We start from the raw sequence: 115,343 nt of genomic DNA, 5'->3' as shown, positions 1-115,343 counted from the left end.
TTAGCCAATTCAATCATCTTTGGATCTCCAGTATATTTTCCATGTTCATCAGAAAGTTTTACGGTTGGGATCCATTCTTTATTAGGTGCCTGTACTCCAATCAGCTTCATCACAATATTCATTGGCTTTAATCCGACATCATTCGTAAGGTTGGTTCCTATTCCAAAAGAGATTCCGATTTTTCCCCTGCAGTAATTGGTAATTTCTTCCACCTTTTCAAGGTTTAAAGCATCAGAGAAAATAATATATTTAAACATTGGATTGATCCCATTTTTCTGATAGTGAGCAATTGTTTTATCTGCAAACTCCAGGGCATCACCACTGTCGTGACGGACACCATCAAATAGTTTTGCGAATTTTTTATCAAATTGCTGGAAGAAGACATCTGTAGTATAAGTATCAGAAAGAGCGACTCCCAAATCCCCTCTGTAAACATCTACCCAATGTTCTAAAGCCAGTTCATTGGCCATTTTGAAACCATATTCCGCCGCATGGAACATGAACCATTCGTGAGCATGTGTTCCAATTGGTTTTACCCCATATTTCATAGCAAAATGCACATTGGAACTTCCGATGAATGTAGATTCTTTTTTCTGTGTTAAAGCTTCCATTACCAGATTTTGTACTTTATAAGAATGTCTTCTTCTGGTTCCAAACTCTGCAAATGTTACCCCAAGTCTGCCTAATGCGTCTGCTTTCTCAATAGTTTTACTCATAACCTCTTCATTGGAGTCTCTCTCCATGTGGTTCATTTCGTAATGGAGCTCACTGATTAATGCTAACAGAGGAACCTCCCAAAGAATCGTTCTGTACCATAGTCCTTCAACGATAACAGAAAGGTCTCCTCCTTCCTGATGAATTTTTACTTCAGACGGATCGTAGTGATAACCTTCCAGGAAATCCAGATATGGCAGGTCAATATATGGGCATGTTCTGGCCATAAACTTCTTTTCATCCTTGGTAAGTTTAAGTTCAGCCATTTTATTGACTGCTTCTCTTAATGCCACATCAAAGCCTTCTGGAAAATGATGCTTTCCTCTGTTGATAAATTCATATTTTACAACAGAACTAGGGAATAACTTTACCACTGCATTTTGCATGGTTATTTTATAGAAATCGTTATCTAAGATTGAATTGAGTTTTACGTTGTTCATAATATGTGTAATTTTAACGCAAATATAAAAATTAAAAATAAAATCGCCTAAATGTAAGGCGATTTTTTTAAAATATTTTGATGATCTTACCTGTTTATTTCCCCAAATAGGAATTGTACATCCAAACTTCTTTCTCTTGCTCTGTGATATAGTCGCTCATTTGAGAGTTGGTACCTTCATCACCAGCTTGATCTGTAATGTCTAAAAGTTCTCTTTGAAGATCAATTACTACTTTGAATGAGTTTAGGATTTGTTCAACACTTTTAGTCCCATCAGTTACTTCTTTGCTTTCTTTGATGGTTGCTACTTTTAAATAATCAGAATAGTTGTGTGCGGGAGTTGCTCCTAAAGTCAGGATCCTTTCTGCAATTTCATCGATTTTTAAAACTAAGCTATTATAAAGTTCTTCAAACTTCGGGTGAAGGGTAAAAAACTGATCTCCTTTGATGTTCCAGTGAGAACCTCTTGTGTTCTGATAAAATACAGAATAGTTGGCTAAAAGTGCATTTAGTTTTTCTGCTATTTTCTTGCAGTCGGCTTCTTTAAGGCCAATAATACTAGCGTTTTTCATACGTTTATCTTTTTATATATCTCAAAGTTACGAAATATCATGCCGAATACCCTGCTATATCAATAGATGATAACTATAAGAAAATTTTTTAAAATAGTTTGGAAGTATTAATATTGCAGAAAATGAAAAGCTTTTTAATCACAGCAGCACTATTTTTGGGAATGTGTATGGTATATCTCTTTCTGATGGTGTCCGAAACTGAAAACTATTTTACCTATATCCTGGATGATGCTTATATCCATTTGGCAATTGCTAAAAACTTTGCCTTTCATGGGGTATGGGGAGTCACTCCATATTCTTTTTCATCCACTTCATCATCACCGATTTTTACCATTGTTTTAAGTGGGCTGATGTATATTTTCGGAAACCATGAATGGATTCCCTTAGTCTTTAATGCTGTATGTGCACTTTTGATCGTTTATTTTCTGAACAAATACTATTCAGACTATTTCAAAGAAACCCGATCAATTATAGCCGCTAATTTTTTTACCTTGCTTTTTTCTTCTGTCGCTATGCTTTTGTTTTCCGGTATGGAGCATGTGTTGCAGGCAATGGTAATCGCGATAAATGTTCTTTGTTTTGAAAGATGGAAGACCTCAGAGTATAAAAATAGATATTATTCAAATTGGTTTTATGCCACTCTTGCATTGCTTGGGCTGATCAGGTTTGATAGTATGTTCTACTTTCTGTCGATCGCATTTGTCTTTCTATTGCTGAAAAAGTTTAAATATGCAGCCAATGTACTGGGATTTGGTTTTATCCCAATTTTAATTTTTGGATATTTTACCTATCAGGAAACGGGGCATTTTTTTCCTAATTCAGTTATTATAAAAGGAAGCAGATTTGATTTTTCAGGAAACTATTTCATGCAGGCTGCAGGGCTGTTGTATCATAAGATTCTGGATAATCGTAATTTTTACTTTGCCGGGGCATTGCCACTATTAATTTCCATTGTTCTGATGATTAAGGATATTAAAAAAGGTCTGGGATTTCAAGAAATACTGAACCGAAATATTCTTCTGATCGTATGGTGTATTACTTTATTTTTCCATGGGACATTCAGTAAATTGACAAAGCTATACCGATATGAAGTCTATATTTTGATAGGGTTTGCGATGGCGATCATTCCAAAATTGAAATTTGTTTTTGAACACAAGAGCCATTGGCTAAGACAAAACCGAGGTTTTTCGGTTTTAATCGCTCTTTCTCTGATATTATTAATAATGAAAATAGGATTTGCAAGTTATCTTACAGTTGTGGGAAGTAGAAATATTTATGAACAACAGATACAGTCAGCAAGATTTTTAAAGAAATATTATCCCCATGCGAAAGTGGCTGCTAATGATATTGGAGCAATTTGCTATTTTACCAATATTCATCTGCTGGATTTTGAAGGGTTGGGATCTAAGGAAGTAGTGCCATTCAGAATGAGAGATATTGGAATAGATGATACTTTTGAAAATTTTTTAGCAGCATACACTAGTCAAAATGGTTACCAGCTTGCCATTGCTTATGAAGAATGGCTGCAGGGACATACCCCGGAAAACTGGAAAAAAGTAGCTGTTTTAACGGTAAGTGGAAGTAATGCACTATTAGGTGAAGATCATTTATATATTTATTCCATAGATCCTTCCATTCATAATGTTTTAAAAGAGCAGGTGAAAAGTTTTAACTGGAATAAGAATATCGCCGTTAAGGTTGTAGACTGAGTCTCCATTCAAAAACCATTTTAATTTTTTTAAATAGTGAGGAAGTATTAATATTGCAAACGATGAAAAGCTTCTTAATAACAGCGGCAGTATTTCTGGGAGTGTGTACAGTATACCTTCTTCTGATGCTGTCCGGAACTGAAAATTATTTTACATATATTCTGGATGATGCTTATATTCATCTGGCGATGGCTAAAAACTTCGCTCTTCATGGAGTTTGGGGAATTACGGAATATTCTTTTTCTTCTTCCTCGTCATCTCCCATATTTACATTTTTATTAAGTGGCTTTATATATCTGTTGGGAAATCACGAGCTCATTCCATTGGTTTTTAATTGTGTATGTGCAGTCTTATTAATATTCTTCTTAAATAGATATTATAGCCGTTATTTTAGTGAAAATAGACCTGTTATTATTGCAAGCGTATTCACATTGGCATTTACATCTATTCCGTTGCTTATTTTTTCAGGAATGGAGCATGTGCTACAGGGATTAATGATTGCAATAAATATTTTTTGCTTTGAAAGATGGCAAAAATCAGGATATAAAAATAAATATGATTCTTTAGGTTTCTATTTGACATTGGCTTTATTGGGATTAATACGGTTTGAAAGTATGTTTTACTTTATATCCCTTTCTTTTGTTCTTCTTTTACTCCGAAGATGTAAAGAGCTTGCAGGTGTGTTATTCTTTGGCTTTGTTCCGGTTTTAATTTTTAGTTATTTTACTTACCGGGAAACAGGCTATTTCTTCCCGAATTCAGTCATTATAAAAGGGCTAAGGTTTGATACTTCGAAAGAGTATATTGAGCAGCTGATAAAGATTATTCAATATAAATTTATTGAGAACCCATATTTTTTCAATGCTGCTTTATTTCCTTTATTGATTGCTGTATTTTTAATTATCAAAGATGTTAAAAAGAAATTACGCTTTGAAGAAGTGCTTACCCGAAACTTTTTTCTTGCAGTTTGGTGTATTGCATTGCTGATACATGGAACCTTCAGTCAGTTCACCAATTTTTACCGATATGAAGCCTATTTGTTAATAGGATTTGCCATGGCTATCATCCCAAAGCTTCACTTTTATTTTAATGGCTTTACAATAAATCATTTTATAGTAAAACAAAATAGAACAATGGCTGTTCTGATAACGCTTTCGTTAGGAGCACTTGCCTTAAAAGTAGGGTTGGGGAGCTATCTTATTATAACGGGAAGTAAAAATATTTATGAACAGCAAATACAGTCGGCAAGGTTTCTGAAAAAATACTACAACGAATCTAAGGTAATGGCTAATGATATTGGAGCCATCAGTTATTTCACGGATATCCATCTTTTCGATTTTGTGGGATTAGGATCCAAAGAAATTGTTCCTTTAAGAATGAAGAAGAGAAAAGTAGATGCTGAGGTAGAAGCTTTTCTTACCAGATATTCTACCCAAAACAAATATCAGCTTGCCATAGCCTATGATGAATGGATGGATGGACATACTCCTAAAAACTGGAGAAAAGCAGCTGTTTTAACCATTAGCGGCTGGAATGCCGTGTTAGGAAGAGATCATGTATATATTTATTCTATAGATCCAAAGATTCATGAAATATTGAAAGAACAGGTAAGGAACTTTACATGGAATAAAGATATAAAAGTAGAAATTATAGACTGATTTTTTTATAGTTTAAGCATGTTTCTTATTTCCCATTATATTGACTTTTGTCTTGATTTCTTAAGGAATAGATAACAATTTGTTAATGAATTCAAGAGTGGGTTTCTCTAGCTTTGCGCTCGAAATATAATAAAAAGTAAAAAGTAATGAAGAAGTTCTTCCTGTGTTCTATGGTATCATTATTCATGTTTTCATGTAGTAATAATGATGCAGATGCACAAACTCCCACTTTACCTGTAAAACCAGAAGCTAAGTATCAAACTAAGAATGTTGTTCTTTTAGTAGTAGATGGCCCTCGCATTTCTGAAACCTGGGAAGCTCCTAATAAAGAAAATATACCTAACAGAGTGAGTTTATTAAGCCAGGGGGTTTTTATCAGTAATTTTAAGAACAACGGAACTACAAATACGAATCCAGGACATAGTGCAATGTGTTCAGGAGTATATGAAAATATAGTTAATGATGGTACCGAATTGCCAGGCTACCCGTCTGTGATGCAACAATGGCTAAAGTTTACAGGAGCAGATAAAACCAAAGCTTGGATTATTGCATCCAAAGATAAGCTGGAAGTTTTGAACGATTGTAAACAAACAGACTGGAAAGGAAAATATCAGCCAAGTGTAGATTGTGGGGTAAGCGGAAATGGATCGGGCTATAGAGCTGATGCCGTTACAATGACCAATACGAAGGAGATCATGAAAAAGTATAGTCCTAATATGATTGTGATCAACCTTAAGGATGTAGATTCATACGGACATGATAATAAGTACAACGAATATATTCAGGCTATAAAAACAACAGATGCTTCTATTAAAGAGATTTGGGATTATATTCAGTCTCTGCCTGCTTATAAGGATAAAACGACCTTAATTGTTTCCAATGATCATGGAAGACATTTGGATAGTAAAGGTGGATTCAGAAATCATGGAGATGATTGCGAAGGATGCAGACATATTGAGTTCTTTGCTATGGGACCCGATTTTAAAAAGAATACAACCATTAGTACAGGGAATTATGAGCAAATTGATATCGCAAGTACAATGGCTGAACTTTTGGGCGTACCTAAACAATATATGAAGGGAAAAGTAATAAAGGACGCCTTTAAATAAAACTTTGATTTTTTGATACCAGCCTCTGTGATGTAAATATAATGAAATCACAGAGGCTTTTTTTATGATTGAAAATAAGCTTGTGAAGATTAAAAAAAGTAAGACCTACCAGAGATAAACATATTCAAGCAATCTTATTATTCTCAATTGAGTAAGATGTATTAAAAAATAAGTAATGATTTCTTAATAGAGCTAATCAGTAGATTTTTCTAGTTTTAGAATTATAAATCCTATCTATAAATAACTGTGAAAAAAATATTTTTTCATTTCAATTTCTTGATAAAAAAAAGCTCAATACTATAAAATAGATGCAGGTTCTGAGCAACTTCGGGAAATTTTGGAAAAGTTTTTTGAAAGAAATAAAAATACATAACTGCTTGTCAATTAAAAAAATATTACTATTTTTGCACCCTAAAATAAAAAGCAATTAAATGCCTACTATTCAACAATTAGTAAGAAAAGGAAGAGCCACGCTTGCCAAGAAGAGCAAATCGGCTGCCCTTGATTCTTGTCCACAAAGACGTGGAGTATGTACGAGAGTATATACTACTACACCTAAGAAACCTAACTCTGCACTTAGAAAAGTTGCAAGGGTAAGACTTTCTAACGGTAAAGAAGTTAACGCCTATATCCCGGGCGAAGGACATAATCTTCAAGAGCACTCGATAGTATTGGTTAGAGGCGGAAGGGTGAAAGACCTACCGGGAGTACGTTACCACATCGTAAGAGGTGCATTAGACACAGCTGGTGTAAATGGAAGAACTCAGAGAAGATCTAAGTACGGAGCTAAGAGACCTAAACCAGGACAAGCTGCTGCAGCTCCTGCAAAAGGAAAGAAAAAATAATCATTAAATAAGGTACAGAAGCAATGAGAAAGACAAAAGCGAAAAAAAGACCGTTGTTACCAGATCCGAAGTTTAATGATCAATTGGTAACGAGATTCGTAAACAACTTAATGCTAGACGGTAAGAAGTCTATCGCATTCAAAATTTTCTATGATGCATTAGATATCGTAGATACTAAAAAAGGAGAAACTGAGAAAACAGCCCTTGAAATCTGGAAAGATGCATTAACAAACGTTATGCCTCACGTAGAAGTACGTTCTAGAAGAGTAGGTGGAGCTAACTTCCAGATTCCTATGCCAATCAGAGCTGATAGAAAAATTTCTATGGCAATGAAATGGTTAATTAGCTACTCTAAAAAGAGAAATGATAAGTCTATGGCTTTGAAATTAGCTAATGAAGTTGTAGCTGCTTCAAGAGAAGAAGGTGCAGCTTTCAAAAAGAAATCTGATACTCACAAAATGGCGGAAGCTAACAAAGCGTTTTCACACTTTAAATTCTAATCTGAAATGGGTAGAGATCTTAAATTTACAAGAAATATTGGTATTGCTGCTCACATTGACGCAGGTAAGACTACCACTACTGAAAGGATTTTATTCTATACAGGAGTAAACCATAAATTGGAGAAGTTCACGATGGTGCTTCTACAATGGACTGGATGGAGCAGGAAGCAGAAAGAGGTATTACTATTACTTCTGCTGCAACTACTTGTTCTTGGAACTTTCCAACTGATCAAGGAAAGCCTCTTGCAGATACTAAGCCTTACCACTTCAACATCATTGATACACCGGGACACGTTGACTTCACTGTAGAAGTAAACAGATCTTTAAGAGTATTAGATGGATTGGTATTCTTATTCTCAGCAGTAGATGGAGTAGAGCCTCAGTCTGAAACAAACTGGAGACTTGCTGACAACTACAAAGTTGCTAGAATGGGATTCGTAAACAAAATGGACAGACAAGGTGCTGACTTCCTTAACGTGGTAAACCAGGTTAAGAGCATGTTAGGATCTAACGCAGTTCCAATCGTTTTACCAATCGGTGCTGAAGAAGATTTCAAAGGTGTTGTAGACTTAATTAAAAACAGAGCGATCATCTGGGATGAAGCAGGACAAGGAGCTACTTTCGAAGTAGTGCCAATTCCTGAAGACATGAAGGCTGAAGTTCTAGAATATAGAGAGAAACTAGTAGAAGCTGTTGCTGACTACGATGATACTTTGATGGAGAAATTCTTCGAAGATCCAGATTCAATCTCTGAAGAAGAAATCAACGAAGCTCTTAGAAAAGCTACTATCGATTTATCTATTATCCCAATGACTTGTGGTTCTTCATTCAAGAATAAAGGAGTACAGTTTATGTTGGATGCAGTATGTAAATACTTGCCTTCTCCATTGGATAAAGATGATATCAAAGGTACTGACCCAAGAACAGACGCTGAAATTACAAGAAAGCCATCTGTAGATGAGCCTTTCTCTGCTCTGGCATTTAAGATTGCTACTGACCCATTCGTGGGAAGATTAGCATTCTTCAGAGCATACTCTGGAAGACTAGATGCTGGTTCTTATATCTTGAACACTCGTTCAGGAGATAAAGAAAGAATCTCTAGAATCTATCAGATGCACGCTAACAAGCAAAACCCAGTAGAATATATTGAAGCTGGTGATATTGGTGCAGCGGTAGGATTCAAGTCTATCAAAACTGGTGATACGATGTGTGACGAGAAAAACCCAATCGTTCTTGAATCGATGGTTTTCCCTGATCCGGTAATCGGTATCGCTGTTGAGCCTAAAACTAAAGCTGACCAAGATAAAATGGGTAACGCTCTAGCTAAATTGGCTGAAGAAGATCCTACGTTTACTGTTAGAACTGACGAAGCTTCTGGACAAACGATTATCTCTGGTATGGGTGAGCTTCACTTAGATATCATTGTAGATCGTATGAGAAGAGAGTTCAAGGTTGAAGTAAACCAAGGACAACCTCAGGTAGAGTACAAAGAAAACTTAACAAAAGTTGCTCAACACAGAGAAGTTTACAAAAAACAATCTGGTGGTAAAGGTAAATTTGCTGACATTGTATTTGAACTAGGACCTGCTGACGAAGGTAAAATTGGTTTAGAATTCATCAATGAGATCAAAGGTGGTAACGTTCCTAGAGAATTTGTTCCTGCAATTGAAAAAGGCTTTAAAGCTGCAATGAAAAACGGTCCTTTGGCTGGTTTCGAAGTTGAAGGTATTAAAGTTGTTCTTAAAGACGGATCTTTCCACGCGGTGGATTCTGATGCTCTTTCATTTGAAATGGCTGCTAAATTAGGATTTAAAGAAGCGGGACGTGCTGCTAAGCCAGTAATCATGGAGCCTATTATGAAACTGGAAGTTGTAACTCCAGAAGAATATATGGGTAACATCATTGGTGACCTTAACAAAAGAAGAGGTACAATCAGTGGTCAGGAAGAGAAAAATGGAGCTGTTGTAATCAAAGGTTCTGTTCCACTTTCTGAAATGTTTGGATATGTAACAACTCTAAGAACACTTTCATCAGGAAGAGCTACTTCTTCTATGGAATTAGAGAAGTACCAAGCTACTCCACAAAACGTTGCTGAAGACATCATAGCTAAAGCAAAAGGTTAATTTTTAAATTAAAGAAATGTCACAAAGAATCAGAATAAAACTAAAATCTTACGATTACAACTTGGTAGACAAGTCTGCTGAGAAAATCGTAAAAACGGTAAAGGCTACTGGTGCTGTTGTAAACGGTCCAATTCCATTGCCAACGAACAAGAGAATCTTCACAGTGTTGAGATCTCCGCACGTAAACAAGAAAGCAAGAGAGCAGTTCCAATTATCAGCTCACAAGAGACTAATGGATATCTACTCTTCTTCTTCTAAACTGTTGATGCTCTAATGAAATTAGAACTTCCTTCAGGTGTAGACGTTGAAATTAAAGTGTGATAACTGCATACTTTGCAATGATTATACAATCCGTTCCTTTTTAGGGACGGATTTTTTTGTTCCTACTTTTTGAAAGTTTGTAAATGTTTTTAGTTGGATCCAAACATTATCAATATTTTTGGTTCAAACTTAGATCATGAAAAAACTAATACTTCTGTTATTTCCTTTATTATTGAGTGCACAAACCCATCGTTTTGTATATCAGCTTCAGTACAAAAAAGATTCGCTGGCAGAAGACTTTACCAAAGAGAATATGATTCTGGATGTAAATCCGGACGATCGTAAGTTCTATCCTTATGCCTATGCAAAAAATGATTCTCTTAATAAGATCAGAGGCCGCAAAAGTGCAATGTGGGATGATAGTCTTCCTTCGGTGATCAGAAAAAAGAACTCTTCCGAAAATATATCACTCATAATGATTTCCGATCTTTATTCTGTAAAATCAAATGATAAAACAAACTGGAAATTATCAGAGGAAACCAAAACTGATGGACAGTATACATTACAGAAAGCAACAACAAATTTTGGAGGTAGAGAATGGATCGCTTGGTTTTGCAAAGACATCAGTTTAGGGGAAGGTCCTTACAAATTCCACGGACTTCCTGGATTAATTTTTGAAATTGAAGACAGCAAGAAGAACTATATTTTTAAACTGGTCAAAAGTATGAAGTTTGCCAGTACCTATGAAACTCCGTTTTTGGAGAGTTTTTTGGGTAAGAAGCCTCTTCCTGTAACCGATAAGATCATTGCAAAAAAACAATTGGAACTGTACAACGATCCCTTACATGATGTCGCAGAATCATTTAAATCCAATACCAATCCCGAGAATACTTTCTGGGTTTCCGGAGTACAGATTAAAAGCATAGACCAGCTCAAAGGAATGTCTGATGAACGAAGAAGAGTAATGCTTCGGGATAATAATCCAATTGAAATTAATAAAGCCATAAAGTATCCTTTGAACTAGAGTAAAAGCGCAGTACATAATCCATTCCGTCTCTTTTTAGGGACGGATTTTCTATTTTTTTCATGATTGGGATCAATGAAATTCATATCTATATAAACCCATTTTTTTCTTTTTCAATATTGATAATCATTAAATAGTATGGAGGAGAGATTCTTAATAACAATATAGATATATTGGGATGTTTTTAGCATAGTATAATCGAGATTGGTAATCTTATATTAAAGGGTATTGGCTGGGTGAGATATGTCAGTCTAGTTTATTTATTTAGAATTATTAAAAATAATAATTTTGCAAAAAAATTATTGATGTTAAGAACAGTATCTTTTTCCTTACTTGTTTTAGGATCAGCTTTAGTGAGCGGTCAGAAGACGAAGGACACGTTGAAAAGTCACCATATTAATGAAGTAGTAATAACAGGATCCGGATATGCTCAGAAGATCAAAGACACGCCGGCAACCATTTCTGTAATTTCTCAGGCAGATCTTAAAAAAAGAGCATATAGAGATATTACAGATGCTTTACAGGATGTTCCTGGAGTTTTTGTTACAGGAGGGGGAAGTACAAGTGATTTTTCAATAAGAGGTGCTGAATCTGGACAGACATTAGTTTTAATTGACGGAAAAAGAATCAATACAAGAGAGACCAGACCTAATTCTGATGGCCCAGGTATTGAACAAGGATGGATGCCGCCATTGGAAACCATTGAAAGAATAGAAGTGGTAAAAGGCCCAATGTCTTCTCTATATGGTTCTGATGCTATGGGAGGAGTTATCAATATTATCACTAAGAAATTGACAGACGGTTGGAGAGGATCTGTAGGAACAAGTTTAATACAACAAGTTCATAAAGAATCCGGAAATACTTACCAGATTGATGGCTATGCTTCAGGTTCTTTGGTGAAAAATCTTCTTCAGATGAAAGTTACAGGAAGCTATTCAGACAGAAATGAAGACAAATTTGTAGGCGGTTTCACTGAAAGAGTAATCAAAGCATTTGGTACAGAATTTAGCCTTACTCCCAATACTAAGAATACATTTAAGTTAAGCTATGACTATAACCGTCAGGAAAGAAATCAAAATGCGGGATATTCATTGGCTCCTAATGCCAAAAGCTCACGTAATAACTACGAAAGAAATGTATTGGCATTAAGCCATAAAGGAGATTATTCGAACTTCCATACAAACTCTTATATCCAGTATGATAATACGAACAACCCGAACAGGGATATGAGATATGAAACATTTGCAGCATACAGTCTTAATAATTTCAGCCTTAAAGATCATGTGATCAGCTTTGGCGCAGAATACAGATATGAGAGATTGAATGATTTAGGAAATAAAATGAAATCTGAAAATGGAGAAGTCGTTACCCAACTGACCCGTTGGAACTGGTCTGCTTTTGCAGAAGGAAACTGGAAGTTGGTTAACAGACTTCACCTGGTTACAGGAGCACGTTTAGATAATGATCAAAATTATGGGGCTAACTTTACTCCAAGAGGATACTTGGTATGGAGTGCTACTGATAATTTTACATTCAAAGGAGGTGCTTCATGGGGATATAAAGCTCCAGGCTTAAGAGCTGTAAATCCAGGCTGGGGACAGGTAACCGGTGGTGGAACGCAGGATGGAGTGATCATCGGAAACAAAGATCTTAAACCTGAGAAAAGTTTTAACCAGGAACTGACGGTAATGTTTGAAGATAATAAGAAAGTAATTAACGTGAGTGTTACAGGATTTAATACCGACTTTAAAAACAAACTGGTTGAAGTTAGAAAATGTAATAATAGTGAAGAATGTAAACAGTTTGAAGCTTTATACAACCATGTCTATGATTTCATCTCAACAAGAGAAAACCTAGGGAAAGCAAATAGCATGGGACTTGAAGCTAATCTTGGGGTGAATGTTACAAAGGATATTGTATTAAAGGCAAACTATACGTATACTGATACCAAGATCAAGTCTGAAGAAATCCCTGCTCTTTACAATAAACCATACGCCAGAATACCTAAACATATGGCCAATGTAAATCTTTCTTGGAAAGCGAATAACAGTTTTGAATTCTGGTCAAGAGGAAATTATAGAAGTGAAAGCCAGCCGGGAGTCAACAGAGGGAAAGCACAGGAATATCCAATTCCATCTTATTTCTTATGGGATCTTGGAACTGTATATAGACTGAACAAACATGTTCGTTTCACATTAGGGGTATACAACCTTTTAGATAAAAATATTCGTAATGATGTTTCCGATCCTGCTAGTAATTTTGGTTTCAGAATCGATGGAATCAGATATCAGTTCGGAGCCAATTATTTCTTCTAAACCAATTTTGATTTAGATTAGGTAAGAAACTAAAAGAAGAAGGGAGGTTGTAGGATGGAAGTATTGTAGTTGAAAGAACAACTTTCTTACTTCTTCTTAAAGTATCATTAAAATTAAAAAAGCTCTATCAAAGATTGGTAGGGCTTTTTTGGGGTCTATACTTTTAAAACTTTATATTGGAATCCCTATTCTCTTCACTTGTTCAAGTTAATTTTATACATTTATTCTAAAATAATCTGGACTATGAATCATAAGAATAATAATCTCTTTGAAAAATTTTCAAATTGGGCTGTAAAATTTACAGGAAGTCAGTATGCTTTTATTGGAGCAACATTTGTGGTTGTAGCCTGGGCTGTTACAGGACCATTTTTTGATTATTCAGAAACCTGGCAGCTCGTGATCAACACCGGAACTACGATCATTACCTTTCTCATGGTTTTCCTCATCCAGAAAGCGCAGAATAAAGATTCAAAAGCAATACAAATCAAATTGAATGAAATCATTGCTGCTCATGAAAAAGCAAGTAATAGAATTGTAGATATTGAAGACCTTACAGAAGCAGAGTTGGATCAGTTGCATCATTATTATGAGAATCTGGCTCAATTCGCCAAAAAGGATACGGATATTCATACTTCTCACTCCATAGATGCCGCACAAAGGAATCAGGATTACAAATACGAATTCTTTAAAAGAAAACATGAAGAATGGCTCCAAAGACAGGGACAACAAAAAAAGGAATCGAAATGATTCCTTTTTTATTTTGAAATTAATAACTTTCTTTTCGTATCTGTTATCTCATGAAATAGCTGAAGTAACTACAGCTTCCCATAAGGTCTTTCGTTGTCTCAGCATCTGAATACTGTGCCTTCAGCTGAGCAAAATAGGTTCTGTATTTTTGATTCTTCAGATTGTCCATTTGCTTCTGGCGGTTATCTTCTTTTTCAGACCATTTCGGATCAGAATAATCAAAATCTTTTGGTGCTTTGGCTTCGTACTGATAATATTTACCTTGTTCAGCACTTGCCATTTGGAATAGGATTCTTGCCTTTTGTTCTTTGTTATTAGAATGGGCAAGGGCTTTTTGATAATAGTTGATCGCTAAATCGAAATTATCAGGTTCAATATAAGAAGTATCAAGGAAGTTTTTATAATAATACTTGTAAGGATTTCCTTTGTCATTATTCCAGAAGTAATATTTTCCACCATTACTATTGTCAATATCCATCACAAACAGCTGACGATAATATCCTAGGATAGAAGTGTTATATAACATATTCCCGATAAGCTGGTTTGCTTTTACCGCTTTCTCATCTTTACCATTTCCAATCTTCTTAAGCTGAATCAGAGCATCGGTCAATTCAAGTTTATTCATATTATCCTTAATGAAAGGGAAATCGGTATACCCTTCAGACTTCATAGATTCAGAAGGTGTACTTTGGTAGCTTTCCCATACATTGTGCCCAAAAACAAGACTTGAAATATTATTAAAACCATTATATTCAGCAGATGCATATTGCTTTTGAGTAATAGTTTGTCCGCTTTTTTCATTCCAATCATAGTTTTCTCTTGGAATTCCACCAAACTTTTGAGCCTTTTCATAATAAGATTTAGCCTTTTCAAAATCAGCAAGTCTCATCGCTCGGTCACCATAGATTGTATTGAAGAATGCATCAATGTTTCCTACGTTATCCATGTTTTTAGAGATGATCTGCTGCTCAAACTGAGTTTTGTTGGGCTTTCTATAGAACTCTTCAACACTTTTTACCAAGCTGGAGTTCGGGTTGTATTGAAGGTCAGAAAGCTTGTTATTCATGAGGAATGACTTGCCATCTTCACCCTGAAGGAAGTAACGGTTGGCCATTACATCTTTTAAGAAGTCAGCAGTAGAAGGTGCAGTACCATAATAATCGTAATCACTATTGACATTGGCGGTATCTTTTTTCACTTCTTTTTCTACAAAATACTCCCCATAGTCTTTCATAAGATGATCCTCAAAGGCAGCATCCACTTTAGGCTGAGAAACAATGTCATTCAGTACTTTCATCCTTTTAATTTCCTCCATGTATTCAGGATTGGTAGTTTGATGTCATTCAGGATTTCCGTACTTTCTTTATAATCTTTCTTCAAGAATTTAAGATAAGCATCTGCAATCTGCCAGTATTCATCTTTCGACTTTTCTTTGGCCTTTGAAGTGAATTTTTCAAGACCATCAAGATAATCTTTGGTGTTATCGTCATACCCGCTATATCCGGTAGTATAAAAAGGAATTCGGTTTGGATTGTTCAGCAGTTCATCATCACTTTGGTCTGTTTTGCTTCCATTGCCCGAAGCGTCGGATTTAGAACCTCCGAAAAGATTTTTGAAGAACCTTACGATTTTCTGCCAGAAAGATACTTTCTCTTCCTTTACCTCTTTTACTTCGTTTGTTGCTTTGTCGGTATTAGCATCTTTTGAAGTATGGTTTTCAGTATTTCCTCTATAGACAGGCACTCTTCCATAAGCGTCAGAAGTGTAATAATAGATGGGAAGGTAGCTTCTTTCCAATTCATTGATGCTTCTTACAGCCATTACTTTTAAGATTTCCGAATCAGGATTAATGTCAAACATCTTTTCCATAATAGGAATAGGGTTGTTGAAATCTTCATATCCTAAAAGAAAATAAGCCATATTCTTTTCCTCATTCGTATTGGCTCTTTTCATGATATTGCTGAATGAAGCTGTATCTGAAAGTTTCATCGAAACAAAAGAAGATTCCTTGCGGTCTTTACTGTTCATGAATACCTGGAAAAAATTCCAGTTGGCATCACTATTCATTTCAAGTCCTCTTTGGGCTCCAGCCAATTGATCCAAAGCCATATAATATACTGCACCTTTTAATTTGATAGGCTCAATATAGCTTTTGAAAGCCTGTAAGGCTGAATCATAGTTTCTGGTATAGTGATTCAAACGGACAAGCTGATATCCGTAACGTTGCTTGATTTCCGGGTTTTTAGCGGCATTATATAAAGAAGTAAGAGCGGCTATACTTTTATTGTAATCAAGGCCGGTAGCATTCTTTCTGTTTTCATTTCTGTCATAGTAAAATGAATTTTCACTTTCAACATAATTGATGCTCATATAAGGCTCCAGGTATTTAGCCTCAATTAGATAATCAATTCCTTCCTTATATTTCTGATAAAACCCTGTTCCCAGTTTTTGCAGAAGTGGGTTAGAAGGAGTTCCGCTTTTAAGAGCGTTAAGATCATTCATACTTAATTTATACACCAGGCTTTGAGTCTCGGCATAATTAAGCTGATTGTTGAAATACTTTTTCCAGGTTTCAATATTATCATCAGGAATCAATGAAGGATTGTAATTACCATAGAATCTTGTTGAATAAGTATGTAAAAAAGGAAGATAAGATTTATCTTTAATAATGCTCTGTGTAAATAGATTGAAGTATTCATAATCAGGATCCGACCATGCGCAGGCGTCAGATTTGGTGTAGAAAAGAGATACAACCGCAAGTGAAAGAATATACTTTTTCATAGGGGTTTGTAGTGTTTTTTTAGTTTTTATATAGTTGTTTTTTGTAATTATGGTGCTGGCAGAAAATAATACAATATACTGAGTCTTTATTTTCTGTCTTAATCTATGAAAGATTTAAAATGTTCGATTTAACACAAATTTACTATCTAATTGATAATAAATAATATTAAAATGAGGTATTTTTTTCTGAAGGAAACCTACAACCTCTTCCAATTGTTCTTTCGATATCTCTTCTACCTTTATTTTAAAGCCTTTATTCAGATAGTTACCAAAGTAGAAGCCGTCTTTCATTATTTCAACTTCATGATCGGAGATCTTTTTAAAGTTGGGGTTGTCAAGATCTTTTTTAGAGAGGGCATTGATGAGTTTATGCTTGTCGAGATGATTGGTAATGATTCCCCAGGAATAGATGGGCAAAGCCACTTCAACTTTCTGAATAGGATAGTCTTCCATTTTTGAAAGATAGCTTTTGAGGATATTTACATCCAGAATAGAATTTTTGTCAGATTTTTCCAATGGGGAAGAAGTGGAGTAGCACATCAGATACACCTTGTCTACCGGAGGAATTCCTGTTTGCTTTTTGTCTTTAACCTGATGAAGGCGTAAAGTACAGGTTATATTTTTACCGGAAATTCTTTTGAGCTCCTTTAAGAATTTAAAATAATCATCCCGGGTGCCGGCAGTCCAATCACAGTCAATCTGAATTTCATTGTTAATCTTTAGATGATATTCCTCTGCTTTCTTTTGAACCAAATGATGAATACTCTCCGCCAGGAATTTGATTTCTTCCTGGGTGATTCCAAGTAAAGTAGGATTTGTGATAAAGACAGTTGGTACAATCTGTTTGTCTGTTCTGAAACTCTGATCTTTTGTAATAACGGCAACAGGCTGGAACTTTCCGCCTACTTTATCTACATCAAAAAATCTTGTATATAAAAAAGGAACAGTTGCCTGGTCTAAAGTTTTCTTTTCTTCCTGATCAAGTTTCAGATTGGTTTTCCAATAGTAAAACGTGTAAGGATGGCTTTCTTTCTTACTGCATGAAACAATGAAAAATAAAACCCATAAAATTTTTAGTATTTTCATACTGTGGTGTGCATAATTGATTCTTCAAAAGTAAAGATATTTATACAAACCATTCATCGCTAAATCCCGGGATTTTTTATTCCTGACAAATTCCATAATTTCAAACGTCTCTTCCTGGCAAAGTAAACTATGCGTATCATCATTCCCCTCCACTGCAAAGATTTTTTGACAGGGTGGTTTTCCTCATAACAAACAAAAACCACCCCAAAGGAGTGGCTATGTTTAATCTTGTTACTTATAGAATTCACTTTCACAAGTACAAGTCTCTTTATCTATACTTTCTCTGGCAGAGCAACAACCTTCAAGATTTTGAATATTACCTTTTTCATCCGTAAGGTAGATTTTATCTTTATCAAATTTCACAAAGAAGGTTTCATTGTATTTTTTGAAATATACCTTCATTACTTTGTTAGCTGCATATTTTCCAGCGTTTACTTCTTCTGTGGTTTCCTTTCCATTAGCCTGATTGATCTGAACGTATCCAAAAAGTACATCTCCATTCTTTTTTACATCCAGATAATAATGAGGAGTTCCTGTGCCACTATATCCTTCCAGAATATCAAAACTTCTATGCCCTGTAAAAGGGACCTTTACCTGTGCAAAAGCGAAAATGCTAATACATAAGATCACTAAACTGAAAATCTTTTTCATATTATTTTTTCTTCAAATTTAAACATATCTGCCCAATCAGTAAACCGTAAAATCCCGGTGATTAAGAAGATTGTTATCACTAATATTTTCCAACCTCTTTTTACTATTACTCACTTCAATTCGTATAACCATTCCCTTCCAGTGGAGGGGTGGCAAATCTTAGATTTGACGGGGTGGTTTTTTTCTTCATCACAACAACAACAACAACAACAACAACAAAACCACTCCAAAAAGGAGTGGTCTTTATATAATCTAGTTTAAAATTTGAATTAAAAAACAGTGGCTGCTAATTGAATTCTTGCATACTTATTAGAAGGATTCCACATAGCCATCATAGAAACGGGTAAGCTGTAATGATCCGTTATTTTAAGAACCTTTCCTGCTTTTACACCCACGTTAACAATATCAAAATTGTTTTTTCCATTCCCGTACAAAAAGGTGTCGCCATTCAATGAAAATCCTGCTCCTACAAAAGCATCCAGATTAACCTTCTGTCCACTAATGACAGGATAGCTGGCCTGAACGTAAGTAGAATACCTGTTCTTTTTGTAGCTTCCATCCGGTTCCAAAATCACTTCTCCGGCATTAGCTCCTCCATAAAGCATAATATCTGCTTCAATATTGATTGGGAATGATGGGCCGAAAGTATAATTGGTTCTTAAATCAATAATGTGAGCTGTTCTTCTTTGGGAGTAACTGAAAATATCGTCAGCAGCATTAGCTGTATTGATATTCCTGGAATTATAAAGATCCCATAATCCAATGTAAAAGCGTCCGTTAGAATACTGAACATAGTAATTGATCTCTTTATAATGAGTATTATCCTTATCATCAGCCAAGGCAGAAGCACCCCAGATTCCAACCTTCCATTTTTTTTCTGCATCTAAAGCATAAGAAAGATTTCCCATTACGACAGGTTTGTCTGTAATGATTAAGCCTCTCCATAAATGGTTGTTTTGGATATTGGCCGTAAAATCCAGTCTTCCTTCTTTGGATTCTTTAAGTTCACTGCTTTCTTGTGAGAATAGCCTTCCTGTAGCTAAAGTAAGTAGGAAGATTCCTTTTAATATTTTCATGATTTGCATTTTTTTGGTTTTTATTTTAAAATCATGAACAATAATGCTGCAATAACAGCTCCGGTAACAGGTCCTAAAACAGGAATCCAGGCATATCCCCAATCACTGCTTCCTTTGACTGGAAGAATAGCGTGCATAATTCTTGGAGCAAGATCTCTGGCAGGGTTAATCGCATATCCGGTAGTGCCTCCTAAAGAAAGCCCGATTACCCACACAAGGAAAGCCACAGGAATAGCTCCTACAGAACCTAACCCTACTTTCGCATTAGGATCTGCCTGCAGAGTAATACTTGAATCTGAAATGTAGAAAATAACAAATACCAGTACAAATGTTCCAATAATTTCACTAATAAGATTAGAGGATACTTTTCTGATCGCAGGTGTGGTACTGAAACAAGCTAGTTTTGCGCCTTCATCTTCTGTAATAGCAAAATGATCTTTATGAAACAGCCAGACCAAAAAGGCTCCCAACATCCCTCCAATCATCTGAGCTGCAATATAAGACGGAACAAGATTCCATTCAAATTTTCCTGCAGTTGCTAATCCAATCGTTACCGCTGGATTCAAATGGGCTCCACTTACAGGGCCGGCAACAGTTACCCCTACAAAAACAGCTAATGCCCAAGCGGTGGTAATAACAATCCATCCGGAATTATTTCCTTTGGTATCCTTCAAGACAACATTGGCTACAACACCGTTGCCTAACAAAATTAGAAGCATCGTTCCGATCACTTCTGCGATAAATGGAGTCATATGTGTATTTTTAAGGTCAGTGAATTAATCTTCAATCCAGCATTGAGCACGAGACACTGCTTTGTTCCATGAATGAACCATAGCTTCTACTTTTTCCCTATCCAATTGAGGGTGAAAATCTTTATCTATAATCCATTGTTCCTGTATCTCATCGATACTTTTCCAGTATCCTACAGCAAGTCCTGCTAAATAAGCTGCACCTAATGCCGTTGTTTCTAATGTTTTTGGTCTTATAATTTTAAATCCGAAAAGGTCAGACTGAATTTGCATCAATAGATTGCTTGCCGAAGCTCCACCATCTACTCTCAATTCAAGGCTTTCTCTTCCGGAATCTGCTTCCATAGATTTACAATATCGTATACCTGGAAGGCAATTCCTTCCAATGTTGCTCTTGCGATATGGCCGTCAGTGGTACCACGGGTAATCCCTACGATAGTTCCACGGGCATACTGATCCCAATGAGGAGCTCCTAAGCCTGTAAGAGCAGGAACAAAATAAACACCGCCATTATCTTCAACGGATGCCGCCAGATTATTCACTTCATCAGAAGAATGAATAAGCTTAAGACCGTCTCTCAACCATTGAATAGCCGCGCCACCTACAAATACACTTCCCTCTAAAGCATAGTTAACTTCACCATTGATTTTCCAGGCAACTGTTGTTAAAAGATTGTTCTTTGAAGAAACCGCTTCTTTCCCAGTATTCATTAACAAGAAACATCCTGTTCCGTAAGTGTTTTTTACCATTCCCGGATTGATACACATTTGTCCGAATAAAGCTGCCTGCTGATCTCCTGCGATTCCTGCAATCGGAATTTTGGTAGAGAATAGAGTAGTAGCTGTTTCGCCATATACTTCACTGCTTTGTTTACTTCAGGAAGAATAGCTTTCGGGATGTTGAACAACTCTAATAAATCATTGTCCCATTCCAAAGTATGAATATTCAGAAGCATTGTTCTGCTGGCATTCGAAACATCCGTGATAAACATTTTTCCACGGGTTAATTTCCATACAAGCCAGGTATCAACAGTTCCAAAACATAGTTTTCCTGCTTCTGCTTTTTCTCGTGCCCCCTCTACATTGTCAAGAATCCATTTTAATTTGGTGGCAGAAAAATAAGCATCCAGTACAAGACCTGTTTTTTCCTTGATGATTTCTGCATGGCCTTGTTCTTTCAGTTCATCACAGTATTTGGACGTTCTTCGGTCTTGCCATACAATAGCATTATAAATAGGTTCTCCTGTTTCTTTATCCCAAACTATAGTGGTTTCACGTTGGTTGGTAATTCCAATTGCCGCTACTTCCAGTCCGGAAATACCTGCTTTGGCAATAATTTCTGCAGCAACGGAGATCTGTGAAGACCAGATTTCATTAGGATCATGTTCTACCCAACCTGGAGTTGGGAATATTTGTCTGAAGTCTTTTTGAGATACATATTTGATTTCTCCCTTATGGTTGAATAGAATCGCTCTGGAGGAAGTAGTTCCCTGATCTAAAGCGAGGATTAACTTTTCATTCATATCGTGATTAATTAAGGTTGATAACTTTAGGTGAATAAGGAGTTAATAAATATCCTTTTGCTAATTCAATGAATTCTTTTTCCTGTTGTTGAGCCCATTCTTCAGAATATCCTTTTTCTTCAGCAATGATTCTGGCAACATGATGCGCGCTGTCTATAGCGGCTCTTGCATCTAAGAATAAAAGGCGGGCTCTTCTTGCCAATACATCTTCAATGGTTTCCGCCATTTCATTTCTTGCTGCCCATACTACTTCGGCAACAGTGAAAGGGTGATCCGGATGTATTTTCTGCTGAAAACGTGGATTACTTTGTTGTAAGGCTTTTATAGCAGGAATATCAGATCCGTATACATATAAATGATTGGTTCTGTCTACTTGTTCAGGTTTTACATTTCCATGAATAGACATATTTTCTGTTTTAGAAGTAGTATTACCTAGCTTATGTACCTGCATGGCTTTATCAATGGTATCTTCAGCCATTTTACGATAAGTAGTCCATTTTCCTCCAATGATGGATATTAATCCCGTATCGGAAGCTATGACTTTATGACTTCGGGATACTTCTTTTGTACTCTTACCTCCATCTTTTGGTGCAGCCAGAGGTCGAAGCCCTGCATAGACAGATTTTACATCTTCACGGGTTGGTTTTTTAGACAGATATTGTCTTGCTGTATTTAAAACGAAACTGATTTCCTCTTCCAGGGCACGAGGCTCAAAGCTTTCGCTTTCCAAAAGAGTATCGGTAGTTCCTACTAATGCTCTGTCATGCCAAGGCACCACAAACAGAACTCTTCCGTCTGAAGTTTTTGGAATCATGATAGCATCGTCACTTTTCAGGAATGATTTATCCAATACAAGGTGAATTCCCTGACTTGGTACTACTAGTTTACCATGTTTAGGATTATTCATATTAAGAATATCATTCGTGAAAACGCCCGTAGCATTGATCACAACTTTGCAAGAATTTGGTATTGTTGCTTAGTGAATTGATCTTCAGCAACAACTCCGATGACTTTGTCTTTGTCATCTTTGAGAAGGTTAACAACTTTTACGTAGTTGACGGCACTTCCTCCTTTCTCAATAATTGTCTGGGTTAAATTGATCGCAAGTCTGGAATCATCAAACTGCCCATCCTGGTAAACAACACCACTCATCAAATGGTTTTGTTCAATAGTAGGAAGCTTTTCAACGGTTTTCGATTTGCTGATGTATTTTGTTTTTCCCAAACTTAATTTTCCGGCAAGGAAATCATAAACGGATAATCCTATTTTATAATAGATTCCGCCCCACCAGGTATAATTAGGAATAATGAAAGATTGATTCTTTACAATATGTGCTGCATTTTTGGCCAATAGACCTCTTTCCTTCAATGCTTCTTTCACCAAACCTACATCTCCTTGTGCTAAATATCTTACTCCACCATGTACCAGTTTGGTACTTCTGCTGGAAGTTGCTTTCGCAAAATCATGAGATTCAAGCAATAAAGTCTTAAATCCTCTGCTTACTGCGTCTAATGCTGAACCTAAACCACTGGCTCCTCCTCCTATGACAAGAAAGTCCCATTCTTTTACATTGGTTAATTTACTGAGTTCTTCGTTTCGTTTCATAAATGTTTCGTTTATGTTTCGTTTTCAAATATATAAATTAAAAATGAAAGCAAAAAGAAAATAAATGAAATTTTAGAATGTTAAAAAAAAACGGTAATTTTGAGGAAACGAATAAAATGGAAAAGCTAATTCCAAGGCAGGATGAAATATTGAAAGAGCTGGATGAAAAAGGACATGTTCTTGTTCAGGATCTGTGTGAAAAATTAAATGTTTCTTCAGTTACGATTCGAAAGGATTTGAACTATCTCGAAAGTTTAGGGCTTCTTTTTAGAAATCATGGGGGTGCCAGTAAGCAGGTGAGATATGCTTATGAAAAAAATGTAGGAGAAAAAGAGAATATCAATGTAGAAGCGAAACAGGCAATTGCTAAGGCTGCACTTCCGTTGATTCAGGAAAATGATTGCATCATATTGGCATCGGGAACCACGATGCACTACCTTGCAAGGATGTTGATGAATTTCGGGCCGCTTACGGTTTTGACTTCTTCACTAAGGGTGGCTATTGAACTTTGTAATAATCCTAATATTAATGTCATCCAATTAGGTGGTGAGGTGAGAAAAAGTTCTACGTCAATTGTAGGATCTATTTCAGAAGGAATTCTTAAACAATTCTCCTGTAATAAACTTTTCCTGGGTGTAGATGGAATTGATCTTGAATTTGGAATCAGTACTTCTAATGCTGCAGAAGCTCACCTTAATCAGGTGATGATTGATTGTGCAGATAAAACCGTAGTTCTCGCAGACTCTTCAAAATTAAATAAGAAGGGTTTTGGTAAAATTGCGGCACTGGATCAGGTGGATTATTTGATTACGGATGACGGAATTGCTGCCGAAGATCAGGCAAGACTAGAGGAAATTGGAGTTAATGTGCTTAAATAATTCCATGTAAATTCATAAATCTATAGATAATCAATCAAAATACAAAGCCTGTGAGTCATCATAAGGCTTTTATTTTTTTTTATGAATGATGGGAATGGTGTAATTAGATTTTTCTGAGAAGTGAGATAGAGGGTTTCTTATTTTATTTAAAATGTAGGGTTTGTTTTTTTATACAGAAAATTGTGAAATGTTTCATTATCCTATAGTTATGGCATTTTTTTTGTTTCTAGCTGCTGGCCTTGAATTGTTAGAATAAGCAATGAGAAGGAAATGTGTATTTTTTATGTTGGATTCATTTTTGTAAACCCATTCTTTTTTCTAAAAATGATCTAAATGATTAAAAATCAAAATATTTTACTTAAAATATTTGTCGGTTACAAAATTATTCATAAATTTGCACACTCATTTTAGGAGCGTAGTGTGCCTATATCAAAAGTAGAAATCACTTCAGACTTCCGAAAAATGGAAAAAAATAAAGGATAAATTTTATTATAATATAAACAATGTCAGGTATTATTGGTAAAAAAATCGGTATGACGTCTTTGTTTAACGAAGAAGGGAAAAACATTCCTTGTACAGTTATTCAGGCTGGTCCATGCTCGGTTTTACAGGTCAGAACCTTAGAAAAAGACGGTTATAAAGCTGTTCAGTTAGGTTTCGATGACAAGAGTGAGAAGAACGTTGGTAAAGCGTTAGCTGGCCATTTTAAAAAGGCTGGTTCTGCTCCTAAAGCTAAATTAGTTGAATTCTATAGAGAATTCGTTGATGAAGTAAAAGTAGGAGAAGAAGTAAAAGTTGATCTATTCACTGAAGGTGAATATGTTGACGTAACAGGAACTTCAAAAGGTAAAGGCTTCCAGGGTGTTGTTAAAAGACACGGATTTGGAGGTGTAATGCAGGCAACTCATGGTCAGCACAACAGACTTAGAGCTCCAGGTTCTATCGGTGCTGGATCTGACCCTTCAAGAGTATTCAAAGGGATGAGAATGGCTGGAAGAATGGGAGGTGAGCAGGTAACTGTTCAAAACCTTCAAGTGTTAAAAGTTGATCAAGAACAAAATCTTTTAGTAGTAAAAGGTGCTGTTCCGGGAGCTAAAAATTCTTATGTAATTATCAGAAAATGGAACTAGTAGTATTAAATACATCAGGAAAAGAGACCGGAAGAAAAGTAACTCTAGACGAAACAGTATTCGGAATTGAGCCAAATCAGCACGCGGTTTACTTAGAAGTTAAACAGTATCTTGCTGCACAAAGACAGGGTACTCATAAAGCAAAAGAAAGAAGCGAAATTACTGCTTCTACTAAAAAGCTTAAGAAGCAAAAAGGATCAGGATCTGCTAGATATGGTGATATCAAATCTCCAACTTTCAGAGGTGGAGGTAGAGTATTCGGACCAAAACCAAGAGACTACAGATTCAAATTGAACAAAGCTCTTAAGAGATTAGCTAAGAAATCTGTTTTATCTCAAAAAATGAGAGACAACAGCATTAAAGTTTTAGAAGATGTGAGCTTTGATGCTCCTAAGACTAAAGATTTCATCAATGTATTAAGTGCATTGGAACTTAACGGTAAAAAATCTTTATTCGTTCTTCCTGAAGCTAACAAGAATGTGTATTTATCTTCAAGAAACTTACCTAAAACTAAAGTAATGAACTTCAACGAAATTAGTTCTTATGATTTAGTAAATGCTGGTGAGATCATTTTCTTCGAAGGTGCAGTTGAAAAATTCCAGGAAAATTTAAAGAAATAAGTCATGTCAGTTATTATTAAACCAGTTATTTCAGAAAAGGCTAACTACCTTACAGATTTAAGAGGTACTTATTCTTTCTTAGTTAACCCTAAGTCGAATAAAATCCAGATTAAAAAAGCTGTAGAAGCAGCTTATGGTGTAAAAGTAGCAGACGTTAACACAATGATTTATGCTCCGAAGGTTTCTTCAAAATACACTAAAAAAGGTCTTCAAGTAGGAAAGACAAACAAATTGAAAAAAGCGGTAATTAAACTTGTTGAAGGTGAGGTTATCGATATTTTTGCTGTAAATTAATTATTAATTATAAATAATAGTAATGTCTGTTAGAAAATTAAAACCTATCACCCCGGGACAGAGATTCAGAATTGTAAACAATTTTGAGGAAATTACTACCAACAAACCAGAGAAATCTCTAACAGTTGGTATTAAAAAGTCAGGTGGACGTAACCAAACAGGTAAAATGACCATGCGTTACACCGGAGGTGGACACAAAAAGAAATACAGAATTATTGACTTCAAAAGAAACAAAGCAAACGTTGAAGCCACTGTAAAATCTGTAGAATACGATCCAAACAGAACTGCATTTATCGCTTTATTAGAGTATGCTGACGGAGAGAAGAGATATATCATCGCTCCAAACGGTATCAAAGTTGATCAGAAAGTAATTTCTGGTGAAAGCGTAGAACCAAATGTAGGGAACGCAATGAAGTTGAAAAACATTCCTTTAGGTACTGTTATTTCTTGTGTTGAAATGAAACCTGGTCAAGGTGCAATTTTAGCAAGAAGTGCTGGTTCTTCAGCTCAATTAACTTCTAGAGATGGAAAATATGCAATCATCAAATTGCCTTCAGGAGAATCAAGAATGATCCTTACTGAATGTTATGCAATGATTGGATCAGTTTCTAACTCTGACCACCAGTTAACTGTATCAGGTAAGGCTGGTAGAAGCAGATGGTTAGGTAGAAGACCAAGAACAAGAGCGGTTGTAATGAACCCAGTAGATCACCCAATGGGAGGTGGTGAAGGACGTTCTTCAGGAGGTCACCCAAGATCTAGAAACGGTATGCCGTCTAAAGGTTACAAAACTAGAAAGAAAAACAAAGTGTCTAACCGTTACATCGTATCTAAAAGAAAATAATTATGGCAAGATCACTTAAGAAAGGACCGTTCATTCATCATACTTTAGATAAGAAGGTTCAGGCAAATATAGAGTCTGGTAAGAAGACAGTTATCAAAACTTGGTCTAGAGCATCGATGATCTCTCCGGACTTCGTAGGACAAACTATTGCAGTACACAACGGGAAATCTTTTATCCCTGTATATGTTACAGAAAACATGGTTGGTCACAAGTTAGGCGAATTTTCTCCAACAAGATCTTTCAGAGGTCATGGTGGTAACAAAAACAAAGGAAGCAGATAATCATGGGATCAAGAAAACAAGATAGTTCAATCGCAAGAAAAGAAGCTAACAAAGACGTTGTAAAAGCTTCATTAAATAATTGCCCATCTTCTCCAAGAAAAATGAGATTAGTAGTTGATATCATTAGAGGAGAACAGGTAGATAAAGCTCTTTATATCCTAAAATATTCAAAGAAGGATGCATCTAACAAGTTAGAGAAATTACTTCTTTCTGCTATGGCAAACTGGCAGGCAAAAACGAAGGTGCTGATATTGAAGAAGCAAACCTTATCGTTAAAGAAATCTTCGTGGATAGTGCAAGACAATTGAAGAGACTAAGACCAGCTCCACAAGGTAGAGGGTATAGAATCAGAAAAAGATCTAACCACGTTACATTAATCTTAGGTAATAAAGAAAATTAATCAAGGTATGGGACAGAAGACAAATCCAATTGGTAATAGATTAGGTATCATCAGAGGATGGGATTCTAACTGGTTTGGTGGAAACGATTATGGAGACAGAATCGCTGAAGACTACAAAATCAGAAGATACCTTGAGGCTAGATTATCTAAAGGTGGTATTTCAAAAATCTATATTGAAAGAACACTTAAATTAGTAACAGTTACAATCACTACTGCTAGACCGGGACTTATCATCGGTAAAGGAGGTCAGGAAGTTGATAAATTGAAAGAAGAATTGAAGAAACTTACAGGTAAGGATATTCAAATCAACATCTTCGAAATCAAAAGACCTGAATTAGATGCTGTACTAGTTGCTGATAGTATTTCTAAGCAAATTGAAAACAGAATTTCTTACAGAAGAGCTGTTAAAATGGCAATGGCAAGTACTATGAGAATGGGTGCTGAAGGTATCAAAGTTCAAATCTCTGGTAGATTGAACGGAGCTGAAATGGCAAGATCAGAATCTTTCAAAGAAGGAAGAATTCCATTGTCTACTTTCAGAGCTGATATTGATTACCACTGGGCAGAAGCTCACACTACTTACGGTAGATTAGGAGTGAAAGTTTGGATCATGAAAGGTGAAGTTTACGGTAAAAGAGAACTTTCTCCACTAGTGGGACAACAGAAAAAAGGAGGTCAGTCAGACAGAGGAAACAGAGGTGGAGACAGAGACAACAGAAGACCTAGAAAAAACAACAACAATAACAATAATAATTAAAATTTTAGATTAGAAATTTTGAATTTTAAATTACCGTTACTTTTTTAAAATAAAAAAAATCTAAAATCTAAAATCTAAAATCTAAAATTTAGAAATTATGTTACAACCAAAAAGAACCAAATTCCGTAGAGTTCACAAGATGAAGATGAAGGGGAATGCCCAAAGAGGTAGTCAACTTGCATACGGAACTTTTGGGATCAAAGCGACGGAAGGAGCTTGGATTACAGCAAGACAAATTGAAGCGGCTCGTATTGCTGCGACAAGATACATGAAGAGAGAAGGTCAACTATGGATCAAAATCTTCCCAGATAAGCCAATTACTAAAAAACCAGCGGAAGTACGTATGGGTAAAGGTAAAGGTGCTGTTGAATACTGGGTAGCTGTAGTAAAACCAGGTAAAATTATGTTTGAAATCGGAGGAGTACCTTACGATATCGCTAAGGAAGCTTTAAGACTTGCTGCACAGAAATTACCAGTAGTTACTAAATTCATCGTTGCTAACGATTTTGTTAAACCTTTATAATCTTTGAGTACAATGAAAAATGCTGATATTAAAAATTTAAGCGCGGGTGATATTCAAAATCAATTAACTGAAGCAAAAGCTCAATATTCTAAATTGAAATTGGCTCATGCAATCAGCCCAATTGAAAACCCGATTCAAATCAAAGATTTGAGAAAAACAATCGCTAGACTAAATACTGAGTTAACTAACAAACAATAATTTCATTTTACAATGGATAGAAATTTAAGAAAAGAAAGAATCGGAGTGGTTTCCAGCAATAAAATGGAAAAAACTATTGTTGTTAGTGAAACTACAAGAGTAAAGCACCCGATGTACGGTAAATTCGTTTTGAAAACGAAAAAATATACTGCACACGACGAGAACAACGAATGCACAGAAGGTGATACAGTTTTGATCCAAGAAACTAGACCTATGAGCAAGAGCAAGAGATGGAGATTAGTAAGAATCATTGAAAAAGCTAAGTAATAATGTTACAAACAGAATCAAGATTAAAAGTTGCTGATAACACAGGTGCTAAAGAAGTACTAGTGATCAGAGTTCTGGGAGGAACCAGAAGAAGATATGCTTCAGTTGGTGATAAAATCGTTGTTACGATCAAAGATTCTACACCATCAGGAAACGCAAAAAAAGGTCAGGTATCTAAAGCTGTAGTAGTAAGAACTAAAAAAGCAGTAAGAAGAAAAGATGGTTCATACATCAAATTCGACGACAATGCTTGTGTATTACTAAACGCAGCAGGAGAAATGAGAGGAACGCGTGTTTTCGGACCAGTTGCTCGTGAGTTGAGAGACAAAGAATATATGAAAATCATTTCATTAGCTCCTGAAGTACTTTAATTTTTAAAATTTTTAAAAGAAATGTCAAAGTTAAAAATAAAAAGAGGAGATAACGTAATCATTACTACTGGTAAGAAAGATATCAAAGGTAAGACTGGTGAAGTTATTGAAGTGATAAAGAAAGAAGGGAGAGACCCTAGAGTAATCGTAGCAGGACTTAACATCGTTAAAAAACACGTTAAGCCTTCAGCTGCAAATCCTCAAGGAGGAATTACTGAAAAAGAAGCTTCTATTCATATCTCAAACGTAGCTTTAGTTGGTAAAGACGGAAAAGCTATCAAAATCGGTTCAAAATCGAAGGAGATACGAAAGTAAGAATCAACAAAAAAACGGGTGAAACTTTATAATTTGAATTAACATGGAATTTATAGCAAGACCCAAAAAAATATACAAAGAGACAATTGTTCCTGCAATGATGGAAGAATTCGGGTATAAGTCAATCATGCAAGTACCTAGATTAGAGAAAATCGTTGTATCACAAGGTTTAGGTGACGCTACTGCAGATAAGAAAATTATCGATTATGCAGTAGAAGAATTAACAAACATCACAGGTCAGAAAGCAGTAGGTACAATCTCTAAGAAAGACGAAGCTGCATTCAAATTGAGAAAAGGAATGCCTGTAGGTGCAAAAGTAACTTTGAGAGCTCAGAGAATGTATGAGTTCTTAGACAGACTTACTTCTTCTGCTTTACCACGTATCAGAGATTTCTCTGGTATCAAAGCAGATGGTTTCGATGGTAGAGGTAACTACAACTTAGGTATTACTGAGCAAATTATCTTCCCTGAAATCGTAATTGACAAAGTGAAAAAAATCCAAGGGATGGACATCACTTTCGTAACAACTGCGAAAACAGATAAAGAAGCTAAAGCATTATTAACTCACTTCGGTTTACCATTTAAAAAGAACTAAGAAATGGCTAAAGAATCAATGAAAGCGCGTGAGCGCAAAAGAGAAGCACTAGTTGCTAAATACGCTGCTAAAAGACAAGCTCTTAAAGAAGCTGGTGATTACGAAGGACTTCAAAAATTGCCTAAAAATGCTTCTCCTGTAAGATTACACAACAGATGTAAACTAACAGGGAGACCAAGAGGATACATGAGAACGTTTGGTATTTCCAGAGTAACTTTCAGAGAAATGGCTAACAGCGGTCTTATCCCAGGTGTAAGAAAAGCTAGTTGGTAATAATTACTAATTAAAAATCGGGACAATTAAGTTGTCAAGATACTAAAGAATTAAAATATCAGACCGAAGATTTCTGACGTCTGATATTTTTCTCTTCAAGTCTTTTCAAAACTGATTGTTCTTTAACCAATAATTTATAAAAGAAAAATGGTAACAGATCCAATTTCAGATTTCCTAACAAGAGTAAGGAACGCACAAAGCGCAGGCCACAAAGTGGTGGAAATTCCTGCATCGAAAATCAAAAAGGAGATTACTAAGATCCTATTTGATCAAGGGTATATCTTAAACTACAAGTTTGAAGATAACGCTGTTCAAGGAGTGATCAAAATCGCTTTAAAGTACGATAAGCAAACTAACAAACCTGCTATTAAGTCTATTCAAAGAGCTTCAAGACCAGGTTTGAGACAGTACAAAGGTTCTACTGAACTTCCAAGAGTACTAAACGGTTTGGGTATTTCTATCATCTCTACTTCTAAAGGAGTAATGACTGACAAGAAAGCTAGAGAAGAGAAAGTAGGCGGTGAAGTAATCTGCTATGTTTATTAATTTTTAATCAGAGGAAAATGTCAAGAATTGGTAAAGCAATTATAACAATTCCAGCTGGAGTTACAATCACTGAAAACAATGGTGTAGTAACTGTAAAAGGAGCGAAAGGAGAACTTTCTCAAGAGCTTACAGCAGGAATTACTTTAGAACAGAAAGAGGGTGAACTTAACGTAAACAGACCATCTGATTCTAAACAACACAAAGCGCTTCACGGTTTATACAGAGCGTTAATCGCCAACATGATCGTTGGTGTAACTGAAGGTTTCGAAAAGAAACTGGAACTAGTAGGGGTAGGATACAGAGCTTCTCACACAGGTCAAAAACTTGAGTTAGCTTTAGGATTCTCTCACGGTATCGTATTAGAACTTCCAAGTGAAGTAAAAGTTGATACATTGACTGAAAAAGGTAAAAACCCAATTATTACTTTAGCGTCTCACGACAAGCAACTTCTAGGAATGGTGACTGCAAAGATCCGTTCTTTCAGAAAGCCTGAGCCATACAAAGGAAAAGGTGTAAGATTCGTAGGAGAAATTGTTAGACGTAAAGCTGGTAAATCTGCTTAATAAATTATAAGTATTATGGCATTAAGTAAATTAGAAAAAAGAATAAGAATCAAAAGAAGAGTAAGAGGGAAAATCTCTGGATCTTCTGAATTGCCAAGATTATCTGTATACAAAAGTAATAAGGAAATTTACGCTCAGTTAATCGACGATAAAAATGGTAAAACTTTAGCATCAGCTTCTTCTAGAGAGAAAGGTGTAGACGCTAAAGGTACTAAAACTGAAATTTCTGCTGCTGTTGGTAAAGCTATCGCTGCTAAAGCTATCGCTGCAGGAATCGAAAGTATTGTATTTGACAGAAACGGTTTCGTTTACCACGGTAGAGTAAAAGCTCTAGCTGATGGTGCGAGAGAAGGTGGACTTAAATTCTAATCATTAAATTTCGGAAAATATGTTAGGACTAGATAATATAGAAAGAGTAAAACCGGGAGGATTAGAATTAAAAGATCGTCTCGTAGCTGTTAACAGAGTAACAAAAGTAACAAAAGGGGGTAGAGCTTTCGGATTTTCTGCTATTGTTGTAGTAGGAAATGAAGAAGGTATTATCGGTTTCGGTTTAGGAAAATCTAAAGAGGTTGCTTCTGCAATTGCTAAAGCAGTTGAAGACGCTAAGAAAAACCTTGTTAAAGTTCCTGTAATGAACCACACTATTCCTCACCAAACTACTGCTAGATACGGTGGTGCAGATATCTTCTTAAGACCTGCTTCTCACGGTACAGGACTTATCGCCGGTGGTGCGGTAAGAGCAGTATTGGAATCAGCTGGTATTCACGATATCCTTTCAAAATCTAAAGGATCTTCTAACCCTCACAACGTAGTGAAAGCTACTTTCAAAGCGTTATTAGACATCAGAAGACCTGAAGAGATCGCTAGAATGAGAGGAGTTTCTCTAAGTAAAGTGTTTAACGGTTAATAATAAAACAATGGCAACAATTAAAGTAAAGCAAGTAAGAAGCGCTATTGGTAGAACAAAAACCCAAAAGAGAACGCTTGAAGCATTAGGATTAAAAAAACTTCACCAAGTTGTAGAGCACGAAGCTACTCCTTCCATCTTAGGAATGATAGCTGCTGTAGGTCACTTACTAGAAGTTCAAAAATAATTTTATAAAAGAGAAATTAAAATGAATTTAAACAATATACAACCAGCAGCAGGTTCTACTTTCAATTCAAAAAGAATTGGTAGAGGACAAGGTACTGGAAAAGGAGGTACTTCAACAAAAGGACACAAAGGTCAGAAAGCTAGAGCTGGTTATTCTCAGAAGATCGGTTTCGAAGGTGGACAGATGCCTTTACAAAGAAGATTACCTAAATTCGGATTCAAAAACGTAAACAGAAAAGAGTTTAGAGGGGTGAACCTTGATACTATCCAGACTTTAATCGAGAACAAATCCATCACTGGAGATATCACGAAAGAAGTTTTAGTAGCAAACGGTATCGTTTCTAAAAACGAATTAGTGAAAATTATGGGTAGAGGAGAATTGAAATCTGCGGTTTCAATCTCTGCTGATAAATTCACGAAATCTGCTGAAGAGCTTATTGCTAAGGCAGGTGGAAAAGCAATTACCTTATAATACTTACTAATGAAAGAATTTATACAAACACTTAAAAATATTTGGAGTCTTAAAGAGCTTAGAGATAAAATTCTCTTCACTTTAGGTATAATCCTTGTGTATAGATTCGCATCTTATATTTCACTTCCAGCAATTAACCTTGCAGAAGTGGGAGATCTCTTAGAGCATTATAAAAATCAAGGCGGTAACAAGCAAGGAGCAGGTCTCCTTGGCTTGCTTTCGTCGTTTACGGGGGGAGCTTTCAGCCACGCTTCCGTAATGGCGTTGGGAATCATGCCTTATATTTCTGCTTCTATTATTGTTCAGTTGATGGGGATGGCTATTCCTTATCTTCAGAAGCTTCAGAAAGATGGAGAGTCAGGTAGAAATACATTGAACCAAATTACAAGATGGTTAACGATTGGAGTTTGTCTGGTACAGGCACCTTCTTACTTAACTTCTATTACTCAATTATTCTTACCGTATGCTCAGTTCCAATCTGCATATTTTGTAGAACCAAATTCGATTATGTTCTGGTTGCCAAGTATTGTAATCTTGGTAGGTGGTTCAGTATTCGCAATGTGGTTAGGTGAAAAGATTACCGATAAGGGAATCGGAAATGGTATCTCTATCCTGATTATGGTGGGGATTCTTTCAAGATTACCTGAGGCATTCGTACAGGAGATGGCCGTGCAGAACGGAAAAGGAGGAATGGGATCTATCATGATCCTTATCGAAGTATTATTCTGGATGTTGGTAGTTCTTTTAGCAGTGATTTTATCAGTTGCTGTTAGAAAAATTCCTATTCAGTATGTAAGCAGAGCTCAAGCAAGAGGAGGTGTAAACAAGAATCTTATGCAGGGCGCAAGACAATGGATTCCATTGAAAGTAAATGCTGCTGGTGTAATGCCGATTATCTTTGCTCAGGCATTGATGTTCGTACCAGGATTATTAACAAAATTCGACGAGTCCAACACTTTTCTTGCAGGTTTCAAGAATGTTTTTAGCTGGCAATACAACGTATTGTTTGCGCTATTAATTATTATCTTCTCGTTTTTCTATACTGCAATTACAATTCCGGTGAACCAAATGGCTGATGATTTGAAGAGAAATGGAGGTTTAGTACCGAAAGTAAGACCCGGAAAAGAGACAGCAGATTACTTAGATGATATTTTATCAAAAATTACCTTGCCAGGTGCAATTTTTTTATCTATCTTTGCAGTCCTTCCAGCAATTGTGCATGGAAGCTTTGTTCAGACAGATGCGTTCGCCCTATTTTTCGGGGGAACGTCACTATTAATTATGGTGGGTGTAATTTTAGATACAGTTCAACAGATTAATACTTATCTGCTGAACCATCATTATGATGGCTTAATGCAGTCTAAACTGTCTAGAACGACTGGATATTAATTTATGGCAAAACAAAAACATATTGAACAAGACGGCGTTATAACGGAAGCACTTTCGAACGCTCAGTTCCGTGTAGAACTTGAAAATGGGCATATTCTTATTGCTCATATTTCTGGTAAAATGCGAATGCACTATATTAAACTTTTACCTGGTGATAAGGTAAAACTAGAAATGTCTCCCTATGATTTAACAAAAGGGAGGATCACATTTAGATATTAAAACAATTAGCCAAATGGAATGTGAATTCCATTTGGCATTTGTAAAAAATAAATACTATCAAAATGAAAGTAAGAGCATCAATTAAAAAAAGAAGCGCTGATTGCAAAATCGTACGCAGAAAAGGTGTACTGTTCGTAATCAACAAGAAGAACCCAAAATTTAAACAAAGACAAGGTTAATTAAATTATGGCGAGAATTGCAGGTATTGATTTACCAAAAAACAAAAGAGGAGTTATCGGTTTAACTTACATTTATGGTGTTGGAAGAAGTACTTCTTCTGAAATCCTTAAAGCTGCCGGTATCAGCGAAGACAAAAAAGTCAACGAATGGAATGACGATGAATTGGCTGCAATCAGAACTTATATCCTAGAAAACGTAAAGTTGAAGGAGAATTAAGATCTGAAGTGCAATTGAACATCAAGAGATTGATGGACATAGGATGCCAACGAGGAATACGTCACAGACTTGGATTACCTTTAAGAGGCCAGAGAACGAAAAACAACTCTAGAACCCGAAAAGGAAAGAGAAAAACTGTTGCTAACAAGAAAAAAGCTAGTAAATAATCGTTAGGAATTATGGCAAAACAAACTAAAGTAGTTAAGAAAAGAAAAGTAAAAGTTGAAGCTATTGGTGAAGCGCATATTCAAGCTTCTTTCAATAACATCATCATTTCTTTAACAAATAAAAACGGAGAGGTTATCTCTTGGGCTTCTGCCGGTAAAATGGGTTTCAGAGGTTCTAAAAAGAATACTCCATTTGCTGCTCAGATGGCAGCTGAAAATTGCTCTGCTGTAGCTCACGAAGCTGGTTTAAGAAGAGTAAAGGTGTTTGTGAAAGGTCCAGGTGCAGGTAGAGAATCTGCGATCAGATCTATTCACAATTCAGGAATTGAAGTTTCAGAAATCGTTGACGTGACTCCTATGCCACACAACGGATGTAGACCACCAAAAAGAAGAAGAGTTTAATTTTTAGAATTTACCCATTATGGCAAGATATATTGGACCTAAAACTAAGATTGCTAGAAAGTTTGGTGCTGCAATCTACGGAGATGATAAGAACTTCGAAAAAAGAAAAAACCAACCGCCAGGACAACACGGTCCTAACAAAAGAAGAGGTGCTAAAAAATCAGAATACGCAGTTCAGTTAGCTGAAAAACAAAAAGCTAAATATACTTACGGTATCTTAGAAAGACAGTTTGCTAACTTATTTGAAAAAGCACACAGAAGCAAAGGGGTAACAGGGGAAGTTCTATTACAACTTTGTGAATCAAGATTGGATAACGTTGTATACAGATTAGGTTTTGCTAAAACTAGATCTGGTGCAAGACAATTAGTTTCTCACAGACACATTACTGTAAACGGAGAGATTCTTAATATCCCTTCTTACTTGGTAAAAGCTGGTGATGTAATCGCTGTAAGAGAAAAGTCTAAGTCTCTTGAAGTTGTTACCAATGCATTGGCTTCTAAGTCAAACTATGAGTGGTTACAATTCAACGATGAGAAGAAAGAAGGTACCTTCATTTCTGCTCCTGAAAGAATCCAAATTCCGGAAGACATCAAGGAGAACCTTATCGTCGAACTTTACTCTAAATAATTTTTTAATCAAATTTTTGCTCAACCCAATAATATGGCAATTTTACAATTCATAAAACCCGATAAAGTAATTTTACTTAACTCTGATGAATTTAAAGGTCAATTTGAATTCAGACCTTTAGAACCAGGTTTCGGGCTTACAATCGGTAATGCTTTGAGAAGAGTGTTGCTTTCTTCTCTGGAAGGATACGCTATTTCATCTATCAAAATAGAAGGTGTAGAGCACGAATTTTCAACTATTCCAGGAGTAATCGAAGACGTTACCGAAATTATTCTTAACCTAAAGCAGGTAAGATTAAAAGCTTCAGCAGAAGGCCAGGCTAACGAGCAGGTTGTTGCTAAAGTTTCAGGTCAAACGATTATTACTGCTGGTGATTTAGGAAAATCGATCAACGGATTCGAGGTATTAAACCCGGATTTAATGATTTGTAACCTAAATACTGATGTAACTTTCGAAATTACTTTCAATATTGAAAAAGGTAGAGGATATGTTCCTTCAGAACAAAATAAGTCAAATAATGCACCTGTAGGTACTATTGCTATTGACTCTATTTTCACGCCGATCAAGAAAGTACAATACAGCATTGAAAATTATCGTGTAGAGCAAAAAACAGACTACGAAAAACTAGTATTAGATATAGAAACTGATGGGTCTATCAGCCCTCAGAATGCTTTAACAGAAGCTTCTAAGATATTAATTTATCACTTCATGTTATTCTCTGATGAGAGAATCACGCTTGAAACTGAAGCTGTAAAAGCATCTATCCAATATGACGAAGAACACTTCACACAAGACAACTTCTTAAGTCTAAATTAGCAGATATGGATCTTTCTGTAAGAGCCCTTAACTGTCTAAAAGCAGCTGAAGTAGAAACTCTTGGAGAATTGGTTTCTTACAGTAAGTCTGATTTGATGAAATTCAGAAATTTTGGTAAAAAATCTTTGACAGAACTAGAAGAATTAGTGCATTCAAAAGGTCTTAACTTCGGTTTCGACGTTGCAAAATATAAGTTAGACGCTGATAAATAATTAATAATGAGACACGGTAAAAAATTCAATCACTTAGGAAGAACTTCATCTCACAGAAGTGCGATGCTTTCTAATATGGCTTGTTCTCTAATTGAGCATAAAAGAATCAACACTACTGTAGCTAAAGCTAAAGCTTTAAGAGTATATGTTGAGCCTCTATTAACAAAAGCAAAAGAAGATACTACACATAACAGAAGAGTAGTATTCTCTTACCTTCAAAATAAATTTGCGGTTGCTGAATTATTCAGAACTGTAGCTCCGAAAATCGCTGAAAGAAACGGTGGTTATACAAGAATCATTAAGACAGGTTTCAGACCAGGTGATGCTGCTGATATGGCTCTTATCGAATTGGTAGATTTCAACGAGCTTTACAACCCGAATGCTGAGGAGAAAAAAGCTACAAGAAGAAGCAGAAGATCAACTGCTGCACCTAAAAAAGCTGAAGCTGTAGTAGCTGATGCACCTGCAGTAGAAAAAGTAGAAGAAGCTAAAGCTGACACTACTGAAGAAAAAACTGAAGAATAATAAGTTTATACTTCTAAAATATCTTAAAGGAGCTTGTGGTTTACTACAAGCTCCTTTTGTTTTAAAAAATATAACTATAACCATGAAGAAAATTCTACTTTTAACCGCAGTATTATGCTGCGCTCTATTTTTTAGCCAGGCTCTTGCGAACTGGCAGCTTACAACCCCTTTTTTCCACAGGGAAAGAGTCATGAGAATGGAAATGCTGCCTGATGGAAGTTATTTGGTACAAAAAAGAAAAAGTGATGATGATTTAATGATCACTGAGAACAATGGCAAGACCTGGCGCAGGATCAATGATTTTGGCAAAGTAAGGGACTTTAAGATTCATAACAATAAGGGGTATCTTGTCATAGGATTTGACTTGGTCATTTCAGATCCCAAGTTCTCAACACCTGGTATTTCTTATCCATTACCAAGCTCGTATTTTCCTCAGGCATTATTTGTTCTGAATGATAATACCATTTTCATTAGTACGAGTAATAGCAGAATCATGAAATCTACAGATGGCGGGGTAACATGGAATGTCTATAGTGTACCTACAGTGTATGCAGATAAGGTTACGGATGTATTCTTTACAGATGCCAATACCGGTTTTTGTGTAACAGAAGCAACACTTGGTAAAAGCTTTATTTTTAAATCAACTGACGGTGGGCAGACTTGGGTGAAGGTAAGCGAGAATGCCAATAAATTTGAGAAAGTTATTTTTAAAAACTCATTGAATGGCATTGCAACCCTTATGGGAGGAACAACCAAATATACTCTTGATGGAGGTAATACATGGAATGATGTAAATATTACCTGGTTAAGAGATATCAAAGTTTATAACAATGAGTTTGTTGCTGTTGGAAGTCCCAATATATTACATAGAACGTCCACAGGAGAAGTGTGGGATTCAAAGGTGATATATCCTTCCTCATATCATCTATTTACTTCTCTTGCATTAAATTCAGGGAAATTCATTGCTGGGGTAGATAATGAAACAGGGGATAGTTTTCATCATTCTATTTTCAAAAGTACAGATCTTGTAAACTGGACTCCTACCGGTGTAAACTGGAAGTATGCAGATACATCCTATAATAGTGTTTATGCAACCAAATATCTGGCAACAATGGCAGGCTATATTTCCAAGGATAAAGGAGTTACATGGGAAGATGCTGATAATAACCTACCCAGAGGTACGCTCAATATACTTCCTAACGGAAAAGGAATCGGATTGGGGAAAACTTCAAATAAATTTTGGACAACGAATGATCATGGCCTAACATGGACGGATCATAATGTTCCTTTTATGGCAACGGAATCTCCGGCAATGAAACCAGATGGGACTTATGCTATAGCAATGCGGGGATCTAATGCTGAAGCCCATAAAGGATTTGTAAGTACCTATAATCCAAATACAGGATGGTCAACTCCTTTTGATGTAGGACGATATGTGAGAGTAATGAAGTTTGTAGATAATAATGTAGGCTTTTTACTTACTCAGGAAAAGATGATGAAAACAGTTGATGGGGGATTAACCTGGAGTATTGTTAACCTTCCTGGATTGTTTGACTTTGCCAGAGACATTATTTTTGGAAATTCTTCAAGAATATATGTTGGGCAATATTGCTCTACAGATTTAGGGAATACCTGGTTTTCTTCTCAGACAGTAGGATTAAAAGATTTTGATATATTTGCGGATGGTACTGGCTATGGAGTAGATAGTGGTAATGTCTTCAAAACAACAGACTATGGAGTATCCTGGCAAAGAATTTTGAATTCTAATTTATATTCTGCGGAAGGAGGAAATATTTTTAAACATGCATTCTCAAAAGACTATATAATAGGAACAGCCATTACTGGATTTTATGTGTTAGATTTGAAAAACGGTACATTAACGACCAGTGATTCAAAAGCTAAAAGCGATAATAAATTGAAGATTTACCCAAATCCTACTTCTTCAGTTTTATTTTTTGATAGTAAAGAACAAATAAAAAATGTTGTTGTTGTTGATATAGTAGGAAGAGTTCTAAAGAATATAGAATCTCCTAAAGAAACTTCAGTAGATATTTCTGATCTTGCGAAAGGAAACTACTTTGTGAAAATCACTACTACTAATAATAAAACATACTTTGAAAAGGTAATTAAAAAATAAAATAATCCCCGTTCAGAATTCTGAACGGGGATTATTTTTATATTATATATTTTTCCTGTTTGAATTGGAAATTATTAAATGACATTGGTAACAAAAGAATTTATATTTGCCTTAATTTCGTGGAAGGTTTTAATTAGCCAAAATCAATGTAAAATATAATGAGGAAATTTCTTTTTTTATTGTGCTTTATACTTTTTAAGAGTTTATGCGCTCAGGATAAGATTTTTGTTTACGATTATCAATATAAAATAGATTCACTAAACAGAAATATAGTAGATCAGGAAACGATGGTTTTAGATATTTCAGAAACAAAATCTATATATTTTAGTTTACAAAAATACACTGATGATTCTGTGAATAACGAAGAGTTTAAAAGAAAGGATGCCAAAATTCCTGTTATCAGTATGAAGTCAAAGGTTCAGGATGTAGTCGTCAAAGACTATATTACTAAAAATAATGATCTATACACTTCTATTAATGGCGATTATTACATCATAACAGAAAATAGAAATATTGATTGGAAAATTCAATCTGAAACCAAAAATATTTTTGGTTATAAAACTCAAAAAGCGATAGCTAATTTTGGGGGAAGAATATGGGTCGCTTGGTTTGCTACAGAAATTCCTATTCAAGATGGCCCTTATCTATTTTCTGGACTACCAGGCTTAATATTGGAAATTGAAGATATTAAAAAAGATCATCAATTGAAATTAATTAGTATTAGAAAAAGATCTCTTGTGTTAAGAAATGATTTTAACGAAAAAGCGATATCAGTAACAAGAAAAAAAATTAATCAGGTTTGGAATGAATATAAGAAAGATCCTATTATAAAAATTCGACAGCTTATTTTGAGTTCAGAGGGTAAATTTGAAATGTATGATGCGCAGGGTAAAGAAATGGATCAAAATGAAATTCTTAGATCTAAAGAAAAGATCGAACTAGATAAAATAAAACATAATAATAATTTTATGGATCTGATACTTTATAAAGGATACTAGTAATTATTTCAAATAAACACAGAAGAGAATAACTCAAAATCCTTCTTTCTTAAATGAAAAACGTCCAATAATTTGGACGTTTTTTTATATTCTAGATCTTAGTTCTTTTCAACGGAATGATATTGTTGCCTTGTTCCAGGTGAAGGCTGTCACCTTTTACTCTCGCAGTCATATCTTCTTTCTTATAAACCGTTTCATCTCCTTTGGTCTCTGCCTTAGTAAGGACGAATGTTTTTTTATTGCTGGTAATGGTTAGAGTATTTTCTTTCGGATCATTTTTGAAGACTACTTTTACCAATGTTCCATCCATTGCCTTATAGACGAAATCTGTTTTTTCAGTTTTCTGCCCATTAACGTCAACTGTTGATGAACTCTGGGTTACTGAATCAACCTTTCCATTGTGATCAGTAACTACTGTTTCTGTGCTGTCTGTTTTAATGACGCTCTTATTTCCGCTTTCACTTTTTTTGCAGCTGACTACAGTTAATGTAAGTACAGCACCAAGTGCTAAAAGACTTTTTTTCATGATTATATTATTTGATATTCAATATGATTTTTACTCTTTAATTTTACAAAAATCATGCCTTGCAATATGGTGAATTTTTACAGTTCTATTGATATTTTTTCTTTTATCGCTTGAATAAAATGACACTTAACAAGTAATAAAATCATTACTAATACAATGACAGAATGGATTTGTTAAAATTTATTAAAAAAATGTCGCTTTGAAATCAAAAAATAATTAATTTTAATAAGACTAAAAACGAACCATAACCCTAAACTCAATTCCTAAGATTACACAAATGTGTAATTGATTCTCATTTGTTTTCTGTTGAAATTTGTTTCAAATAAAAAAGACATGAGCATTTCCATTGCCATAGTAGAAGACGAAAAGAACTACAACAATGCGTTGAAGAAGGTGATCAATTATCAACAGGATATGAAAGTCGTTGCACAGTTCTTTGATGGTAAGGATGCCTTGGAAAACCTTCCCGATATTTCCCCCAATGTTGTCATGATGGATATCCAGCTACAGGATATGCTAGGAATTGAAATCATTGAAAAACTTAATAAAGAAATGCCCGAAACACAGTTCATCATGTGTACCAGCTTTGAAGATGATGAGAAGATTTTTAATTCTTTAAAAGCCGGTGCAACAGGATACCTTGTGAAAGGAGAAAGTATGGACAAAATACTGTCTTCGATCCGGGATGTTTATAATGGTGGCGCTCCCATGAGCTTTTCTATTGCCCGAAGAGTATTGCAACATTTTGAAAGAAAACTTTCCAAAACTGAAGGCTTGGATGAGCTTACAGAACGCGAAAAGGAAATACTTGAACTTCTTTCACTCGGACTTCTATACAAAGAAATTGCAGATAAAAGCTGCATCAGTATGGATACTGTGAAAAAGCATGTCGGAAATATCTATAGAAAACTTCACGTAAGTAATAAAGTGGAGGCTATAAATAAATTTAACCATTTTAAAAACTAAGAAATCATGGAAAACTTAAAAAAAACTTGTGCAGAAATTAAACTCGATTTAATTAAATGTATTCTGGAAGGCAATGACACTGATTGTGAGAAGTTATTGAATAAGAATAAACGTATTACATTAGAATGGTTTTCTCCACCCTTTGACGGAGAAATACTAGAGAGCGAGCAGAGACAGGAAGTAACAAATAGGGGAAGTCTCTTTAGTAACCTTCTTCCTGATTTTTTTATTGACGACCTTGAAAAGGTATTCAAGAGAAATATGTTTTCAATTTGCTTTCATATTTATTTCATGATCAAGGATGGTGTAATAAGTCTTCTTATAAGGTTTAATAATGATGAAATAAACGTATCTCCTGTTAAATTTAATAAAAATGATGTAGTATATGAATTAATTGGAACAAAGTTAAATAATTTGACAAATTATAAATTAGCTGAAAAGTATATCAATGAATTTGAGGCATATTTTAATGCTGAGCAAAAGCCTCAAAATTTTGTTTTTACTCAATATATTACATTCCATATGAAAAATATAGTAGAACACTTTTATGGTTTTGAAGCTAGAACAAGATTAATTGTTGGGGCAAAGCAAGATCAAGATAATTACAGGCTTAATCTTGTTTTGGATATAGATAAGAATCTTTGTAAAAATTCAACACTATCCAATGGCAGTAGATCATACTATAATATAGGAAATATGCATCCATAATGTATCTTGCTCTACCTTTTATATACTTGAGTATATTATTTCTTGTTGCTTTTTTCTCAATACTTTTATTAATGAAGAGAGGTGGAAAGCAACAGGATTTTTTGTGTCTATACCTCTGTATTAGCTTTTCTCTTGAATGTTTGATGTTTTTGATACAAAGATTTTTTAATGATAATTCTACTTTTGGCTTTTTATACAATATTTATATTCTTTTTTGTAGTTTCTTTTTTTTGAAATATTTTAATAGAGAACAGAAAAGAGAGTTTACTCTATTTAGCAATATAATCTTCTTATCCTTTTTCATTCTTTATATCATTTTCTTTTATAAAAGCTATAAAGAAGTTAATCAAGCCATAGGAATTTCATTTGCATTAGTTTATATCATATATAGCTTACTCTATTTTTATGGAAAGATAAAGTATCCGGATTCTAAAAGTATAACAAGTGATCCGAAGTTCTGGGTTTCCTGTGCCTTATTATTTTGGGGTGTATTTTTTCTTTTAAGAATTATTCCAAGATACTTATTTGATAAGATGGATGAGCAAGTGCTTATTATTTCACAATCTTTTTTTCTTGTAATCAATATTCTTTTTTATTCCTTCTTTTTTATTAGCCTTATTAAATATTCCAAAAAGTATGAGTGAATTATATGAAGTAAAACTTACCTATATTATCATTACCATTGTCATGATGGTTTTTGTTATTTTCATAGTTTCAGTTGTTGTTCTCTATAATAAGCGACAACTTTTTTTTATTCAACAGCAGCAGCTCAAAGAAGCCGAATACCAAAACCAGCTTCTCCAAAAAGAGCTCGAACAACAAAAGTCTATTGAAAAAGAGCGGGAACGTATTTCTCACGATATGCATGATGATCTCGGTGCAGGGATTTCAGCATTGAAACTTCAGGCAGAATTCCTGAGACAAAGAGTAGAAGACGTAGAGCTCCAAAATGATATTGATGAATTATTGAAAACCTCCGAGGAAATGAATATCTCAATGCGGGAAATGCTTTGGAGCCTGAACTCAGGAAATGATACGCTAGGAAGCTTTGTTGATTATACTATCCTCTATACCGGAAATTTTTTAAAGAAAACAAAAATTACCCTTCATTCAGAATGTGAAGATATTATTGCTGATACTCCCATTTCAACAGAACTGAGGCGAAACCTTTTTTTATGTTTGAAAGAGGCTGTTAATAATGTATATAAGCACAGCCAGGCAACTGCTTTAAGACTTTCTTTTTCTCAGCATAAACATCAATTCTTAATAACGATTGAAGATAACGGAATAGGTATTCCTGATAGTCAATCAGAAGGAAATGGACTCCGCAATATGAAACGAAGGATGAAGGAGGCGGGAGGAGTGTGTAATATCTTACCTAAAAGCTTAGGAACTTGCCTAACTTTTGAAATAATACTCTAGTTATTATCATCGATTTTATAAACAGTACCATTAGCAATGGTGCTGTTTTGCTTGTATAATTACCCTTTTGTGTAATTGACAGATGTGTTTTTTAGAGGGAACTTTGAGTGATAAAACTTGATCGCCATGAAAACTTTAATTAATGACAGTATTGAAGATTTACAGGAAGCTTTGAAGAACAACGCCGATCTTCAGGAGAAGTTTAGGAGTAATCCTGTAGAGGCCATTAAAAATGTGGAAATAAGAAATCCAAAAGAAACAGATTATTGGATCTACAGGATTATTGTGATTATGCTTGGATTGGCTATTATAGCCATTATTGCAGGGCTCATCCTTCTTTCCTTTTGGAGTGAGGGCGAACCAGACAGTCAGTTGGTAACCATCTTTGCTACCATTTCATCAGGAGCCATTGGGGCTTTAGCCGGCCTTTTGTCTCCTTCCCCTAGAAAATAACCATTAAAATAATTATCATGGAAACCATTATTGAATATTACATTTTAGACTGGAATACTACATCCTCAAGAGGTAAGATTGTTTTAAAACTTGAAAATGAAGGAGCTGAAGTTTTGGAAAACTTAAGTTTTAACGCTTTTACAGCGATTGCACTTGTATTGGCTCATGGGAGCTCAAAATTCGATTCAACCAACCATTCAGTATTTAATTATAGAACATCATGAAAACAATTATTTACCTACTAATTCTAAGTTTGCTTGCTTCTTGTAATATCAAGCATCGAGCAACAGTGAAAGAGCTAAAGACCTCAAACTCTAATTATCAAATGTCATATGACGCGATGAGAAGAGGAGCTGTTTTAAATATTGACGAAAAAGGAAAAATTAATAAAATTTTATCTGAAGTACAACCTGATGCAGCCATAGCAACCACTACCGACCTTACTAATAAACTAGCTGCTCAGATGCCATCCGGACAGAGTATTTCTCTAGAACAAATCACTAAAATTACAGAAACTCTGTCTAAACTTGGCGAAAGAACAGCGTCTGTTAACATGCTCAGAGATGCTTTATATAGAATGGAAGAGCATTGTATCAATTTTGAGTCACAGTGTAAAGGAGAATTGTATTGGCAAAGTTTCCAAATAGTGGTGAAATCGATCACAGATTTACAGAAGGAAGTAGCTAATACAGCAGAAAGTGAAGCCAATGAAGAGATGGCAAAAACGTTGCGGGTTCTCACCCCCGAAGAAAGATCGAAATACAATATTAAAATAAAAAGTAATTGAGAAATATAAGCTCCGGTATTTTATAGTACTTGGAGCTTTTTTATATCATTTTTCTTATGATGAATATTCAATCCAGAAGAAAGAAACTCTTCGGTTTATCATAATATAAATTAACTAAAATTTAACGGCGAATTATTTCAAAAAAACTCGATGAAGTACCCCTAAAAGTTAAATTTTGATTAAATTTGTATAAACTAAAAAAATAAAAAATGAGTGCAATTTCTTACATAGAAGCAAGACAAATTTTAGATTCCAGAGGTAATCCTACCATTGAAGTGGATGTATTTACAGAAAACGGTGCTATGGGTCGTGCAGCTGTTCCTTCAGGAGCATCTACAGGAGAGCATGAAGCCGTAGAATTACGTGACGGAGGTTCAGAATACCAAGGAAAGGGAGTTTTGAAAGCTGTTGAAAATGTAAAAGAAGTAATTGCAGAGAATTTAGTTGGACAGCCGGTTTTTGAACAAAACTATATCGATCAGATTATGATTGAGCTTGATGGTACTCCTAATAAAGGAAACCTGGGAGCTAATGCAATCCTTGGGGTTTCTTTGGCGGTAGCAAGAGCTGCAGCTGCAGAACTGGGAATGCCTTTATATAAATATGTAGGTGGGTGAATGCAAACACGCTTCCTGTTCCAATGATGAACGTAATCAACGGTGGTTCTCACTCTGATGCGCCCATCGCATTTCAGGAATTCATGATCATGCCGGTAAAAGCAGATTCTTTCTCTCACGCACTGAGAAAAGGAACTGAAATTTTCCACAACCTTAAATCAATCCTTAAAGGAAGAGGTCTTTCTACAGCAGTAGGAGACGAAGGAGGTTTTGCTCCTACATTTAACGGAACTGAAGATGCTTTGGATACTTTGCTTCAGGCTATCGAAAAAGCTGGATATAAGCCAGGTGACGATATTATGCTGGCATTAGACTGTGCTGCTTCAGAATTCTACAAAGACGGAACTTACGATTACAGAAAATTCGAAGGAGACAAAGGTGCTCACAGATCAAGAGAAGAGCAGGTTTCTTACCTTGCTGAATTAGCGGCTAAATATCCAATCATCTCTATTGAAGATGGTATGCAGGAAGATGACTGGGAAGGATGGAAAATGTTAACTGATAAAATCGGTGACAGAGTACAATTAGTAGGGGATGACTTATTTGTAACAAACGTTGACAGATTATCAAGAGGAGTAAAAGAAGGAATTGCCAATTCAATCCTTGTAAAAGTAAACCAAATCGGTTCTCTTTCTGAAACAATGGCAGCGGTACAAATGGCTCAGAACAACAAATTTACTTCAGTAATGTCTCACAGATCAGGAGAAACTGAAGATTCTACCATCGCTGATTTAGCGGTAGCAATGAACTGTGGTCAAATTAAAACAGGTTCAGCTTCAAGATCAGACAGAATGGCAAAATACAACCAATTATTGAGAATTGAAGAAGCTCTAGGAGAGACTGCAATTTTCCCAGGTTTAGAAGCATTCAAAATAAAAAGATAATTGAATTTATAAATAACGGCAAGCGATAATTTTTGTTTGCCGTATTTTATGGAAAGTGGTATATTTAAAAAAAATAAATAAATAATGTCAGACAACAAAGTAATATTGAATTACGACGGTAATTCATATGAATATCCAATCGTGGATAGTACTATCGGAGACAGAGGGATTGATATTTCGAAATTAAGAGACCAGACAGGTTTAATCACTCTGGATTTAGGTTACAAAAATACAGGAGCTACTATTAGCGACATCACTTACTTAGACGGAGATAAAGGAGAATTATTCTACAGAGGTTATCCAATCGAGCAAATCGCTGAGAAATCTAACTTCACAGAAGTAATGTATCTTTTATTACATGGAGAATTACCTACTCAGGATCAATTTACTTCTTTCGACAACAACATTAAAAAATATAACTTCATCGCAGATGAAATGAAAAAGATCATTGATGTTTTTCCTCGTTCTGCTCACCCTATGGGAGTTTTATCTTCTATGACATCTGCATTGACAGCTTTCAACCCGAAAGCCGTTAACGTAAACTCTAAAGAAGAAATGGATCACGCTGCTGAGCTAATGATCGCTAAATTCTCTCACCTTTGTGCTTGGACGTATAGAAAAACTCAAGGTTTACCATTAAACCACGGTGATAATAACCTAAGCTACGTAGAAAACTTCTACAAAATGGCATTCAGATTACCAAACGCTGATTTCGAAATCGATCCGGTAGTAGTAAATGCATTAGATAAATTATTAATCCTTCACGCTGACCACGAACAAAACTGTTCTACTTCTACAGTAAGAATGGTAGGTTCTGCTCACACAGGTCTTTTTGCTTCTATCTCTGCTGGAGTATCTGCACTTTGGGGACCACTTCACGGTGGTGCTAACCAAGCGGTAATCGAAATGCTTGAGCTTATCGAGAAAGACGGTGGTGACGTATCTAAATATGTAGCTAAAGCTAAAGATAAAGGAGATAGCTTCCGTCTAATGGGATTCGGACACAGAGTGTACAAAAACTTCGACCCAAGAGCAAAAATCATCAAGAAAGCTGCTGATGATATTCTTACTGCACTAGGTATTCAGGATAAAGCTCTTGATATTGCAATGCAATTAGAAAGAGTAGCACTTGAAGATGAATACTTCATCGAAAGAAAATTATATCCAAACGTAGATTTCTATTCAGGAATTATCTACAGAGCGTTAGGAATTCCTACAGAAATGTTTACTGTAATGTTTGCATTAGGAAGACTACCAGGATGGATCTCTCAATGGAAAGAAATGAGATTGAAAGGAGACCCAATCGGAAGACCAAGACAGGTTTACCAAGGTGCTCAGGAAAGAAACTATATCGATATAGCAAGCAGATAATATTTGCTTATACCATATCAAAATCCCAAGGCTTGCTTTGGGATTTTTTGTTTTTGATGGTTAGGAGCTGTTTCCCGCTATCCACTTTACTCCTCGCGCTTATACTCTCCAACGCCCAAGCCCTCTAACTCTCCAACTCCTGCTGCGGGGTAGCCATTTCTATCGGGGCTAAGGACATGGGGCATTATAAATACCTGAACAACGTTATCCACAATATTATCCATAACGCTTATTATTCAATAGAAACGGGCTTTAGCCCGTTTAGAAATAAAAAAATTCCATTAGCTTTAGTCAAAACCTAAAAAAATATACCATCTGTCTGAAATTCAATTCAATAATTTATTAAATTTACTCTTGTAAAAAGATAAGTTTCGGCTAAAGCCAAATGAATGATATTTATCGATTAAACGGACTAAAGTCCGTTTCTATTGATAGAACAATTGATATTAGAAAAACAAATAAACCATGACTTTCGGACAACATATATTATTTTTTTTCAGTGCATTGGGTGCTTTCAATGGGCTTTTGCTTGGTATTTATTTGTTGTTCGTTAAAAGGCTGAAAAATTTACAGGATTTCTTTCTGGGGCTTTTGCTTTTAATGTTAAGCACAAGAGTAGGAATAGCGGTTTGTATGTATTTTTATCCTGAATTACCTAGAATTATTCCACACCTGGGGTTGTCTGCATTGTTTTTTGCAGGACCTGCTTTATACTATTACATTAAATCCTCCTTTTATCAGGAGCAATTTGACCTGAATTCATCCAGAATAACTTTTGGATTTTTAACTCTTCTTTTGGGTGCTGTAGGATTGTTATATTTAGTATTTCCGATAACCTGGGATCATTATTTTGGAACTTTTATATACGCCGTTTGGTCAGTATGTATTGGCCTCACGCTTTATCAGTATTATATTTTTTCTAAGCAGAATATTGTAAAGACTAACAAATTTGTTCTTCCAGTTCTGATCAGTAATGTGATTATCTTTTTGACTTATCAACTTATTTCTACAGGTTGGTTACAGATCTATTGCGCTGGAGGGAGTCTGGTATTTTCATTTGTACTCTATGCCAATTTTTTAATTTTATTCAATAAGAAATATCAACTTCCAATCAAAGAAAGTAACGGAAAGTATTCCAATAAAAAGATTTCAGAGCAGCAGGCAGATAGTTTTGTTTCCAAATTAGAAAGATTCATGAATACAGAAGAACTCTATAAAAATCCGAATCTTAAGTTAAGTGATCTTGCTTTAAGAATGAATATATCAACCCATCAGCTTTCCCAGCTGTTGAATGATAACCTGGGTAAAAGTTTTTCCACCTACATCAATGAATACAGAATCAATGAAGCCTGTGGAAAAATAGAAAATGGATCTTATTTAAAAATAGAAGAGATTGGTTATGAAGTAGGATTCAACTCAAAATCAACTTTCTTTTCAACGTTCAAGAAAATAAAGAATACAACACCACTTTTGTACAAGCAAACGCAAACGCCGTCTGAGGCTGGGGTTCATAGTCTCAATTTATAATTTCGTACTGCGGAATTTTAATTCCAAAACCTGATTTTTACAACAAGCGAATACTTTTGATCTCATAAAATTTAAAAATTATGATGATCAAATTATGGATGTTTCTGTTAGTACTGTTTCTATCAATTTCTGGAAAAGCACAGGAAGCCACGAGACAGAATGTATCAGATTCTTTGGCTCAACAAAAATCTCCAACAACAAGTATTTCTGAAGTTATTATCCAATCTGCCCCACGAAGCGTTAAATTGAATGACGGAAATTTGACAATGGCTGTTTCCGGTAATAAGGATTTTAAAACTTCAACTCATCTCCTTGATGTACTGAGAAGAACACCGGGAGTTACTGTTGATCAGGAAGACGGAATCTTTATTGGGGGAAGAGTAACCCCAGCCATATTCATTGATGGTAAGCCTATTGTAATGAGTAATCAAGAGTTACAGGCTTACTTGCGGTCTTTATCGCCGGAAATGGTAGAATCTCTTGAAGTGAACACTAATCCATCTTCAAAATATGATGCAGAGTTTAAAGGAATTATCGACATTAAGCTGAAGAAAAACGCCAATCTTGGTTGGAAAGGAAATTATAGCGGGAATCTGTATGCATATAAGTTCAATTCCCGGGAGAATACTCTGAACCTTACTTATAACACAGAAAAAGTAGCGTACAGTTTGCAGGGAGGATATAACGATGGAATCTCATTTTATCGATACAATGCCCTACAACGGCTGGCTAATACCAATGTTATGAGAACCGGAACCTATCAGGAGGATCAAATAAATGTGTACAACATTCAGGCAGGAGCTGATTTTAGATTGAATGATAAAAATAGGCTAAGACTGAACCTCAGAGGCAGTTTCAGGGATATTGACCGGATGCGCTTAGGTTCATTATATACTACTGATAAAAGTGAAACACAACTTGTTTTTAATACCGGAAATGAAAATTTAATGTACTATTTCCAGAACAATTATGGGATTACTACTGATTATTCGTTTCAAAGTAAAGGATTTAAAATAAATTTTTTAGGTAATTATCTCTCTGTGAAAAACAAACAGAAAGACGATTTTATTAACAGAGATAAGGCTTCTTCGGAGGTATTGTCCTATTGGAGATCTGATCTTGAGAATAAAATAAATATTTATACGGGGCAGATCGATGCCTCTCAAAAAATAGGGGATGCAGAGGTAGAGGCAGGACTTAAATATAGCCAGTCTGATACCAACAACAATATCAGGTATGATACTTTATCTGTGAATAACCAGTTTGCATTTGATCCTGATAGAAGTAATCTGTTTTCCTATAAAGAGAAAATATTTGCAGGGTATTTAGCATATAAACAAAAATTTGGAAAACTTCAGATCAATGCGGGATTAAGGCTTGAAAATACAAATAGTATTTCTGATGCTGTTACTGTAGATTCTATTGTTTCAAGAAATTATCTGGAATGGCTACCATCCTTCAGTGCAAACTATACATTCAATAAATCTAATGAACTTTCACTATCCTATAGCAGAAAAATAACAAGGCCTGTTTTTTCACAACTTAATCCATTTCGATATTACTTCAGTCCTTTGAATTACTCGATAGGAAACCCTTATTTGCAGCCTTCTTTTACCAGCCAGATCAAAGCAACCTACCGATATAAAAATTGGATCACAAGTTTTACGATAGGAAAAGAAAAAGATGTCATGGCCCGCTATCCAATATATAATCCAAAAACCAATGTATTGGAATATCTGGGAAGCAACCTTCCGTACCGTAATTTTGCAGTCTTGGAAACAAGTTTTCCAGTGAAAATTACAAAGTGGTGGAATATGACAAGCCAGATTGCAGGATATTATAATTATGAGTTCAGACCTTACCTTGATCAGGTTTTTGCACTGGAAATTTATAATTATGAGATAAGAGTGAATCAGGTATTTACTTTACCCAAAGGATATACGATTAATCTGTTTGCTAATTATGAATCCAAAACCGGAAACAGTCTTTATATTATTAAACCACGTTATAACGTAGACTTATCTCTTCAAAAATCGTGGCTGGATAATAAACTTAGTACAAAGATTGGGTATAATAATATTTTTGATTCTTATGACCTGAGTTTAGAGTTCAGGCATAAACAGATTATGGACAATCGCTTTAAGCATAGGTGGGATAACAGCCGATTCTATTTTTCACTGAGCTATAGTTTTGGTGGCTCAAAATATCAGGCAAAAGAAACTCAGAGAACAGAGGAAGAAAACAGAACAAGATAAAAGAAAACCTGCTTAAAAAGCAGGTTTATTATTTTTACGGACAAACACAGTTACCGCATGTCCAGATTCTACAGCTACCATTGGGATTCCACTCACAACAGTATCTTGGTTTAGTAGGGCCGGCTCCTCCGATTACTGATTTTTGTTCCTCTCTGCCTAATTTTTTAGCGTTTTTAAGCACTGAATTGCCTTTGTTCATGATTTTGATTTTTTGATGTTAATAGTTAAGTTGTAAACAATATAATTTCTCGGAAACTATATCACTAATATATGAATTTATTTTATTTTAAAAAGAAAAAAATATCATTATATGTTTGGAATATAATAAGTTGTAATGAAATAAGTAGAATTTTACTATTTTTTTAAATAAAAATAAAAAAATCTATCATGGCTCTGAAATATGAGAAAGCAGGCTTTTGTGTTGAACAGGATTAGTGCCAAATTAATAAAAAGCCGCTTCACAATCTGTGAAACGGCCTGGGATATTTTATGGGCACATACATCTGTCACATGTCCAGATGAAACATTTTCCAGTGACATCATCCCACTCGCAGCATCTTCTGCCTGCAATTGCTCCTCCAATTACTGATTTTTGTTGATCTCTACCTAATTTTTGTGCTTTTTTCAGCACTTGAATGTTCTTGTTCATAACTTTGTTTTTGATGTTAATAGTTAAGTTTTAGTACCTATAATTTCGCGAAAATTATATCACTAATATAGGATATTAAATTATAAAAAAATCTTTTTTTTCGTACTTATGTAGATGAAATATAGTAAGTTGTAGATGTTTTTGTATGCTTTATACTACGGTTTGCTGAATAGGAGGAGAATTTCGCTAAAAGAAGGAGCTTAAGGACGGCAAATTTCAGGCATAAAATAAACCAAAAATTTTCTAGATAGAGACCTTTACTTATATTTGTAGTATTGCATAAATCTTTATGAGACTAAACATTAAAAACGAAACGGGAAGGCTGAAGTCAGTAGTTCTAGGCCAGCCTAATTCATTGGGAGCTGTTCCCACACTAGAGGAAAGTTATGACGCCAAGTCATATTACTCAATCGAACACAACATTTATCCTAAGGAAGTGGATATCATCAATGAGATGAACGCTTTCGAAGCAGTTTTGAAAAAATATGACGTTGAAGTACTTCGTCCAAGCATTATCCAAGACTATAATCAGGTCTTTTCAAGAGATGTAGCATTTGTAATTGATGATAAAATGATCATTTCCAATGTGATTGTTGATAGAGCTGATGAGCAGGAAGCATACAAAAGTGTATTTGAAAAAGTGGCCTGGAGAAAGATTATTAATCTTCCGGAAACTGCTCATATTGAAGGAGGTGATGTCATTGTATGGAATGACTTTATTTTTATCGGAACCTGCTTCAGCGAAGACTATAGAAACTATAAAACGGCAAGAACGAACGAGTATGCCATTGAAATTTTAAAAGAATACTTTCCAAAGAAAAGAATCATTGATCTTGAATTGAAGAAAAATGATAAAGTTCCGTTTGAAGGGATCTTACATCTTGACTGTACTTTCAATCCGGTAGGAGAAGATAAATGTATCATCTACAAAAACGGATTCGTAGACGAAAGTGACTACCGTTTGATCATCGATATTTTCGGAGAAGAAAACTGTTTCCACATCAACGACGAAGAAATGTTTGAAATGTTCCCGAATATTTTCTCTATTTCCCCGGATATTGTAGTTTCAGATAAAGCATTTACCAGAATGAACAATCACCTGAGGGATGTATGGGGAATGACCGTTGAAGAAATTCCTTACAGAGAAATCTCTAAAATGGGTGGTTTATTGAGATGTTCTACAATGCCGCTTGTAAGAGAGTAGTTGAGTGGGAGAGTTATAGTGTTTGAAAGTGAAAGAGTTTTAATCTTTCAATCTTTTAATTTTCAATCTTTTAATCAAAAAAAAATGCAAACAACAGATACCGTATTAATGATAGAACCGATTGCATTCGGTTACAACGCAGAAACTGCAAAAAACAATTACTTTCAGGTAGAACAAACAGGTTCTGATATTCAGTCAAAAGCTTTGGCAGAATTCAATACCTTCGTTGGAAAACTGAGAGGAAAAGGAATCAATGTAATTACCATAAAAGATACACTAGATCCTCATACCCCGGATTCTATTTTCCCAAACAATTGGGTAAGCTTCCATAAAGATGGAAAAGTAGTTTTATATCCAATGTTCGCTTCCAACAGAAGAGTGGAGAGAAGAGATGATATTATTGAAAGCATCAAGGATCAGGGATTTGAAGTGGCTGAAATTGATGACTGGTCATTTCCGGAAACTCAGGGGCATTTCTGGAAGGAACAGGAAGTATGATCTTTGATCACGATAACAAGATTGCTTATGGATCCGTTTCTTTGAGATTGGATGAAAATCTATTCAGAGAATTCTGTGAAAAATATGACTTTACACCTATTGTTTTCCACTCTTATCAGACTGTAGGTACAGAAAGACTTCCTATTTATCATACCAATGTAATGATGTGTGTAGCAGATAAGTTTGTTGTCATCTGTCTTGATTGTATTGATGATGAGCTGGAAAGACAAAAAGTGATTGAAACCATCAAGAATTCAGGAAAAGAAATCGTTGAAATTTCAGAAGAACAAATGCAGCAATTTGCAGGAAATATGCTTCAGGTTCAAAATAAAGAAGGTGAAAAGTTCCTTGTGATGAGCCAGACAGCTTATCAATCTTTAACTTCAGAGCAAGTAGCAGCTATCGAAAGTATTGTGAAATTATTTATTCTGATTTAAATACGATCGAAGTAAACGGAGGCGGAAGTGCAAGATGTATGCTTGCAGAAGTTTTTCTTCCAAAAAAATAATATATTTACGAAAAAATTAATTGAACCCATTATCAAATAAAGGTTTACATATTCTTCTGACTTTGGAAACAGAGTCAGAAGATTTGTTAATAGACAGTAAAGGTTTTCTTGCTTTTACAGAAAGCATTCTGAAAACTAAAGAGGTAGAGATTGTAGGAATTACCAATCACATTTTTGAAAATCAGAGTTTTACATCAGCTGTTTGCCTTAAAGAATCGCATCTTTGTATTCATACATGGCCGGAATTTAAGCAACTTACTTTTGATGTTTTTCTCTGTAATTATACCCAGGACAACACAGCAAAAGTAGAAGAGATTGCTGATGAGGTTGTTCAATATTTTAAAGCTAAAACCATTCAGAAACACAAAATTTACAGATAGAAAATGGATCACATTTGTCCCATTTGTAAGACTCATAATAATCAACTGGCCATAGATTTCGCCATTGAAGAATTTATTTGTAGTCATTGTAAAAGTCTTATTATCGTAGGAAAGGCTACCCAGAGAAAGGTTGTTAATAAACCTGTGGAAAACGTTGTCTTGGAAGTTGGGCATAAGGGAGTTCTCTACGGTACCGAGTACTGGGTAATGAATATTGTTATTAAAAAGTATGGCAAAAAAACTTTTTGGCGGGAATATTCCTTAAAAGACCGCGCCGGAAACAATGTGTACCTAAGTGAAAGTGACGGGCACTGGGTATTTCTTCATCAGGTAAATATCAACCAGGTAGATTTTGACATTAAAGATTTTCAATACTATGCTGAATTTGGAGGCAAAAATTACAGATGGTATGAAACTACGCCCTGCTCCGTTCATGCAGCTACCGGATTTTTTGAAGAGAATCTTTCATTTGGATTAGCTACCTATAAAGAATACGTAAACGGAACTGAAATGATCTCACGGGAGGAGTCTGGGAATTCCGAGCAATTCTTTAAGGAAATCATATTTCAGGAAATACTATAAAAAAAGCATTCGGAATCAGTCAAATGCCTTATCGATTTGGTACAGGTATCGTTCAGCCATTTTGGATCAATATAAAACAAAGTACCAATATCCTGGCTATTGCAGCGCTATTGATATGTATCTTGCAATTGTATGTTGTGATTTCAAGAAGTAATCAGACTGTTTTTGAACAAAGCATTAATTTTTCTGATGTGAATGATAAAGAAATGGTAAGTAAAAGTTTTACCCTTTCTGGCGGATCTGCCCCTTTAAAAGTACACGCATTTTCTGATGTAGATAATTCCTGGGCAAATATTGGATTGAGCCTTGTGAATGAAAAAACCAACGAAGTTATTTATGCTTCTAAAGATATTGAGAAATATTCCGGATTTGAAGGAGGTGAAAGCTGGAGTGAAGGAAGCCAGACAGAAGATTTCAACTTGTGTGGTATTCCTGGAGGCACCTATCATTTTTTGATTTCAGCTGAAAAAGAAGGAGGTATTAAAGATCCGTTCAAATCTGGCTACAGACCGGAAAAAGCAGATTTCTCTATTATTAAAAATGAAGTAGGGAGTTTCTTTTTGAAAAATGATAAAGATCAAACGATCAATACTTATGGAGATAAAGAAACGCTGAAAAATGAGGTCATAGTAAGAACCGGTCTTCAGAACGATATAAAAAATGAAGGAAAATTAGATTCTATACTTATCAATATGCCGCAGGAGTATGGCTATTCACAGGGAAATAGTGAAAAGAACCCGTCAGTGAATATTAAAGCAACCTGGTTACCCGTTTCCTTTTGGAATTTTGGGATTGTATTAGCCTGCTTATTACTATTTGCCGGAATAAGCTATTGGATGGGACGTATTTTTGAAACAAATAAATGGAGCAATAGTTCCAATTCACCTTATTCTAACGATTAAGCCATGAAAAAAATGATTACTTATATCAGAACAAACTGGTTGCTATTTGGCATTGGCGGATTTTTTCTGGGCTGGTTTGTTTATCTTACGTTTACGGGGAATCAGTTCTGTGACTGTGCTAAAACAGAAAACTATCGTGATGGCACTACAAGAAGTCATTCCAGAGCAGGATTTTACAGATATTATCACAAATAAAAAATATATAACTATGGACAACATTAATCTATTACCCATATTCAATTCAGTTCTTTATTCATTTTTAGGGATTGCTATTTTATTGGTGTGTTATTTTATTATTGAAAAATTAACACCCGAAAAAACTTGGCATGAAATTGCCCAAAATAAGAATATAGCTTTGGCTATTGTTTTCGGAGCCTTTATTATCGGTATTTCAATGATCATAAGTGCAGCAATTCATGGATAAGAAGAGGATTCCTCTTGAGCTGCTTTTACTGTTTTCGGTATTTGTTATTGCGACATGTGGATTGATTTATGAACTGGTGGCGGGAGCATTGGCGAGTTACCTTTTAGGAGACTCAGTAAAACAGTTTTCCTTTATCATTGGGGTTTACCTATTTTCAATGGGAGTAGGCTCCTATCTGGCCAAATTCATTAAGGGAAATCTTATCGATAAATTCGTAGAGATAGAAATCCTGGTTGGAATTGTGGGCGGGATAAGTTCCGTAGTGCTGTTTGTATTGTTTAATACGCTGGCACATTTTGAGAGCGTCCTATATCTTTTTGTATTTTTTACAGGATGTCTGGTAGGTGTGGAAATCCCACTATTAATGAATATTTTAAAAGATAAAGTTCAGTTTAAAGATTTAGTTTCAAATGTTTTTGCCTTTGATTATATCGGGGCTTTACTGGCTTCTATTCTTTTTCCTTTGGTTTTAATTCCGCAGCTGGGCATTGTAAAGACACCTTTGTTCTTTGGATTGATTAATATTTCCATTGCTATCTTTTTATGCTTTTATCTTGAAAAAGAATTATCAAAACCTTTCTCATTAAAGATAAAATCAATAGCTGCATTTATTTTGCTGGTTGGGCTGTTTATTTTTTCAGATAAGATCTTGTCTTATTCCGAAGAGAAGCTTTACGGTGAAAATGTTGTTTATACAAAAAGCTCTCCTTATCAAAGGATTGTTTTAACTAGAAATAACCGGGAATTCAGGCTGTATCTGAACAATAACCTTCAGTTTTCCTCTACTGATGAATACCGTTATCATGAAGCCTTGGTACATCCGGCGATGTCAATGGCAAAAAATATTGATCATGTCCTAATTCTTGGTGGTGGTGATGGCTTTGCAGTTCGTGAAGTACTAAAGTATAAAGAAGTGAAGAAGATTCAGCTAGTTGATTTAGATGGAGAAATGACAGACTTTTTCAAAACCAATGAAACCATGCGAAAATTGAATCAAAATTCTTTATCCAATCCAAAGGTCGAAGTTATCAACAAGGATGCTTATATCTGGGTAAAGGAAAACAAAAAGAAGTTTGATGTTATCATTATAGATTTTCCGGATCCCTCCAATTATAGCTTAGGGAAACTGTATTCTTTGCAGTTTTATAAAGAGCTTGAGAGATTGACGACTCCGGATACCAAAATCGTAGTACAAACTACCTCTCCTTATTTTGCTCCGAAATCTTTCTGGTGTATAGAGAAAACCCTTAATCAAATTTTTCCTTTTACTTCTGCATATCATACCTATGTTCCTTCATTTGGAGAATGGGGATTTTCAATGGCTTCCTTTGAGCCTGTCAACAATAAGGTTTACAGAAGAATTTCTGGTTTGAAGTATTATGATTATGATTTCTCAAAAATATCTTACTTCAGCAAAGATATGAAAGTGAATGACGTAGAAGTTAACCGTCTGGATAACCAGATATTAGTCCGTTATTTTGATGAAGAGTGGGGGAAGGTTCAGTAGAAAAGATTTCCTGAAAACAGTATTGCTGGGCAGTCTGATGTTACCTTTTCTACAATATTGTGGAAAGAAGGTGAAATCTCTATTGCTAAAGATAACAGGAACCAACCATGTCTTGGGACATAAACTATGGGCAAAGGATTTTCCACAATTTTCAGAAGTTATTAACACTAAGTTTTTGGTCGTGGGTGGTGGGATCTCCGGACTTTCTGCTTGTAGGTATTTCCGCCAGAATGGTGAGGAAGATTATCTTTTGCTGGAAATGGAAGATCACTTGGGGGGAAATTCATCCAATGGAGAGAATAAATATTCAAAATTCCCGTTGGGCGCCCACTATTTGCCTTTACCCAATAAAGAAAATACAGAGATTATAAAATTTCTTACAGAGTGCGGTATCTGCCAGGGAATAGAAGAAGACGGAGAACCTGTTTTGGATGAATATCAGATGACTTTTCCACAGCAGGAAAGATTGTTTTATAAAAATTCGTGGCAGAATGATATTGTTCCCCAAAAAGGAATTTCAGAAGACGTGCAAAAAGAACTTGATCGTTTCTTTAAAATGATGGACGGTTTCCGTCAAAAGAAAGATATGCAAGGTAACTATTGGTTTGCCATTCCTGTTCATGATTCCAGTAGGGAAGATGAGGTGATAAAACTGGAAAAACTTCTTTTTGCCGATTGGTTAAAACTACAGAACTTCAAATCCGAAGAACTTCTTTGGCTCCTAGATTATTCTTGCAGGGACGATTATGGATTAGGAATTGATTACGTTTCTGCATGGGCAGGAATCCATTATTTTGCAGGTAGAAAAAATAATTGGAGCAAAAAATATAAAGATCAGGTATTCACATGGCCGGAAGGAAATGCAAAGCTAACGCATTATCTTTCAGAGTATACAAAAGAAAAATTGTTAACTAAGAATTTAGTTTTTGATGTTGAGATCGGTGAAAAGGTAGAGATTTTAAGTTTTGATAATACCCAGAAGAAGACCAAAAAGATCATTGCGGATAAAGTCTTGTTTGCAACACCACAATTTGTCAATGAAAGAATTTTGAACAATAAAAGAGCATCATCATTTCATTATGTTCCCTGGCTTTTAACGACTATTACCCTGGATAATGAATTTGGGGGAGATGAAGAGCTTGCCTGGGATAATGTGATCTATGGATCATCAGGATTAGGATATATATTTGATCAACATCAAAATATCAATCAAATCATGGGTGAGAAAGTAATTACCTACTATAAAAGTTTCTCAACAGGTGATTGTAAAAAAGCAAGACAAAAGCTGTATTCCATGAAAGACGCTGAACTTAAAAACTTAGTTTTAGAAGATTTGAAGAAAGCCCATCCGATGATTGAGGATTTTATCCAGGAAATGCAGTTTCATAAAATTGGTCACGCGATGATTGCGCCTACTCCCAATCAGATTTTTGGAGAGAATGGAAAAACAGCAAAAGAATCGATCAATGGAAAAGTATTCTTTGCTCATTCCGATTTGTCCGGAATTTCTATTTTTGAGGAAGCTTTTTATCAGGGAATAAGAACCGCAGAACAAATGCTTTCAAATACCCATGATGGTATATGACCTTGACAAGGCTGCTCGATTAAAAAAACAAATAACGATCTACAGATGCAACAACCATGGATACATAATGCAAAAACAGATTGGTGGTTTATTTTATCCCCACCTTTTCTGGTATTGTTAATTATTTTTCTTTTTCAGAAGCAGATTCAAGGGTTAGAGAATCATTATTCCTTTTATACATGGCTTTTTCTGATTGTTTTTGTAGATGTTGCCCATGTGTATTCCACGTTGTTTAAAACGTATTTTGTAAAGGCTGAAGTGCAAAAGAGAAAACTGCTGTATTTTGGAATCCCCATCATAAGCTGGTGTTTAGGAATTGCTTTATTTCAGTTTGGAAGTTTGGCCTTCTGGTCGGTACTGGCATTGATCGCTGTTTTCCATTTTATCCGCCAGCAATACGGCTTCATGAGAATCTATGCCCGCTTTGAACCTGATAACTGGAGCAAGAAAATAGATGAGGTTGCAATATATTCAGCTACCGTTTTTCCAATGTTATATTGGTTTCAGACTCCGCGTGCCTTTGTCTGGTTTGTGGACAATGAATTTGAATGGCTTAAAAACATACCGGATTATATAGGAGGTATTACATTTTTATATATTCTGATTGTGGCGGTTTGGATCATCAAAACATTAGTGGAAGCCATAAAAACCAAAACCATCAATATTCCTAAAATAGCACTGATCACAGGAACTTTCCTTTCTTGGTATTTTGGAATTGTATATTTTAATAATGATCTGCTTTTTACCTTTCTGAATGTTGTTTCTCATGGAATCCCTTATATCGCTTTGATCTATATTCGTGAGATTAGACAAAAAGATCATCACCAGCTGAATTGGATGCAGATTTTTAAGCCATTTTCCGGAATCTTTTTATTTGTAGGGATTATTTTAGGACTAGCTTTATTGGAAGAATTTTTGTGGGAAACGCTTGTGTGGAACGAACACTTTTCCTTGGATTTATCCGTTTCAGAAAACTTTCTTCAGTTTTTAGTTCCCTTATTGGTAGTTCCACAGCTTACCCATTATCTTTTGGATGGATTTATCTGGAGAAGACCGAAAAAAGTTAGCTAACTTTGTCTGGAATGTTTAAAATCTGAAAATGAGACAATACTTTTTATCTTTAGCAATTCTCTTAGGAATTTTTGTGGGTGGACAGCAGAAAACGTTTTGCAATCCAATCAATATAGATTACGGATATACTCCTTTTGAAGTTTTTTCAAAACAAGGAAAACATCGTGCTACAGCAGATCCTGTAATTGTTAATTTTAAAAATAAATTGTTCCTTTTTTCTACAAATCAGGAAGGATATTGGTACAGTGATAATATGTTGGACTGGAAGTTTGTCAAAAGAAAATTTCTCAGAGATAATAAATATATTCATGATCTCAATGCCCCGGCAGTATGGGCAATGAAAGATACACTCTATGTGTATGGTTCCACCTGGGAACAGGATTTCCCCATCTGGAAAAGTACAAATCCTACCCAAGATGATTGGAAAATTGCAGTAGATACATTAAAAGTAGGTGCCTGGGATCCCGCATTCCATTATGATGAGGATAAAAATAAACTGTATCTGTACTGGGGTTCCAGCAATGAATGGCCTTTGTTGGGAACAGAAGTAAAAGTGAAAACCCTTCAGTCTGAAGGCTTCGTAAAACCGATCCTTAGATTGAAACCGGAAGACCATGGTTGGGAAAGGTTTGGGGAATACAACGATAATGTTTTTCTTCAGCCTTTTGTGGAAGGAGCTTGGGTGACCAAACATAATGGAAAATATTATATGCAATATGGTGCTCCGGCAACAGAATTTAGTGGCTATTCAGATGGTGTATACGTAAGCAAAAATCCTTTGGAAGGGTTTGAATACCAACAACACAATCCGTTTTCCTATAAACCGGGAGGGTTTGCAAGAGGAGCAGGACATGGCGCTACCTTTGAAGATAATTATAAAAATTGGTGGCATGTTTCCACTATTTTTATTTCCACAAAAAATAATTTTGAAAGGAGATTGGGAATATGGCCGGCAGGATTCGATAAAGATGATGTCATGTATACCAATACAGCATATGGAGATTACCCGACTTATCTGCCACAATATGCACAAGGGAAAGACTTTTCAAAAGGTCTTTTTGCTGGTTGGATGCTGCTGAATTACAATAAACCTGTTCAGGTTTCATCTACTCTGGGAAGTTATCAGCCTAATTTTGCCGTAGATGAAGATATTAAGACCTATTGGAGTGCTAAAACCGAAAATTCCGGAGAGTGGTTTCAGACCGATCTTGGAGAGGTATCCACCATCAATGCCATTCAGATTAATTATGCCGACCAGGACGTAGAGTTTATGGGAAAAACATTAGGTAAAATGCATCAATACAAAATTTATGGATCAAATGATGGTAAAAGATGGAACGTCATTGTGGATAAAAGCAAAAACACAAAAGATGTTCCTCATGACTATATTGAACTTGAGAAACCTGCAACGGCAAGATTCCTTAAAATGGAAAACCTAAAAATGCCAACAGGAAAATTTGCATTGAGTGGTTTCAGGGTATTTGGAAAAGGAGCAGGAGCAAAACCCAGGAAAGTAGAAAGTTTTGTCCCATTAAGAGCCGATCCTAAGAAATATGGTGAAAGAAGAAGTATCTGGATGAAATGGCAGCAAAATCCTGAAGCAGACGGCTATGTAATCTATTGGGGAAATCCCCGGATAAATTATACGGAAGCATCATGGTGTATGGAAAGAATGAATATTTCTTTACAGGAGCTGACAGAACGGACGCTTATTATTTCCAGATTGAAGCATTCAATGCCAATGGAATGTCTGAAAGAACAGAAATCGTAAAGTCTGAATAGTAAATAAAGATATAAAAAACAGCACGCTTTAATTATTTAAAGCGTGCTGTTTTTTATCAAGCTGTTTCAGGAATATTTCAATTTTATCAATAAGGAAAGTAGTATTAGGTAGTCTATTCCAATCAAGATGTCCGCCATTGAACTCATAAGATTCATGGGTGATATTATTTTTATTCAAAGCAGAATCCAGAACTCTATTTTGGCTTAAGGGGACAACACGGTCTGTTTTTCCATAGTAAGAAAGAGTAGGAGGAGAAGTTTTGTTGATCCAATGTACCGGACTTGCAAAAGTGATGGTTGAAGCTCCGGCAGGTAATATTTTGGGATCAATCAGATGTTTTTCTATAAAAGAATACTCTTCATAGCTTTTAAATCCGGAATCCGAAAGATCAGCAGGACCTACGATATTGATCACTGCTTTTACGTCTTTATCAGCATCAAAATGATAGGAATAAAGCATAGATAAATGACTGCCAGCACTGTTTCCCAGAAGAATAAGCCTAGGTTTATAGTTGAGTTTGTTTTTCAGAAACGCAATAGCATCTTTAATATCATTGGTCTGATTAGGAATGCCATATTGAGTAATAGATGCCAGTCTGTAATTCATGTTAATAAAAATATGATCAGGATATTTCTCCATCATAGAAAACATGAATAAAGTGAGTTGGGATTTATCACCGCCACGCCAGCCACCACCATGAATCATGATAAAGGCCTCTTTTTCCTTCGAAGGCTTTTTATCAGGTGTATAAAGATCCAGAACCTGATCCGTACTACTTCCATAATGAATATTTTCCTCTTTATAAAAGCGGATATTGTTGGTAAGATTGATCTTGTTCTTTTTACAAGCTGTCAAAAGAAGCATAAAGATAAAACTGATGCTAAATACGAAACCTTTTTTCATATAACTAAAGATAAAAAACCTGCTGAAGAATCAACAGGTTTGAATAAAAAATATAATTGGTTAAATGTGAAGAAAGTTTGTTTTATCTTGTTCTACTCTTGATAGAATCGGAAGCCCCTTCAATATCTCTTATCTTTTTCAGTTTTTTATTCCCGAAATTGTAAGTAAGGCTCACAGTTAAGTTTCTTTTGTATTGATTCTGATGAATATAATTGTAGTTTCCGTTAGCTTGATAATCATCAATGACTACAATATTGGTTCTTAGAACATCATTTACATTCAAGGCAAAAGTCCAGTCGTTCCAGTTTTTCTTGATGCTAAGGTCTAAACTTGATAAGCCTCGTAGCATACCCAGCTCTATCTGCTGCTTGTCTATGTAGAAGAAATTAACCCCAAGGAACCATGTTTTTGCTTTATCAAGGCGGATCGTATTGTTGGTTTGGATCAAAATGCTGGTAGAATTGGTCGTATTAACGTAGACGAAATCTTTACCATCTTTATCTATGAATCGGTCTCCTGTGGTAGGATCCACGGCAAGGCTTCCATTGTTCCTGTTATGTTGAAAACCAATGCTGGAGTTGGTAGTCCAGTACTGTTTAAAGAAAGATTTTTGAATTCCTACCATCGCAGACATTTCCTGTTTATCACCAAAATTGGTTCTTATATATCGTAAGGCAAGATTTTCACCTACTGTTCCGTCAGGATGTAGAGGGTAACCCTGTAAAGGCACCTGAGTGATAGCATCTTTAATATAAGAATGATTTAAAACTACAAAGTATGAATTCTTATACATATACATCAACTCTTGATTATAAGTAGAAGAAGCCTTTACAAAAGGATTGTTTTGAGTATAATTATTATCCGTCAGTTTATTCTTTACCGGATTTATTTCCCAGAAACTTGGTCTTCTCATTCTGCTTGAAAATGAATAAGAGATGTTGTTTTTATCATTAATGGTATAGTTCAGGCTTAAGTAAGGAAGTAAATTGTTATAATTTCTTTCAATTCGTCTAAGATCTTCTGAAGATGGGTTATCGGATGTTCCTAGACTGTTGGTAATCTCATATCTTGTTCCCACTTTCCCTGAGAATTTATCTGAAAATTTCTTCTCTGCAGTGATGTAAAGACCATAAATATTTTCATCATAAATAAAATGATTAGGTTTAGCATCAGGAGTTGCTGTATCGAAATTATAAGAATCATTTTTAGTATCGTTATCTGTTTTGGTTTTATTATAATTTCCACCTACAGAAATAGTCAGGTCATTCTTAAACTTCTGGATATAATCTGCCATACCTGAGAAATTGTTAATGATCTGTGGTAGATCCTGCAACAATTGTGTGCTTTCCCCTAGTACATCTCTGTTGATATTAGAGTGGTAGGTCATATTATTGGTATATTGAAACCTTTTATAGTTCAGATACGCTGCATTTAGATTCAGTTTACTGCCTAAAGAATCGGTTTTTAATTCATAATTTAAATTGAGTGAGTTGTTATAACTTCTTGCATCCTCTTTGTTTTTAGACCATGTATAGCTTGGTTCATTTGTACTGATAATTGTATTGAAGAGGTTGACAGTTGAGTTATAACTCTTGTTGGCCCATGTATTCCAGGATAATGCTAAATTGCTCTTATCATTTAATTGATAATCGATATTCAGATACCCACCAATATTTTTGTTTGGATCATCAATATTACCGGTTGATTCATTGGAAGCTCCCTCACTGCTGTTTTTCAGGGTGTAAGTTTGAGCTTCAATATTTTCACCGCCGCTGAGGCTGGCACTTATTCCCAGTTTATCTTTTCTGTAATTGGCAGAGAAACTGGCTTGGCTTGCATTGTATTTACCCTGAGTATTAGAGAATCTCATATTCCCGTTAAGACCATCACTCATTTTTTTCTTCAAAACGATGTTAATGATCCCGTCAGAAGATTCTACCTGATATTCACTTCCCGGAACAGTAATTACTTCAATTTTCTGAATGTTTTCAGCCGGAGTGTTTTTCAGGAACTGAGCCAGTGACTCCGCATCCATATTGGATTTTCTTCCGTTAATATAGATTAATACATTATTTTTTCCTGCAATCTTTAATGTTTTGTCATCCGTTGAAGACAATAATGGCGTTTGTTTCAGAAGGTCAAAAGTTGTATTTCCTTTCGCTATAGGTGAAGAAGCAACATCATACACCAAACGATCGCTTTGTTTTTTGAAAATCTGTTTAGTGATGGTAACACCTTCTATATTTTTAGTCTTTGTCGAATCAGATTTCTTCTCCTGAGCAAATGCGCAGGTTCCGAATATGATTACTATTGACAAAAGTATACGTTTCATGTTTGTTTTTTTTAAGAGTGGTTAAAAGAGAGAAGTTTTTATAGATTAGGTTCTTGATTTTACAGCATCATTTGCTGATTTCATTTCCCTTGCTTTTTTTATTTTCTGATTTCCGAAGTTGTAGGTTACTCCAATATTCAGTAATCGTGGATAATTGAAGTTGGTGATATTATTGTAACTTCCATTAGGCTGTACGCTGTTAAGTCTGTAAAAACTTTGATTGAATAGGTCATTCACTTCCGCAACCACAGTCCAGTCGCCTATTATTTTTTTCAGACTGATATCAAAGCTTTGTCTTACCCCGATTGTACCTCCTTCCATGGCTACTTTACTAGAGAAAAAGTAATTAACACCTAAGAACCAGTCTTTTTTAGAAGAAAGTCGAACGATATTGTTGAGAGTTAAAGACATATTGTAGTTCTTTACATCAATGATATAAGGCTCCAGATCTTCTGTTTCATAGGGGCCTAATTGAGAAGTAGGATCTTGAAATACACCTCCAGTATAAGTATTATACCCAAGGTTTACAGAATAATTTGTTGTCCAGATATCTTTAAACCAGGATTTGTTCATTCCAAGAGTTAAACTCAACTCCCTGTTTTTTCCATAATTGGTTCTTATATATCTTAGAAATCGAGTTTTTTCCATGATCATTTTTCCTTCATTATCATATATGATATTACCATTTTCATCTCTCTTTGGAGCCGTTAAGATCCCTTGTAAAGGAAGCAGATCAGAAGCAGAGGCATCCTCTACCATAGTATAACTAAGATTCGCATAGAACGCATTTATACATATAATTCAATTCCTGATTATAGAATTTAGCAGCCAATACAAACGGATTATTCTGAGTATAATTGGTAGGAGTGAAATATGTTCTTGATGGGTTAAGCTCCCAGAATCGTGGTCTTCTGACTCTGCTGGAGAAGGTATAACTCAGGTTATGGTCAGAATTGATAGCATAATTTAAATTCAGATAAGGAAGCAGATTATTATAATTTCTTTCAAACCCTGTTTTTCCAAGAATATCTCCTGTACTTCTGGTCATTTCATAGCGGGCTCCAATTTTTCCGGATAACTTTTCGGTTAGCTTTCTTTCATAGTTGAGGTAAATTCCTAAAATGTTTTCCTTATAAATGAAATGATTGGTCTGTTTCGTATCCATTACAAATTCATCACCAATTAATTTATCTTGTCTGGTATCATTATCCGTATTGGTATAATTATAACTCACTCCCATTAGCCACGTTGCTCCTTTAGTAGTCTTTTTCAGATAATCTATATTAGCTGCATAATTATTGATAATTTGAGGTACCGATTGGTGTAATGCAGAATATCTCTTTTTATACGCTTCACTTGAAGGCTGAACATCCAAAGGAATGCTCTCATTGAAACTCATTTTGTCTCTGTTAAACCATAGATAAGAAACATTAGAAGTTAGTTTACTTCCTATAGAGTCGGTTTTTATTTCATAGTTCAGATTAAAAGAGTGATTTCTGGTTTGAGCATCTTCATTATTGATCGTTCTGTTGGATAATTGCCCATTTTGCCAGTTCATCATGTCCAGAACAGAATCGAAACTTTTGTTGTATCTCATATTATAAGACAGTCCTAAGCTTTGTTTCTTGCTGATCTCATAATCAATATTGAATCCGCCGCCGAAGTTTTTATTGGGGTCGTCATTCGATCCATAAGATTCATTTCTAAAAGTGGAATCTCCGTTAGACAGAGTATATCTTTGTCTTTCAGTCCAGCTGCCCATTCTGAAATTTGAATTTCCTGACCATTTTCCCTGTCTGAAATTGAAAGAAGCACCTGCTGATGGATTATTATAATAAGCTTGCTCATTCTGCATTTTCAAAGTTCCATTGTAACCATTGTTTTTACTCCTCTTCATCACAATATTGATCACCCCTTCCTTAGATTCCACCTGAAATTCACTTCCGGGAACGGTAATTACTTCAATTTTCTGAATATCTTCCGATGGGGTAGACTTAAGCATTTCAATTAATGCCTCAGAATCCATATTTGTTTTTTTGTTATTGATGTAGATAACGGCATCAGACTTTCCAAGAATCTTCAGCGTTTTCCCATCAATGCTGGAAATCATAGGTGTTTGCTTCAAAAGATTAAAAGTATTGGTGCCTTTGGCAATAGGAGAGGCTGCTACATCATATACAAGACGGTCTCCTTGTTTTTTGAAAACCTGTTTCTTGATATTGACTGACTCAATAGCATTTACTTTCAAACTATCTTTCTTCTGTTGAGCGGAAATCAGTCCGCTGAAGAATAGTGCTGCAATGAGAATTTGAGTTTTCATGATTATTATTTTTTAATTAATAGCTTGTATGGTTTGTTATTTTACATTACAAAGATATATAATAAATATAGTATCATGCAATACAAAGTACTGAGAAATATTTTTAATTAAATTTAAGTTATTGATTTTCAGTTACTAAAAATTTATATTTAAAAATGAATTGTTTGACCTTTCTGTATAATTAGACAACTGAAGAACATTAAATGTTACATCTTAAAGGAGAAAATTTATAGAATCATAAAAAAGATTAACTTTATTTAAATTGATAATCATGAAACTTCTGTTAAAACTTTGCGCTATATTGGCATTATTCGGAAGTGTAAAACTGAGTTCCCAAAATCAAGATCTGGGTAATTATTCTGTGGCCGCCATAACACAGGATGACGGACTTTCGCAGGGCTCCAATTATTTTTGGTTTGAAGACCGAAAGGGATTTATATGGCTTACTTGTAATGATGCTCTCAACAGATATGACGGCTCATCAGTAAAAGTTTATAACCTTAAATATTTTTTCAAAAACTGCCCCACACTCCAGCAGGGATATGGATTTGCAGAAGACAACAATCATTTATATATCGGTAGTACAAGAGGTTTATATATTTATGACTATCAGTTAGACGAATTTACCTTAATTGATATCTATGGAAAAATTTCCAATAGTAAAACGGCTATTCCTATTGGATTTGCAGATGGTAAAATATGGCTGTTTAATGAAATGTATCAGCTGGCGAGTTTTGATATTGAAACAAAAGAGATCAGTCTGGTAACAAGAATTCCTATAGAACCTCTGAAATCGGTTCATATATACAATATCGATGGTAATGTCTTCTATTTTAGAATGCCATTTTTTGATAAACAGGGCAATATATGTTTCGTAGGAACCAAAGAACTGATAACCTACAACCTGAATTCCGGGAAAATAGGCTTTCCCAGCCGGGAATTAGGGATTGGATCTTCAGTAGTTTTTCAGTCAGCGGCTTATGACAAAGAAAATGACGCGTTGTATCTGGGAACAGTGGATGACGGATTGTTGATCATGAAAAATAATTACAGAGATTTAGATCATCGGCAGACAGCTATCAAAAGAATTGTAAGCATAGCAGTGGATCAAGATAAAGTAGCTTTGATGGGTGGAAATTCTCTTTTCATTTATGATAAACAGTTTAAGAACGGTGGGGCTTTTCACAAAGGCTTTGAAAGAATTTATAATCTTCAGTTGGATAAAATAGGGAGGTTATGGTTTTGTGATGACGGGCAAGGAGAAGTTATTATGGATTTTCGGGGAGCAATGCTCAAAAATACTCTGGCTGGTAAAGATATTCTCCTTCAGTATTTCAGAGACAGGGGAGTTTCAGATATTATAGAACTTCCGGATCATACCATCCTTGTTAATTCAATGGCTATTTTTAATCCTAAAACGTTCTCCACTCAAAAATTTGCCTCCGATAGGATCAGTTATTATTCCAATTCCAGAAGCAAAAGCTATGTAAATCCGTATACTCTGGAATTGTGGATGGTTGAAAATAATCTGAGCGGAGATCAGTCGAAAATTATCATATTTAATAAAGATCTAAAGCTCAAAGCCGGTTATAATTTTGATAATGAGATCATGGGAAAACATCAGAGTATGGTAAGTTTTCCGGATTCAACGTCATTATTTTCATTCTCTACAGGATTGTATTTTTTTAATAAAGCAAAAGATCAATTCGAAAAGATTAAAAGTATTCCGGGGCAGAATAGTTTTTATATTAATATTTTGAGCAACAAAAGGATAGCAATAAGCTATCTGAACCGGGATATGATATTGGCAAAGATTGAAGGAAAGAACCAATATAAGATCATTGGAAAAATCCTTCCGAATGTACAATGCTTCTATATACAGGAAGATATAAAAAATAAACAGTTTTGGGTAGGTACAAATCAGGGAGTTCATCTCTTGGATAAGAATTTTAAAACAATAAAAATATTTGATAGTAATAATCATCTTGCCGGAACATATATCTACGGACTTCTGCTGGATGATTTTGGAAAACTCTGGTGCAGCCATCAGAGAGGGTTGTCAAGTATTGACACCAAAACCCATATGATCACCAATTATGATAAAGAAGATGGTATTCAGTTTTGGGACTTCAACAACAGAGCATTTCTCAAAGCTTCAGATGGAACCTTATATTTTGGAGGAGTGAAAGGACTTAATTATTTTAAACCTCCACTAAAGCTTAATTCTTTCTATCGTCCTGAGATTTATTTTGATGAAATTCTAGTGAATAATAACCGCTATGTTTCTAAAGAAGGAATTAATACCCTGAAAGAACTTCATCTTAAATACAATGAAAATAATATCTCAATAAAGGCATTGATAAAAGATCTAGAATATGGTTCACAGAGAAAAATAATGTATCGGATCAAAAATATTGATAAAGTCTGGAAAAGTTTGTCTAAAAAAGTTCCGCTTAATCTCAATAGTCTTGCACCGGGGACATATGAAATTGAATTCGGGATTGCAGATAAATTTACAGGAAGTGTTTTTTATAAGAAACCAATCACCATAATCGTAGCAAAGGTTTTCTATCAGACATTTTTATTTTGGGTCATTATCGGAGGTTTTATTTTCGGAGGCCTGATCATGGCAGTGAGCCGATGGAAGTTTATCAGGCAGCAAAACGAATTCAAAGAAAAAATGGCATTGGAAACTCAGAGAAATAAAATTACAGCAGATTTGCATGATGACATCGGTTCCACCTTGAGTAGTTTACAGATCAATTCTGTAGTGGCCGGAGAACTTATAGGCAAACAAAAAATAGAAGATGCCCAGAAAGTCCTCAGAAATATAGAAAATCAATCCAGAAAACTCTCTGAAAATATGAGTGATATTGTCTGGAGCCTGAAGCCCAATACCGATTCTCTCATGACCCTTTCTACCAGAATCAGAAATATAGCCAGTGAAATACTGGGAAATACAGACATAGATTATAAAATCGATATAGATGAAATCATTGATGATGAAATTGTGGATTTCAGCATCAAAAAAAACATAATTCTCATTGTAAAAGAAGCCCTCAATAATATTGCAAAGTACAGCAAAGCCGATAAAGTTTTTATTAACCTTAAGACAGAAGAGAGCAATCATATAATGGAAATAAAAGATAATGGAGTAGGATTCAATCCGACAGAAATAAAAGGAAACGGGATTGGTAATATGAAGAAAAGAACCCTGGAAATGAACGGAACTTTTGACCTTGAATCTCAAAAAGGAACTTATATAAAAATCCTTATCCCTAAATTTAGGGATTGATAACTGCTCAGCAAGAATTTAACTTTGACCCCTCTAAGTATTTACCATGATCAGAATATTTGCCTATGACGATAGTCCCGAGCGACTGCAAAGCCTCAGAATTTTAATTGAGCTTTCCGAAAATATGGAGTATATCGGTGAAGCACTCAATTGTGAAAATGTAGAAGTAGAAATGCAAAGTTATCAGCCTGATGTTGTCTTGATGGACATCAATATGCCGGTTGTAGATGGAATTGCAGGTTTGAAAATAATCAAATCAAAATTCCCGCATATCAATGTTTTGATACAGACTGCTTTTGATGATAGCGAAAAGATATTCCGATCTATTTCTGGTGGGGCAAGTGGCTATATCCTGAAAAGCGATACTCCAAGACGGATTCTTCAGGCGATTGAAGAAGTTTACGAAGGCGGTGCATCCATGAATCCTGCTATTGCAAAAAGAGTCCTGGAATATTTTCAGCCGACAGCCGATCAGAAGCTTTTGACACAAAAAGAACGGGAGGTTTTGAAACTGCTTGCCGAAGGGATGAGCTATAAAATGATCGCAGATCAACTGGGAATAAGCTATTCCACGGTGAATACCCATATTAAACATATCTATAACAAGCTTCATATTTCGTCTTTGGGTGAGGCGGTTTCCTGGTACTTTAAAAATATAAAAGAGTAAATCTGGAATTCAGTATCATATCATTTTGCGATCCCTACAATTAGGGATTTTTTTATGTCCTGCTTTTAATGAATTTTGATCAACAATTCTAAAACTAATTGATATGAAAACGAATTTTACTTTTATGAGAAAAGCCATGATCCTCTTATGGATCTTATTGTGTATCAATGCTGGAGCACAGGAAACAAGGCCGGGACAGCCCATCAAAGGAGTGATTGTGAAAGGTGGGAAAAATCCGGGCGGAAACCTTTTGATATCTTTGGGTGGGGGAGGTTTGTTCCCGGGCAAAACTTACAGTGAAAGCAGCCATACCGGAAATGCATTCAACGGCAATATTAACCTGTATGCTCCTCTTGTTACATTGAGCAATACGGAAACGAATTATACTTCATTCGGTGTGAATGGAGGACTTGGCCTTTTCGGAATGAAAAAAGAATCTCAGGCTGAAGGGATGGTCTATAATATTTCAGGACAATCTTCAGCACCTTCTCTCAAAACAGAAGCAAGCAGAAGCAGGCAAAATGGCTTCATCGGTGAAGCTGGAATCCAGTCTAATATCTCTTTTAATAAGTTTACAGTATCGCCAATTCTTAATCTGGCCTATGTCAGTTTAAGGGAAAGTGAATTTTCTACGGTTCAGACATCAAGTGTTAATGGACAGACCCGAAGTTTTGAGACGCTCAAAAGATTAACTTCTAAAACAGATGGTCTTGGTGTGATTCCCAAAATAAGATTTTCTTATTTCCCGGGAAGAATTGGCTTCTTTGTAGAAGGAAGTTATATTGCCGGACCCAATGTAAAGAATACAAGTACAACGTTTATACCTGGTGGTTCTCCTAATAGTGAAGGTTTTTACAGTATTGATCAGATGATGTCCGGAAAATATCAGACTATAGAAACCAAGAACAGGTTTAATGCGTTTTCGATGAATGCAGGGATTATCTTAAGTATTCTTTCTAAGAAAGTTTCTTATGAACCCGCTTCTGTCGACAATATCAACCAGATACAGTCATCCGGTAATTGCAGTTGCGTCAGTTCGCCTACATCATCCATACAATTTCCGAATGTGAGCGGTCCGTCAATTAATCCGGGAGGAACTTTGACAATTCCGTATAGTGCAGCAAATTCTTCTAAACTTTTACGGGTTGAAGCTTCTCCACATCCATACAATACACTCAATACGGGAATTTGGGCTTCAGAGATTACTATTCTTATCAATGGAGTTCCTGCTATCGTTAGCTCAGGGGGTAATCCATATACCCATACCAATGGATCTACTCCTTCAGTAAGATTGATTTCTTTTTCAAGTTTGAAGGTAGGCACCAATACAATCTGTATCAATGTAAAATGCCCATATACAGGAAGTATCTGTTCAATTGGATGTTTTACAGTGGTTGTAGAAGGGGCTCAGCCTCAGTCTTCGGGAAATATTACTGCCAGTCCTGTCTGTTGTACAAAATACGTTGTAGTACCTGGCAATCCTCATAAAGAAGTGCTTACAGGACAAGTGAAATTTAAAATGGCAGGTACGGTTGTAAATGCCAGATTAAAAATAGTATCTGCCGGCGGAAATGTTACGTATGAAAATTTTGTACAGAATGGCTTCACGGGTTGTTATACATTACCTGTTGAAATATCATTGGTAAGTCCTGCCAATACACCGGTACCTTCATCTACTGTAAACAGTGTATCTGTTTATAAATATTCAAAAAAATTCTTATGTGTGGAATTAGGGCCGAAATTACCTTCCCAGCAGGTTCCTGCTATAAAGATACCCTAAAAATAATCTAAAGTAATACTAATAAAATGAGGCAGCAATGTCTCATTTTTTATTATTCACGATCCTGTTTGGCTAAAGACTTATCTACCCATACCGTAGCAAAAGGGAAAAAGGCTGCTAATAAAGCGAACACAAAATCTTCATCATCCCAGTTGTAAATTTTTCTTGCAGGAATGCAGAGTAAAAGATAAAGCGTAAAAAATAATCCGTGCAAACTACCAACCACGCTGATAAAAATAATAGAATATAAATTTTCATCATATCGAATCCAGATCATCGCAACACAATACAATAAAACACATGAAATAGCCTCTGCCAGACAGATCTGTTTAAACCATTTAATGAGTTTTTCCTGAGAATATTTTGAGAAGAATTTTTCGATGAAGTTCATGTATAATTATTTATAGTAGATGAAGAAGCTGGTTTTACTTTTTACTGGATAGCCTCTGTATTTTACAGGGTCAAATTTAGTGTATTTTATAAACTTTTTGATTTCTTTTTCAAAATAAGGAATAGATTTCTGGTTGTGCTCATTATAAATAGTATGATTAAATTCTTCCTTTAAAACCCTCCCTTTTTCATCCAAATGAAGAGTAACGCGAGAATATGAATGATATTTTTTAGAAAGATCATAATCCTGATAACCTTCAGGATAAACAAAGCTGCTGAAGAAATCTTTATTCAACTGATCATTATCATTCATATAGCTAAGGTAAACTCCTTTATATGTCCACTCTGTATGTTCATCTGCATCAAAAACCTTGCCCGGATGTTTTTTTACGTATTGGGCGACAGATTCTTTTATAAGGTCATCAACAAATTCTTTACCGAATTTTTTTTCAGTCCATTCAGCCATACCTGAATAATAGCATCCTCCGGAATAACCACCAATATCACTTCCCATCCATTCCCCGCCCCAAATAATGTTATGCTTTTTTAAAATCTCCTTTAGCTCAGTGCCAGGTAAGAAATGATCACCGTAGGGAGCGGCAATGTTGATATAATATTTATTTTGGATTTTTGAATCATATTCAGCTCTAATAGAATCTTCACGACATCGTTCTTTATTATACTTTATTCTTTCTTCAGAAGCCTTCTTTCTCCATTCTAGAAGAGAATCGCTTTTTAAAACTGTCGATTCCTGAGCATATAAAAAACTTTGTAAAAAAATAGCGAATAAGAATAGGTACCGTTTCATTGCTTATTGATAAAAATTACTTCCATCCAAATACTCAAAAACTTCAGGCGGTAACATTGGTCTTACATTCTTTCCTTCTTTAATCATATTACGGATTTCAGTCGCAGAAATTTCGATCACAGGAGCTTTTATCATAGAAATATTTTCATGCTGAAGATATTCAGAATCTTTCTTTTCCCCTTCAAATACTCTTGGATAAACAATGATATGATGATTTTTGATCAATGCATCAGAATTTTTCCATTTGTGAAGACTGTCTAAATTATCCTCACCCATAATAAGACTGAAAGAATAATCAGGATGCTTTTCATGAAGATAAGTAAGCGTATCGATGGTATAGCTTGGCTTCGGAAGAGAAAACTCTACATTGGAAGCCCGCATATTCGGATAATTTTTTACTGCAAGTTGTACCATATCCAACCTGTTGTGATCCTTCAATAAAGATTTTTTGTCTTTAAAAGGATTCTGTGGACTCACTACAAACCATAGCTCATCCATATCTGAATTTTCCAGAATATAATTCGCTAAAATAAGATGTCCGATATGGATCGGATTAAAAGATCCGAAGAATAGACCAATTTTTTTCATATCAGTGTAGTAGGGGAGCGTTGTATTTAATTATAATAGGAAGTTAGTTTTTTACTTTACAAAGTCTAAAGCTTAGAAACCAAAATCCTGTAGGGCATCAGTTAATCCCTGAACTTTACATCTTTTATGTTAAGATAGTGAGTTACATTGCCTTTCCAATGATTTTCCTCCAAGGTAAAAGCAAGATCGAAATTTTTATTTTTAAAATCTTCTACAAACTGTCCAAGTTTAAAACCGACACACTCAATATTTCTTCCTGAAGCTTCCTGTTTGATATAAAACTTCAGATGGTTGTTATCTTTACCCATTGTTTTTACATAACCAGAAAGTCTCTGATCAGACAAGGTGAAGATCGGTTTCATATTTTGAGGCCCGAAAGGAGCTAGTTTTCTATGGAAATTGATAAACTCTCTGTTGATATCATCAACCCTAATTTCAGAATCAATACTAATTGAAGGTTCCTTTTGGTGTTCCCTTATTTTTTCAGAAACAATTTTTTCGAATTTAACTTTGAAAGCCTCAAACTTTTCCTTTTCCATTGAAAGCCCGGCAGCAGCGTGATGCCCTCCGAATTTAAGAAAATATTCAGAGCACATATCAAGCGCTTCATGCACATCAAAATCAGATACAGATCTTGCGGAAGCTACCATTTCACCATTATTTCCATCAGTAAATACCAATGTAGGTTTATAGTAAGTTTCGATCAGTCTGGAGGCTACAATTCCGATTACTCCTTTGTTCCATTCAGGGTGATAAACAATGGTTGTATGTTTTGTTTCCTGTTGAGATTCTATAATCTGATTCAAGGCCGAAAGAGTAGAGTTCATATCCAGTTCGCGTCTTTCATCGTTGAGGTTCATGATATCACCCACGATTTGGTTGGCATGCTTCAGGTTTTCAGAAACCATAAGTTCCACAGCTGCTTTTCCATGGGAAATTCTTCCCGCAGCATTTATTTTAGGTGCAATTTCAAAAACAATATTTGAAATTTCGAAATGAGACAGTTTATCCTCCGGAATTAATAATCTTAACCCAAGATTTCTTGTTTTTCTAAGGGTTTTTAATCCCATTTTAGCAAGAACTCTGTTTTCTCCGGTCATCGAAACAATATCTGCAGCGATGGATATAGCCAGAAGATCTGTGAGCTCAAATAATTCAGCATCCGGAAGTTTGTAAATGGTATTCAGTCCCTGGCAAAGTTTAAAACCTACACCACATCCTGAAAGTTCCTTGAACGGATATCGGCAGTCACTTCTTTTAGGATCAAGTACAGCTGCAGCGTCAGGAATCTCTTCACCGGGAAGGTGATGATCGCAGATAATAAAATCTATGTCCAGACTGGAAGCATAATTAATCATATCAAGAGCCTTGATTCCGCAGTCCAACGCAATGATTAACGAAAACCCATTCTCTTTGGCAAAATCAATTCCTTCAGTAGAAATTCCATATCCTTCAGAATTTCTGTCAGGAATATAGTAATCCAGATATTTTTTCTCAACAATTTTGCTGAGGTAAAGGTACATTAAGGCAACAGCGGTGGTTCCATCCACATCATAGTCGCCATATACCAATATTTTTTCGCCGTTTTCAATTGCAGTGGCAATGCGCTCTACAGCCTTTTGCATGTCTGCCATTAAAAACGGACTGTGTATATCGGTAAGGTTTGGTTTGAAAAATTCTCTCGCCTTTTGATAATTGTCAATTCCTCTTAGAACGAGAAGTTTAGATTCAAAAGTGCCAAAACCAAGTGACGAACTTAGTCCATCCACAACTTCCTCATCGGGTTCGGGCTTGTAAATCCATTTTTGACTCATGTTCACAAAAATAAGGAAAAAAAATAGCATTTTGATTGGATAGGGAATGAAGTTTTGACTTAAAGATTGTTAAAAATTGATTATCTTCGTGCTCCAAATTTAAATGACTATGAAAAAAATTATCGTATGCCTTACTTTTTTAGGCGCAATGAATTCAATGAATGCACAATTTAATCTCGGAAAAGCTGCCGGGGTTGTTTCAAAAGGTGCAAAAGCTTTAACATTTACCAACGAAGATGCTATTAAATTATCCAAAGAATCGGTAGATTGGATGGATAAAAACAATCAGGTAGCAGGGCCAAAAGATCCTTATACTGTAAGATTGAACAAATTGTTTGGAAAACACAAAACACAAGACGGTCTGAATTTGAACTATAAAGTCTATAAAGTAAAAGATATCAATGCTTTTGCTTGTGCAGACGGAAGTGTGCGTGTATTCTCTTCTTTGATGGATATCATGACAGATAACGAACTGTTGGCTGTAATTGGTCACGAAATCGGTCACGTTAAAAATGAAGATACAAAAGATGCTATGAAATCTGCTTATTTAAAAGCAGCAGCATTAGATGCCGCTTCATCAGCATCCGGTGCAGTAGCTACTCTTAATGATAGCCAGATCGGAAAAATGGCAAACGAATTTTTGGATGCTACTCACAGTAAAAAGCAAGAATCTGAGGCAGATACCTATTCTTATGATTTTATGAAAGCTAATAAGTATGATGTAGTAGGGGCTTATACTGCTTTCAAGAAACTAGCTTTACTATCAGGAGGAAGTACACAATCCGGTTTTGAAAAGATGTTCAACTCTCACCCGGATAGTGAAAAAAGAGCCCAGGCAATCAAGAAGAGAGCAGAAAAAGACGGGTTATGGAAAGATCCTGGTACTGTGGCTCTTCCAACAACGAAACTTACAAAATAATTATTTTATTTATTGTTTAAACAAAAATACCTCGAAGCATTGCTTTGAGGTATTTTTATATTCATTAAATGTATTATATTAAGAATACATTTTTTCTCTTAATTCCTTCACTTTTTTGTCAGCAAGGTATTCGTCATAAGTCATTTCTCTATCGATGATTCCGTTAGGAGTTAATTCGATGATTCTGTTACAGACAGTTGACAACATTTCGTGGTCATGAGATGCCAATAAAAGATTTCCTTTGAAGTTAGACAATGAGTTGTTCAATGTTGTGATACTTTCAAGGTCTAAGTGGTTGGTAGGTTCATCTAATAAAAGAACGTTAGCTTTCTGAAGCATCATTCTGCTGAACATACATCTCATTTTTTCACCTCCTGAAAGTACTTTACACGATTTCAACGCTTCATCACCTGAGAAAAGCATTCTTCCTAAGAATCCTCTTACGAATTCCTCGTGACGCTCTTCATCGTTTTTAGTGAATTGTCTTAACCAATCAACAAGGCTTAAATCTTCCTGGAAGAAATTGGTGTTATCTAAAGGCATATGAGACTGGTTTGTTGTAACTCCCCAAGCAACAGTTCCTTTGTCCGCTTCAACGTTTCCAGCTAAAATTTCGAAAAATTCTGTGATCGCTAAAGAGTTTTTCGAAAGTACAGCTACTTTATCTCCTTTTTTAAGATTTAAATCAATATTAGAGAATAATAATTCGCCGTCTTTTGTTTTTTCAAGACCTTTTACATCAAGGATCTGATCTCCCGCTTCTCTTTCCATTTCGAAAATGATAGCAGGGTATCTTCTTGAAGAAGGCTTAATATCGTCAATGTTTAACTTGTCGATCATTTTCTTTCTTGCAGTAGCCTGTTTAGCTTTAGCAACGTTAGAACTGAATCGTGCAATGAAGTCCTGAAGTTCCTTTTTCTTTTCTTCAGCCTTTTTGTTAGCCTGAGCTCTTTGTCTTGTTGCTAGCTGAGATGCTTGGTACCAGAAAGAGTAGTTACCTGTGTAAAGGTTAAGTTTAGCATAATCTAAATCTCCAATGTGAGTACACACGGTATCCAAGAAGTGACGGTCGTGAGATACTACGATTACTGTATTTTCATAATCTGCAAGGAAATCTTCTAGCCAAGAGATTGTATCAATGTCAAGGTCATTGGTAGGTTCATCCAGAATCAATACATCAGGATTTCCGAAAAGTGCCTGAGCCAAAAGGACCTTTACTTTGTCCTTATTTTCCAGTTCACTCATCATTTGCCAGTGCATTTCATCTTTAACACCAACATTGGAAAGCATGGTTTGTGCATCAGATTCTGCAGTCCATCCACCCATTTCATCATAAATAACCCCTAATTCACCGGCTTTAATTCCATCTTCATCGGAGAAATCTTCTTTTGCGTATAACGCATCCATTTCCTCCTTTATCTCAAATAATTTTTTATTACCTCTTAATACAGCTTCAAGAACAGTAAACTGATCATAAGCAAAGTGATCCTGCTCCAAAACTGACATTCTTTTCCCTGGTTCCAGAGATACGTGACCTGTTGTAGGATCCTGCTTTCCTGTTAATATTTTAAGGAATGTAGACTTTCCCGCCCCGTTTGCTCCGATGATCCCGTAGCAGTTTCCTTTGGTAAACATAATATTTACCTCGTCAAAAAGAACTCTTTTCCCGAATTGTAAAGATAAGTTAGATACTGTTAACATATAGTTTTGTAAATTTGGCGCAAAAATACGAAAAGAATTTGGGTATTTTGTAATAATATAATAGTCAAGTTTTTAAATGTATCGTATTTTTTATATATTTCATTAACGAAATTTTAAAATGATGAAGATTGAGAAAACAGTTAACATATTAAATAAAAGAGCCCGTTTTGAGTATGAAATTCTTGAAGAATATGAAGCCGGGATGGTTTTAACGGGTACGGAAATAAAATCTTTACGTTCTTCCAAAGCATCCATCACAGAATCGTTCTGTCAGTTTATTGATGGGGAGTTATACATCATCAACATGATGATTGATGAGTATAAATTGGGAACTTTTTACAATCATAAAACAAAAAGGGAACGGAAATTGCTCTTGCACAAAAAAGAATTGCAGAAACTTGAAAAAAAGTTAAAGGATGCAGGGAACACGATTATACCTTTGAAATTATATATCACTGATCGAGGGAAAGCAAAGGTGCTGATAGCGCTGGGTAGAGGGAAGAAGCTTTTCGATAAAAGGGAGGCCATTAAAGATAGAGAAAATAAGCGGAACCTGGACAGAATATTAAAGAAAAGTTAAAAATCATTTGAAAAACTTTGTATATAAAGAAAAATTATATTTATTTTGCATTATCAATTATTTAATCATTTAATTCTATGAAAAATCTAAAATTAGGAATTTCAGCATTGGCGCTTACCGTTGCCTCTACTGTTTTCGCACAGACTACCAACAATCCGTGGTTAATCGGAGTTGGTGCTCACGCTGAAAACCACGTAGCAGCAAGATCTTCATTCGGTAACACGTTCTCTGCGAAAAATTTGACAAAGAACCTGTTCAACATGAACAGTTATTCTATTACACCTCCACTATCTAAGTTAACAGTTGCTAGAAACGTTGGTAAAGGTTTAGTTATTGACTGGCAAACTTCTGTTGGAAATGTTGAAAACAAAAGATTCAACATGGGGAAAGAATTTTTCCTAATGACAGGTCTTGGTTTCCAGGCTCACGCAGCAGGTCTTTTATGGAACGAAGAATCTTGGTTTGATCCATATTTAAGAGTTGGTGCTAACTACCTTAGACATGACTATACTGGGCAATCTTTCCCACAAAATGGTCTTGATGCTAATGGTAATGTACTAGATAGAGCTGTTCCTAACGGAAAAGATGGTAACGAGGCTGGTAAAGCTAACCACTTTACAGTGGCTACTGGTGCTGGTGCTAACTTCTGGGTAACTAAAAACTTCGGTCTTGGTGTCCAAGGAGATTATGTATCAACTCCAGGTGATAAGTCTACAGTTGCTAACTTCTGGCAAGCTTCTGCATCTATCTTATTCAGATTTGGAAACAGAGACAGAGATAAGGATGGTATCCTAGATAAAGACGATCTTTGTCCAGATACACCAGGTCTTCCAGAATTCCAAGGATGTCCTGATACTGACGGTGACGGAGTTCCAGATAAAGACGATCAATGTCCAGATGTAGCTGGTCCAGTTGAAAACAACGGTTGTCCTTGGCCAGATACAGACGGTGATGGTGTTATCGACAAAGATGATGCTTGTCCTACTGTAGCAGGTCCTGCTGAAAACAAAGGTTGTCCTTGGCCAGATACAGACGGTGACGGTATCCTTGATAAAGACGATGCTTGTCCTACTGTTCCAGGTCTTCCAGAATACAACGGATGTCCTAAACCAAAAGACGTAATTGCTAAAGATGCTACAGGTGCTCTTAAAGGTATCTTGTTCAACTTTAACAAAGCGACTATCAGACCAGAATCTAACACTAAGTTAGATGAAGCTGCTAGAATTATTAATGAGTCTAAAGATGGTACTTTCTTAGTAACAGGTCACACTGATGCTAAAGGTGCTGCTGCTTACAACTTGAAACTTTCAAGAGAAAGAGCTGCTTCTGTAGTAGGTGCTCTTGAAGCTAGAGGAGTTAACGGTAATCAGTTAAAATCAACTGGTGTTGGTTCTAGAGATGCTCAAGTTCCTGCAAAAGCTTCTGACGCTGATAGAATGGTTGACAGAAAAGTAGTTGTTGAAGCTATCAACGGTGCTGCTTGGGATGCACTTAAGAAATCTGATCTAGACGTAGTAGTGAAGAAGACTGTAGTGAAGAAAGGTAAAGCTCCAGCTAAGAAAAAAGCTCCAGCTAAAAAGAAAAAATAATTAATTTTTCTAAATAATGAATACCTCCAATTTTTTTGGAGGTATTTTTTTTTTGTAGACTTTTAAGTATTTTTGTTGAAATTTAAAAATTAAAAATGGGAAGAGCATTTGAATATAGAAAAGCTTCTAAAATGGCCAGATGGGATAAAATGGCTAAGACTTTCTCTAAAATAGGTAAAGATATTGCATTAGCAGTAAAAGCAGGGGGAACAGATCCTGAAGCTAACCCGGCATTAAGAAGATGTATCCAGAATGCGAAAGGGGCAAACATGCCTAAGGATAATGTAGAAAGAGCGATCAAAAAAGCAAGCGGTGCTGATGCTGAAAACTATGAAGAAGTTACTTATGAAGGATATGGACAAGGTGGTGTTGCTTTTTTTGTAGAATGTACTACAAACAACACAACAAGAACCGTAGCGAATGTAAGAGCTATTTTCAATAAGTTTGATGGTAACCTTGGTAAAAATGGTGAGCTAGCATTTATCTTCGACAGAAAAGGAATTTTCACCATCGATTTGGCACAGGTAAAAATGGATTGGGATGATTTCGAAATGGAAATGATTGATGGAGGAGCAGAAGATGTGGAAAAAGATGAAGAAGAAGTAATGATTACGACCGCTTTTGAAGATTTCGGTTCTTTATCTCACAAATTAGACGAACTGGGAATTGAAGCAAAAAGTGCAGAATTACAAAGAATTCCAAATAATACAAAAGAAGTAAACGAAGATCAGTTCAAAGCTAATATGAAAATGCTTGAGCGTTTCGAAGATGACGATGATGTTCAGAACGTTTACCACAACATGGAAATCACTGAAGAGCTGATGAACTCTTTATAAAAAATAATATAGCATTCATATACAGTTAACTTTCAATTAGTTTCTTTGTAAAAAACTATGAAACGCCTTGATGTATTTTTGATATTGAAGAAATAGAAGGTGTTCCATCCGGCAAATTAAAAAGCTGAAAAATATACGGATGAAAAGAAACGTTGAGTTAGTTGTCATATCGGATGTTCATTTGGGAACTTATGGATGTAAGGCTAAGGAATTGCTGAGATACCTCAATTCTATTCAGCCTAAAACTTTGGTTTTGAATGGTGATATCATTGATATCTGGCAATTCAAAAAGTCTTACTTCCCTAAACCTCATTTGAAAGTGATCCGAAAGATCCTTTCATTGGCTACTAAGAATACGGATGTTTATTATATTACAGGTAATCATGATGAAATGTTCCGTAAGTTTACCGACTTTGAATTGGGAAAACTCAAAGTTTGTAATAAAATCTGTCTGACAATTGACCAGAAAAAAACCTGGATCTTTCATGGGGATGTTTTCGATGCATCAGTCCAGCATTCTAAATGGATTGCCAAACTTGGCGGAAAGGGATATGACCTTTTAATCATCATCAATAATGTAGTGAATTGGTTTTTGGAGAAAATGGGCAAAGAAAAATATTCATTTTCAAAAAAAATTAAAAATAATGTGAAGAAAGCGGTAAAGTATATCGGTGACTTTGAACTTACAGCTTCCGAATTGGCTATTGATAATCAATATGACTACGTAGTTTGTGGACATATTCATCAGCCGCAGATTCGGGAAGTGGTTAATAAAAAAGGATCTTGTACTTATCTGAATTCTGGTGATTGGATCGAAAATCTATCAGCTTTGGAATATCATGATAAAGAATGGAAGATTTTTTATTATGATGACCACAAACATTTGTTGAAAGATGATGAAGCAGAAGAAATTCAGGAGATGGATAATTCTGAACTTTTAAAAATCGTAACTAATTTTACTTAATGAAAATTTTGTACGCATTTCAGGGTACCGGGAACGGACACGTAGCCAGGGCACAGGAGATTATTCCGATACTCAAAAAGTATGCTTCGGTAGATACACTCATTAGTGGGCATCAATCGCAATTAAAAGCTGATTTTGACATTAATTTTCAGCATAGAGGTATTTCCCTTCTTTATAACAAAACGGGCGGTTTATCCTATCGTAAAACGTTCACAGATAATAAATTTATTGATGCTGCTAAAACAATTAAGAATTTAGAGCTATCTCAATATGATTTAATCATCAATGATTATGAACCTTTAACGGGTTGGGCATCTAAGTTGAAGAGGCTTCCAATGATTGAACTTAGCCATCAGGCATCGATGAGTTTTTCTGAAACTCCTAAACCTGATAAAAAAGATTTTCTGGGAGAAATGATTTTGAAGTATTATGTTCCCAGCGAAAGAAAGATTGGCTTTCATTTTGAAAATTATCATCCTCAAATTAAAAAACCTGTAATCCGAAGAAAGATCCGAAACCTTAATCCTTATAAGAAAGGATATTATCTTGTCTACCTTCCAAGTTTTGCAGATGAAAATATCATTAAGGTTTTAAGAAAGATTCCGGTAGAGTGGAAGGTCTTTTCAAAATATAGTAAAGTACAGGTTAAGGTAAAAAATGTGGAAGTATTTCCTATTGATGAAATTCAATATCTGAAATATTTTGAAGGTTGTGAAGGTATTCTTTGTAACGCAGGCTTCGAAACTCCAGCTGAAGCTCTTTTCATGGATAAAAAAGTATTCGTGATCCCTATTCACAATCAATATGAGCAGGAATGTAATGCTTGTGCTTTGGATAAAATGGGGATTCCTAATTCTAAAGTATTAAAACTTCAGGAAATTATGGAATGGGTAGCATCTGACCATCATCTGGAAGTGGATTACCCGGATAATATTGAAGAAATTCTGGTAAATGAAGTCTTAGTTCTTTAGTAAAATATCATCTACATCATTCATTCTCATCATCACCGCTCTGGCATAAGAACAGTGAGGATATACGTTCCAATTATTTTCCCTTGCAAATTTGATAGCTTCTTCTACCAAGTATTTTCCCATTCCTCTTCCTTCAAATTCAGGATGAACCAGAACAAACGAAATAATCAGTTTTTGATCCTCCGGAAAAATGGTATAGGTTAATCTTCCTACTTCCTTTACTTCATTATTAAGCGTAAGAACTCCACCATTTCCTGATCTGTTGTTTTCAAATTTCATAATAGAACGTTTATTGTAATTTAAAGATACAAAATTAAAGTAATAATAAAAAGTACATTGATAGCTTACATAATTATTGGCAGTTTGTACTAGTTATCTTTTCCTGTGTAATAATTATAGTCTTTAATAATAACATTGATGAATTGTCTTTCTGTCATCTTTGTTGGGTCTATTTCCAGCTTCAGAATACTTTTTATCTTATCGGAAAGTTTACTGATAATTTGTCGGTCATCTGCTTTTAAAGCTTTGGTATAATTATCCTTGATGATTCTCATGTCATTATCACTCAAAGCAATAACCTGAGGAAATGAGGGTACATAATCTTCGTTGATATTCTCTAAAATAGTATGAGAAATATTAATGTTATTTTTTAGTGAAATTACTGCTGTTCCAGAAGCAATATCTCCTAAACGCTGATTATTTTTGGAAACAATCATTGAAATTAAACCTACCACACCGGCAAAGGAGACATCTACAAGTCTGAACACCCAACGGATCATGTAATCCCCGAAACTGGCCTGATATCCATCGATTTTCACTACTCTGATCTTCATCAGTTTTTTTCCGGGAGTTTGCCCCTCCATTAAACTTTCCAAAACAACGGGATAAATATAGGTGGGAAAAGTAAGAATGATATACACTGCCATCACTGACCAGCTGTCTAAACCGTTCAATAAATATCCCAAATCAAGAATATTGAAAAATAAATAAAGGACAACAAGGATGTAGGCAACCCTTATCAGGAGATCAATGATAAATGCAAGCATTCTTTCTCCAACACTTGCAGTATTGAAGTTAATATTTACATTTTGTGAGGTATTTATCGCGATCTGAGACATAATTTTTATTATTTTAGCCTTTACAATTATGAGAGAAGTTTATTTCATTAAACAAAATAAAGAAAAATGGTTGGGAATAGAACAGGTTATTGATGGGAAAATTAAAAAAAATCCTGATGACCTGTCTTCATTGTATATTAACCTGATCAATGATCTTTCTTTTGCTCAGACCTATTATCCTAAAAGCAATACAACTGTTTATCTGAATCACCTTTCATCACAAATCTTCCAAAAGATTTATAAAACCAAAAGAGTAGAGGAGAACAGATTGGTTTATTTCTTTAAAACTGAGGTTCCGTTACTTGTGTATCAGTATCGGAGGTATCTGCTGTATGCCTTTTTATTCTTTGTCCTTTTTACTTTAATAGGAGTAATTTCTGCAGCTTACGATAAAGAATTTGTTAATATTATTCTTGGAGAAAGCTATGTCAATGAAACGATTGAAAATATTAAAAAGAATAACGCAGTAGGGGTGTATCAGAGCGGTACAACCTGGGGAACTACTATTGGAATTATTTTCAATAATATTCAGGTTGGAGCTAAATTGTATATCTATGGAATTGCAGGCGGAGTAGGGACTTTATTTGCTTTGCTTTCTAACAGTTTAATGCTGGGCTCATTTCAATACTTTTTCTATGATTACGGAGCTTTAAAAGACAGCGCAAGAGGGATTTGGCTTCACGGAGTATTTGAAATCTTTGCCATGGTAGTAGAAGCCATGTGCGGATTGATTCTGGGAGCATCTATTCTGTTTCCGAAAACCTTTTCGAGATTTAATTCCTTTAAAAAAGGATTTAAAGATTCTTTTAAAATATTTTTAAGCACTGTTCCCTTCACTATCTGTGCCGGAATTATTGAAGGATATGTAACAAGACATGCTTTGAAAATGCCTGTAATCCTAAATTTGGTAATTATTCTGGGATCAATGGCTGTTATAGGGTTCTACTATTTTGTATATCCATCCATTGTCAATAAAAAAACTAATAAACACATCAATGATACAATTTTATAAAAAAAGAGACTTTGGAACTTTCATCAGTGATAGTTTCAACTTTTTCAAATTATACGGAAAGAATTATTTTAAAAATTATATTCTGATCAATGGCTTGCTGTTAATTTTAATGGTAACCGTCTTTATTTTTGGATACAGGGAACTTTTTTCTCAGATTTTCGGATCTAATATAAATGGTGACAGCTATTATTTTGATCAATATTTTACAAATAATGCTGGAGTATTGATTGTTGTAGGAATCATCACATTTCTACTTTTGATGATACTGGCTATTATCAATTATCTTTATCCTGTTTTTTATCTGAAAAGAATTGCACAGGGAGCAAAAAGCATAAAGACAGATGAGATCTTAGGAGACTTCAAAAAGAACGCTGGCCGAATTGCTAAACTGTGTCTTGGGGTGACGTTTATTGTAGCTCCTTTATCTTTATTCGTATTAGGGTTCTCTTATCTTCTGATCTTTATTATTATCGGGATTTTTATTGTAATGCTGGTATATCCTACCCTATTTAATGTTGTTACATTTTTGATGTACGATTATTTTAATTCGGGGAGAGGTTTCATGGAAAGTCTGAGTTACTCTATCCGTTCACAGTTTTCTTATCCCAATGGAAGTGAGAAATCTCCATACTGGAAATATTGGGCAGCATCGTTTGTCATGTTTATTGTGATATCCATTGCAAGTTCCGTATTCACCTATGTCCCAATGCTCTTTTTTTATGGTTCGGTGTTGACGTCACCATCTGATGGTAATTTTGAGCAAAATCCTTTTACCGGAGCTTTTGGGATTGCATTTTTGTATTCTACGGAATTTCAATGCTGCTTTCATTCTTCCTTTCGAATCTGCTGTATGTAAATGCCGGATTGATGTATTATGATAGCAGAACAGACCTTCATCAGAAAGTAGAACTTGAAGAAATAGATACCATTGGAATCAATGAATAGAATTCTTTTTTTCATATTGTTTTTATTCTCCCTCGGCTTTGTAAAGGCTCAGGATGATGGTTATATGGAAGATTCACTCTATACAACGGGACATTATCATAATATGCTGCGTGCAGATTCTGTGCTGGTGAAGAATCCGGTTTCAGACAACTCGGTCTATCCTAAAGAATTTAAGCAAAATGTTCCGTCAAGATACAAAGGAAATGAATTTGATTATTCAGTCTCAAAACCCAGAGAATCATTCTGGCAAAAACTTCTAAAGAAGGTAGATCGAATTTTGCGTAGTATTTTTGGAGATACGGTTTTTACAAAATCCTCTGAGTTTACAGGAGTGGTTATTCGCCTTTTTGCAATTATTTTAGTAGGATTCCTTCTTTATTTTATCATTAAATATATTCTCGGAAAAGATGGGAATTTTATTTTTGGTAAAAAGAATAAAAAGTTGAATCTGAATGTAGAAGAATTGCATGAAAACATCCATGAAATAAACTTTCCTGAGAGCATTGCCAAATTTGAACTTACAGGAGACTATCGTTCAGCAGTTCGTTATCAGTTCTTATTCGTTCTTAAAAAATTGAGTGACAAAAAGCTGATTAACTGGAATCCTGAAAAGACGAATAAAGACTATGTATCAGAATTAAAAGTTACGCATCTAAAAAGTGAATTTTCTGATCTCTCTTATATTTTTGATTATGTCTGGTATGGAGAGTTCAATATTGATGAGCAGAGCTATCAGAAATTTAAAAATAAATATCAGGCATTTAAACCTTAATCCCATTAACCATGAATAAGACTTTCAGAATATATGCTGTGATCTTCATCGTTGTGATGGTTATTTTGGCGTTGCTTGATGTGAATAAAAAAGAAACTACCGATTGGCGTAAAAACTTTGATATCAATGAGAAATCACCGTTTGGTCTGTTTGTTTTCAATAATGAAGCCAAAGACCTTTTTAAAACTCATCTAAAGAAGATTGAGCAGGTTCCTTATGAATATTATAGTCAACACAAAAAAGAAGCCCATAATATTGTTGTTATTGAAACTGATATTGACACAGAATCCTGGAAGAAAATTATGGATCAGGTTTCAAAAGGTTCGGATGCTATGGTGATCATGAATCTTATGCCTAAGGAAATTGCAGACAGTATCGGATTTCATAGTTCAGAGATTTCATTTGAGGATGAAAATGTATTAAAGTTTACAGATAAGAAATACCAGAATGATTTCATACAATTAGATAAATTTCCTTCAGGAAAAGGCTTTTCATTTATCAAGCCGGGTATAGAAGTTCTAGGGAAAACAGTAGAGAAGAAAAATACGGATCAAGCAAACTTTATCAAAGTAAAATTTGGAAAAGGAAATTTCTATATTCATAGTGAACCTCTTTTTCTCACTAATTATTATTTGCTGAAACCAGGCAATGTAAAATATGCACAGGATGTATTTTCTTATCTTCAGGATAGGGAAACCATTTGGTTTGTGGAGAATAATGCCAATGTTTCACATTTCTTTATGCGATTTGTATTAGGAAATCCAGCTTTGAAATATGCTTGGTGGGTATTCCTTGGGGGACTTATTCTTTTTATATTCTTTAATGCAAAAAGGAAACAAAGAATAGTGCCCGTTATAGAACCATTGAGGAATACATCTCTGGATTTTGTGAAAAGCATAGGGAATTTATATCTTCAGGAAGGCGATTTTCATGATATGATGGCTAAAAAAGCTCAGTACTTCCTGAATAAAGTAAGACTGGATCTTCTGATTGATACCCAGAATTTAGATGAGGAATTTGCTAAAAAACTACAACTGAAAACGGGAAAACCTATAGAAATGATTAATGAGGCTATTAGTCTGATTAAAAAAGCCCAAGATCCTTATGCCAGTGTAATGAAGGAAGATTTGGCAAGAATCAATAAATTACTAGACGAAATATTAAAATAAGAATCCCAAAGGGACAATTTAGCCAAAGATAGAACGAAGTCCTATCAAAACCAAAGAAAAAAATTATGGAAAATATTGATAACCCGAACATAGAAAATCAACCTTCTATAGATCTTAATAAAAGTGAAGATCAGTTTCAGTCAAGAATTGATATGATTGAGCTTCGTGCAAGCCTGGATAAAGTAAAGGCAGAAATAGGAAAAGTAATTGTAGGGCAGGAGAAAATGATAGAACATTTACTGGCAGCATTACTTTCCAACGGACACGTTTTGATTGAAGGTGTTCCCGGGGTTGCCAAAACGATTACAGCAAAACTATTAGCCAAAACGGTGGATGTTGGTTTCAGCAGGATACAGTTTACGCCGGATCTGATGCCTTCCGATATTCTGGGAACCTCAGTTTTCAGTGTGAAAAATTCTGAATTTGAATTTAAAAAAGGGCCTATTTTCTCCAACTTTATATTAATTGATGAGATCAACAGATCACCAGCAAAAACTCAGGCCGCCTTATTTGAAGTAATGGAAGAAAGGCAGATTACAATGGATGGTACCCGTTACATTATGGATGAGCCATTTCTGGTGGTAGCTACCCAAAATCCAATAGAGCATGAAGGTACATACAGACTTCCTGAAGCACAACTAGACCGTTTCTTGTTCAAAATTAATGTAGGATATCCTAACCTTGAACAGGAGATTGCGATCATTAAAAATCAGCATGAAAGCAAGAAAGAAGATAAAACAGAAGGTGTACATCATGTTATTACGGCAGAACAGCTGAAAAGTTATCAACATTTGGTAAAGGAAATCATTGTTGAAGCCCAGCTGATGGAATATATTGCTAAGATTATTATCAATACCAGAGAAAACCAGTTCCTGTATCTCGGAGCTTCACCAAGAGCATCATTAGCACTGCTTACCGCTTCTAAAGCTTTTGCAGCATTGAGAGGGAGAGACTTTGTCACGCCGGAAGATATTAAAGAAGCAAGTTATGCTGTTTTAAGGCACAGAGTAATTGTTTCTCCAGAAAGAGAGATGGAAGGTCTTACTGCTGATGAAATTATCCGTCAAATCTTAGAAGGCATAGAGATTCCAAGATAGGGTATAGGTCATTATTGAAATAACAAAAATGTTGAATGGTTTAATTAACTCCTTACAATAATAACCCTTACCATGAAGTTAATGAATGCCTATCTAAAACCTATAAACTGCTACCTGCCACCTAAACAATGAAAAACTTATACATCAATACACGTTTCTTCTTTACACTCATCGGAGTGGGAATACTGTATGTCCTGGCATTTTTCTTCCCGGTGTTGATGTGGGCAGCCCACATTGTACTATTGTTATGCTTTCTTGCAGTTATGGTTGACTATTTGCTGATTTTTAATCAAAAAAATGCAATTCAGGCGCAAAGAATATTACCGGAAAAACTGTCTAATGGTGACGAGAACTTTGTGAAGATTGATATTAAAAATAACTACAGCTTTAAGATCAAAACTAAGGTTATTGATGAAATACCTTTTCAGTTTCAGAAAAGAGACTTTTTGATAGAAAAGACAATAAGCTCCGGAGCCAATACATTCTTTCAGTATAGCTTAGAGCCTAAGGAAAGAGGAGAATATCATTTCGGAAGTTTGAATATTTATGCTTCATCGCCGCTGGGATTAATTTCAAAAAGGTTCAATTTCCAGAAAGATGCAATGTTGCCTTCATATCCATCATTTATTCATTTAAGAAAATATGAATTGATGGCTTTGCAGAGTGAATTTATGTTAGGTGGAATCAAAAAGGTGAGAAAGTTGGGACATACCATGGAATTTGAACAAATTAAAGAGTATGTGCCGGGAGATGATATCAGAACGATTAACTGGAAAGCGACATCCAAAGCCAATCGTTTGATGGTCAATCAATTTCAGGATGAAAAATCACAACGTATTTTCATGTTGATTGATAAAGGAAGAACCATGAAGATGCCATTCAAAGGGTTGAGTCTTTTAGATTATTCCATCAATGCAACGATGGCTTTATCCCATATTATTCTTAGAAAAGGAGACCGGGCGGGAATGATGACTTTCTCTAAAAAGGCTGAAAATAAAATTGCGGCTGAGAATAAATCCGGGCAGCTTAAAAAAATATCAGAATCGCTTTATAATATTAAAACAGACTTCTTTGAAAGTGATTTCAATAGATTATATCAGGATGTAAAATACTCTATCAACCAACGAAGTCTGATCCTGTTATTTACGAATTTTGAAACGTTGGACGGATTAAACCGTCAATTGAAATATCTTAGAGGAATTGCTAAAAATCACTTATTGGTAGTGGTATTCTTCAAAAACTCAGAATTGCAGACCTTAATCAATAAGAATCCAGAAAATATGCAGGAAATCTATGATGAGATCGTTGCAGAAAAATTCGAATTTGAAAAGAAACTGATCATTCAGGAACTTCGCAAATACGGTATTTATACAGTCTATACACTTCCTGAGAATTTGAATATCGATGTTATCAATAAATATTTGGAGATAAAAGCCAGAGGAATTTTATAATTTTGCAACAAGCAACAAGCAACAAGCAACAAGCAACAATGAAAATAACACTTAATAGAATCAACGACGATTTTTTATTTGAATGTACAAATAGTCAAGGAAATTCCATTCTTTTAGATAATACATCACAGCCGGGAGCCAAAGGTGTTTCCCCAATGGAGAGTGTCATGATGGCGGTAGCCGGATGCAGTGGAATAGATGTAGTTTCTATTTTAAAGAAGCAACGTCAGGAAATCAAAAGCTTTCAGGCAGAAGTAGAAGGGGAGAGAGTTCAGGTAGATGAAGCAAAACCTTTTAAATCTATGCAAGTGAAATTTCTTTTAGAAGGAGAAATTGATCCTAAGAAAGCTTTAAAAGCAGCAGAATTATCTTTCGAAAAATACTGCTCCGTATCAAAAACATTAGAACCGAATGTAGAAATCGGGTATGAAGTATGGGTAAACGGAGAAAAGATTTAAAATTATAGTGAGGCTTGAGGGTCTCATTTTTTATTTTACCACGGATGCACAAATAAAATAATTCATGAGCATTATACAGTCTAAGAACTATTGGACTATGTGGTTTAATTTTTCTAACCCAGTTTATGCAAATAAAAAAATATGCTTGCATCTATGGCAAAAAAAGATTGTGTACAAGAAAAGAAAACCGGATGTTTCATCCGGTTTTCTCTTTTATAGTTTTACATCATTAATTTTTAATTATTTTCTTTATTAAAGTTTCCTTATCAGTGATAACCTTTACAATATATACTCCTGAAGGTATATGTTGGATAGAAAGCTGAGCCGTCTCAGCATTGATCCCTGACTGCTTTTGAATCAATTTTCCAAGTCTGTCATAGATTTCTATAGAAGATATTTTTTGATCAGAGCTAATAGAAAGATTTCCTTTTGTAGGATTAGGAGATATTTTGACAGAGAATTTTTCCTGTGCAGTAGAAGTTGCCAATACTAGATTATCAATGGGACAATCGCTGTTTACAGTACATCCTGTTATACCCCCCATATCAAGCTCGTCTTGTACATTTTGGATTTGGCTGGCATCACAGCAAATATACTGGAGGTTGGAAGCATTATAAGGAAGTGATAACGATTCGTTAGCCCCATTTTTGGCATATATCTTTTCCAGTGTCGATGACGAAAAAGCAACTAATTGTAAATTGATACAATTATTTACATTAAACGTTTTTGTATAATTAGGTGTATTAGCATAAGGGAGATTCAGATTACTGTAAGCATAATCAGGATCATGTTCATAGATCATTCTGATTTTAGCATGACCACTGAAATCTACATCTACCATTCGGTTTCTTCCAATAATCAAGGAATCAAGATTAGGGAAATTCTGAATATTCAAAGTGGTGAGATGGTTACTGAAAAGCCCTAAATTTTTAAGATTGGATGAAGTTCCCGTAATGGTTTGCAACGAATTAAATGCTCCATCTAATGACACAACACTTGGTATTGTGGATATATCCAAATGGGTAAATTTATTACCTGTTAATTTTAAATTTTTAAGTTTGTTGGTATTGATGAACTCATAGGCTGTTAATTCATTTCTTCTGACATCGATAGATTCTAAGTTCTGACAATTTTTAATTTTTAAATGATTCAGTGTATTATAACTTACATTTACTGAATGAAGAGAAGCACAGTCTTCCACTTCTAAGCTGTTTAACGCCCAGATGGGAACATTCGTGAAATTATTGGTAGAACTACTGTGATTTAAATCCTGTAAAACAGGACAGTTTTTTATTACAATGGATTTTAAACCTTCCTGCCCGTTAAAAGAAGCGTTAGCAAGCGCAGGGCAATTTTGAATGTTTACTGATTGCAGAAATTCTGTATTAAAATCAGGAATAGGACTATTATTAACATTAAAATACCCTGCACTGATGAATAGGCTTTCCAATTGAGGTAATCCATTAATTGCAAATTGAGTTAAGGTATGGTTATCAATAATAAGCTTTTTCAACTTCAGATTATTATTAATGGTTAGATTCTGAAGATTTCCATAAAGATTAATAGGAGCTGTGGTATAAGCAAAATACCCTAATTCCAGGTTTTCAAGATTTATGGCATTGGTAGCATCGAAAGATGTTCCTGAATATTTGGTAATTTTAATATCCTTTAGAGCCGGAGTATTATTCATCAGCAATACTTCGTTGCCAGCAAGTTTTACAGAATGCAAAACAGGAGAACTATTGATATTTAAGGTTCCTAAATATTTAGAATAACACTCAATGCTTTGCAAATTAGGTGAAGATTCGGCAATAAGACCTGTTATATTGGAGTTTTCATTAATGTTTAGGTTCGTAATGAGAGGGCAAGCGCTTATATTCAGAGTTCCAAAATATTTAGGCGAGGAACCGGGAAATGTATCTCCCATATTGATATTAACCGAATTCAGCAGATTAGAATGGCTTACATCGAGAGAAGATAATCCTAAAGAATTGATGGTAACCTGTGTTAAAGATTGATGATGACTTAGATTTAAAGTTCCTGATGTTGTTCCTGAAGTGAAAAAATATCCTTGTAAAGTCAAAGTTTCCAGCTGTGATAACCCTTCAATAGTGGATAAGACATTCTGATAAGTAGTAGAAGTAAATCCAATATTTAAATTTTTAAGTGCAGGATTGTTTGTGAAATTTTGTAGATAAATTCCTTTTATAGAAAGGTTTTTCAGATTAGAACAATGGGTTATTGATGCATTTCCGGGATCAGAATTATTAAAAGAAACCTCTAGATTTTCCAGAGTAGGAAGGTTATTGATCGTAAATGGATGAGTTGGAACATTCCAGTAATCAATTTTTATATTTTTAATATGGGTAAAAGATAAGACACCTTGATAATTCTGGATAGGATTATTTCCTGTTGCATTGATATCCAGATTGATGATTTCCAATGAGCCTACCTGATCTGCCTCACTTTGCTGTATGTTACCATCATTATTACTGTCGATTGCAAAATAATTCCCATTTAGGTTTTTAGCAATCGTATTACTGGGAGATGATGATAGAAGGAATGTTTTTAAATTGGTATCAGGAATATCAACGATCTGCGCTTGCATCCCTAGTGTACATACAAGGGAGGCAAACAAAAATAATTTTGTTTTCATATTTGTTTGTTTTTTTTAATTAAGTAAATCTAATAAAATAAAGAGAAATATGAAATGGAGTTTTTGTTAATGTTTGATGCTTTTTTTATTGTAATTCGCTGATTTCTATTTTTTTGATCAATTTGAAGAATGAAAAATGCCGAATGAAACATCCGGCATCTATGATTTATTATTCGTTATTTTTTTTAAAATGTCAATCTCGGTTTTATAAGTTTGGCCACAGTTGCTGTCCATCCTGTCTGATGAGAAGCCCCTACGCCACGTCCGTTATCACCATGGAAATATTCGAAGAATGTGATGTAATCTTTAAAATGTTCATCATAATTGAACTTTGGATTCCCACCATTGAAAGCTCGTTGGCCATGTTCATCCTTTAAGAATATAGAACAAAGCCTTTTGCTGATATTCTGAGCTACTTCATCCAGGTTTTTCTTCTCACCACTTCCGGTTGGAAATTCTACTTTCAGGCTGTTTCCATAATAATAATGGAAGCGCTGTAAACTTTCCACAATCAGGAAATTGATAGGAAACCAGATGGGACCACGCCAATTACTGTTTCCGCCAAACATTCTGCTATCACTTTCTGCAGGAGTATAATACACCATATTTTCATTGCCATGAACAGAGAATACAAACGGATTTTCCTCATATACTTTAGACATTGCCCGGATACCATAAGAACTTAAAAATTCCTTTTCATCAAGCATTCTCGTTAATACCTTTGTCAGTCTGTTCTTGCGGAGAATACTCATCAGATGCTTTCTTCCCTGGCCTTCCTCATCCCAATGAGAAACAAGTTTAGTAAGTTCAGGTTTATTTTTTAAGATCCATTCCATTCTGGTTTTGAAGTTGGGCATCTTTTCCAGAAGGCGATGATCTACAATTTCTACAGCAAATAAAGGAATTAACCCGACAATACTTCTCAATCGTAAAGAAACACTATCTCCGTTTCCAAGCTGAAGAACATCATAGAAGAATCCGTCTTCTTCATTCCATAGCCCTTTGGTACCTTCGCCCAGGTTTTCCATAGCTTCTGCGATATAAAGATAATGTTCGAAGAACTTAATCGCCATATCTTCATACACCTGATAATACTGAGCGAGTTCCATAGCGATTCGCATCATATTTAAAGCATACATCGCCATCCAGCTTGTCCCGTCTGCCTGCTCGAGATGCTGTCCCTCTTTTAGCTCCATATTCCGGTCAAAAGCTCCAATGTTATCAAGCCCAAGAAAACCACCACCAAAGATATTTTTTCCGTTCTTATCCTTTCGATTTACCCACCAGGTGAAGTTGAGCAACAGCTTTTGGAATACCTTTTCAAGGAATAATAAATCCGGTTTTCCATTGTTTTTTTCATCAATTTTAAAAACCCTGAAGCATGACCATGCATGTACAGGTGGATTCACATCACTCATATTCCATTCATAGGCGGGAAGCTGTCCATTAGGATGCATATACCACTCTTTGGTAAGAAGTAAAAGCTGCCCTTTAGCAAATTCTGCATCAATAATAGATAAAGGTACACAATGAAAAGCAAGATCCCAGGTTGCATACCAAGGGTACTCCCACTTATCAGGCATAGAAATAATATCCTTATTGTGAAGATGATTCCATTCGGTATTCCTTACATAGTCATTAAAGTTTCTTGGAGCTTCAAAATTAGGATCTCCTTTCAGCCATTTCCCGATATTATAGTGATAAAATTGTTTATTCCATAGAAGGCCTGCGAAGGCCTGTCTTTGCACATTCCTTTCGTCTTCATTGGTGGTATCATTCTGAATTTCATGATAGAACTCTTCGGCTTCAGATTGTCTGATTTCAAAGATTTTATCAAAATTTTCAAAAGGCTCATCACTTTCCTCAGGACATAGTCTGAATTCAAAGACCTGAGATTGTCCGGCTCCAATGAGTTCGTCAATTAGAAAAGAAGCTTTGCTTCCTCTTTTTTCAGGGTTTACGGTGTTACTATGATGGACGATAAAATCATTGATCCCATCTTTAAAATAAGTATTTCTGCCTGTGGTGCTCCATACAGCTTTGGAGTATTGGTTTCATTTTCGCAGAATACGCTTTGGGCATTTCCATTTCTTGAATAAAACTTTTTGATGGAAATACTGTCGTGTCCAATAGTAATACTTCCGTCATCGGAGGCATTCATTTCTCCTTTATAGGTATTATAACCCCATTTCCAGTTGTTTCTGAACCAGGCTGTTGGTGCTACTACTATCGGAGCATCTTGTTGGCTTCGGTTGCAAACCGTAACCCTTACCAGAATATCATTGTGATCTGCTTTACAATATTCAATGAAAATATCAAAATAAGCATCATTATCAAATATTCCGGTATCAAAGATCTCATATTCCGGTTCCTGTTTGCTGCGTCTTCCGTTTTCAGCAACAAGTTCATCATAAGGGAATTCATTAATCGGATATTTATAGACCATCTTCATATAGCTATGAGTAGGAGTGTTATCCAGATAATAGAAAATTTCCTTGATGTCTTCACCATGGTTTCCCTGAGGGTTGCTCAGACCAAAGAAACGCTCTTTAACGATTTTGTCTCTTTTATTCCAAAACGAAAGAGCAAAACAGAACAATTGCTTTACATCAGAAATTCCAGCAATACCTTCTTCACCCCAGCGATAGGTATAACTTTCCGCATTATTATGATTGGTGTAGTTCCATGCATTTCCGTTCGGGCTATAGTCTTCCCGTACATTTCCCCATTGCCGGTTGCTTACATAAGGTCCCCAGTTTTTCCATTTGGTATCTTGTAATCTTTCTTTTTCGGCGATCATATATCATCATTTTTCCATACGAAGGTAGCTTTTTTGCAAAATAATTCCAATTGTTTTTGTCTGAAGAATAATTAATATACCCTTGAAATACTTGTCTTTAAGGGCTTTTTAAAATATTAAATTAATTTTTTTTTGATTTTAAAAGAAAAGAACTACCTTTGCACCATTCGTTCATTCAAATATTGAAAATGTTATCAAGAAAGGTTGAGGGATTAGACCCTATGAAACCTTAGCAACCCTTTGCGCAAGCAAAGAAGGTGCTACGTTCTACCAAAATTATTTTGGACAGATAACTTACTGAAGTTCTTTTCAGCCATTTCCTGTGGCATTTTCAATTGTATTAAAATATATAATAGAATTGAAAACAGAACTAAACTATATTAATCTTTCGTATCAAACTCATTCCCAAAAGGAATACAATATCTCGTTGAGCTATGAGCTTTTCGGGAAAGACCTGTTTACAGCCCCTGTCATTTTAATCAACCATGCCCTTACCGGAAATTCAAACGTATCCGGAGAAAAAGGCTGGTGGAAACAATTGGTAGGCGAAAATCAGATCGTTGATACCGACAAATATACTGTTCTGTGTTTCAACATCCCCGGAAACGGATACGATCATTTTTTAATTGAAGACTATGAAGACTTCACCCCTTCAGATATAGCGAACATATTTCTGAAAGGATTAGAGGCTTTACATATTACAAATTTATACGCCATTATTGGAGGCTCCCTTGGAGGAGGAATTGCATGGGAAATGTTAGCAAAGCAACCAAAGCTAGCCGAGATTTTTATTCCCATTGCCTGTGATTATAGAACACACGATTGGCTGCATGCACAATGTCTGGTTCAGAAATTTTTATTGAATGATAAAGATGAACCATTGCAAAAAGCTAGAATTCACGCCATGTTGTGTTATAGAACTCCGGAATCACTTAATGACAGATTTCAAAACAAATACAATCAGGAAAAGCAACGCTTACAATCAGAAGACTGGCTGGTTTATCATGGCAATGCACTAAACGAAAGGTTTAGTTTACAGGCGTACAAACTGATGAATCATTTGCTGATGAATATCAATGCTGATGAAATAGCTCTGGAGAGCATACAAGCACGAATGCACATGATCTCCGTAGATACAGATTTATTCTTCCCGGCTTCTGAAATCCGAATGTGTTTTGAGAATCTGAAAAAGAAAAAGGAGAATGTCTCTTATCACGAGATCCAATCTATACACGGGCATGATGCCTTCCTAATGGAATATCAACAATTAAATAATATCATAAAAAACATTTTATAAGTAATGAAAAATGCTAAAGAAATAAAATTTTTGAAGAACAGATCAATTGTCAAATTTGAAGGAGAAGATTTCTTAGGAGAAATCGGAATTGACGGACGAATTTTTAAAGCGCTTACTTTAGCGCGTATCAGTGTGGGAGTAATCTCTCAGCAAGCCATAGAAAACGGAATTTCTATTTTAGTTCACGAAAACGATGCTGAAAAAGCAGTAGCTTGTCTTATTGATGAGTTTGAAGCAGAAAGAAAATCAGGAAAAGTATCTCAAATATATAGCATCAACAATGTTTCTGTGATTGGTTTTGTAGCAGAAGATTCCAATAAAGTCTTTGCAGAATTGGCTAGAAACAATGTTTTCCCATTGCTGCTCAATCAGGTTGCCGGTGAAAACAGAGTGAACATTGTAGTGACTTCTTCACAGGATGAAAAAACCAGAAACATTATAGAATCTGAGATCTTCAAAAAACCGAAGACCGTTCATCTGGCTATTATTGGCCATGGAAATGTAGGGAAAACATTAATCGAACAGGTTCTTGAGTCTTCGGAAGAAATTAAAAGACGTAAAAAAGTAGATCTGAAAGTTGTTGCTGTAGCCAATTCAAAGAAAATAGCATTCAATAAAAAAGGATTTGATAGTAATTGGTCTGATGAGGTGTTAACGGCAGAACATTCTTCAGATGTTCAGGAACTCATCAATTTCTCCAATGAAAATCAATTAGAGAACCTGATTGTGGTAGACAATACAGCAAGTAAGGATTTTGTTAAAAATTATCATGCATTAGCAGAAAACGGATTCGATCTGGTTTCTTCCAATAAGATCTTCAACACCCTTCCGATTGAAGAATACCGTAAACTAAGATATACGTTGAGTAAAAATAACAGACGTTATCTGTATGAAACTAATGTAGGAGCAGGACTTCCGTTAATTGATACAATTAAATTATTGCACCTTTCAGGAGAGAATATCACCAGAATTAAAGGCGTTTTTTCCGGAACATTGAGCTATGTTTTCAACAATTTTTCATTGAGAGACGATAAATTCTCCACAATTATCAATGAAGCTTTGGAAAAAGGATATACTGAACCGGATCCAAGAGAAGACCTATCTGGAAATGATGTAGCAAGAAAACTATTGATTTTGGCAAGAGAACTAGACTTAATCAATGAATTTGAAGATATCAATATTCAAAATCTGGTTCCGGAAAGCTTACTTGAAGTTTCAAAATCAGAATTTCTTACAAGATTAGACGAGCTGGATGAAGAATACCAAAAGATCAAAGAAAACCAGGAGCCTGGTCATGTATTGAGATATGTGGGAGATTTACATGGCGATTTACAGAAAGACAAAGGGGAGTTAGATGTAAAACTGATTTCTGTTCCTGCAACTTCTGCTTTAGGGCAGTTGAAAGGTTCAGATTCCATCTTTGAAATCTATACAGAAAGTTATGGTGAAAATCCAATTGTGATTATGGGAGCCGGAGCCGGAGCACAGGTAACTGCAAGAGGTGTATTCGGTGATATTTTAAGACTAAGTGAAACAAAATAAATTAATGTAACAATCTAACAATGTATCAGTTTACCAATGGCTATCATTGTCATTCTGAACAAAGCGAAGAATCTCATTGTTACACTGTTAGATTGGTACATAGACAAATTAAAACTATATGGAAAATTTCGAAACATCAGCAATAAGAACCCAAACGGAGAGATCTCAGTTTGATGAGCACTCCACGCCATTATACCTTACCTCCAGCTTTATTTTTCAGGATGCTGAAGATATGAGAGCAAGCTTTGCTGAAGAAAAACCTAAAAACCTGTACAGCCGTTTCTCTAATCCGAACGTATCTGAGTTTACAGAGAAGATTGCCAAAATGGAAGGTGCTGAAGCAGGATATGCCTTTGCAACCGGAATGGCAGCAATCTATTCTACATTTGCAGCTTTGCTAAGTGCAGGAGATCATATTGTAAGTTGCCAGTCGGTTTTCGGATCTACTCACACTTTATTCACCAAGTATTTCCCGAAATGGAATATTGAAACCACTTACTTCAAAGCAGGAGATGCAGAGAATGTAGAACAATATATAAAGCCGAATACAAAGATTTTATACCTTGAAACCCCTACCAATCCTGCGATTGAAATTTTGGATCTGGAATTTTTCGGACAAATCGCTAAAAAGCATAATCTGATCTTTATTGTAGATAACTGTTTTGCAACACCTTATCTTCAGCAGCCGATTAAATATGGTGCGGATGTTGTTGTACATTCTGCAACGAAGCTGATCGATGGACAGGGAAGAGTATTGGGAGGAATTGCAGTAGGAAAAGAAGACCTGATCAGAGAGATCTATCTTTTCGCAAGAAATACAGGGCCTGCATTGTCTCCTTTTAACGCATGGGTATTATCAAAAAGCCTTGAAACATTAGCCATCCGTGTGGAAAAACACTGTGAGAATGCATTAAAGGTCGCTGAATTTTTAGAAAATCATCCTAATGTAGAACTTGTAAAATATCCATTCCTGAAATCCCATCCAAACTATGAAGTTGCCAAAAAGCAGATGAAGCTTGGTGGAAATATCGTTGCTTTTGAAATAAAAGGAGGAATAGAAGGCGGAAGAAACTTCTTAGATAAGATCCAGATGTGTTCATTGTCTGCCAACTTAGGTGATACAAGAACGATCGTAACCCACCCGGCATCTACAACGCACTCTAAATTGTCAGATGAAGAAAGAACGAAGTAGGAATTACTGCAGGATTAGTTCGTTGTTCAGTAGGGTTGGAAAATGTAGACGATATCATCGCAGACTTGAAACAAGCCTTAGATTAATCACAAAGAGCCCCAACGGGGCGATTTACCCAAAGATAGAACGAAGTCCTATCCAACCAACTATCAAACTATCCTCACTCAACAACTATAAAAGAGATGACAAATATAGAATCACTAAACAAAGCCCTCAAAGAACGCATCCTCGTCCTGGACGGAGCGATGGGAACCATGCTTCAGCGATACAAGTTTGAAGAAGAAGACTATCGTGGTGAACGTTTCAAAGACTGGGAGCATCCGGTAAAAGGAAACAACGATTTGCTTTCCCTAACACAACCTCACGCGATTGAAGAAGTACACAAGAAATACCTGGAAGCAGGAGCTGATATTATTGAAACCAATACTTTCTCCGGAACTACCATTGCGATGGCTGATTATCACATGGAAGAACTGGTATACGATCTAAACTATGAGTCGGCCAAAATTGCCAGAAAAGCCTGTGATGAATACACGGCCAAAACTCCGGATAAACCAAGGTTCGTAGCAGGATCAATAGGCCCAACCAACAGAACAGCAAGCTTAAGTCCTGATGTGAATGACCCTGGATACAGAGCTATTACTTTTGAAGAGCTGAGAGTCGCTTACAAACAGCAATGTGAAGCTTTATTAGATGGAGGTTCAGATATTCTATTGGTAGAAACCATCTTTGATACCCTGAATGCTAAAGCAGCATTGTTTGCAATTGATGAACTTCAGGAAGAAAGAGGAATAAGAATTCCAATCATGGTTTCTGGAACCATTACCGATGCTTCAGGAAGAACATTGAGCGGACAAACAGCAGAAGCCTTTTTGATTTCTGTTTCCCATCTGAATTTATTAAGTGTAGGCTTTAACTGCGCTTTAGGAGCAGACCAGTTAACGCCTTACCTGGAAACTTTGGCTCATAACTCAGAATTCTATGTTTCAGCGTATCCGAATGCCGGTTTACCAAATGCCTTTGGAAAATATGATGAAACACCGGAAGATATGGCCAGACAGATCAAAGAATATGCAGAAAAAGGATTGATCAATATTATTGGCGGATGCTGTGGTACAACTCCGGAGCATATCAAGGCGATTGCCGAGCTGGTAGAAAAATATGAGCCAAGAAAATTGAAGGAATTTGTGTAATTAGATAGATTTTTTTAATTAAAATCAATAATGAAGGCTGGATTATAAATATTATCTTTAAGTGAATCACAAAATTTAATATAATGGAAAAGCCGAGTTACTTAAAAGATTCAGATGATGCCAGGTTATTTAATGAGCTGAGAAAGAAAGTGAACCAACGGGTAGAAGCCATTCCTGAAAACAGGGATATTTATATCAAGATCAAAGCGATTCTTTTGCCACTGATCTATGTAGGTTTATATTTCTTCGCTGTATTAAATGCTGAAAGACATTGGGTATATATCCTGAGTTTTGTTTTAATGGGAATTTTCCTGGTTTTAATTTATTTAAATCTGATCCATGAAGCAGCCCACAACAATATCTTTAAAAGTAAAAGGCTGAATGAAGCGGTGCTGCATATTTTTGATTTCATAGGAGCCAATTCCTATATCTGGAAGAAAAGACATATCGCAAGTCACCATGCCTATCCGAATGTGGATGGCTGGGATACCGATATTGAGCAGAGTGGTTTGCTTTTAATAGTACCTTGGATTAAGGCAAAAGGAGTTCAGAAGTATCAGCATAGGTTTTTCTTTTTAGTATATCCGCTGTATTTATTCAATTGGATGTTCATAAGAGACTTCAGGGATTTCTTTGACAAGGAAAGAGTGATTTTGAAAACGCAGGGAAGAATCCCTGTCATAGAGAAAGTGAAAATGGTGAGTTATAAACTATTTTACTTTTTTTATCAAATTGTAGTTCCGGTTGTGTTCTTTAAAGTATCAATTGGTTTGGCTTTAGGGGCTTGGTTTTTACAGGTGATTGCAGCAAGTATTTTTGCATTGTTTGTTTTATTGCCACTGCATCCGCTTCCTGATAATGCCTTTCCAAGATTAAATAAAGATAATGGTCTTCCATTCAGCTGGCTTCATCACCAGTTTGAAGTGACCAATGATTTAAAAGAAAATAACTGGTGGGTAAGAAATGTATTAGGAAATTTTAATTTCCATGTGGCACATCACCTTTTCCCCAATTACAGTTATATGTATTACAATGAGATCACAGAAGAGATCGAAGAATTTGCTAAAGAACATGGCTTGGCATACAAAAGATTTCCGCTGTTCACCGCTTTAGGCAAGCACAGGGACTTATTAAGGCAGAATGCAAATAATGCCTACTATATTTTAGAAGAATAAAATGAAATATTTAAGATTATCAGGCCTTGAGCCTCTTATCATAACACCGGAAAGTAATTTCATCAACGTTGGTGAAAGAACCAATGTTGCCGGTTCCAAAAAATTTTTAAGACTCATCAAAGAGGAGAAATTCTCTGAAGCATTAGACATTGCCCGCCATCAGGTAGAAGGAGGGGCACAGATACTTGATGTCAATTTTGATGACGGATTAATTGATGGAAAAGAATGCATGGTCAAATTTCTGAACTTAATAGCATCAGAACCAGATATTGCAAGAATTCCAATTATGGTAGACTCTTCCAAATGGGAAATCCTGGAAGCAGGTCTGCAGGTGGCACAGGGAAAATGTGTGGTAAATTCCATCAGTTTAAAAGAAGGAGAAGAAGAATTTATCAAACATGCCAAAGCCATCAAAAGATATGGTGCAGCAATGATTGTAATGGCATTTGATGAGGTAGGGCAGGCTGACAATTTTGAACGAAGAATAGAAATCTCAAAACGATCTTATGATATCCTGGTGAACCAGATCGGGTTCCCGGCAGAAGATATCATTTTCGACTTAAATATCTTCCCGGTAGCAACGGGAATGGATGAGCATAGAAAAAATGCCATCGATTTTATAGAAGCGACACGTTGGGTAAGACAAAATCTTCCTTATGCATCCGTAAGTGGAGGAGTAAGCAACGTTTCTTTCTCATTCCGTGGAAATGATACGGTAAGAGAAGCCATGCACTCCGTATTCCTTTACCATGCCATTCAGGCCGGAATGAATATCGGTATTGTAAATCCTGCGATGCTGGAAGTTTATGATGAGATTAATAAAGAATTGCTGGAGCTGGTAGAAGATGTAATCCTTGATAAGAGAGAAGACGCTACAGAAAGACTTCTTGATTATTCCGAAAAACATAAATCAGTTAAGAAAGAAAAGGTTGAAGATCTGGAATGGAGAAACAATCCTTTGCAGGAAAGAATTACCTATGCCTTGGTAAAAGGAATTGACCGTTTTATTGAAGAAGATGTAGAAGAGGCCAGACAGGTAGCTGCAAAGCCCCTTCATGTTATTGAAATCAATCTGATGACAGGAATGGGCGTTGTGGGTGATTTATTTGGAAGTGGGAAAATGTTCCTTCCACAAGTTGTAAAATCAGCAAGGGTAATGAAAAAAGCTGTCGCTTATTTACAGCCTTATATTGAAGCTGAAAAAGACGGATCAAGACCAGCCAATGGAAAAATCTTGATGGCAACCGTAAAAGGTGATGTTCATGATATTGGAAAAAATATTGTAAGCGTAGTTTTAGGATGTAACAACTACGAAATCGTAGACCTTGGAGTAATGGTTCCAGCTGAAAAAATTATTCAGACTGCCATTGCAGAAAAAGTAGATGTCATCGGATTAAGTGGATTGATTACACCAAGTCTTGATGAGATGGTATATATCGCTTCAGAATTGGAAAGACAAAACCTTGATTTTCCATTATTGATTGGTGGTGCTACTACTTCAAAGGCACATACCGCAGTGAAAATCGATTTGAAATATAAAAATGCCGTTGTTCACGTTAATGACGCCTCAAGAGCGGTAAACGTGGTAAGCTCATTATTGGGAGACAGAAATAAAGAATATGTTTCTGACCTGAAGAACGATTATTCTGATTTCAGAGAGAAATTCCTGAACAGACAAGTGGATAAAGATTATGTGTCCATTGAAGAAGCCAGAGAGAACCGTTTCAAAATAGATTGGGAAAACGAAGAAATCTTCACTCCGAATAATCTAGGTATAAAAGTAATCGAAAATCAGGATTTAAGAGAATTATTACCATTCGTCGATTGGTCACCATTCTTTAGAAGCTGGGATCTTCATGGGAAATACCCGAATATCTTAGAAGATGAGGTGGTAGGAGTACAGGCAAAAGAACTCTTCAAAGATGCACAGGTTATTTTAAAGAGAATCTTGGATGAAAAGCTGTTAACGGCAAAGGCAATCTTCGGAATCTTTAAAGCCAATTCTAACGAAACAGATGATATTCTGATTTTTGATGAAAATAATAACGAAAAGGTTAAGTTTTTAACCCTAAGACAGCAGGCTCAAAGATCAAAAGGTAAAGATTATCTGGCATTAAGCGACTTCATCGCTCCACAAAGTTCGGGAAAGACAGATTATATGGGAGCATTTTGTGTAACCACAGGTTTCGGAACAGATGAGTTGGCAGAAGAATATGAAAAAGCCAATGATGATTATAATGCGATCATGGTAAAAGCTTTGGCAGACCGTTTTGCAGAAGCTTATGCCGAATTTTTACACAAGAAAGTAAGAACAGAATATTGGGGATATGCCGTTCAGGAAGATTTAAGCAATGAAGAACTGATTGCAGAAAAATACAAAGGAATCCGTCCAGCACCGGGATATCCGGCTTGTCCTGACCATTTGGAAAAACATGCGATCTGGGATTTATTGAAAGTTGAAGAAAATATTGGAGTGTATTTGACAGAAAGTCTGGCAATGTTCCCTACAGCAGCTGTTTCAGGATATTATTTCGGAAGCCCACATGCAAAATATTTCGGACTGGGAAAAATCGCAGAAGACCAATTAAAAGAATACTCAGAGAGAAAAGGAATTTCTTTACAGGAAGCGAGAAAGTGGTTGTCACCAAATTTAGCAGATTAATACGATGAGATTTTTAATTAAATATTTGGAACTTAAAACAGGTTTTGCTGATGATGGCCCTGCCTGGATTGCAAAAGTGGAATTTTCTAAAAGCAAAAAGTCTATTTATTTTAATGACAGATGCTTGATGGGAAATGGTCATGGAAATTGCCAGGATATTGAAACAGATGAAGTTTTTTGGGTATCAGGTATCAAGAAAAATGGAGATGATAGACATTCTTGTGGCTCAGGTAAAATATTCATTGACAGAAATGTCATTGATGATTATTTAGAAATTACTGGTAGAAATGAGCTCGACACAGCAAAATTTATTGTAGTTGATATAAAGAAAACCCAAAAATCAAGATTTACAGATATTCAAAATAGTAATTTTTCTGCTGTTACTACTTTAGGTGATTTTTATGATTTATCAGAGCTGAACGAAAAAGAATTGTTAGAAACAATAGTTTATCTTAAAAGAAAGGAATCGTATACCCAAAATAAATTTTTAACTCAAAAAATAGTAGAAGCCGAAAGGTATTTAAAGAGTATTCAAGAAGACTAGAGATTTATTCAAGAGAAGAGAGAATGGGGAAGCCTCAATCTGGTAGATTTAATTTTAATTAAAAATCCAAAATCTTCACTCAAAATCATCAACTATAATAAAATGAAGATAACAGAACACATAAAAAACGCAAACGGAAAAACTTTATTTTCCTTAGAAGTGGTTCCGCCACAAAAGGGGATTGGTATTGAAGACTTGTATACGAATATAGACCCGTTGATGGAATTCAACCGCCATTCATCGATGTTACCACTTCAAGAGAAGAATATATTTATCTAGATAAAGGAAATGGATTAATGGAACGCCGTATCACAAGAATGCGTCCCGGAACATTGGGAATTTGTGCAGCCATTCAGCATAAATATAATGTAGATACCGTTCCACACTTATTATGTGGAGGTTTTACCAAAGAAGAAACAGAATATCTTTTGGTAGACTGTATGTATTTGGGGATTGATAACGTGATGGCGCTAAGAGGTGATGCTATGAAGGGACATCAGTATTTCGAGCCTACTCAAGGCGGCCATGCCAGTGCCATGGATCTTGTAAACCAGATCAACAATCTGGGAAGAGGAAAATATCTTCATAACGAAGAGCAGGTTTGTGATGAACTTAATAAATTCTGCATCGGAGTAGCAGGCTATCCTGAAAAGCATATGGAAGCACCTTCCATGAATTATGACCTGAAATGGCTGAAACAAAAAGTAGATGCCGGAGCAGATTATATCGTCACTCAAATGTTTTTTGACAATAAAAAGTACATTGAATTCGTTCAGAAAGCAAGAGAGATGGGAATTACGGTTCCAATCATTCCGGGAATTAAGCCGATTGCCACCAAAAAGCACTTGAAAATCTTACCTCAGGTATTCAAAATAGACCTTCCGGAAGAATTGATCAATGAAGTGGAGAACGCAAAAAACAATGAAGCCGTTAAGCAGATCGGAATAGAATGGGCCATCGCCCAGTGCAAAGAACTTCTGGATTTTGGAGTTCCCGTTTTACACTTTTACTCAATGGGGAAAAGTGATAACATCAAAAAAGTAGCCGGTGAGCTATTCTAATAAAAGTACCAAAAATGAAAGTAGCCTTGTCTTAAACGACAGGGCTTTTTATTGTAATCGGATCTGTTATAGAAAATTCTTACAAAGATAAATCCAGATAAATTAAAAAGCCGCAGGTTACACACCTGCTCAGAAAGAACACAGCCGCAAATAAAACTTTGCATCAAATAATTTGCAGCCTCCAAAAGAAGTAAACTAAGCCTTTAGTCAATCATCAGACTTCAATAACTCCCATCTTCCAGCCTCCATCTTCCTTACCCTAAAGAATCACATGCCTCTCAAACTCCTTATCCCGATCAAATAAATATCGATAGGTCGCCAGTTTCCTCGTCACAGTAGTATCAAGAGTCTCCGCAATCTTAATCATTTTAGGATTAAAATCACCAATCCATTGAAGCTCAGTAATCGTAAAATCCGTGTGTTTTCTTAAATGTTGGGTGCCTTCCCAGATCATATACCCATCAATCCCTTTCCTTTGCCATTCAGGAACCACACCGAACACCAGTCCAACCATTTTTTCATTCTTCTTAAATCGCTTTAAAAACAAAAACTTAAGCTTTTCAAAAACTCCAAACTTTCCGTTGAGGTATTTAAACCACTGGTTGAGATCCGGAAGATTGATCCACATGGCAATAGGCTGATTATTTTCATACACAAACCATGAGATATGTTCATTCATAATAGGTTTCATCGTGTTGAACATTTTCAGAACCTTGGCTTCTTCAAGTTGCTTTCCTTCCCCATGAGCCGCCCACGCTTTATTGTAAACCTCTGTAAAGTCTTTAGCAAACTTAGGAAGATTATTCTTTTTCATAGGTTGTGCAGAAATGGCCGGATTTCTCCTGTTTTTCTCGTGAGCAATGGTAAAAACGCGCGAAACTTCTGCAAATACAGGTCTCGTAAAACAAAGTTGTTCAAAATAAATCTGAAATCCGTAATTTTCAAAAAGATCTTTGTAATAAGGGAAATTATAGTTCATTCCATACAAAGGCTCTATAAAGCCTTCAATCAAAAGCCCCCAGAACTTATCCCGCTCTCCGAAATTGATAGGACCATCCATCGCCTCCATCCCTTTTTCCTGAAGCCAGTTTTTACAATGATCAAAAATGAAATTGGCGGTTTCCTGATCGTTAATACAGTCAAAAAAGCCAATACCTCCGGTAAGTTGCTTTTGCTCATAGCAGTTGTTGACAAACACAGCTACTTTTCCAACCGTTTTACTATCTTTTTTAAATAGAAATCTCTTACACTCTCCATTCCTGAAAAATTTGTTCTTTTCTTGATTAAAAATCTCCTCAATGTGCTGATCTAAAGGGCGGATATAATTTTTGTCATGTTGATAAAGTTGTGCGGGAAATTCCAGAAATTCCCTTTTGTGGTCTTTGTTGTGTACTTCTTCGACAATAATCATATAGTTTTAATCAGAGTAGGTTATAAAAGATAATGATTTTCGCTCCATTTGAAATATATGGAAACGATATTATCCGTATTTTTGCTGCAAATTAAATAAAAATGGTTGATTTTACTGATAACGACGATGATATTTTCACTGGAAAAGAACATACGCCTATAAGGGAAGATGCTTTTGATAAATCGCCACAGGAAAAAATTGAGAAAATTACTGAGCTTTTTGGAGAAATCATGGAAACATTAGGATTAGATATGACCGATGACTCTCTAAAGGATTCTCCGAAGCGTGTTGCTAAAATGTATGTGAACGAGATTTTTGGAGGACTTCTTCCAGAAAATAAACCGGGTATCTCTACATTTTCCAATAAATATAAATACCGTCAGATGTTGGTGGAAAAAGATATCACGGTATACTCTTTTTGTGAACACCACTTCTTACCTATCATAGGAAGAGCACACGTTGCTTATATCTCTAATGGAGAAGTAATTGGTCTTTCAAAGATTAACAGAATTGTGGATTATTATGCAAAAAGACCACAGGTTCAGGAAAGATTAACAATGCAGATTGTAGAAGCTCTGAAAGAAGCTTTAGGAACAAAAAATGTAGCATGTATCATTGATGCCAAACACCTTTGTGTAAACTGTAGAGGAATTAAAGACACCGCAAGTTCTACTATTACAGCAGAATTAAGTGGAATCTTCAGAACCAATCCAATTACAAGACAAGAGTTCTTACATTATGTAGGAAGCCATGCAAAACTAGATTAATTAATGAACTGCCATGTCTTAAAAAATATTGTAGATGCAGAGCTTCAGAGATTCCAGACAATTTCTGAAGAAGAATGGACTTACAAAGTAACACCGGAAAAATGGTCAAAAAAAGAAATAATTGGCCATCTTTGTGACAGTGCTTTTACAAATATCCGTAGATTTGTAGTCACTCAATATAAAGAGAACGAGAATATCGTATACGATCAGAATGCCTGGGTAAAAGCTCAGAACTATCAGAATATTCCAACGGCTGATGTGATCGGTCTTTGGAAAGCCTTAAACTACCAGGTTGTTCATATCGTTGAAAATATTCCTGATGAAGCATTACAGAGAACTTGTGATACAACCAAAACAGAACCTCAAAGTTTTACACTAGAATTTCTGATTAAGGATTATGTAGATCATTTGCAGCATCATTTAGAATCGATTTAATTATGATAAAATTTAAAAAAGTTTCACATAAAATTTTTATCACGACAATTATTTGTTGTGACAGATTTTTATTTTAACTAATTTTTGAATCTTAAAACTATTGAATCTTTTAATAAAAAATAAATGCAACTAAAAATATACAACTCGCTTACAGCGGAAAAAGAAATATTCAAACCCATCTTAGAAGGAAATGTAGGAATGTATGTCTGCGGACCCACAGTGTACAGCAATGTGCATTTGGGAAACGTAAGAACTTTCCTGTCTTTCGATTTTATCTACCGTACCCTAATGCATTTAGGATATAAGGTAAGATATGTAAGAAACATTACCGATGCAGGGCACCTTACTGATGACGGAGACGTAAATAATGATAGATTCGTTAAGCAAACTCGTCTTGAAAAATTGGAACCCATGGAAATTGTACAAAAATACACTGTAGATTTCCATAAAGTTCTAGAGATGTTTAATCTGCTTCCTCCTAATATCGAGCCTACAGCAACAGGACATATTGTAGAACAAATCGAGCTTACTCAAAAATTAATAGATACAGGTTTTGCTTACGAAAGCAATGGTTCTGTATATTTTGATGTATTAGAATACAATAGAAGAGGACTGAACTACGGTGAACTTTCAAAACGTAATATAGAAGAACTTTTTGCCAATACCCGTGATCTTGATGGGCAAGGCGAAAAGAAGAATCCACAGGATTTTGCTCTTTGGAAAAAAGCATCTCCAGCTCACATCATGAGATGGAATTCTCCTTGGGGAGAAGGATTCCCAGGATGGCACCTTGAGTGTACAGCGATGAGTACTAAGTATTTAGGTGAAACCTTTGACATTCATGGAGGAGGAATGGACTTGAAATTTCCACACCACGAATGTGAGATTGCCCAAGGAAAAGCTTGCAATGGAGCTGCACCAGTACATTACTGGATGCATGCCAATATGTTGACCATGAATTCTCAACGTATGAGTAAGTCTACAGGAAATTATATCCTTCCGATGCAGTTGGTAACAGGAGATAATGATTTCTTTGAAAAATCTTTCCACCCGTCAATTGTACGTTTCTGTTTCCTACAGGCACATTACAGAAGTGTTTTGGATATTTCCAATGATGCTATGATTGCCAGTGAAAAAGGATTTATCAGATTGATGGAAGCCGTGAAAGTATTGAATTCTATTACTCCTGATGATAACAAACAATCAACATTCAGCCTTACAGAGTGGAAAGATAAATGTTATGACGCATTAACAGATGATTTCAACTCTCCAATTCTGATCGCTCACTTATTTGAAGCCGTAAAATACATTTTTGCTTTAAATGATGGTAAAGAAACAATTTCAACATCAGATCTTGAAGAGTTGAAATTAACATTGAATGCATTTATTTTTGACGTGTTAGGATTACAGGCAGTAGAAGAAAACAATAATGAAAAATTAGATCAGACCCTAAAAGTTTTGATTGAACTTAGGAATCAAGCAAGAAAATCCAAAAACTTCGAACTTTCAGACCAGATCAGAGATAAACTACTAGCTGAAGGGATAGAATTAAAAGATGGAAGAGACGGAACATCCTACGTTCTGAACTAAAAATAGAAACCTCGGTTTTACAATCATTCCGTAAGAAGCCTACTCTAAGGATTCTTACGGAATTTTTTTATCCACCCTTGAAAGCATATTTATGTGACTAAAGATTTTAATATTCAACTCTTTCATACACCC

The 115,343-nt window shown here is 35.4% G+C and carries 103 protein-coding genes, 13 pseudogenes and 1 riboswitch (1 of these 117 running past the window's edge); of the genes and pseudogenes, 89 read left to right on the top strand and 27 right to left on the bottom strand.

Annotated features, from left to right (window positions below; all coding sequences use genetic code 11):
• A protein-coding gene (gene pncB, locus QWZ06_RS24230; protein ID WP_290301686.1) for a nicotinate phosphoribosyltransferase crosses the window boundary here: on the bottom strand, nucleotides 1–1,154 show its 5' portion. It extends 25 nt beyond the left edge of the window; only the first 1,154 of its 1,179 coding nucleotides appear in the window; it begins with the start codon at nucleotides 1,152–1,154; its stop codon lies beyond the left edge, outside the window.
• 94 nt (nucleotides 1,155–1,248) lie between these two features.
• A complete protein-coding gene (locus QWZ06_RS24225; protein WP_290301684.1) occupies nucleotides 1,249–1,725 on the bottom strand; it encodes a Dps family protein in 477 nt (158 codons plus the stop codon).
• 122 nt (nucleotides 1,726–1,847) lie between these two features.
• Here QWZ06_RS24225 and QWZ06_RS24220 point away from each other — a divergent pair, with 122 nt between their 5' ends.
• From QWZ06_RS24220 to QWZ06_RS24175, 10 genes and pseudogenes are all read left to right on the top strand, one after another.
• A complete protein-coding gene (locus tag QWZ06_RS24220; protein WP_290301683.1) occupies nucleotides 1,848–3,434 on the top strand; it encodes a DUF8728 domain-containing protein in 1,587 nt (528 codons plus the stop codon).
• A 62-nt stretch (nucleotides 3,435–3,496) separates the two neighbouring features.
• On the top strand, nucleotides 3,497–5,092 hold the full coding sequence (locus QWZ06_RS24215) for a DUF8728 domain-containing protein (protein WP_290301682.1): 1,596 nt from the start codon (nucleotides 3,497–3,499) through the stop codon (nucleotides 5,090–5,092).
• Between the two features lie 146 nt (nucleotides 5,093–5,238).
• The gene (locus QWZ06_RS24210) at nucleotides 5,239–6,201 is read left to right on the top strand and encodes a sulfatase-like hydrolase/transferase (protein ID WP_290301681.1); all 963 of its coding nucleotides are present in this window, start codon (nucleotides 5,239–5,241) and stop codon (nucleotides 6,199–6,201) included.
• 431 nt (nucleotides 6,202–6,632) lie between these two features.
• Nucleotides 6,633–7,046 (top strand): 30S ribosomal protein S12, encoded by a 414-nt coding sequence (rpsL, locus tag QWZ06_RS24205; RefSeq protein ID WP_002983146.1) that lies wholly within the window; start codon nucleotides 6,633–6,635, stop codon nucleotides 7,044–7,046.
• A 23-nt stretch (nucleotides 7,047–7,069) separates the two neighbouring features.
• Nucleotides 7,070–7,546, top strand: a complete 477-nt coding sequence (gene rpsG, locus QWZ06_RS24200; RefSeq protein ID WP_290301680.1) for a 30S ribosomal protein S7 — start codon at nucleotides 7,070–7,072, stop codon at nucleotides 7,544–7,546.
• A gap of 6 nt (nucleotides 7,547–7,552) precedes the next feature.
• Nucleotides 7,553–9,669 (top strand): annotated as a pseudogene (gene fusA / locus QWZ06_RS24195) (elongation factor G).
• Between the two features lie 16 nt (nucleotides 9,670–9,685).
• Nucleotides 9,686–9,990 (top strand): annotated as a pseudogene (gene rpsJ, locus QWZ06_RS24190) (30S ribosomal protein S10).
• A 136-nt stretch (nucleotides 9,991–10,126) separates the two neighbouring features.
• Nucleotides 10,127–10,954: a GLPGLI family protein gene (locus tag QWZ06_RS24185; RefSeq protein ID WP_290301679.1), complete on the top strand. Its 828-nt coding sequence runs from the start codon at nucleotides 10,127–10,129 to the stop codon at nucleotides 10,952–10,954.
• A gap of 305 nt (nucleotides 10,955–11,259) precedes the next feature.
• Nucleotides 11,260–13,269 (top strand): TonB-dependent receptor domain-containing protein, encoded by a 2,010-nt coding sequence (locus QWZ06_RS24180; protein ID WP_290301678.1) that lies wholly within the window; start codon nucleotides 11,260–11,262, stop codon nucleotides 13,267–13,269.
• A 243-nt stretch (nucleotides 13,270–13,512) separates the two neighbouring features.
• Nucleotides 13,513–14,016: a low affinity iron permease family protein gene (locus QWZ06_RS24175; RefSeq protein ID WP_290301677.1), complete on the top strand. Its 504-nt coding sequence runs from the start codon at nucleotides 13,513–13,515 to the stop codon at nucleotides 14,014–14,016.
• A 43-nt stretch (nucleotides 14,017–14,059) separates the two neighbouring features.
• Here QWZ06_RS24175 and QWZ06_RS24170 read toward each other — a convergent pair whose 3' ends face one another.
• From QWZ06_RS24170 to QWZ06_RS24135, 8 genes and pseudogenes are all read right to left on the bottom strand, one after another.
• The gene (locus QWZ06_RS24170; RefSeq protein WP_290301676.1) at nucleotides 14,060–15,313 is read right to left on the bottom strand and encodes a hypothetical protein; all 1,254 of its coding nucleotides are present in this window, start codon (nucleotides 15,311–15,313) and stop codon (nucleotides 14,060–14,062) included.
• The gene (locus QWZ06_RS24165; RefSeq protein WP_290301675.1) at nucleotides 15,310–16,797 is read right to left on the bottom strand and encodes a hypothetical protein; all 1,488 of its coding nucleotides are present in this window, start codon (nucleotides 16,795–16,797) and stop codon (nucleotides 15,310–15,312) included. Before QWZ06_RS24165 ends, QWZ06_RS24170 begins: the two co-directional genes overlap by 4 nt.
• Nucleotides 16,798–16,911: 114 nt before the next feature.
• Entirely contained in the window at nucleotides 16,912–17,883 is a 972-nt protein-coding gene (locus tag QWZ06_RS24160; RefSeq protein WP_290301674.1) for a hypothetical protein, read from the bottom strand.
• 231 nt (nucleotides 17,884–18,114) lie between these two features.
• A complete protein-coding gene (locus QWZ06_RS24155) occupies nucleotides 18,115–18,534 on the bottom strand; it encodes a hypothetical protein (protein ID WP_290301673.1) in 420 nt (139 codons plus the stop codon).
• 269 nt (nucleotides 18,535–18,803) lie between these two features.
• Nucleotides 18,804–19,610, bottom strand: coding sequence for a hypothetical protein (locus QWZ06_RS24150; protein WP_290301672.1), 807 nt, complete (start codon nucleotides 19,608–19,610; stop codon nucleotides 18,804–18,806).
• Nucleotides 19,611–19,630: 20 nt separating this feature from the next.
• Nucleotides 19,631–20,362 carry an MIP/aquaporin family protein gene (locus tag QWZ06_RS24145; RefSeq protein ID WP_290301671.1) on the bottom strand — a complete coding sequence of 244 codons (732 nt, stop codon included), beginning with the start codon at nucleotides 20,360–20,362 and terminating at the stop codon, nucleotides 19,631–19,633.
• A 24-nt stretch (nucleotides 20,363–20,386) separates the two neighbouring features.
• Nucleotides 20,387–21,881 (bottom strand): annotated as a pseudogene (glpK, locus tag QWZ06_RS24140) (glycerol kinase GlpK).
• A gap of 7 nt (nucleotides 21,882–21,888) precedes the next feature.
• A pseudogene (locus QWZ06_RS24135) lies at nucleotides 21,889–23,486 on the bottom strand (glycerol-3-phosphate dehydrogenase/oxidase).
• A gap of 116 nt (nucleotides 23,487–23,602) precedes the next feature.
• On the opposite strand from QWZ06_RS24135, the gene QWZ06_RS24130 reads away from it, so the two are divergent.
• The 31 genes and pseudogenes from QWZ06_RS24130 to QWZ06_RS23980 all read left to right on the top strand — a co-directional run bounded on the left by QWZ06_RS24130 (nucleotide 23,603) and on the right by QWZ06_RS23980 (nucleotide 41,798).
• Entirely contained in the window at nucleotides 23,603–24,364 is a 762-nt protein-coding gene (locus QWZ06_RS24130) for a DeoR/GlpR family DNA-binding transcription regulator (protein WP_290301670.1), read from the top strand.
• 503 nt (nucleotides 24,365–24,867) lie between these two features.
• Complete coding sequence (gene rplC / locus QWZ06_RS24125) at nucleotides 24,868–25,494, top strand: 50S ribosomal protein L3 (protein ID WP_027371722.1); 627 nt, start codon at nucleotides 24,868–24,870, stop codon at nucleotides 25,492–25,494.
• On the top strand, nucleotides 25,485–26,114 hold the full coding sequence (rplD, locus tag QWZ06_RS24120) for a 50S ribosomal protein L4 (protein ID WP_290301669.1): 630 nt from the start codon (nucleotides 25,485–25,487) through the stop codon (nucleotides 26,112–26,114). Before rplC ends, rplD begins: the two co-directional genes overlap by 10 nt.
• Before the next feature lie 3 nt (nucleotides 26,115–26,117).
• The gene (rplW, locus tag QWZ06_RS24115; RefSeq protein ID WP_290301668.1) at nucleotides 26,118–26,408 is read left to right on the top strand and encodes a 50S ribosomal protein L23; all 291 of its coding nucleotides are present in this window, start codon (nucleotides 26,118–26,120) and stop codon (nucleotides 26,406–26,408) included.
• Nucleotides 26,409–26,430: 22 nt separating this feature from the next.
• On the top strand, nucleotides 26,431–27,252 hold the full coding sequence (gene rplB, locus QWZ06_RS24110) for a 50S ribosomal protein L2 (RefSeq protein ID WP_123909155.1): 822 nt from the start codon (nucleotides 26,431–26,433) through the stop codon (nucleotides 27,250–27,252).
• A gap of 2 nt (nucleotides 27,253–27,254) precedes the next feature.
• On the top strand, nucleotides 27,255–27,533 hold the full coding sequence (rpsS, locus tag QWZ06_RS24105) for a 30S ribosomal protein S19 (protein WP_002983209.1): 279 nt from the start codon (nucleotides 27,255–27,257) through the stop codon (nucleotides 27,531–27,533).
• Nucleotides 27,534–27,634: 101 nt separating this feature from the next.
• Nucleotides 27,635–27,933: pseudogene (rplV, locus tag QWZ06_RS24100) on the top strand (50S ribosomal protein L22).
• Between the two features lie 7 nt (nucleotides 27,934–27,940).
• Complete coding sequence (gene rpsC, locus QWZ06_RS24095) at nucleotides 27,941–28,690, top strand: 30S ribosomal protein S3 (RefSeq protein WP_034694675.1); 750 nt, start codon at nucleotides 27,941–27,943, stop codon at nucleotides 28,688–28,690.
• Nucleotides 28,691–28,787: 97 nt separating this feature from the next.
• Nucleotides 28,788–29,213, top strand: coding sequence for a 50S ribosomal protein L16 (gene rplP, locus QWZ06_RS24090; protein ID WP_029297776.1), 426 nt, complete (start codon nucleotides 28,788–28,790; stop codon nucleotides 29,211–29,213).
• A 12-nt stretch (nucleotides 29,214–29,225) separates the two neighbouring features.
• Nucleotides 29,226–29,411, top strand: a complete 186-nt coding sequence (gene rpmC / locus QWZ06_RS24085) for a 50S ribosomal protein L29 (RefSeq protein WP_290301663.1) — start codon at nucleotides 29,226–29,228, stop codon at nucleotides 29,409–29,411.
• Nucleotides 29,412–29,423: 12 nt separating this feature from the next.
• Nucleotides 29,424–29,678 carry a 30S ribosomal protein S17 gene (gene rpsQ, locus QWZ06_RS24080; protein WP_027387210.1) on the top strand — a complete coding sequence of 85 codons (255 nt, stop codon included), beginning with the start codon at nucleotides 29,424–29,426 and terminating at the stop codon, nucleotides 29,676–29,678.
• A gap of 2 nt (nucleotides 29,679–29,680) precedes the next feature.
• Nucleotides 29,681–30,049, top strand: a complete 369-nt coding sequence (gene rplN, locus QWZ06_RS24075) for a 50S ribosomal protein L14 (protein WP_002983226.1) — start codon at nucleotides 29,681–29,683, stop codon at nucleotides 30,047–30,049.
• Nucleotides 30,050–30,070: 21 nt separating this feature from the next.
• Nucleotides 30,071–30,396: pseudogene (gene rplX / locus QWZ06_RS24070) on the top strand (50S ribosomal protein L24).
• An 11-nt stretch (nucleotides 30,397–30,407) separates the two neighbouring features.
• Nucleotides 30,408–30,959, top strand: a complete 552-nt coding sequence (rplE, locus tag QWZ06_RS24065) for a 50S ribosomal protein L5 (RefSeq protein ID WP_105702144.1) — start codon at nucleotides 30,408–30,410, stop codon at nucleotides 30,957–30,959.
• Between the two features lie 3 nt (nucleotides 30,960–30,962).
• A complete protein-coding gene (rpsN, locus tag QWZ06_RS24060) occupies nucleotides 30,963–31,232 on the top strand; it encodes a 30S ribosomal protein S14 (protein WP_290301657.1) in 270 nt (89 codons plus the stop codon).
• 147 nt (nucleotides 31,233–31,379) lie between these two features.
• Nucleotides 31,380–31,778 carry a 30S ribosomal protein S8 gene (gene rpsH, locus QWZ06_RS24055; RefSeq protein WP_034694686.1) on the top strand — a complete coding sequence of 133 codons (399 nt, stop codon included), beginning with the start codon at nucleotides 31,380–31,382 and terminating at the stop codon, nucleotides 31,776–31,778.
• A 17-nt stretch (nucleotides 31,779–31,795) separates the two neighbouring features.
• Nucleotides 31,796–32,341, top strand: a complete 546-nt coding sequence (gene rplF / locus QWZ06_RS24050; protein ID WP_123858827.1) for a 50S ribosomal protein L6 — start codon at nucleotides 31,796–31,798, stop codon at nucleotides 32,339–32,341.
• A gap of 15 nt (nucleotides 32,342–32,356) precedes the next feature.
• Nucleotides 32,357–32,710 carry a 50S ribosomal protein L18 gene (gene rplR / locus QWZ06_RS24045; protein WP_077413597.1) on the top strand — a complete coding sequence of 118 codons (354 nt, stop codon included), beginning with the start codon at nucleotides 32,357–32,359 and terminating at the stop codon, nucleotides 32,708–32,710.
• Nucleotides 32,711–32,729: 19 nt separating this feature from the next.
• Nucleotides 32,730–33,251 carry a 30S ribosomal protein S5 gene (gene rpsE, locus QWZ06_RS24040; RefSeq protein WP_045491132.1) on the top strand — a complete coding sequence of 174 codons (522 nt, stop codon included), beginning with the start codon at nucleotides 32,730–32,732 and terminating at the stop codon, nucleotides 33,249–33,251.
• Between the two features lie 10 nt (nucleotides 33,252–33,261).
• Nucleotides 33,262–33,438 (top strand): 50S ribosomal protein L30, encoded by a 177-nt coding sequence (rpmD, locus tag QWZ06_RS24035; RefSeq protein ID WP_027371710.1) that lies wholly within the window; start codon nucleotides 33,262–33,264, stop codon nucleotides 33,436–33,438.
• 21 nt (nucleotides 33,439–33,459) lie between these two features.
• A complete protein-coding gene (gene rplO, locus QWZ06_RS24030) occupies nucleotides 33,460–33,909 on the top strand; it encodes a 50S ribosomal protein L15 (protein ID WP_103246800.1) in 450 nt (149 codons plus the stop codon).
• A 9-nt stretch (nucleotides 33,910–33,918) separates the two neighbouring features.
• On the top strand, nucleotides 33,919–35,298 hold the full coding sequence (secY, locus tag QWZ06_RS24025) for a preprotein translocase subunit SecY (RefSeq protein ID WP_045491124.1): 1,380 nt from the start codon (nucleotides 33,919–33,921) through the stop codon (nucleotides 35,296–35,298).
• Nucleotides 35,299–35,301: 3 nt separating this feature from the next.
• The gene (gene infA / locus QWZ06_RS24020; protein WP_034684855.1) at nucleotides 35,302–35,517 is read left to right on the top strand and encodes a translation initiation factor IF-1; all 216 of its coding nucleotides are present in this window, start codon (nucleotides 35,302–35,304) and stop codon (nucleotides 35,515–35,517) included.
• Between the two features lie 62 nt (nucleotides 35,518–35,579).
• Nucleotides 35,580–35,696 (top strand): 50S ribosomal protein L36, encoded by a 117-nt coding sequence (gene rpmJ, locus QWZ06_RS24015; protein ID WP_007839480.1) that lies wholly within the window; start codon nucleotides 35,580–35,582, stop codon nucleotides 35,694–35,696.
• A 7-nt stretch (nucleotides 35,697–35,703) separates the two neighbouring features.
• A pseudogene (gene rpsM / locus QWZ06_RS24010) lies at nucleotides 35,704–36,080 on the top strand (30S ribosomal protein S13).
• 12 nt (nucleotides 36,081–36,092) lie between these two features.
• Entirely contained in the window at nucleotides 36,093–36,482 is a 390-nt protein-coding gene (gene rpsK / locus QWZ06_RS24005) for a 30S ribosomal protein S11 (protein ID WP_034694697.1), read from the top strand.
• A gap of 19 nt (nucleotides 36,483–36,501) precedes the next feature.
• Nucleotides 36,502–37,110, top strand: a complete 609-nt coding sequence (gene rpsD, locus QWZ06_RS24000) for a 30S ribosomal protein S4 (RefSeq protein WP_045491111.1) — start codon at nucleotides 36,502–36,504, stop codon at nucleotides 37,108–37,110.
• A gap of 33 nt (nucleotides 37,111–37,143) precedes the next feature.
• A pseudogene (locus QWZ06_RS23995) lies at nucleotides 37,144–38,138 on the top strand (DNA-directed RNA polymerase subunit alpha).
• Nucleotides 38,139–38,144: 6 nt separating this feature from the next.
• Complete coding sequence (gene rplQ, locus QWZ06_RS23990) at nucleotides 38,145–38,663, top strand: 50S ribosomal protein L17 (protein WP_290301655.1); 519 nt, start codon at nucleotides 38,145–38,147, stop codon at nucleotides 38,661–38,663.
• An 82-nt stretch (nucleotides 38,664–38,745) separates the two neighbouring features.
• Nucleotides 38,746–40,800, top strand: a complete 2,055-nt coding sequence (locus QWZ06_RS23985; protein WP_290301654.1) for a T9SS type A sorting domain-containing protein — start codon at nucleotides 38,746–38,748, stop codon at nucleotides 40,798–40,800.
• Nucleotides 40,801–40,958: 158 nt separating this feature from the next.
• Nucleotides 40,959–41,798, top strand: coding sequence for a GLPGLI family protein (locus QWZ06_RS23980; RefSeq protein WP_290301653.1), 840 nt, complete (start codon nucleotides 40,959–40,961; stop codon nucleotides 41,796–41,798).
• Nucleotides 41,799–41,889: 91 nt separating this feature from the next.
• Here QWZ06_RS23980 and QWZ06_RS23975 read toward each other — a convergent pair whose 3' ends face one another.
• Complete coding sequence (locus tag QWZ06_RS23975; protein ID WP_290301652.1) at nucleotides 41,890–42,324, bottom strand: hypothetical protein; 435 nt, start codon at nucleotides 42,322–42,324, stop codon at nucleotides 41,890–41,892.
• Nucleotides 42,325–42,657: 333 nt separating this feature from the next.
• Between QWZ06_RS23975 and QWZ06_RS23970 the strand changes: the two genes are divergently transcribed.
• The 10 genes and pseudogenes from QWZ06_RS23970 (at nucleotide 42,658) to QWZ06_RS23925 (ending at nucleotide 53,314) form a co-directional block, all read left to right on the top strand.
• A complete protein-coding gene (locus tag QWZ06_RS23970) occupies nucleotides 42,658–43,290 on the top strand; it encodes a response regulator transcription factor (protein ID WP_290301651.1) in 633 nt (210 codons plus the stop codon).
• A gap of 6 nt (nucleotides 43,291–43,296) precedes the next feature.
• Nucleotides 43,297–43,998, top strand: a complete 702-nt coding sequence (locus QWZ06_RS23965; RefSeq protein ID WP_290301650.1) for a hypothetical protein — start codon at nucleotides 43,297–43,299, stop codon at nucleotides 43,996–43,998.
• A 636-nt stretch (nucleotides 43,999–44,634) separates the two neighbouring features.
• Nucleotides 44,635–45,420 (top strand): sensor histidine kinase, encoded by a 786-nt coding sequence (locus QWZ06_RS23960; protein ID WP_290301649.1) that lies wholly within the window; start codon nucleotides 44,635–44,637, stop codon nucleotides 45,418–45,420.
• A gap of 126 nt (nucleotides 45,421–45,546) precedes the next feature.
• Entirely contained in the window at nucleotides 45,547–45,873 is a 327-nt protein-coding gene (locus QWZ06_RS23955) for a hypothetical protein (protein ID WP_160139495.1), read from the top strand.
• 17 nt (nucleotides 45,874–45,890) lie between these two features.
• Nucleotides 45,891–46,097 (top strand): hypothetical protein, encoded by a 207-nt coding sequence (locus QWZ06_RS23950; protein ID WP_290301648.1) that lies wholly within the window; start codon nucleotides 45,891–45,893, stop codon nucleotides 46,095–46,097.
• Nucleotides 46,094–46,660 (top strand): hypothetical protein, encoded by a 567-nt coding sequence (locus tag QWZ06_RS23945; RefSeq protein ID WP_290301647.1) that lies wholly within the window; start codon nucleotides 46,094–46,096, stop codon nucleotides 46,658–46,660. Before QWZ06_RS23950 ends, QWZ06_RS23945 begins: the two co-directional genes overlap by 4 nt.
• A 209-nt stretch (nucleotides 46,661–46,869) precedes the next feature.
• A pseudogene (gene eno / locus QWZ06_RS23940) lies at nucleotides 46,870–48,161 on the top strand (phosphopyruvate hydratase).
• Between the two features lie 84 nt (nucleotides 48,162–48,245).
• On the top strand, nucleotides 48,246–49,532 hold the full coding sequence (locus tag QWZ06_RS23935) for a citrate synthase (RefSeq protein ID WP_123858839.1): 1,287 nt from the start codon (nucleotides 48,246–48,248) through the stop codon (nucleotides 49,530–49,532).
• A 465-nt stretch (nucleotides 49,533–49,997) separates the two neighbouring features.
• Nucleotides 49,998–51,059, top strand: a complete 1,062-nt coding sequence (locus QWZ06_RS23930) for a helix-turn-helix domain-containing protein (protein WP_290301646.1) — start codon at nucleotides 49,998–50,000, stop codon at nucleotides 51,057–51,059.
• Nucleotides 51,060–51,139: 80 nt separating this feature from the next.
• On the top strand, nucleotides 51,140–53,314 hold the full coding sequence (locus QWZ06_RS23925) for a TonB-dependent receptor domain-containing protein (protein WP_290301644.1): 2,175 nt from the start codon (nucleotides 51,140–51,142) through the stop codon (nucleotides 53,312–53,314).
• A gap of 34 nt (nucleotides 53,315–53,348) precedes the next feature.
• On the opposite strand, the gene QWZ06_RS23920 is transcribed toward QWZ06_RS23925, so the two are convergent.
• Both QWZ06_RS23920 and QWZ06_RS23915 read right to left on the bottom strand, forming a co-directional pair.
• Complete coding sequence (locus QWZ06_RS23920) at nucleotides 53,349–53,513, bottom strand: hypothetical protein (RefSeq protein ID WP_290301643.1); 165 nt, start codon at nucleotides 53,511–53,513, stop codon at nucleotides 53,349–53,351.
• A gap of 288 nt (nucleotides 53,514–53,801) precedes the next feature.
• Nucleotides 53,802–53,963, bottom strand: a complete 162-nt coding sequence (locus QWZ06_RS23915) for a hypothetical protein (protein ID WP_290301642.1) — start codon at nucleotides 53,961–53,963, stop codon at nucleotides 53,802–53,804.
• Between the two features lie 289 nt (nucleotides 53,964–54,252).
• On the opposite strand from QWZ06_RS23915, the gene QWZ06_RS23910 reads away from it, so the two are divergent.
• The 10 genes and pseudogenes from QWZ06_RS23910 (at nucleotide 54,253) to QWZ06_RS23865 (ending at nucleotide 64,395) form a co-directional block, all read left to right on the top strand.
• The gene (locus tag QWZ06_RS23910; RefSeq protein ID WP_290301641.1) at nucleotides 54,253–55,167 is read left to right on the top strand and encodes a dimethylarginine dimethylaminohydrolase family protein; all 915 of its coding nucleotides are present in this window, start codon (nucleotides 54,253–54,255) and stop codon (nucleotides 55,165–55,167) included.
• A gap of 84 nt (nucleotides 55,168–55,251) precedes the next feature.
• Nucleotides 55,252–56,173 (top strand): annotated as a pseudogene (ctlX, locus tag QWZ06_RS23905) (citrulline utilization hydrolase CtlX).
• A gap of 20 nt (nucleotides 56,174–56,193) precedes the next feature.
• Nucleotides 56,194–56,553: an S-adenosylmethionine decarboxylase family protein gene (locus tag QWZ06_RS23900; protein WP_290301640.1), complete on the top strand. Its 360-nt coding sequence runs from the start codon at nucleotides 56,194–56,196 to the stop codon at nucleotides 56,551–56,553.
• 3 nt (nucleotides 56,554–56,556) lie between these two features.
• Nucleotides 56,557–57,135 (top strand): DUF4178 domain-containing protein, encoded by a 579-nt coding sequence (locus QWZ06_RS23895; protein WP_290301639.1) that lies wholly within the window; start codon nucleotides 56,557–56,559, stop codon nucleotides 57,133–57,135.
• A 23-nt stretch (nucleotides 57,136–57,158) separates the two neighbouring features.
• Nucleotides 57,159–58,037: a hypothetical protein gene (locus QWZ06_RS23890; RefSeq protein WP_290301638.1), complete on the top strand. Its 879-nt coding sequence runs from the start codon at nucleotides 57,159–57,161 to the stop codon at nucleotides 58,035–58,037.
• Between the two features lie 46 nt (nucleotides 58,038–58,083).
• On the top strand, nucleotides 58,084–58,461 hold the full coding sequence (locus QWZ06_RS23885) for a DUF350 domain-containing protein (RefSeq protein ID WP_290301637.1): 378 nt from the start codon (nucleotides 58,084–58,086) through the stop codon (nucleotides 58,459–58,461).
• A complete protein-coding gene (locus QWZ06_RS23880; protein WP_290301636.1) occupies nucleotides 58,454–59,968 on the top strand; it encodes a polyamine aminopropyltransferase in 1,515 nt (504 codons plus the stop codon). Before QWZ06_RS23885 ends, QWZ06_RS23880 begins: the two co-directional genes overlap by 8 nt.
• The gene (locus QWZ06_RS23875) at nucleotides 59,943–61,553 is read left to right on the top strand and encodes an NAD(P)-binding protein (RefSeq protein WP_290301635.1); all 1,611 of its coding nucleotides are present in this window, start codon (nucleotides 59,943–59,945) and stop codon (nucleotides 61,551–61,553) included. Before QWZ06_RS23880 ends, QWZ06_RS23875 begins: the two co-directional genes overlap by 26 nt.
• A gap of 45 nt (nucleotides 61,554–61,598) precedes the next feature.
• Entirely contained in the window at nucleotides 61,599–62,624 is a 1,026-nt protein-coding gene (locus QWZ06_RS23870) for a hypothetical protein (RefSeq protein WP_290301634.1), read from the top strand.
• A 28-nt stretch (nucleotides 62,625–62,652) separates the two neighbouring features.
• A complete protein-coding gene (locus QWZ06_RS23865; protein ID WP_290301633.1) occupies nucleotides 62,653–64,395 on the top strand; it encodes a discoidin domain-containing protein in 1,743 nt (580 codons plus the stop codon).
• A 39-nt stretch (nucleotides 64,396–64,434) separates the two neighbouring features.
• Here the strand turns inward: QWZ06_RS23865 and QWZ06_RS23860 are convergent, their stop codons facing one another.
• The 4 genes from QWZ06_RS23860 to QWZ06_RS23845 form a co-directional block, all read right to left on the bottom strand.
• Entirely contained in the window at nucleotides 64,435–65,310 is an 876-nt protein-coding gene (locus tag QWZ06_RS23860; protein ID WP_290301632.1) for an alpha/beta hydrolase, read from the bottom strand.
• 82 nt (nucleotides 65,311–65,392) lie between these two features.
• Nucleotides 65,393–67,642 (bottom strand): TonB-dependent receptor domain-containing protein, encoded by a 2,250-nt coding sequence (locus QWZ06_RS23855; protein WP_290301631.1) that lies wholly within the window; start codon nucleotides 67,640–67,642, stop codon nucleotides 65,393–65,395.
• Nucleotides 67,643–67,687: 45 nt separating this feature from the next.
• Complete coding sequence (locus tag QWZ06_RS23850) at nucleotides 67,688–68,401, bottom strand: outer membrane beta-barrel protein (RefSeq protein ID WP_290301630.1); 714 nt, start codon at nucleotides 68,399–68,401, stop codon at nucleotides 67,688–67,690.
• Nucleotides 68,402–68,408: 7 nt separating this feature from the next.
• Nucleotides 68,409–69,962, bottom strand: a complete 1,554-nt coding sequence (locus QWZ06_RS23845; protein WP_290301629.1) for a TonB-dependent receptor domain-containing protein — start codon at nucleotides 69,960–69,962, stop codon at nucleotides 68,409–68,411.
• Nucleotides 69,963–70,233: 271 nt separating this feature from the next.
• Here QWZ06_RS23845 and QWZ06_RS23840 point away from each other — a divergent pair, with 271 nt between their 5' ends.
• The 3 genes from QWZ06_RS23840 to QWZ06_RS23830 all read left to right on the top strand — a co-directional run bounded on the left by QWZ06_RS23840 (nucleotide 70,234) and on the right by QWZ06_RS23830 (nucleotide 75,704).
• The gene (locus tag QWZ06_RS23840) at nucleotides 70,234–73,257 is read left to right on the top strand and encodes a sensor histidine kinase (protein ID WP_290301628.1); all 3,024 of its coding nucleotides are present in this window, start codon (nucleotides 70,234–70,236) and stop codon (nucleotides 73,255–73,257) included.
• A gap of 46 nt (nucleotides 73,258–73,303) precedes the next feature.
• Complete coding sequence (locus QWZ06_RS23835; RefSeq protein ID WP_290301627.1) at nucleotides 73,304–73,924, top strand: response regulator; 621 nt, start codon at nucleotides 73,304–73,306, stop codon at nucleotides 73,922–73,924.
• 103 nt (nucleotides 73,925–74,027) lie between these two features.
• Nucleotides 74,028–75,704 (top strand): hypothetical protein, encoded by a 1,677-nt coding sequence (locus QWZ06_RS23830; RefSeq protein ID WP_290301626.1) that lies wholly within the window; start codon nucleotides 74,028–74,030, stop codon nucleotides 75,702–75,704.
• 52 nt (nucleotides 75,705–75,756) lie between these two features.
• Here QWZ06_RS23830 and QWZ06_RS23825 read toward each other — a convergent pair whose 3' ends face one another.
• The 4 genes from QWZ06_RS23825 to recJ all read right to left on the bottom strand — a co-directional run bounded on the left by QWZ06_RS23825 (nucleotide 75,757) and on the right by recJ (nucleotide 79,304).
• Nucleotides 75,757–76,095 carry a DUF3817 domain-containing protein gene (locus tag QWZ06_RS23825; RefSeq protein ID WP_290301625.1) on the bottom strand — a complete coding sequence of 113 codons (339 nt, stop codon included), beginning with the start codon at nucleotides 76,093–76,095 and terminating at the stop codon, nucleotides 75,757–75,759.
• Nucleotides 76,096–76,101: 6 nt separating this feature from the next.
• Complete coding sequence (locus QWZ06_RS23820; RefSeq protein ID WP_290301624.1) at nucleotides 76,102–76,902, bottom strand: hypothetical protein; 801 nt, start codon at nucleotides 76,900–76,902, stop codon at nucleotides 76,102–76,104.
• A gap of 3 nt (nucleotides 76,903–76,905) precedes the next feature.
• A complete protein-coding gene (gene nadD, locus QWZ06_RS23815) occupies nucleotides 76,906–77,490 on the bottom strand; it encodes a nicotinate (nicotinamide) nucleotide adenylyltransferase (RefSeq protein WP_290301623.1) in 585 nt (194 codons plus the stop codon).
• Between the two features lie 101 nt (nucleotides 77,491–77,591).
• The gene (gene recJ / locus QWZ06_RS23810; protein ID WP_290301622.1) at nucleotides 77,592–79,304 is read right to left on the bottom strand and encodes a single-stranded-DNA-specific exonuclease RecJ; all 1,713 of its coding nucleotides are present in this window, start codon (nucleotides 79,302–79,304) and stop codon (nucleotides 77,592–77,594) included.
• Between the two features lie 109 nt (nucleotides 79,305–79,413).
• Here recJ and QWZ06_RS23805 point away from each other — a divergent pair, with 109 nt between their 5' ends.
• The gene (locus tag QWZ06_RS23805; protein ID WP_290301621.1) at nucleotides 79,414–80,223 is read left to right on the top strand and encodes a M48 family metallopeptidase; all 810 of its coding nucleotides are present in this window, start codon (nucleotides 79,414–79,416) and stop codon (nucleotides 80,221–80,223) included.
• Nucleotides 80,224–80,301: 78 nt separating this feature from the next.
• Here the strand turns inward: QWZ06_RS23805 and QWZ06_RS23800 are convergent, their stop codons facing one another.
• A complete protein-coding gene (locus QWZ06_RS23800; RefSeq protein WP_290301620.1) occupies nucleotides 80,302–81,924 on the bottom strand; it encodes an ABC-F family ATP-binding cassette domain-containing protein in 1,623 nt (540 codons plus the stop codon).
• Between the two features lie 121 nt (nucleotides 81,925–82,045).
• Here QWZ06_RS23800 and smpB point away from each other — a divergent pair, with 121 nt between their 5' ends.
• The 5 genes from smpB (at nucleotide 82,046) to QWZ06_RS23775 (ending at nucleotide 86,864) form a co-directional block, all read left to right on the top strand.
• Nucleotides 82,046–82,504, top strand: coding sequence for an SsrA-binding protein SmpB (smpB, locus tag QWZ06_RS23795; RefSeq protein WP_047427948.1), 459 nt, complete (start codon nucleotides 82,046–82,048; stop codon nucleotides 82,502–82,504).
• Between the two features lie 77 nt (nucleotides 82,505–82,581).
• A complete protein-coding gene (locus tag QWZ06_RS23790) occupies nucleotides 82,582–84,093 on the top strand; it encodes an OmpA family protein (protein WP_290301619.1) in 1,512 nt (503 codons plus the stop codon).
• Nucleotides 84,094–84,188: 95 nt separating this feature from the next.
• Nucleotides 84,189–84,929 (top strand): YebC/PmpR family DNA-binding transcriptional regulator, encoded by a 741-nt coding sequence (locus QWZ06_RS23785; RefSeq protein ID WP_290301618.1) that lies wholly within the window; start codon nucleotides 84,189–84,191, stop codon nucleotides 84,927–84,929.
• A 139-nt stretch (nucleotides 84,930–85,068) separates the two neighbouring features.
• Nucleotides 85,069–85,893 carry a UDP-2,3-diacylglucosamine diphosphatase gene (locus QWZ06_RS23780; protein ID WP_290301617.1) on the top strand — a complete coding sequence of 275 codons (825 nt, stop codon included), beginning with the start codon at nucleotides 85,069–85,071 and terminating at the stop codon, nucleotides 85,891–85,893.
• Entirely contained in the window at nucleotides 85,893–86,864 is a 972-nt protein-coding gene (locus QWZ06_RS23775; RefSeq protein WP_290301616.1) for a glycosyltransferase family protein, read from the top strand. Before QWZ06_RS23780 ends, QWZ06_RS23775 begins: the two co-directional genes overlap by 1 nt.
• On the opposite strand, the gene QWZ06_RS23770 is transcribed toward QWZ06_RS23775, so the two are convergent.
• Nucleotides 86,853–87,143: a GNAT family N-acetyltransferase gene (locus tag QWZ06_RS23770; protein WP_290301615.1), complete on the bottom strand. Its 291-nt coding sequence runs from the start codon at nucleotides 87,141–87,143 to the stop codon at nucleotides 86,853–86,855. The genes QWZ06_RS23775 and QWZ06_RS23770 overlap by 12 nt on opposite strands.
• Before the next feature lie 89 nt (nucleotides 87,144–87,232).
• Nucleotides 87,233–87,982 (bottom strand): RDD family protein, encoded by a 750-nt coding sequence (locus tag QWZ06_RS23765; protein ID WP_290301614.1) that lies wholly within the window; start codon nucleotides 87,980–87,982, stop codon nucleotides 87,233–87,235.
• A gap of 28 nt (nucleotides 87,983–88,010) precedes the next feature.
• On the opposite strand from QWZ06_RS23765, the gene QWZ06_RS23760 reads away from it, so the two are divergent.
• From QWZ06_RS23760 to QWZ06_RS23725, 8 genes are all read left to right on the top strand, one after another.
• Nucleotides 88,011–88,994 (top strand): stage II sporulation protein M, encoded by a 984-nt coding sequence (locus tag QWZ06_RS23760; protein WP_290301613.1) that lies wholly within the window; start codon nucleotides 88,011–88,013, stop codon nucleotides 88,992–88,994.
• Entirely contained in the window at nucleotides 88,978–89,850 is an 873-nt protein-coding gene (locus QWZ06_RS23755) for a DUF4013 domain-containing protein (RefSeq protein WP_290301612.1), read from the top strand. Before QWZ06_RS23760 ends, QWZ06_RS23755 begins: the two co-directional genes overlap by 17 nt.
• Nucleotides 89,811–89,939 (top strand): hypothetical protein, encoded by a 129-nt coding sequence (locus QWZ06_RS23750; protein WP_290301611.1) that lies wholly within the window; start codon nucleotides 89,811–89,813, stop codon nucleotides 89,937–89,939. Before QWZ06_RS23755 ends, QWZ06_RS23750 begins: the two co-directional genes overlap by 40 nt.
• Nucleotides 89,932–90,711, top strand: a complete 780-nt coding sequence (locus QWZ06_RS23745; protein ID WP_290301610.1) for a DUF4129 domain-containing protein — start codon at nucleotides 89,932–89,934, stop codon at nucleotides 90,709–90,711. Before QWZ06_RS23750 ends, QWZ06_RS23745 begins: the two co-directional genes overlap by 8 nt.
• Before the next feature lie 11 nt (nucleotides 90,712–90,722).
• On the top strand, nucleotides 90,723–91,880 hold the full coding sequence (locus QWZ06_RS23740) for a DUF4350 family protein (protein ID WP_290301609.1): 1,158 nt from the start codon (nucleotides 90,723–90,725) through the stop codon (nucleotides 91,878–91,880).
• 65 nt (nucleotides 91,881–91,945) lie between these two features.
• The gene (locus tag QWZ06_RS23735; RefSeq protein WP_290301608.1) at nucleotides 91,946–92,977 is read left to right on the top strand and encodes an AAA family ATPase; all 1,032 of its coding nucleotides are present in this window, start codon (nucleotides 91,946–91,948) and stop codon (nucleotides 92,975–92,977) included.
• Between the two features lie 128 nt (nucleotides 92,978–93,105).
• Nucleotides 93,106–94,428 (top strand): DUF58 domain-containing protein, encoded by a 1,323-nt coding sequence (locus tag QWZ06_RS23730; protein WP_290301607.1) that lies wholly within the window; start codon nucleotides 93,106–93,108, stop codon nucleotides 94,426–94,428.
• A gap of 38 nt (nucleotides 94,429–94,466) precedes the next feature.
• Nucleotides 94,467–94,886 (top strand): OsmC family protein, encoded by a 420-nt coding sequence (locus QWZ06_RS23725; RefSeq protein WP_290301606.1) that lies wholly within the window; start codon nucleotides 94,467–94,469, stop codon nucleotides 94,884–94,886.
• Between the two features lie 229 nt (nucleotides 94,887–95,115).
• Here QWZ06_RS23725 and QWZ06_RS23720 read toward each other — a convergent pair whose 3' ends face one another.
• Both QWZ06_RS23720 and QWZ06_RS23715 read right to left on the bottom strand, forming a co-directional pair.
• Entirely contained in the window at nucleotides 95,116–97,542 is a 2,427-nt protein-coding gene (locus QWZ06_RS23720; RefSeq protein WP_290301605.1) for a T9SS type A sorting domain-containing protein, read from the bottom strand.
• Nucleotides 97,543–97,727: 185 nt separating this feature from the next.
• A pseudogene (locus QWZ06_RS23715) lies at nucleotides 97,728–100,342 on the bottom strand (MGH1-like glycoside hydrolase domain-containing protein).
• Between the two features lie 188 nt (nucleotides 100,343–100,530).
• Nucleotides 100,531–100,638, top strand: a riboswitch (SAM riboswitch).
• Nucleotides 100,639–100,700: 62 nt separating this feature from the next.
• Between QWZ06_RS23715 and QWZ06_RS23710 the strand changes: the two are divergent.
• From QWZ06_RS23710 to metF, 8 genes and pseudogenes are all read left to right on the top strand, one after another.
• A complete protein-coding gene (locus QWZ06_RS23710; protein ID WP_290301604.1) occupies nucleotides 100,701–101,639 on the top strand; it encodes an alpha/beta fold hydrolase in 939 nt (312 codons plus the stop codon).
• 3 nt (nucleotides 101,640–101,642) lie between these two features.
• Nucleotides 101,643–103,181, top strand: a complete 1,539-nt coding sequence (locus QWZ06_RS23705; protein ID WP_290301603.1) for an ACT domain-containing protein — start codon at nucleotides 101,643–101,645, stop codon at nucleotides 103,179–103,181.
• A 118-nt stretch (nucleotides 103,182–103,299) separates the two neighbouring features.
• A pseudogene (locus QWZ06_RS23700) lies at nucleotides 103,300–104,459 on the top strand (O-succinylhomoserine sulfhydrylase).
• A gap of 96 nt (nucleotides 104,460–104,555) precedes the next feature.
• Complete coding sequence (locus QWZ06_RS23695; protein ID WP_290301602.1) at nucleotides 104,556–105,566, top strand: homocysteine S-methyltransferase family protein; 1,011 nt, start codon at nucleotides 104,556–104,558, stop codon at nucleotides 105,564–105,566.
• Between the two features lie 83 nt (nucleotides 105,567–105,649).
• Nucleotides 105,650–106,741 carry a fatty acid desaturase family protein gene (locus QWZ06_RS23690; protein WP_290301601.1) on the top strand — a complete coding sequence of 364 codons (1,092 nt, stop codon included), beginning with the start codon at nucleotides 105,650–105,652 and terminating at the stop codon, nucleotides 106,739–106,741.
• A gap of 1 nt (nucleotide 106,742) precedes the next feature.
• On the top strand, nucleotides 106,743–109,403 hold the full coding sequence (metH, locus tag QWZ06_RS23685; protein WP_290301600.1) for a methionine synthase: 2,661 nt from the start codon (nucleotides 106,743–106,745) through the stop codon (nucleotides 109,401–109,403).
• A gap of 25 nt (nucleotides 109,404–109,428) precedes the next feature.
• Nucleotides 109,429–109,947, top strand: coding sequence for a hypothetical protein (locus QWZ06_RS23680; protein WP_290301599.1), 519 nt, complete (start codon nucleotides 109,429–109,431; stop codon nucleotides 109,945–109,947).
• Nucleotides 109,948–110,049: 102 nt separating this feature from the next.
• Nucleotides 110,050–111,008, top strand: a pseudogene (gene metF, locus QWZ06_RS23675) (methylenetetrahydrofolate reductase [NAD(P)H]).
• A 259-nt stretch (nucleotides 111,009–111,267) separates the two neighbouring features.
• On the opposite strand, the gene QWZ06_RS23670 reads toward metF, so the two are convergent.
• Entirely contained in the window at nucleotides 111,268–112,419 is a 1,152-nt protein-coding gene (locus QWZ06_RS23670; protein ID WP_290301598.1) for a hypothetical protein, read from the bottom strand.
• A gap of 101 nt (nucleotides 112,420–112,520) precedes the next feature.
• On the opposite strand from QWZ06_RS23670, the gene folE reads away from it, so the two are divergent.
• The 3 genes from folE (at nucleotide 112,521) to cysS (ending at nucleotide 115,211) form a co-directional block, all read left to right on the top strand.
• A complete protein-coding gene (gene folE, locus QWZ06_RS23665; protein WP_045490962.1) occupies nucleotides 112,521–113,186 on the top strand; it encodes a GTP cyclohydrolase I FolE in 666 nt (221 codons plus the stop codon).
• 3 nt (nucleotides 113,187–113,189) lie between these two features.
• Nucleotides 113,190–113,621 carry a DinB family protein gene (locus tag QWZ06_RS23660; RefSeq protein ID WP_290301597.1) on the top strand — a complete coding sequence of 144 codons (432 nt, stop codon included), beginning with the start codon at nucleotides 113,190–113,192 and terminating at the stop codon, nucleotides 113,619–113,621.
• A gap of 123 nt (nucleotides 113,622–113,744) precedes the next feature.
• Nucleotides 113,745–115,211, top strand: coding sequence for a cysteine--tRNA ligase (gene cysS / locus QWZ06_RS23655; RefSeq protein ID WP_290301596.1), 1,467 nt, complete (start codon nucleotides 113,745–113,747; stop codon nucleotides 115,209–115,211).
• Nucleotides 115,212–115,343 lie beyond the last annotated feature (132 nt).

The organism is Chryseobacterium tructae (assembly GCF_030409875.1).
GTDB lineage: Bacteria > Bacteroidota > Bacteroidia > Flavobacteriales > Weeksellaceae > Chryseobacterium > Chryseobacterium tructae.
Note: the sequence above shows the minus strand (reverse complement) of the source record. Positions and strands in the feature narration are given on the sequence as shown.

What these genes read in the sequence shown, in the direction of transcription:
- QWZ06_RS23920 (WP_290301643.1), bottom strand. Translation starts at nt 53,513, where the DNA reads ATGAACAAAGGCAATTCAGTGCTTAAAAACGCTAAAAAATTAGGCAGA.
- QWZ06_RS23750 (WP_290301611.1), top strand. Translation starts at nt 89,811, where the DNA reads ATGCTGCTTTCATTCTTCCTTTCGAATCTGCTGTATGTAAATGCCGGA.
- QWZ06_RS23850 (WP_290301630.1), bottom strand. Translation starts at nt 68,401, where the DNA reads ATGGTAGAGGATGCCTCTGCTTCTGATCTGCTTCCTTTACAAGGGATC.
- QWZ06_RS24180 (WP_290301678.1), top strand. Translation starts at nt 11,260, where the DNA reads ATGTTAAGAACAGTATCTTTTTCCTTACTTGTTTTAGGATCAGCTTTA.
- rpsK (WP_034694697.1), top strand. Translation starts at nt 36,093, where the DNA reads ATGGCAAAACAAACTAAAGTAGTTAAGAAAAGAAAAGTAAAAGTTGAA.
- QWZ06_RS23870 (WP_290301634.1), top strand. Translation starts at nt 61,599, where the DNA reads ATGCAACAACCATGGATACATAATGCAAAAACAGATTGGTGGTTTATT.
- QWZ06_RS23845 (WP_290301629.1), bottom strand. Translation starts at nt 69,962, where the DNA reads ATGAAAACTCAAATTCTCATTGCAGCACTATTCTTCAGCGGACTGATT.
- smpB (WP_047427948.1), top strand. Translation starts at nt 82,046, where the DNA reads ATGAAGATTGAGAAAACAGTTAACATATTAAATAAAAGAGCCCGTTTT.
- QWZ06_RS23775 (WP_290301616.1), top strand. Translation starts at nt 85,893, where the DNA reads ATGAAAATTTTGTACGCATTTCAGGGTACCGGGAACGGACACGTAGCC.
- QWZ06_RS23725 (WP_290301606.1), top strand. Translation starts at nt 94,467, where the DNA reads ATGAAAATAACACTTAATAGAATCAACGACGATTTTTTATTTGAATGT.
- rpsE (WP_045491132.1), top strand. Translation starts at nt 32,730, where the DNA reads ATGTTAGGACTAGATAATATAGAAAGAGTAAAACCGGGAGGATTAGAA.
- QWZ06_RS23705 (WP_290301603.1), top strand. Translation starts at nt 101,643, where the DNA reads ATGAAAAATGCTAAAGAAATAAAATTTTTGAAGAACAGATCAATTGTC.
- rpsS (WP_002983209.1), top strand. Translation starts at nt 27,255, where the DNA reads ATGGCAAGATCACTTAAGAAAGGACCGTTCATTCATCATACTTTAGAT.
- QWZ06_RS23975 (WP_290301652.1), bottom strand. Translation starts at nt 42,324, where the DNA reads ATGAAAAAAAGTCTTTTAGCACTTGGTGCTGTACTTACATTAACTGTA.
- QWZ06_RS23880 (WP_290301636.1), top strand. Translation starts at nt 58,454, where the DNA reads ATGGATAAGAAGAGGATTCCTCTTGAGCTGCTTTTACTGTTTTCGGTA.
- QWZ06_RS23695 (WP_290301602.1), top strand. Translation starts at nt 104,556, where the DNA reads ATGACAAATATAGAATCACTAAACAAAGCCCTCAAAGAACGCATCCTC.
- rpsD (WP_045491111.1), top strand. Translation starts at nt 36,502, where the DNA reads ATGGCAAGATATATTGGACCTAAAACTAAGATTGCTAGAAAGTTTGGT.
- rpmC (WP_290301663.1), top strand. Translation starts at nt 29,226, where the DNA reads ATGAAAAATGCTGATATTAAAAATTTAAGCGCGGGTGATATTCAAAAT.
- QWZ06_RS23790 (WP_290301619.1), top strand. Translation starts at nt 82,582, where the DNA reads ATGAAAAATCTAAAATTAGGAATTTCAGCATTGGCGCTTACCGTTGCC.
- rplB (WP_123909155.1), top strand. Translation starts at nt 26,431, where the DNA reads ATGTCTGTTAGAAAATTAAAACCTATCACCCCGGGACAGAGATTCAGA.
- QWZ06_RS23735 (WP_290301608.1), top strand. Translation starts at nt 91,946, where the DNA reads ATGGAAAATATTGATAACCCGAACATAGAAAATCAACCTTCTATAGAT.
- QWZ06_RS23840 (WP_290301628.1), top strand. Translation starts at nt 70,234, where the DNA reads ATGAAACTTCTGTTAAAACTTTGCGCTATATTGGCATTATTCGGAAGT.
- QWZ06_RS23835 (WP_290301627.1), top strand. Translation starts at nt 73,304, where the DNA reads ATGATCAGAATATTTGCCTATGACGATAGTCCCGAGCGACTGCAAAGC.
- QWZ06_RS23955 (WP_160139495.1), top strand. Translation starts at nt 45,547, where the DNA reads ATGAAAACTTTAATTAATGACAGTATTGAAGATTTACAGGAAGCTTTG.
- QWZ06_RS24155 (WP_290301673.1), bottom strand. Translation starts at nt 18,534, where the DNA reads ATGAAAAAGATTTTCAGTTTAGTGATCTTATGTATTAGCATTTTCGCT.
- rpmJ (WP_007839480.1), top strand. Translation starts at nt 35,580, where the DNA reads ATGAAAGTAAGAGCATCAATTAAAAAAAGAAGCGCTGATTGCAAAATC.
- QWZ06_RS23985 (WP_290301654.1), top strand. Translation starts at nt 38,746, where the DNA reads ATGAAGAAAATTCTACTTTTAACCGCAGTATTATGCTGCGCTCTATTT.
- QWZ06_RS24160 (WP_290301674.1), bottom strand. Translation starts at nt 17,883, where the DNA reads ATGAAAATACTAAAAATTTTATGGGTTTTATTTTTCATTGTTTCATGC.
- QWZ06_RS23740 (WP_290301609.1), top strand. Translation starts at nt 90,723, where the DNA reads ATGAATAAGACTTTCAGAATATATGCTGTGATCTTCATCGTTGTGATG.
- rplP (WP_029297776.1), top strand. Translation starts at nt 28,788, where the DNA reads ATGTTACAACCAAAAAGAACCAAATTCCGTAGAGTTCACAAGATGAAG.
- QWZ06_RS23800 (WP_290301620.1), bottom strand. Translation starts at nt 81,924, where the DNA reads ATGTTAACAGTATCTAACTTATCTTTACAATTCGGGAAAAGAGTTCTT.
- QWZ06_RS23935 (WP_123858839.1), top strand. Translation starts at nt 48,246, where the DNA reads ATGTCAGACAACAAAGTAATATTGAATTACGACGGTAATTCATATGAA.
- QWZ06_RS23780 (WP_290301617.1), top strand. Translation starts at nt 85,069, where the DNA reads ATGAAAAGAAACGTTGAGTTAGTTGTCATATCGGATGTTCATTTGGGA.
- rpsQ (WP_027387210.1), top strand. Translation starts at nt 29,424, where the DNA reads ATGGATAGAAATTTAAGAAAAGAAAGAATCGGAGTGGTTTCCAGCAAT.
- QWZ06_RS23690 (WP_290301601.1), top strand. Translation starts at nt 105,650, where the DNA reads ATGGAAAAGCCGAGTTACTTAAAAGATTCAGATGATGCCAGGTTATTT.
- QWZ06_RS23970 (WP_290301651.1), top strand. Translation starts at nt 42,658, where the DNA reads ATGAGCATTTCCATTGCCATAGTAGAAGACGAAAAGAACTACAACAAT.
- rplQ (WP_290301655.1), top strand. Translation starts at nt 38,145, where the DNA reads ATGAGACACGGTAAAAAATTCAATCACTTAGGAAGAACTTCATCTCAC.
- QWZ06_RS23785 (WP_290301618.1), top strand. Translation starts at nt 84,189, where the DNA reads ATGGGAAGAGCATTTGAATATAGAAAAGCTTCTAAAATGGCCAGATGG.
- QWZ06_RS23720 (WP_290301605.1), bottom strand. Translation starts at nt 97,542, where the DNA reads ATGAAAACAAAATTATTTTTGTTTGCCTCCCTTGTATGTACACTAGGG.
- QWZ06_RS24185 (WP_290301679.1), top strand. Translation starts at nt 10,127, where the DNA reads ATGAAAAAACTAATACTTCTGTTATTTCCTTTATTATTGAGTGCACAA.
- QWZ06_RS23660 (WP_290301597.1), top strand. Translation starts at nt 113,190, where the DNA reads ATGAACTGCCATGTCTTAAAAAATATTGTAGATGCAGAGCTTCAGAGA.
- QWZ06_RS24225 (WP_290301684.1), bottom strand. Translation starts at nt 1,725, where the DNA reads ATGAAAAACGCTAGTATTATTGGCCTTAAAGAAGCCGACTGCAAGAAA.
- rpsL (WP_002983146.1), top strand. Translation starts at nt 6,633, where the DNA reads ATGCCTACTATTCAACAATTAGTAAGAAAAGGAAGAGCCACGCTTGCC.
- QWZ06_RS23805 (WP_290301621.1), top strand. Translation starts at nt 79,414, where the DNA reads ATGAAAAAAATTATCGTATGCCTTACTTTTTTAGGCGCAATGAATTCA.
- QWZ06_RS24210 (WP_290301681.1), top strand. Translation starts at nt 5,239, where the DNA reads ATGAAGAAGTTCTTCCTGTGTTCTATGGTATCATTATTCATGTTTTCA.
- QWZ06_RS23875 (WP_290301635.1), top strand. Translation starts at nt 59,943, where the DNA reads ATGAAGAGTGGGGGAAGGTTCAGTAGAAAAGATTTCCTGAAAACAGTA.
- rplN (WP_002983226.1), top strand. Translation starts at nt 29,681, where the DNA reads ATGTTACAAACAGAATCAAGATTAAAAGTTGCTGATAACACAGGTGCT.
- nadD (WP_290301623.1), bottom strand. Translation starts at nt 77,490, where the DNA reads ATGAAAAAAATTGGTCTATTCTTCGGATCTTTTAATCCGATCCATATC.
- QWZ06_RS23760 (WP_290301613.1), top strand. Translation starts at nt 88,011, where the DNA reads ATGAGAGAAGTTTATTTCATTAAACAAAATAAAGAAAAATGGTTGGGA.
- QWZ06_RS24215 (WP_290301682.1), top strand. Translation starts at nt 3,497, where the DNA reads ATGAAAAGCTTCTTAATAACAGCGGCAGTATTTCTGGGAGTGTGTACA.
- QWZ06_RS23895 (WP_290301639.1), top strand. Translation starts at nt 56,557, where the DNA reads ATGGATCACATTTGTCCCATTTGTAAGACTCATAATAATCAACTGGCC.
- cysS (WP_290301596.1), top strand. Translation starts at nt 113,745, where the DNA reads ATGCAACTAAAAATATACAACTCGCTTACAGCGGAAAAAGAAATATTC.
- QWZ06_RS23820 (WP_290301624.1), bottom strand. Translation starts at nt 76,902, where the DNA reads ATGAAACGGTACCTATTCTTATTCGCTATTTTTTTACAAAGTTTTTTA.
- rpmD (WP_027371710.1), top strand. Translation starts at nt 33,262, where the DNA reads ATGGCAACAATTAAAGTAAAGCAAGTAAGAAGCGCTATTGGTAGAACA.
- QWZ06_RS24150 (WP_290301672.1), bottom strand. Translation starts at nt 19,610, where the DNA reads ATGAAAATATTAAAAGGAATCTTCCTACTTACTTTAGCTACAGGAAGG.
- QWZ06_RS24165 (WP_290301675.1), bottom strand. Translation starts at nt 16,797, where the DNA reads ATGAAAAAGTATATTCTTTCACTTGCGGTTGTATCTCTTTTCTACACC.
- QWZ06_RS24170 (WP_290301676.1), bottom strand. Translation starts at nt 15,313, where the DNA reads ATGAAAGTACTGAATGACATTGTTTCTCAGCCTAAAGTGGATGCTGCC.
- QWZ06_RS23670 (WP_290301598.1), bottom strand. Translation starts at nt 112,419, where the DNA reads ATGATTATTGTCGAAGAAGTACACAACAAAGACCACAAAAGGGAATTT.
- QWZ06_RS23855 (WP_290301631.1), bottom strand. Translation starts at nt 67,642, where the DNA reads ATGAAACGTATACTTTTGTCAATAGTAATCATATTCGGAACCTGCGCA.
- QWZ06_RS23910 (WP_290301641.1), top strand. Translation starts at nt 54,253, where the DNA reads ATGAGACTAAACATTAAAAACGAAACGGGAAGGCTGAAGTCAGTAGTT.
- rpsC (WP_034694675.1), top strand. Translation starts at nt 27,941, where the DNA reads ATGGGACAGAAGACAAATCCAATTGGTAATAGATTAGGTATCATCAGA.
- metH (WP_290301600.1), top strand. Translation starts at nt 106,743, where the DNA reads ATGAAATATTTAAGATTATCAGGCCTTGAGCCTCTTATCATAACACCG.
- rplD (WP_290301669.1), top strand. Translation starts at nt 25,485, where the DNA reads ATGGAACTAGTAGTATTAAATACATCAGGAAAAGAGACCGGAAGAAAA.
- QWZ06_RS23865 (WP_290301633.1), top strand. Translation starts at nt 62,653, where the DNA reads ATGAGACAATACTTTTTATCTTTAGCAATTCTCTTAGGAATTTTTGTG.
- QWZ06_RS23825 (WP_290301625.1), bottom strand. Translation starts at nt 76,095, where the DNA reads ATGAACTTCATCGAAAAATTCTTCTCAAAATATTCTCAGGAAAAACTC.
- rplC (WP_027371722.1), top strand. Translation starts at nt 24,868, where the DNA reads ATGTCAGGTATTATTGGTAAAAAAATCGGTATGACGTCTTTGTTTAAC.
- QWZ06_RS23950 (WP_290301648.1), top strand. Translation starts at nt 45,891, where the DNA reads ATGGAAACCATTATTGAATATTACATTTTAGACTGGAATACTACATCC.
- rpsH (WP_034694686.1), top strand. Translation starts at nt 31,380, where the DNA reads ATGGTAACAGATCCAATTTCAGATTTCCTAACAAGAGTAAGGAACGCA.
- QWZ06_RS23925 (WP_290301644.1), top strand. Translation starts at nt 51,140, where the DNA reads ATGATGATCAAATTATGGATGTTTCTGTTAGTACTGTTTCTATCAATT.
- QWZ06_RS23945 (WP_290301647.1), top strand. Translation starts at nt 46,094, where the DNA reads ATGAAAACAATTATTTACCTACTAATTCTAAGTTTGCTTGCTTCTTGT.
- secY (WP_045491124.1), top strand. Translation starts at nt 33,919, where the DNA reads ATGAAAGAATTTATACAAACACTTAAAAATATTTGGAGTCTTAAAGAG.
- QWZ06_RS23930 (WP_290301646.1), top strand. Translation starts at nt 49,998, where the DNA reads ATGACTTTCGGACAACATATATTATTTTTTTTCAGTGCATTGGGTGCT.
- QWZ06_RS23745 (WP_290301610.1), top strand. Translation starts at nt 89,932, where the DNA reads ATGAATAGAATTCTTTTTTTCATATTGTTTTTATTCTCCCTCGGCTTT.
- QWZ06_RS23765 (WP_290301614.1), bottom strand. Translation starts at nt 87,982, where the DNA reads ATGTCTCAGATCGCGATAAATACCTCACAAAATGTAAATATTAACTTC.
- infA (WP_034684855.1), top strand. Translation starts at nt 35,302, where the DNA reads ATGGCAAAACAAAAACATATTGAACAAGACGGCGTTATAACGGAAGCA.
- rpsG (WP_290301680.1), top strand. Translation starts at nt 7,070, where the DNA reads ATGAGAAAGACAAAAGCGAAAAAAAGACCGTTGTTACCAGATCCGAAG.
- QWZ06_RS23915 (WP_290301642.1), bottom strand. Translation starts at nt 53,963, where the DNA reads ATGAACAAGAACATTCAAGTGCTGAAAAAAGCACAAAAATTAGGTAGA.
- QWZ06_RS23965 (WP_290301650.1), top strand. Translation starts at nt 43,297, where the DNA reads ATGGAAAACTTAAAAAAAACTTGTGCAGAAATTAAACTCGATTTAATT.
- QWZ06_RS23960 (WP_290301649.1), top strand. Translation starts at nt 44,635, where the DNA reads ATGAGTGAATTATATGAAGTAAAACTTACCTATATTATCATTACCATT.
- QWZ06_RS24175 (WP_290301677.1), top strand. Translation starts at nt 13,513, where the DNA reads ATGAATCATAAGAATAATAATCTCTTTGAAAAATTTTCAAATTGGGCT.
- rplR (WP_077413597.1), top strand. Translation starts at nt 32,357, where the DNA reads ATGGCATTAAGTAAATTAGAAAAAAGAATAAGAATCAAAAGAAGAGTA.
- rpsN (WP_290301657.1), top strand. Translation starts at nt 30,963, where the DNA reads ATGGCTAAAGAATCAATGAAAGCGCGTGAGCGCAAAAGAGAAGCACTA.
- rplO (WP_103246800.1), top strand. Translation starts at nt 33,460, where the DNA reads ATGAATTTAAACAATATACAACCAGCAGCAGGTTCTACTTTCAATTCA.
- folE (WP_045490962.1), top strand. Translation starts at nt 112,521, where the DNA reads ATGGTTGATTTTACTGATAACGACGATGATATTTTCACTGGAAAAGAA.
- recJ (WP_290301622.1), bottom strand. Translation starts at nt 79,304, where the DNA reads ATGAGTCAAAAATGGATTTACAAGCCCGAACCCGATGAGGAAGTTGTG.
- rplF (WP_123858827.1), top strand. Translation starts at nt 31,796, where the DNA reads ATGTCAAGAATTGGTAAAGCAATTATAACAATTCCAGCTGGAGTTACA.
- QWZ06_RS24220 (WP_290301683.1), top strand. Translation starts at nt 1,848, where the DNA reads ATGAAAAGCTTTTTAATCACAGCAGCACTATTTTTGGGAATGTGTATG.
- QWZ06_RS24130 (WP_290301670.1), top strand. Translation starts at nt 23,603, where the DNA reads ATGGAAAAGCTAATTCCAAGGCAGGATGAAATATTGAAAGAGCTGGAT.
- rplW (WP_290301668.1), top strand. Translation starts at nt 26,118, where the DNA reads ATGTCAGTTATTATTAAACCAGTTATTTCAGAAAAGGCTAACTACCTT.
- QWZ06_RS23770 (WP_290301615.1), bottom strand. Translation starts at nt 87,143, where the DNA reads ATGAAATTTGAAAACAACAGATCAGGAAATGGTGGAGTTCTTACGCTT.
- QWZ06_RS23830 (WP_290301626.1), top strand. Translation starts at nt 74,028, where the DNA reads ATGAAAACGAATTTTACTTTTATGAGAAAAGCCATGATCCTCTTATGG.
- QWZ06_RS23755 (WP_290301612.1), top strand. Translation starts at nt 88,978, where the DNA reads ATGATACAATTTTATAAAAAAAGAGACTTTGGAACTTTCATCAGTGAT.
- QWZ06_RS23980 (WP_290301653.1), top strand. Translation starts at nt 40,959, where the DNA reads ATGAGGAAATTTCTTTTTTTATTGTGCTTTATACTTTTTAAGAGTTTA.
- QWZ06_RS23730 (WP_290301607.1), top strand. Translation starts at nt 93,106, where the DNA reads ATGAAAAACTTATACATCAATACACGTTTCTTCTTTACACTCATCGGA.
- QWZ06_RS23890 (WP_290301638.1), top strand. Translation starts at nt 57,159, where the DNA reads ATGCCTTATCGATTTGGTACAGGTATCGTTCAGCCATTTTGGATCAAT.
- QWZ06_RS23860 (WP_290301632.1), bottom strand. Translation starts at nt 65,310, where the DNA reads ATGAAAAAAGGTTTCGTATTTAGCATCAGTTTTATCTTTATGCTTCTT.
- QWZ06_RS24145 (WP_290301671.1), bottom strand. Translation starts at nt 20,362, where the DNA reads ATGACTCCATTTATCGCAGAAGTGATCGGAACGATGCTTCTAATTTTG.
- rplE (WP_105702144.1), top strand. Translation starts at nt 30,408, where the DNA reads ATGGAATTTATAGCAAGACCCAAAAAAATATACAAAGAGACAATTGTT.